109 protein-coding genes, 1 pseudogene and 3 riboswitches (1 of these 113 only partly in view) are annotated in these 115,343 nt (G+C 42.6%); of the genes and pseudogenes, 34 read left to right on the top strand and 76 right to left on the bottom strand.

All coding sequences use genetic code 11. The features are described from left to right. Positions 1-1,017, bottom strand: partial view of an FAD-binding oxidoreductase gene (locus AR337_RS09255; protein ID WP_059171733.1) — the 5' portion only. It extends 102 nt beyond the left edge of the window; the window shows 1,017 of its 1,119 coding nt (coding positions 1-1,017); it begins with the start codon at positions 1,015-1,017; the stop codon falls past the left edge of the window. Positions 1,018-1,444: 427 nt separating this feature from the next. Between AR337_RS09255 and abc-f the strand changes: the two genes are divergently transcribed. Beyond that, positions 1,445-3,160 carry a ribosomal protection-like ABC-F family protein gene (abc-f, locus tag AR337_RS09250; RefSeq protein ID WP_059171732.1) on the top strand — a complete coding sequence of 572 codons (1,716 nt, stop codon included), beginning with the start codon at positions 1,445-1,447 and terminating at the stop codon, positions 3,158-3,160. A 133-nt stretch (positions 3,161-3,293) separates the two neighbouring features. Next, on the top strand, positions 3,294-4,628 hold the full coding sequence (locus tag AR337_RS09245; RefSeq protein ID WP_059171731.1) for a S8 family serine peptidase: 1,335 nt from the start codon (positions 3,294-3,296) through the stop codon (positions 4,626-4,628). 90 nt (positions 4,629-4,718) lie between these two features. Here AR337_RS09245 and queF read toward each other — a convergent pair whose 3' ends face one another. The 9 genes from queF to AR337_RS09200 form a co-directional block, all read right to left on the bottom strand. Continuing rightward, complete coding sequence (queF, locus tag AR337_RS09240) at positions 4,719-5,219, bottom strand: preQ(1) synthase (protein WP_059171730.1); 501 nt, start codon at positions 5,217-5,219, stop codon at positions 4,719-4,721. A gap of 258 nt (positions 5,220-5,477) precedes the next feature. Further along, positions 5,478-7,358, bottom strand: coding sequence for a molecular chaperone HtpG (gene htpG, locus AR337_RS09235; protein ID WP_059171729.1), 1,881 nt, complete (start codon positions 7,356-7,358; stop codon positions 5,478-5,480). A 190-nt stretch (positions 7,359-7,548) separates the two neighbouring features. After that, positions 7,549-8,283, bottom strand: a complete 735-nt coding sequence (locus tag AR337_RS09230; RefSeq protein WP_059171728.1) for a sulfite exporter TauE/SafE family protein — start codon at positions 8,281-8,283, stop codon at positions 7,549-7,551. Between the two features lie 471 nt (positions 8,284-8,754). After that, positions 8,755-10,038 carry an NCS2 family permease gene (locus tag AR337_RS09225; RefSeq protein ID WP_172797531.1) on the bottom strand — a complete coding sequence of 428 codons (1,284 nt, stop codon included), beginning with the start codon at positions 10,036-10,038 and terminating at the stop codon, positions 8,755-8,757. A 408-nt stretch (positions 10,039-10,446) separates the two neighbouring features. Next, complete coding sequence (locus AR337_RS09220) at positions 10,447-11,721, bottom strand: NCS2 family permease (RefSeq protein WP_156424354.1); 1,275 nt, start codon at positions 11,719-11,721, stop codon at positions 10,447-10,449. Between the two features lie 71 nt (positions 11,722-11,792). Next, positions 11,793-12,746 (bottom strand): ABC transporter permease, encoded by a 954-nt coding sequence (locus AR337_RS09215; protein ID WP_059171725.1) that lies wholly within the window; start codon positions 12,744-12,746, stop codon positions 11,793-11,795. Positions 12,747-12,749: 3 nt separating this feature from the next. After that, the gene (locus AR337_RS09210; RefSeq protein ID WP_059171724.1) at positions 12,750-13,817 is read right to left on the bottom strand and encodes an ABC transporter permease; all 1,068 of its coding nucleotides are present in this window, start codon (positions 13,815-13,817) and stop codon (positions 12,750-12,752) included. Beyond that, entirely contained in the window at positions 13,801-15,348 is a 1,548-nt protein-coding gene (locus tag AR337_RS09205; protein WP_059171723.1) for an ABC transporter ATP-binding protein, read from the bottom strand. Before AR337_RS09205 ends, AR337_RS09210 begins: the two co-directional genes overlap by 17 nt. 64 nt (positions 15,349-15,412) lie before the next feature. Further along, the gene (locus AR337_RS09200; protein WP_059172217.1) at positions 15,413-16,432 is read right to left on the bottom strand and encodes a BMP family protein; all 1,020 of its coding nucleotides are present in this window, start codon (positions 16,430-16,432) and stop codon (positions 15,413-15,415) included. A 247-nt stretch (positions 16,433-16,679) separates the two neighbouring features. On the opposite strand from AR337_RS09200, the gene AR337_RS09195 reads away from it, so the two are divergent. The 4 genes from AR337_RS09195 to AR337_RS09180 all read left to right on the top strand — a co-directional run bounded on the left by AR337_RS09195 (position 16,680) and on the right by AR337_RS09180 (position 20,382). Further along, positions 16,680-17,396, top strand: coding sequence for a Crp/Fnr family transcriptional regulator (locus AR337_RS09195; protein ID WP_059171722.1), 717 nt, complete (start codon positions 16,680-16,682; stop codon positions 17,394-17,396). 181 nt (positions 17,397-17,577) lie between these two features. Next, entirely contained in the window at positions 17,578-18,282 is a 705-nt protein-coding gene (gene deoD, locus AR337_RS09190; protein WP_059171721.1) for a purine-nucleoside phosphorylase, read from the top strand. A gap of 401 nt (positions 18,283-18,683) precedes the next feature. Continuing rightward, complete coding sequence (locus AR337_RS09185; RefSeq protein ID WP_059171720.1) at positions 18,684-19,568, top strand: ABC transporter ATP-binding protein; 885 nt, start codon at positions 18,684-18,686, stop codon at positions 19,566-19,568. Between the two features lies 1 nt (position 19,569). Then, positions 19,570-20,382: an ABC transporter permease subunit gene (locus AR337_RS09180; protein WP_059171719.1), complete on the top strand. Its 813-nt coding sequence runs from the start codon at positions 19,570-19,572 to the stop codon at positions 20,380-20,382. Between the two features lie 51 nt (positions 20,383-20,433). Here the strand turns inward: AR337_RS09180 and AR337_RS09175 are convergent, their stop codons facing one another. Both AR337_RS09175 and AR337_RS09170 read right to left on the bottom strand, forming a co-directional pair. Then, a complete protein-coding gene (locus AR337_RS09175) occupies positions 20,434-20,772 on the bottom strand; it encodes a helix-turn-helix domain-containing protein (protein WP_059171718.1) in 339 nt (112 codons plus the stop codon). A gap of 17 nt (positions 20,773-20,789) precedes the next feature. Continuing rightward, the gene (locus AR337_RS09170; RefSeq protein ID WP_059171717.1) at positions 20,790-21,722 is read right to left on the bottom strand and encodes an ImmA/IrrE family metallo-endopeptidase; all 933 of its coding nucleotides are present in this window, start codon (positions 21,720-21,722) and stop codon (positions 20,790-20,792) included. Between the two features lie 477 nt (positions 21,723-22,199). Further along, positions 22,200-22,283, top strand: a riboswitch (cyclic di-GMP riboswitch). Positions 22,284-22,313: 30 nt separating this feature from the next. Between AR337_RS09170 and AR337_RS09165 the strand changes: the two genes are divergently transcribed. Beyond that, the gene (locus AR337_RS09165; RefSeq protein WP_059171716.1) at positions 22,314-22,811 is read left to right on the top strand and encodes a hypothetical protein; all 498 of its coding nucleotides are present in this window, start codon (positions 22,314-22,316) and stop codon (positions 22,809-22,811) included. Positions 22,812-22,935: 124 nt separating this feature from the next. On the opposite strand, the gene AR337_RS09160 is transcribed toward AR337_RS09165, so the two are convergent. The 15 genes from AR337_RS09160 to AR337_RS09090 all read right to left on the bottom strand — a co-directional run bounded on the left by AR337_RS09160 (position 22,936) and on the right by AR337_RS09090 (position 35,768). Continuing rightward, positions 22,936-23,862, bottom strand: coding sequence for an HD-GYP domain-containing protein (locus tag AR337_RS09160; RefSeq protein WP_059171715.1), 927 nt, complete (start codon positions 23,860-23,862; stop codon positions 22,936-22,938). A 103-nt stretch (positions 23,863-23,965) separates the two neighbouring features. Beyond that, positions 23,966-24,394, bottom strand: coding sequence for a hypothetical protein (locus tag AR337_RS09155; RefSeq protein ID WP_059171714.1), 429 nt, complete (start codon positions 24,392-24,394; stop codon positions 23,966-23,968). 65 nt (positions 24,395-24,459) lie between these two features. After that, a riboswitch (cyclic di-GMP riboswitch) is annotated at positions 24,460-24,548 on the bottom strand. A 110-nt stretch (positions 24,549-24,658) separates the two neighbouring features. Then, positions 24,659-25,399, bottom strand: a complete 741-nt coding sequence (locus AR337_RS09150) for an amino acid ABC transporter ATP-binding protein (protein WP_059171713.1) — start codon at positions 25,397-25,399, stop codon at positions 24,659-24,661. A gap of 24 nt (positions 25,400-25,423) precedes the next feature. Beyond that, positions 25,424-26,158, bottom strand: coding sequence for an amino acid ABC transporter permease (locus tag AR337_RS09145; protein ID WP_059171712.1), 735 nt, complete (start codon positions 26,156-26,158; stop codon positions 25,424-25,426). A 73-nt stretch (positions 26,159-26,231) separates the two neighbouring features. After that, the gene (locus tag AR337_RS09140; RefSeq protein ID WP_059171711.1) at positions 26,232-27,086 is read right to left on the bottom strand and encodes a transporter substrate-binding domain-containing protein; all 855 of its coding nucleotides are present in this window, start codon (positions 27,084-27,086) and stop codon (positions 26,232-26,234) included. Positions 27,087-27,185: 99 nt separating this feature from the next. After that, positions 27,186-27,366: riboswitch (Lysine riboswitch) on the bottom strand. A gap of 136 nt (positions 27,367-27,502) precedes the next feature. Beyond that, complete coding sequence (locus AR337_RS09135; RefSeq protein ID WP_059171710.1) at positions 27,503-28,447, bottom strand: aminoimidazole riboside kinase; 945 nt, start codon at positions 28,445-28,447, stop codon at positions 27,503-27,505. A gap of 22 nt (positions 28,448-28,469) precedes the next feature. Further along, entirely contained in the window at positions 28,470-29,927 is a 1,458-nt protein-coding gene (locus AR337_RS09130) for a sucrose-6-phosphate hydrolase (protein WP_059171709.1), read from the bottom strand. Between the two features lie 73 nt (positions 29,928-30,000). Beyond that, positions 30,001-31,407 carry a sucrose-specific PTS transporter subunit IIBC gene (locus tag AR337_RS09125; protein WP_059172216.1) on the bottom strand — a complete coding sequence of 469 codons (1,407 nt, stop codon included), beginning with the start codon at positions 31,405-31,407 and terminating at the stop codon, positions 30,001-30,003. A 339-nt stretch (positions 31,408-31,746) separates the two neighbouring features. Then, complete coding sequence (locus AR337_RS09120; RefSeq protein WP_156424353.1) at positions 31,747-32,253, bottom strand: hypothetical protein; 507 nt, start codon at positions 32,251-32,253, stop codon at positions 31,747-31,749. Positions 32,254-32,282: 29 nt separating this feature from the next. Next, positions 32,283-32,744 (bottom strand): Hsp20/alpha crystallin family protein, encoded by a 462-nt coding sequence (locus tag AR337_RS09115; RefSeq protein ID WP_059171707.1) that lies wholly within the window; start codon positions 32,742-32,744, stop codon positions 32,283-32,285. A 49-nt stretch (positions 32,745-32,793) separates the two neighbouring features. Next, entirely contained in the window at positions 32,794-33,261 is a 468-nt protein-coding gene (locus AR337_RS09110; RefSeq protein WP_059171706.1) for a hypothetical protein, read from the bottom strand. 12 nt (positions 33,262-33,273) lie between these two features. Next, positions 33,274-33,516, bottom strand: coding sequence for a spore germination protein (locus AR337_RS09105; protein ID WP_059171705.1), 243 nt, complete (start codon positions 33,514-33,516; stop codon positions 33,274-33,276). A 26-nt stretch (positions 33,517-33,542) separates the two neighbouring features. After that, on the bottom strand, positions 33,543-33,785 hold the full coding sequence (locus tag AR337_RS09100) for a spore germination protein (RefSeq protein ID WP_059171704.1): 243 nt from the start codon (positions 33,783-33,785) through the stop codon (positions 33,543-33,545). Between the two features lie 70 nt (positions 33,786-33,855). Then, entirely contained in the window at positions 33,856-34,074 is a 219-nt protein-coding gene (locus tag AR337_RS09095; RefSeq protein ID WP_059171703.1) for a spore germination protein, read from the bottom strand. A 665-nt stretch (positions 34,075-34,739) separates the two neighbouring features. Further along, positions 34,740-35,768, bottom strand: a complete 1,029-nt coding sequence (locus AR337_RS09090; RefSeq protein ID WP_082686915.1) for a YeiH family protein — start codon at positions 35,766-35,768, stop codon at positions 34,740-34,742. 119 nt (positions 35,769-35,887) lie between these two features. Between AR337_RS09090 and AR337_RS09085 the strand changes: the two genes are divergently transcribed. Further along, positions 35,888-36,766: a LysR family transcriptional regulator gene (locus AR337_RS09085; RefSeq protein WP_059171702.1), complete on the top strand. Its 879-nt coding sequence runs from the start codon at positions 35,888-35,890 to the stop codon at positions 36,764-36,766. Between the two features lie 192 nt (positions 36,767-36,958). Beyond that, positions 36,959-37,303, top strand: a complete 345-nt coding sequence (locus AR337_RS09080) for a hypothetical protein (protein ID WP_156424352.1) — start codon at positions 36,959-36,961, stop codon at positions 37,301-37,303. A 22-nt stretch (positions 37,304-37,325) separates the two neighbouring features. Here AR337_RS09080 and AR337_RS09075 read toward each other — a convergent pair whose 3' ends face one another. The 4 genes from AR337_RS09075 to AR337_RS09060 form a co-directional block, all read right to left on the bottom strand. Next, entirely contained in the window at positions 37,326-38,183 is an 858-nt protein-coding gene (locus tag AR337_RS09075) for a CPBP family intramembrane glutamic endopeptidase (protein WP_059171700.1), read from the bottom strand. A gap of 272 nt (positions 38,184-38,455) precedes the next feature. Continuing rightward, positions 38,456-38,833, bottom strand: coding sequence for a hypothetical protein (locus tag AR337_RS09070; protein ID WP_156424351.1), 378 nt, complete (start codon positions 38,831-38,833; stop codon positions 38,456-38,458). 258 nt (positions 38,834-39,091) lie between these two features. Next, on the bottom strand, positions 39,092-39,748 hold the full coding sequence (locus tag AR337_RS09065) for a response regulator transcription factor (RefSeq protein ID WP_059171698.1): 657 nt from the start codon (positions 39,746-39,748) through the stop codon (positions 39,092-39,094). A 19-nt stretch (positions 39,749-39,767) separates the two neighbouring features. Continuing rightward, entirely contained in the window at positions 39,768-40,922 is a 1,155-nt protein-coding gene (locus AR337_RS09060; RefSeq protein ID WP_059171697.1) for a sensor histidine kinase, read from the bottom strand. Between the two features lie 188 nt (positions 40,923-41,110). On the opposite strand from AR337_RS09060, the gene AR337_RS09055 reads away from it, so the two are divergent. From AR337_RS09055 to AR337_RS09040, 4 genes are all read left to right on the top strand, one after another. Continuing rightward, positions 41,111-41,887 (top strand): CPBP family intramembrane glutamic endopeptidase, encoded by a 777-nt coding sequence (locus AR337_RS09055; protein WP_059171696.1) that lies wholly within the window; start codon positions 41,111-41,113, stop codon positions 41,885-41,887. Positions 41,888-42,034: 147 nt separating this feature from the next. After that, positions 42,035-42,742, top strand: coding sequence for a 23S rRNA pseudouridine(2604) synthase RluF (rluF, locus tag AR337_RS09050; RefSeq protein ID WP_059171695.1), 708 nt, complete (start codon positions 42,035-42,037; stop codon positions 42,740-42,742). 201 nt (positions 42,743-42,943) lie between these two features. Further along, a complete protein-coding gene (locus AR337_RS09045) occupies positions 42,944-43,813 on the top strand; it encodes an AraC family transcriptional regulator (protein ID WP_059171694.1) in 870 nt (289 codons plus the stop codon). Positions 43,814-43,860: 47 nt separating this feature from the next. Next, positions 43,861-44,238: a VOC family protein gene (locus tag AR337_RS09040; RefSeq protein WP_059171693.1), complete on the top strand. Its 378-nt coding sequence runs from the start codon at positions 43,861-43,863 to the stop codon at positions 44,236-44,238. A gap of 44 nt (positions 44,239-44,282) precedes the next feature. Here the strand turns inward: AR337_RS09040 and AR337_RS09035 are convergent, their stop codons facing one another. Together AR337_RS09035 and AR337_RS09030 are read right to left on the bottom strand one after the other, a co-directional pair. Beyond that, on the bottom strand, positions 44,283-44,621 hold the full coding sequence (locus AR337_RS09035) for a zinc ribbon domain-containing protein YjdM (RefSeq protein ID WP_059171692.1): 339 nt from the start codon (positions 44,619-44,621) through the stop codon (positions 44,283-44,285). Positions 44,622-44,722: 101 nt separating this feature from the next. Beyond that, a complete protein-coding gene (locus tag AR337_RS09030) occupies positions 44,723-45,490 on the bottom strand; it encodes a class I SAM-dependent methyltransferase (RefSeq protein WP_059171691.1) in 768 nt (255 codons plus the stop codon). 153 nt (positions 45,491-45,643) lie between these two features. Here AR337_RS09030 and AR337_RS09025 point away from each other — a divergent pair, with 153 nt between their 5' ends. Then, positions 45,644-46,084, top strand: coding sequence for a YtoQ family protein (locus tag AR337_RS09025; protein ID WP_059171690.1), 441 nt, complete (start codon positions 45,644-45,646; stop codon positions 46,082-46,084). A gap of 70 nt (positions 46,085-46,154) precedes the next feature. Here AR337_RS09025 and AR337_RS09020 read toward each other — a convergent pair whose 3' ends face one another. Then, positions 46,155-47,222, bottom strand: coding sequence for a P1 family peptidase (locus AR337_RS09020; RefSeq protein WP_059171689.1), 1,068 nt, complete (start codon positions 47,220-47,222; stop codon positions 46,155-46,157). Positions 47,223-47,364: 142 nt separating this feature from the next. On the opposite strand from AR337_RS09020, the gene AR337_RS23485 reads away from it, so the two are divergent. Then, the gene (locus tag AR337_RS23485) at positions 47,365-47,529 is read left to right on the top strand and encodes a hypothetical protein (RefSeq protein ID WP_172797530.1); all 165 of its coding nucleotides are present in this window, start codon (positions 47,365-47,367) and stop codon (positions 47,527-47,529) included. Between the two features lie 50 nt (positions 47,530-47,579). Further along, entirely contained in the window at positions 47,580-47,705 is a 126-nt protein-coding gene (locus tag AR337_RS23720) for a DUF6254 family protein (RefSeq protein WP_253701593.1), read from the top strand. Positions 47,706-47,785: 80 nt separating this feature from the next. Here the strand turns inward: AR337_RS23720 and hmpA are convergent, their stop codons facing one another. Then, positions 47,786-49,000, bottom strand: coding sequence for an NO-inducible flavohemoprotein (gene hmpA, locus AR337_RS09015; protein WP_059171688.1), 1,215 nt, complete (start codon positions 48,998-49,000; stop codon positions 47,786-47,788). Between the two features lie 219 nt (positions 49,001-49,219). On the opposite strand from hmpA, the gene AR337_RS09010 reads away from it, so the two are divergent. Next, entirely contained in the window at positions 49,220-50,389 is a 1,170-nt protein-coding gene (locus tag AR337_RS09010; RefSeq protein ID WP_059171687.1) for a hypothetical protein, read from the top strand. A 125-nt stretch (positions 50,390-50,514) separates the two neighbouring features. Here AR337_RS09010 and AR337_RS09005 read toward each other — a convergent pair whose 3' ends face one another. The 3 genes from AR337_RS09005 to AR337_RS08995 all read right to left on the bottom strand — a co-directional run bounded on the left by AR337_RS09005 (position 50,515) and on the right by AR337_RS08995 (position 52,958). Beyond that, on the bottom strand, positions 50,515-51,147 hold the full coding sequence (locus AR337_RS09005) for an FMN-dependent NADH-azoreductase (RefSeq protein ID WP_059171686.1): 633 nt from the start codon (positions 51,145-51,147) through the stop codon (positions 50,515-50,517). A 195-nt stretch (positions 51,148-51,342) separates the two neighbouring features. Then, complete coding sequence (locus tag AR337_RS09000; RefSeq protein ID WP_059171685.1) at positions 51,343-51,840, bottom strand: CarD family transcriptional regulator; 498 nt, start codon at positions 51,838-51,840, stop codon at positions 51,343-51,345. Between the two features lie 212 nt (positions 51,841-52,052). Continuing rightward, positions 52,053-52,958: a LysR family transcriptional regulator gene (locus AR337_RS08995; protein WP_059171684.1), complete on the bottom strand. Its 906-nt coding sequence runs from the start codon at positions 52,956-52,958 to the stop codon at positions 52,053-52,055. Between the two features lie 176 nt (positions 52,959-53,134). Between AR337_RS08995 and gdhA the strand changes: the two genes are divergently transcribed. From gdhA to ahpF, 3 genes are all read left to right on the top strand, one after another. Then, positions 53,135-54,517, top strand: a complete 1,383-nt coding sequence (gdhA, locus tag AR337_RS08990) for an NADP-specific glutamate dehydrogenase (protein ID WP_059171683.1) — start codon at positions 53,135-53,137, stop codon at positions 54,515-54,517. A 377-nt stretch (positions 54,518-54,894) separates the two neighbouring features. Further along, complete coding sequence (gene ahpC / locus AR337_RS08985) at positions 54,895-55,458, top strand: alkyl hydroperoxide reductase subunit C (protein ID WP_059171682.1); 564 nt, start codon at positions 54,895-54,897, stop codon at positions 55,456-55,458. A 12-nt stretch (positions 55,459-55,470) separates the two neighbouring features. Further along, a complete protein-coding gene (gene ahpF / locus AR337_RS08980) occupies positions 55,471-57,000 on the top strand; it encodes an alkyl hydroperoxide reductase subunit F (protein WP_059171681.1) in 1,530 nt (509 codons plus the stop codon). 261 nt (positions 57,001-57,261) lie between these two features. Here ahpF and AR337_RS08975 read toward each other — a convergent pair whose 3' ends face one another. Together AR337_RS08975 and AR337_RS08970 are read right to left on the bottom strand one after the other, a co-directional pair. Further along, positions 57,262-58,794: a malate:quinone oxidoreductase gene (locus AR337_RS08975; RefSeq protein ID WP_059171680.1), complete on the bottom strand. Its 1,533-nt coding sequence runs from the start codon at positions 58,792-58,794 to the stop codon at positions 57,262-57,264. Between the two features lie 273 nt (positions 58,795-59,067). Further along, positions 59,068-59,934 (bottom strand): hypothetical protein, encoded by an 867-nt coding sequence (locus AR337_RS08970; protein WP_059171679.1) that lies wholly within the window; start codon positions 59,932-59,934, stop codon positions 59,068-59,070. Positions 59,935-60,834: 900 nt separating this feature from the next. On the opposite strand from AR337_RS08970, the gene yedE reads away from it, so the two are divergent. Continuing rightward, the gene (yedE, locus tag AR337_RS08965) at positions 60,835-62,067 is read left to right on the top strand and encodes a selenium metabolism membrane protein YedE/FdhT (protein ID WP_059171678.1); all 1,233 of its coding nucleotides are present in this window, start codon (positions 60,835-60,837) and stop codon (positions 62,065-62,067) included. A gap of 69 nt (positions 62,068-62,136) precedes the next feature. Then, a complete protein-coding gene (locus AR337_RS22685; protein ID WP_301335720.1) occupies positions 62,137-62,319 on the top strand; it encodes a sulfurtransferase TusA family protein in 183 nt (60 codons plus the stop codon). A gap of 99 nt (positions 62,320-62,418) precedes the next feature. Here the strand turns inward: AR337_RS22685 and AR337_RS08960 are convergent, their stop codons facing one another. The 7 genes from AR337_RS08960 to AR337_RS08935 all read right to left on the bottom strand — a co-directional run bounded on the left by AR337_RS08960 (position 62,419) and on the right by AR337_RS08935 (position 68,455). Next, positions 62,419-64,494, bottom strand: a complete 2,076-nt coding sequence (locus AR337_RS08960; protein ID WP_059171677.1) for a HAMP domain-containing sensor histidine kinase — start codon at positions 64,492-64,494, stop codon at positions 62,419-62,421. Continuing rightward, positions 64,469-65,155: a response regulator transcription factor gene (locus AR337_RS08955; protein ID WP_059171676.1), complete on the bottom strand. Its 687-nt coding sequence runs from the start codon at positions 65,153-65,155 to the stop codon at positions 64,469-64,471. Before AR337_RS08955 ends, AR337_RS08960 begins: the two co-directional genes overlap by 26 nt. Positions 65,156-65,231: 76 nt before the next feature. Further along, on the bottom strand, positions 65,232-65,393 hold the full coding sequence (locus AR337_RS23100; RefSeq protein WP_156424350.1) for a hypothetical protein: 162 nt from the start codon (positions 65,391-65,393) through the stop codon (positions 65,232-65,234). Between the two features lie 66 nt (positions 65,394-65,459). Then, the gene (locus AR337_RS08950; RefSeq protein WP_059171675.1) at positions 65,460-66,200 is read right to left on the bottom strand and encodes a DUF4253 domain-containing protein; all 741 of its coding nucleotides are present in this window, start codon (positions 66,198-66,200) and stop codon (positions 65,460-65,462) included. 74 nt (positions 66,201-66,274) lie between these two features. Next, positions 66,275-66,670: a VOC family protein gene (locus AR337_RS08945; protein ID WP_059171674.1), complete on the bottom strand. Its 396-nt coding sequence runs from the start codon at positions 66,668-66,670 to the stop codon at positions 66,275-66,277. 82 nt (positions 66,671-66,752) lie between these two features. Next, positions 66,753-67,478 (bottom strand): hypothetical protein, encoded by a 726-nt coding sequence (locus AR337_RS08940; RefSeq protein WP_059171673.1) that lies wholly within the window; start codon positions 67,476-67,478, stop codon positions 66,753-66,755. A gap of 38 nt (positions 67,479-67,516) precedes the next feature. Then, complete coding sequence (locus AR337_RS08935; RefSeq protein WP_059171672.1) at positions 67,517-68,455, bottom strand: hypothetical protein; 939 nt, start codon at positions 68,453-68,455, stop codon at positions 67,517-67,519. 788 nt (positions 68,456-69,243) lie between these two features. Here AR337_RS08935 and AR337_RS08925 point away from each other — a divergent pair. Next, a complete protein-coding gene (locus AR337_RS08925) occupies positions 69,244-69,624 on the top strand; it encodes a hypothetical protein (RefSeq protein ID WP_059171670.1) in 381 nt (126 codons plus the stop codon). Next, the gene (locus AR337_RS08920) at positions 69,614-70,087 is read left to right on the top strand and encodes an aminodeoxychorismate lyase (RefSeq protein ID WP_172797528.1); all 474 of its coding nucleotides are present in this window, start codon (positions 69,614-69,616) and stop codon (positions 70,085-70,087) included. The genes AR337_RS08925 and AR337_RS08920 overlap by 11 nt, the downstream gene beginning before the upstream one ends. Before the next feature lie 704 nt (positions 70,088-70,791). Here the strand turns inward: AR337_RS08920 and AR337_RS08915 are convergent. The 3 genes from AR337_RS08915 to AR337_RS08905 form a co-directional block, all read right to left on the bottom strand. Then, on the bottom strand, positions 70,792-71,979 hold the full coding sequence (locus AR337_RS08915; RefSeq protein ID WP_059171669.1) for an amidohydrolase: 1,188 nt from the start codon (positions 71,977-71,979) through the stop codon (positions 70,792-70,794). 27 nt (positions 71,980-72,006) lie between these two features. Then, positions 72,007-73,194, bottom strand: a complete 1,188-nt coding sequence (locus AR337_RS08910) for a M20 family metallopeptidase (RefSeq protein WP_059171668.1) — start codon at positions 73,192-73,194, stop codon at positions 72,007-72,009. A gap of 63 nt (positions 73,195-73,257) precedes the next feature. Continuing rightward, on the bottom strand, positions 73,258-74,676 hold the full coding sequence (locus AR337_RS08905) for an MFS transporter (RefSeq protein WP_059171667.1): 1,419 nt from the start codon (positions 74,674-74,676) through the stop codon (positions 73,258-73,260). Between the two features lie 292 nt (positions 74,677-74,968). Between AR337_RS08905 and AR337_RS08900 the strand changes: the two genes are divergently transcribed. The 6 genes from AR337_RS08900 (at position 74,969) to AR337_RS08870 (ending at position 82,403) form a co-directional block, all read left to right on the top strand. Beyond that, a complete protein-coding gene (locus AR337_RS08900) occupies positions 74,969-75,700 on the top strand; it encodes a GntR family transcriptional regulator (RefSeq protein ID WP_059171666.1) in 732 nt (243 codons plus the stop codon). Continuing rightward, entirely contained in the window at positions 75,693-77,231 is a 1,539-nt protein-coding gene (gene gntK, locus AR337_RS08895; protein ID WP_059171665.1) for a gluconokinase, read from the top strand. Before AR337_RS08900 ends, gntK begins: the two co-directional genes overlap by 8 nt. An 18-nt stretch (positions 77,232-77,249) precedes the next feature. Continuing rightward, positions 77,250-78,596, top strand: coding sequence for a GntP family permease (locus AR337_RS08890; protein ID WP_059171664.1), 1,347 nt, complete (start codon positions 77,250-77,252; stop codon positions 78,594-78,596). Positions 78,597-78,731: 135 nt separating this feature from the next. Continuing rightward, positions 78,732-80,135 carry a decarboxylating NADP(+)-dependent phosphogluconate dehydrogenase gene (gnd, locus tag AR337_RS08885; protein WP_059171663.1) on the top strand — a complete coding sequence of 468 codons (1,404 nt, stop codon included), beginning with the start codon at positions 78,732-78,734 and terminating at the stop codon, positions 80,133-80,135. Positions 80,136-80,309: 174 nt separating this feature from the next. Continuing rightward, a complete protein-coding gene (locus AR337_RS08880; protein WP_059171662.1) occupies positions 80,310-81,206 on the top strand; it encodes a DMT family transporter in 897 nt (298 codons plus the stop codon). A 600-nt stretch (positions 81,207-81,806) separates the two neighbouring features. After that, positions 81,807-82,403, top strand: coding sequence for an SMI1/KNR4 family protein (locus tag AR337_RS08870; RefSeq protein ID WP_059171660.1), 597 nt, complete (start codon positions 81,807-81,809; stop codon positions 82,401-82,403). A gap of 237 nt (positions 82,404-82,640) precedes the next feature. Here AR337_RS08870 and AR337_RS08865 read toward each other — a convergent pair whose 3' ends face one another. The 3 genes from AR337_RS08865 to AR337_RS08855 are packed head-to-tail and all read right to left on the bottom strand — an operon-like array spanning position 82,641 to position 86,275. Beyond that, positions 82,641-83,816 carry a M20 family metallopeptidase gene (locus tag AR337_RS08865; protein ID WP_059171659.1) on the bottom strand — a complete coding sequence of 392 codons (1,176 nt, stop codon included), beginning with the start codon at positions 83,814-83,816 and terminating at the stop codon, positions 82,641-82,643. Positions 83,817-83,818: 2 nt separating this feature from the next. After that, positions 83,819-85,048 carry a Zn-dependent hydrolase gene (locus tag AR337_RS08860; RefSeq protein ID WP_156424349.1) on the bottom strand — a complete coding sequence of 410 codons (1,230 nt, stop codon included), beginning with the start codon at positions 85,046-85,048 and terminating at the stop codon, positions 83,819-83,821. 15 nt (positions 85,049-85,063) lie between these two features. Then, positions 85,064-86,275 (bottom strand): hypothetical protein, encoded by a 1,212-nt coding sequence (locus AR337_RS08855; protein WP_059171657.1) that lies wholly within the window; start codon positions 86,273-86,275, stop codon positions 85,064-85,066. A gap of 456 nt (positions 86,276-86,731) precedes the next feature. On the opposite strand from AR337_RS08855, the gene AR337_RS23605 reads away from it, so the two are divergent. Further along, on the top strand, positions 86,732-87,427 hold the full coding sequence (locus AR337_RS23605) for a hypothetical protein (RefSeq protein WP_216637369.1): 696 nt from the start codon (positions 86,732-86,734) through the stop codon (positions 87,425-87,427). A 185-nt stretch (positions 87,428-87,612) separates the two neighbouring features. On the opposite strand, the gene AR337_RS08845 is transcribed toward AR337_RS23605, so the two are convergent. From AR337_RS08845 to AR337_RS08835, 3 genes are all read right to left on the bottom strand, one after another. Next, the gene (locus AR337_RS08845; protein ID WP_172797527.1) at positions 87,613-87,906 is read right to left on the bottom strand and encodes a hypothetical protein; all 294 of its coding nucleotides are present in this window, start codon (positions 87,904-87,906) and stop codon (positions 87,613-87,615) included. Between the two features lie 124 nt (positions 87,907-88,030). After that, a complete protein-coding gene (locus AR337_RS08840; protein ID WP_059171655.1) occupies positions 88,031-88,879 on the bottom strand; it encodes an MBL fold metallo-hydrolase in 849 nt (282 codons plus the stop codon). A 125-nt stretch (positions 88,880-89,004) separates the two neighbouring features. Continuing rightward, on the bottom strand, positions 89,005-89,967 hold the full coding sequence (locus AR337_RS08835; protein ID WP_059171654.1) for a YafY family protein: 963 nt from the start codon (positions 89,965-89,967) through the stop codon (positions 89,005-89,007). A gap of 109 nt (positions 89,968-90,076) precedes the next feature. On the opposite strand from AR337_RS08835, the gene AR337_RS08830 reads away from it, so the two are divergent. Next, the gene (locus AR337_RS08830; protein WP_059171653.1) at positions 90,077-90,556 is read left to right on the top strand and encodes a GyrI-like domain-containing protein; all 480 of its coding nucleotides are present in this window, start codon (positions 90,077-90,079) and stop codon (positions 90,554-90,556) included. Between the two features lie 13 nt (positions 90,557-90,569). Next, entirely contained in the window at positions 90,570-91,034 is a 465-nt protein-coding gene (locus AR337_RS08825; RefSeq protein ID WP_059171652.1) for a hypothetical protein, read from the top strand. Between the two features lie 227 nt (positions 91,035-91,261). On the opposite strand, the gene AR337_RS08820 is transcribed toward AR337_RS08825, so the two are convergent. The 9 genes and pseudogenes from AR337_RS08820 to AR337_RS08780 all read right to left on the bottom strand — a co-directional run bounded on the left by AR337_RS08820 (position 91,262) and on the right by AR337_RS08780 (position 101,532). Beyond that, positions 91,262-93,694: a glycoside hydrolase family 3 protein gene (locus AR337_RS08820; RefSeq protein WP_059171651.1), complete on the bottom strand. Its 2,433-nt coding sequence runs from the start codon at positions 93,692-93,694 to the stop codon at positions 91,262-91,264. Between the two features lie 435 nt (positions 93,695-94,129). Beyond that, entirely contained in the window at positions 94,130-94,618 is a 489-nt protein-coding gene (locus AR337_RS08815; protein WP_059171650.1) for a methylated-DNA--[protein]-cysteine S-methyltransferase, read from the bottom strand. Next, positions 94,611-95,519: a DNA-3-methyladenine glycosylase gene (locus tag AR337_RS08810; RefSeq protein ID WP_059171649.1), complete on the bottom strand. Its 909-nt coding sequence runs from the start codon at positions 95,517-95,519 to the stop codon at positions 94,611-94,613. Before AR337_RS08810 ends, AR337_RS08815 begins: the two co-directional genes overlap by 8 nt. Next, on the bottom strand, positions 95,506-96,078 hold the full coding sequence (locus AR337_RS08805; RefSeq protein ID WP_059171648.1) for a bifunctional transcriptional activator/DNA repair enzyme AdaA: 573 nt from the start codon (positions 96,076-96,078) through the stop codon (positions 95,506-95,508). The genes AR337_RS08810 and AR337_RS08805 overlap by 14 nt, the downstream gene beginning before the upstream one ends. Positions 96,079-96,107: 29 nt before the next feature. Further along, positions 96,108-96,302: pseudogene (locus tag AR337_RS23715) on the bottom strand (isocitrate lyase/phosphoenolpyruvate mutase family protein); the annotation flags it as partial. A gap of 330 nt (positions 96,303-96,632) precedes the next feature. Further along, positions 96,633-97,373: an SDR family NAD(P)-dependent oxidoreductase gene (locus AR337_RS08795; protein ID WP_059171646.1), complete on the bottom strand. Its 741-nt coding sequence runs from the start codon at positions 97,371-97,373 to the stop codon at positions 96,633-96,635. Positions 97,374-97,707: 334 nt separating this feature from the next. After that, positions 97,708-99,045 carry a hypothetical protein gene (locus tag AR337_RS08790; protein ID WP_059171645.1) on the bottom strand — a complete coding sequence of 446 codons (1,338 nt, stop codon included), beginning with the start codon at positions 99,043-99,045 and terminating at the stop codon, positions 97,708-97,710. A gap of 18 nt (positions 99,046-99,063) precedes the next feature. After that, positions 99,064-99,963: a Gfo/Idh/MocA family protein gene (locus AR337_RS08785; protein ID WP_253701640.1), complete on the bottom strand. Its 900-nt coding sequence runs from the start codon at positions 99,961-99,963 to the stop codon at positions 99,064-99,066. Between the two features lie 210 nt (positions 99,964-100,173). Then, a complete protein-coding gene (locus AR337_RS08780; protein ID WP_059171643.1) occupies positions 100,174-101,532 on the bottom strand; it encodes an MFS transporter in 1,359 nt (452 codons plus the stop codon). Between the two features lie 224 nt (positions 101,533-101,756). Between AR337_RS08780 and AR337_RS08775 the strand changes: the two genes are divergently transcribed. After that, positions 101,757-102,539 carry a metal-dependent hydrolase gene (locus AR337_RS08775; RefSeq protein ID WP_059171642.1) on the top strand — a complete coding sequence of 261 codons (783 nt, stop codon included), beginning with the start codon at positions 101,757-101,759 and terminating at the stop codon, positions 102,537-102,539. 393 nt (positions 102,540-102,932) lie between these two features. On the opposite strand, the gene AR337_RS08770 is transcribed toward AR337_RS08775, so the two are convergent. From AR337_RS08770 to AR337_RS08725, 11 genes are all read right to left on the bottom strand, one after another. After that, positions 102,933-103,568 carry a retron system putative HNH endonuclease gene (locus AR337_RS08770; RefSeq protein ID WP_059171641.1) on the bottom strand — a complete coding sequence of 212 codons (636 nt, stop codon included), beginning with the start codon at positions 103,566-103,568 and terminating at the stop codon, positions 102,933-102,935. Next, positions 103,565-104,833, bottom strand: a complete 1,269-nt coding sequence (locus AR337_RS08765) for an AAA family ATPase (RefSeq protein WP_059171640.1) — start codon at positions 104,831-104,833, stop codon at positions 103,565-103,567. Before AR337_RS08765 ends, AR337_RS08770 begins: the two co-directional genes overlap by 4 nt. A gap of 319 nt (positions 104,834-105,152) precedes the next feature. After that, a complete protein-coding gene (gene rlmH, locus AR337_RS08760) occupies positions 105,153-105,632 on the bottom strand; it encodes a 23S rRNA (pseudouridine(1915)-N(3))-methyltransferase RlmH (protein ID WP_059171639.1) in 480 nt (159 codons plus the stop codon). Positions 105,633-105,733: 101 nt separating this feature from the next. Beyond that, positions 105,734-105,850 (bottom strand): CxxH/CxxC protein, encoded by a 117-nt coding sequence (locus tag AR337_RS22680; RefSeq protein WP_367576256.1) that lies wholly within the window; start codon positions 105,848-105,850, stop codon positions 105,734-105,736. 395 nt (positions 105,851-106,245) lie between these two features. Then, the gene (locus tag AR337_RS08755) at positions 106,246-107,487 is read right to left on the bottom strand and encodes a S1C family serine protease (protein ID WP_059171638.1); all 1,242 of its coding nucleotides are present in this window, start codon (positions 107,485-107,487) and stop codon (positions 106,246-106,248) included. 219 nt (positions 107,488-107,706) lie between these two features. Then, positions 107,707-108,501 (bottom strand): MBL fold metallo-hydrolase, encoded by a 795-nt coding sequence (locus AR337_RS08750; protein WP_059171637.1) that lies wholly within the window; start codon positions 108,499-108,501, stop codon positions 107,707-107,709. A gap of 5 nt (positions 108,502-108,506) precedes the next feature. Next, positions 108,507-109,307, bottom strand: coding sequence for a two-component system regulatory protein YycI (locus tag AR337_RS08745; RefSeq protein WP_059171636.1), 801 nt, complete (start codon positions 109,305-109,307; stop codon positions 108,507-108,509). Continuing rightward, complete coding sequence (locus AR337_RS08740; RefSeq protein WP_059171635.1) at positions 109,294-110,610, bottom strand: YycH family regulatory protein; 1,317 nt, start codon at positions 110,608-110,610, stop codon at positions 109,294-109,296. Before AR337_RS08740 ends, AR337_RS08745 begins: the two co-directional genes overlap by 14 nt. Next, the gene (gene walK / locus AR337_RS08735) at positions 110,607-112,433 is read right to left on the bottom strand and encodes a cell wall metabolism sensor histidine kinase WalK (RefSeq protein WP_059171634.1); all 1,827 of its coding nucleotides are present in this window, start codon (positions 112,431-112,433) and stop codon (positions 110,607-110,609) included. Before walK ends, AR337_RS08740 begins: the two co-directional genes overlap by 4 nt. Before the next feature lie 8 nt (positions 112,434-112,441). Then, on the bottom strand, positions 112,442-113,152 hold the full coding sequence (yycF, locus tag AR337_RS08730; protein WP_059171633.1) for a response regulator YycF: 711 nt from the start codon (positions 113,150-113,152) through the stop codon (positions 112,442-112,444). 305 nt (positions 113,153-113,457) lie between these two features. After that, positions 113,458-114,918: a M23 family metallopeptidase gene (locus AR337_RS08725; protein WP_059171632.1), complete on the bottom strand. Its 1,461-nt coding sequence runs from the start codon at positions 114,916-114,918 to the stop codon at positions 113,458-113,460. Between the last annotated feature and the right edge of the window lie 425 nt (positions 114,919-115,343).

Raw genomic sequence — 115,343 nt, 5'->3', positions numbered from 1 at the left:
AGTCAGCCCTGATGCACCGAGTCCGTTTGCGAAAAGGAGATTCCCGTAGCCAGGGACTTTTCCGATTACAGGAAGGAAGCCTGGTGTATATGGCCTGTATCCGACCCGGGCTTCCATAAATTCAGCGTCCATTAGCCCCGGCGTGGTAGCCAAGGCCTTATTAAGCACTTCATGCAGCCCGCCCGCGGTAACCCTCATGTCAAAATTCTTTTCATTTTCATGTGTTGTCCCGACGACAATTTTACCGCCATCGAAGGCGAGGATATATTGATCGCTTGGAGGCATAACTACAGGCCAATCACCGGTATCCTGTCCCTCAAGCTTCAGGTGGACAATCTGGCCTTTCTGCGCCGAAAGCTTTAAATTGATTCCCAATGGTTTCAAAAGCTCTCCCGCCCAGGCACCGGCCACCACAATGACCGCATCTGCCTCATAGTGATTTTCACCGGCCGCCACACCCGTTATCGAGTCACCAGAAAACTCAAGCTTCGCCGAGCCATTAATAAACTTCGCACCATGTTTTACGGCGGCACTCATCAGCGCATTCCTTAACGCGCGGCCATCAACGCGGGCCGCACCGCCAACATGGACCGAAGCAAACTTTTCCGTAACGGGCGGAAACAACCGTGCGGTCTGCCCCGGATCAAGCTGGCTGATTTCACCTATCTCAGGCGCATCCTCCCGCCTTGAGAGCGCCCGCTCTTCCATTTTCGCAAGTTTGTCCCTGTCGGTATGCAAACTCAATGCCCCTACCCGTGCATAACCTGTTTCCTCTTCGCCATCTTCCTCTAGCTGCCGGATAAGCGACGAATAATACGCCGCTCCTCCCTTCGCAAGCGCATACCACGCTTTGTTCCGCCGCTGGGACAGCCATGGGCAGATAATCCCTGCCGCGGCATCGGTTGCCTGGCCGGGATCATGCCGGTCAATAACGGTTACATCTGCACCGGCTTTTGCCAGATGGTAGGCTGCGGATGCCCCAAGTATTCCGGCCCCAATTACAATGAACTTCTTCATCAAAATGCACCTTTTCCTCTGTATTCATAATTTCATTCTACCGGAGTTCACTATCCTCCTCAAAGCCTTGCGGTTTTTTCCATGAACATTGACAGACATTCAACCTCCTGCATATACTTATGATGAAATACAATTACATTAAAAGGATGGTACAGGGGCAATGAAGTTATAATCTTATTTTTTAGGAGTGGACTCATGAATATGAAATGAGGAAACCTGAAGAATAGGATTCGTATGCCCTTTTTTACTTTTCAAGCGAAAGCTTTTTACACGCTTTTTTAGGTGTACTTTTTAAAAGCTGACTTGATTAGGACTAATTTGCCATACAATCAGCCTCTTCGGGTTCCCGGGGAGGTTTTTCTTATGATTTTTTCAAATCCGGTTCAGTCTTCAATATGATTTTTACAAAAATACTGAGGTGATTTGTATGGAACTTATCAAGGCTATAAATATCAAAAAGAATTATGGAGAACGCGAACTGCTTGGCGACGTTTCTTTTGATATAAGGGCTGGGGAAAAGATCGGGCTTGTTGGCTGGAATGGATCCGGGAAAACAACGCTCGTGAAGCTGCTTACAGGCGAGCTGGAACCTGATGGAGGAACCATCGCGACAAGGGATCCAAGCTTACGGATCGGCTACCTCCCCCAATCAACTGAATATGATTTGTCGATCCCGGGGAGCGAAAAAGAAGAAGCACTCCTTGAAGCCGCCAGCCAACTGGGCCTGAAAAAAATGCTTGAATGGGAGGATTCACGGCTTTGCAATCTTAGCGGCGGAGAACGGCTGAAGCTCGCTCTTGCCGGAATCTGGGCTCAAAAACCCGGCCTCTTTATCCTCGATGAACCAACAAACCATTTGGATTTAAAAGGTTTAAATTGGTTGATCAAATCCATTAAAAATTCGGATCAAGCCGCGCTGATTATTTCTCATGACCGGCATTTCCTTGACGAGACGGTTACAAAGATTTTCGAGCTTGAAGACGGAAAACTCACAGTCTATGAGGGCAACTATACAAATTACCGGACCGAGAAGAAACGGAAGCATGAGCAGCAAGAAAAGGAATATCAGAAGCAGCAACAGCGCATAGAACTTATTAACAATCAGGTTGCCCAGCTGAAGCAGTGGTCCGAAAAGTCGCATCGGGAAGCCGGAAAAGGTAGGACTCCCTCTGAAAACCGGCAAACGGGTTTTAAAGAATACGGCCGGGTCCAGGCAAAGAAAAAAGACGCACAAATCAAATCCAAGCTAAAGCGTCTTAATCATGAACTATCCAAAAAGAATATTGAAAGACCAAAAGATGAACTATCTGTCCGGTTCGACTTTGAAGCAGCTGGAAACCGAGGGAAACGAATTCTTGAGGCCCGCGGATTGGGCAAATCATTTGGTGAACGAATTCTATTTGAAAAAAGCCATTTTTACATTAAACACGGCGAGCGGATTGCCCTACTTGGATCTAACGGAGCCGGAAAGACAACCTTTATTAAAATGCTGCTGGGAGAATTGAGCGCCTCCAAGGGGGCAATTTGGAGAAGCGATTCGGTACGTATTGCCTCTTTAAGCCAGGATGTGGGCGACCTGCCGGGTGACCGGACCGTCCTTGAGTTCATGGGCTTGGAAAGCATGGAGGACCGCACAAAAGCGCGTACCCTTTTTGCCAATATGGGCATGAAGGAAGAGAAGCTTTCAACTCGTGTTGCGGCTTTAAGCCTTGGTGAACGGACGAGGATCAAGCTTGTTCATATGATTATGCAGGAATACGATATGCTTGTCCTTGATGAGCCAACCAACCATCTTGATTTGCCAAGCCGCGAGCAAATGGAAGAAACGTTGGCGAGCTATTCCGGTACCCTTCTAATCGTTTCGCATGACAGGTACTTCATTGAACGGCTTTGCGACAAATTATTAGTGATTGATAATAACCGGATTCAGCGAATTGAAACAGGGCTGCGCGAATACGAACAACGACAATCGGCCCAAGCGCGGCCGGATAATCGCCGCCGGCAGGAAGAGCTTGTCATTCTTGATACAAAAATAGCCGAGCTGCTTGGGAAAATCAGCATGTTAACGCCCGAAAGCGATGACTATTCCAAGGTTGATAAGGAACTGAATTTACTCATTCAGCAAAAGCAAACGTTGCTCTAAAGGATCGGGGCTGCCAATCGCTGGCAGCCCTTTTTATTTCCCCTTAAAAATTTTCCCAACCTCTAATATGTTTGCTAACTAACTTGCTGGATAAATAGAATAGGTAAGATTTTAAATCATTTAGGGGGTCCTTATGAAAAAATTCAAATTCCTTGTCCTGCTTGTTTTGCTTTTCACACTGTTGAACCCATCCTTTTCGTCCCAGCCTAAGGCACTTGGCCTTACTGCCGAAGTAAGTCCCGCCATTGCAAAACTGCTAAACTCTACTTTATCGGGCAGCGAGGCTGAAGCTATTATCACCTACAAAAAGACTCCAGCCCTCTCAGACATCAAGCTTTTAAAGGCTCTTGGCTTTGAAACAAAAACGTTTGAAAACCTGCCGATGATTGCAGTTAAAGGCAAAATTGCTGCCTTGACCACCCTCCTTCTCTCATCAACGAATATTCTCTCAGTCTATGAAAATAAGGAGCTTCAGTACTTCCTTCGCGACAGCCGCCAGCTGATTGGTGCTGAATCAGTTTGGAACGAACTTGGCTATACTGGGAAGGGAGTCACCATCGCCGTCATTGACAGCGGAATTGATGCGACCCACCAAGATTTGAAATTCGGTGAAAAAGTTGTTCAGAACGTAAAGTTTGTAGTCGGTAATCTTTTTGGTAATTCACCGCTTTACCTTGAGAACGTTGTTAATACTGATACCTCCTCAGGCCATGGCACACATGTAGCCGGAACCATTGCCGGAAGCGGCACTGCGAGCACCGGTCTATATAAAGGGGTTGCGCCAGATGCAAAACTCGTCGGCCTTGGCGTAGGTGAAGGAATCAACATTTTGTGGTCGCTTGAAGCCTTTGATTATGCCATAAAAAACAAAGACAATTACGGAATTGATATCATCAGCAACAGCTGGGGCACAACTGGCGACTACTCACCGAACGACCCAATTAACGTAGCTTCGAAAACCGCCCACGATGCCGGGATGACAGTTGTTTTCGCAGCGGGCAATGAAGGCCCTGGGGACAATACTTTGAATCCTTATTCAGCAGCACCATGGGTGATCAGTGTTGCTGCCGGTACAAAGGATAAGCAGCTGGCTGACTTTTCATCACGCGGCGTGGCAGGGGATGCGTTCCTCCACCCTGATATTACTGCTCCCGGAGTGGACATCGTTGCGACCAGGTCTTCAACTGGCCTCGTCATGAATGTGCTCGGAACGACAACGGACATTTCGTATATTGACCCTGAACATTTGCTGTTCTATACAACTTCAAGCGGCACAAGCATGGCAGCTCCGCATATTTCCGGGGTCGTTGCCCTCATGAAGGAAGCAAAGCCGGACCTTACACCTGGGGAAGCACTTGATTTTCTGGCACAAACCGCTGAGCCGATGCCTGGTTATCAGTACCACGAAGTTGGTGCGGGCTATGTAAACGCGTATGAAGCTGTGAAAAAAGCTTCATCTTTACAATAGAATTTAAAAAGAACTCCGCCTATCGAAGCATGGCGGAGTTCTTTTTTATGAATCTAGCACAACCGCCCCGCCTGTCCCCTCTTTTTTCTCTTACCTGTTGTCGATTTTTTCAGGGTAAATATCATGGTTCATTAGGCGGAAATTGGCCATTTCCTCATATTTCGTCCCTGGCTTCCCATAGTTGCACCACGGATCAATGGAAATGCCTCCCCTTGGCGTGAACTTGCCCCAAACCTCGATATAGCGCGGGTCTAGCAGCTTAATCAGGTCATTCATGATGATATTTACGCAGTCCTCATGAAAGTCGCCGTGATTCCGGAAACTAAAAAGATAAAGCTTGAGCGATTTGCTCTCAACAATTTTCTTATCCGGAATATATGAAATATACATGGTGGCAAAATCGGGCTGATTGGTCAGCGGGCACAGGCTTGTAAATTCAGGGCAATTAAATTTGACGAAATAATCCCTGTTTGTGTGGAGATTGTCGACAGCCTCCAAAACTTCGGGCGCATATTGAAACGCATATTGGGTCCCTTGGTTGCCCAATAGCGTTAAATCCTTCAAACCTTCCTCATGGCTTCGTCCAGACATAAAAAAACCCCCTTGTAAAAGTATCCCGCTCCTTTTACAAGAGAGTTTTGCTAATAAATCTATGAAAAACAAAGGAAATAACCAGTAAAAAAGCCATGTCCGATTATGGACATGGCAGATGGTCATGTATCCATAGTTTTTTATAGAGGGTATCAGCTATGAACCTCTCCCGTAAGGCACGGGTATTCATTTCCTTTTCATATGTTACAGAAAAGGCGCTCAAACGTCAAACAACTTTTCCCGGCAAGATTTTCCCCTTTAGATCATGATCTTGCAGATATCATTCGTAAATTCGACTGGATCCTGGACTGGCAGCCCTTCAATCAGGAGTGCCTGGTTGTAAAGCAGATTTGTATAAAGGGCCAGTTTCTCCTTGTCTTTCCCGAGCGCATCCTTCAGCGACTGGAATACCTCGTGGTTTGGATTGAATTCAAGGATTTTCTCCGCTTTTACATCCTGGCTGTTCGGCATCTGACGGAGGATTTTTTCCATTTCGATCGTCAGGTCACCCTCGCTTGCCAGGCAGACCGGATGGGACTTGAGGCGCTTGGAAATCCTCACATCCTTTACTTTTCCGGAAAGAATGCCCTTCATTGCATCAAACAGCTCTTTGTTTTCCTCTGCTTCAATCTCGGCTTCCTTCTTTTCCTCTTCCGATTCAATCCCGAGGTCGCCGCTTGCAATCGACTTGAATTCCTTTTCCTTATAATTCATCAGCATGCGAATTGCGAACTCATCGATGTCCTCGGTGAAATAAAGGATTTCATATCCCTTTTCGGACACAAGCTCGGCCTGAGGAAGCTTTTCGAGGCGCTCAACCGATTCTCCAGCCGCATAGTAAATATACTTCTGGTCCTCCGGCATCCGCGAAACGTATTCATCGAGCGTGACAAGCTTCTTCTCTTTTGAGGAATGGAACATCAACAGATCCTGCAGTGTTTCCTTATGTGTGCCAAAATCGCTGTAGACGCCATACTTCAGCTGGCGGCCGAACGATTGATAGAATTTTTCATACTTCTCACGGTCGTCCTTCAGGATGGCGAGCAGCTCGCTCTTAATCTTCTTGCTAATATTCTTGGCAATCAGCTTCAGTTGGCGGTCGTGCTGCAGCATTTCCCTCGAAATGTTCAAGGACAAATCCTCAGAATCGACCATCCCTTTTACAAAGCTGAAATGGTCTGGAAGCAGGTCCGCGCATTTGTTCATGATTAGGACACCGTTGGAATACAGCTCCAAGCCCTTTTCAAATTCCTTCGAGTAGTAATCGAACGGAATGCTTTCCGGAATGAACAGGATGGCATTGTAGCGGACTGCCCCATCGACGCTGATATGGATGTGCTTCAGCGGCTTGTCGAAACCATAATGCTTTTCATTGTAAAAATTCGTGTAATCCTCGTCGGTCAGCTCGCTTTTGTTCTTTCTCCAAATCGGCACCATGCTGTTGACCGTCTGCTCTTCGTTGACAGTCTCCCACTCGTCATCACCGCCTTCTTTTTTCCTGCTTGTGCTGACGTCCATTTTAATCGGATAGCGGATGAAGTCGGAGTATTTTTTGACAATCGTCTTCAGGCTGTATTCCTCAAGGAACTCGTCGTAGTTCTCGTCTTCGGAATTTTCTTTAATTTTCAAAATAACTTCCGTGCCCACGCCGTCCTTTTCGGCCGGCTCAATCGTATATCCGTCCGTTCCGGTGGACTCCCACTTGTACGCTTCTTCGCTGCCAAGGGCCTTGCTTATCACAGTCACGACATCCGCTGCCATGAAGGCCGCATAGAACCCGACACCAAACTGGCCGATAATGTCATGGCCATCCTTTAGCTCCGTTTCTTTTTTAAATGCGAGCGATCCGCTCTTCGCAATAATGCCCAGGTTTGTTTCGAGCTCTTCCTTCGTCATCCCGATACCGGTATCGATGACCCTCAAGGTCCGGCTTTCTTTATCCGGCACAATTTTTATGTAGTAATTATCTTTATCGAAAACAAGCGAATCATCTGTCAGCGCTTTGTAGTAAATCTTGTCAATCGCATCGCTGGCATTGGAAATCAGCTCGCGCAAAAAAACTTCCCGCTTTGTATAGATAGAGTTTATCATCATTTCCAAAAGCCTTTTCGACTCGGCCTGGAACTGTTTCTTTTCCATAGTCATATCCCCTTTCCAGTGCATGTCCATATTTATTTTAGCACTCTTATAATGTGAGTGCTAATCCCACTATTTATTTATCATACCGGTTTGAAAACTGTCAATAACTTAGCCCCAAATTTTTTGTAAAATATGCAGCCATATTTTTCAGGGTATTTTTGATCATGATAGCGGTAAAGAGTTTGCACCATTAATGAAGGGCCTTTACAAAAACCTGAATGATCACCGCAACTGTGGCGACCCGGAGGATTGGTTTTACAAATTGCGGCTTCAGTTTTTCGGCAATCCTGACGCCCAGCTGCGCACCTGTTACCGACCCAAGCATAAGGGCGAGCGTCATCGGCCAAATAATTTTACCTGAAGCAATATACATAGCAGCCGCCCCAATGCAGCTTGAAAAAGTGGCCAACCGCACGAAGCCGACAGCCCGGAGATAGGAAATGTTCAGATTGCCGAACAGGTAGAGCATCAACGTCCCCTGCCCGGGACCAAAAAGTCCGTCATATATACCAATTCCATAAAGCCCTGGGACACTTACTTTGTTCATTTTTAAGGGCTCGCTCCCTTTAAAATCTCCTTTTCCAATAAATGATGCTATAAAGGCAAAGATTAATAGAATAAGTGCAAGAATCATCATGTTTTCCTCAGGTATCCTTGACGCAAGAAACCCGCCGCTCATTCCTCCCAGAATGCTGATTGGCATAATCCAATACGCTTCCTTCCAGGTAATCCGCTTCGTACGGTATAGATGGAAAAAGCTTGAGAACGAGCTGATTGTATTTGATACTTTATTCGCCCCGATTGCAGAATGGGCAGGCATGCCTAGCAAAAGCATTGCCGGGAGGCTTATCAGACCACCGCCACCTGCCAGTGTGCCAATTGTGGTCGCACAGATTCCAACGAAAAAAATTATAATAATTTCCATTTCATCCACCTCCTCCCTTAAGTATAAAACGGCTATTAACTTTAGAAAATGTTATTGTTTTTATGAAATAACATAAGATTTAATTATTAATATTTGTCGAATAATGAAGGAATATCTGTAGGATGAATTAATTAGGACAGATGAAGAAAAACGGCTGTGGGATCGAAAGTTATAGAAGGATGATTCGGACAAAGAGAGGGAAGAAAACCTGGCACTGTCCGAATACAGGGGTGATTTGGACAAAGAGAGGACGAAACAACAAAACTCTGTCCGAATACAAGGGTGATTCGGACAAAGAGAGGACGAAACAACAAAACTCTGTCCGAATACAGGAGTGATTCGGACAAAGAGAGGGAAGAAAACATGGCACGGTCCGAATACAGGGGTGATTTGGACTCAGTTGGGATGAAAAATATAATATGATTAAAAAAAGCCTGATCCGGCACACTCGAAAGCGGCCGGAAAACAGGCTTAGGAAAAGAAGAACAATTGAACTGCAAACAGGATACCAAATACATAAATTAGCGCGTGAACGCTCCTGCCCTTTCCGCTTACCAGTTTGATAATCGGATAGGTGATAAAGCCAAGGGCAATCCCTGTTGCAATGCTTGATGTCAGCGGCATCGCAAGAATGGTGATGAAGGCTGGGAATGCCTCATCGAGTTCACGCCAGTTGATCTTTGCCAGACCTTCCATCATGTAACAGCCGACAATGATTAAGGCAGGCGCGGTAATCGCCGGCAAAGAAGCAATCGCGGAAACGAGCGGTGAGAAGAACAAAGCAGCAAGGATAAGGGTGCCCGTTGTCAAAGCTGTGAGCCCGGAACGCCCGCCTGCCGCAACACCGGTTGACGATTCAATATAGGCAGTAGATGGGCTTGTCCCAAGTGCCGCACCGACCGTAGTCGCAATGGCATCTGCGCTTAGGGCGGCTTTTGCCCTCGGCAGCTTTCCATTTTTCATGAATCCTGCCTGCTCGGTAACTCCAATCAGTGTTCCCGTTGTATCAAAGATTGTCACTAACAGGAATGCGAATACCACCGTAAACAAGCCGTTCGAGAAAACACCGGAAATATCCATATCGAAGAATACAAGCGGCGGCGGTGCTGAAACAACACCGTTCAGTTTAAGCATGCCCATGAAATAGCCAATAATCGCTGTTACAAGCATTCCTATAAATAACGCACCCTTAATCTTTCGCGCAAGCAGGATAAGGGTTACAAACAAACCAACAATCGCTAAAATCGTTCCCTTGTCATGAAGGTTGCCAATTGAAACCAATGTTTCTTTATTGCCAGCGACAATTCCCGCCATCTTCAGCCCGAGGAAGGCGATGAACAAGCCAATACCGGACGTAATGGCGTGCTTCAACGATTCTGGAATTGATTCGATCAGCATTTCGCGGAGCTTCGTTAACGATAGCAGCAGGAAGATTACCCCGGCCAAAAAAACTGTTCCGAATACAATCTGGTAACTGACGCCCTGAGTCGCGACAACACTGGCAAAATAAGCGTTCAGCCCCATACCTGGCGCAATTGCAATCGGGTAGTTTGCAAACAGCGCCATAATTAGTGTACCAGTGACTGCGGCAATAATAGTTGCCGTGAATACCTGATTAAATGGAACACCGGCGGATGAAAGGATAGCTGGGTTTACAACTATGATATACGCCATGGCCATGAATGTGGTCATGCCCGCAACAACCTCGGTTTTTGCATTAGTCTTTAGTTCCTTCAGCTTGAATAGGCGTTCCATAATGTCCTCCTATAAACATACAAAGTCCCATTGTAAAATGGGGAAGAATTTTTTCATATAACAGAACCACATGTAATAATAAGCGAATATTGGACTTGAGTCAATGATTATTGTTCGTGTTTTTATCATTAATTGATATTCATCTTTGTCAAAGCAACCAGTCGTCTCACCATAAACGAACAAAAAGCACTTAAGCAACCTTCTCACCCAAATTCACGCAAAAAAAGACAGCCGCGCCCCATCGCAAACCGGCTGTCTTTCTTTGTCTAGCTCTAGCGCCCAGCGCCTAGTGTGCTTTGGTCCCCTCGCTACGATAAGTCAACATCGGTCGCTTTCGCTTATCGTGTTTTCTTTTAACTCCATCGGGGCCCTCCAGTCCAACGGCGCTAAACGGGCGCTCCGCTTTCCTTATAGCGATCCAAGCAGGAAATATAGGAGGAAGAAAAATGCGATGACATACATTGTTACGGAGACTTCCGCCCTTTTTCCGGTTACGATCTTGACGATCGGATAGGCGATAAACCCAAAGGCAATCCCATTCGCAATGCTGAATGTCAGCGGCATAATTGCGAGCATCAAATAAGCGGGGAAGGCTTCCGTAAAGTCATCAAACGGAACTTGCTTTAGGCTTTGCACCATCAGGCAGCCAACAATAATGAGGACAGGCGCGATTGCCTCGTTCGGAATGATTTTAAAAAGCGGAATAAGGAACAATGCCGGGATAAACAAAAGACCCGCCGTAAACGAAGTGAGACCGGTTCTTCCCCCTGCGGCGATACCGGTTGCTGACTCCGCAGCGGTAGTCGCCGGGCTGCAGCCAAAAAGTGATGCGGCCACGACCGAAACCGAATTGGCCTGAAACGAGCGCTTGAACTTTGATTTATCAGGCAGCATTCCAAGCTGTGCACCCATGTTTTGAAAAATAATTACCATAGAAAGGGAAAATACGGCTGTCCAAAAATTCACCGTGCCAATTTGGCTAAAATCATAAGCTCCAAAAATGGAACCATATCCTTTAAACGAGATGCTGAAATCCCATAAGGAAGAAAAGTCAACAATGCCGAGCCATGCGCCAATTGCGGTCCCACCGATAATCCCAATCAGGAAATTCCCTTTTACATTCCTGAGAAAAAGCGGCAGCACAATCAGCAGTGTAAGAACCGTCGTCAAGGCATGCGGGTCCGAAAAGTTGCCCAATTTAACAAATGTGCCTTCACTCGCAACGATCAAACCGCCATTTTTCAACCCGAGGAATGCGATGAAAAGGCCTATCCCTGCGGTCATGGCATGGATCATCGATTGCGGGATGGAACGAGATAAAGCAACGGCTCCCTTTGTAAATGCTGCAAGGGAAAATGCAATCCCGGCGAATAGAACAGCGGCAAGCGACTGTTGCCATGTAAGCCCAAACGATAGGACAAGCGTGAAAACAAAAAATGCGTTATCCCCCATCCCCGGAACAATGATGAGCGGTGAATTCGCCCAAAGCGCCATCAGCATGCAGCCGACAAAACAGCAGATGACCGTCGCAAGGGTAACCGCCTCGTAGGGCATGCCAGCCATGCTTAAAATCGCCCCGTTCACGACGATAATATAGGCTACCGTCATGAACGAGGTGAGCCCGGCCAGCATTTCCGTCCGGATAGTGGCCTGTTCCGATTGAATATTAAAAAGCTTATTCATAATTACCTTCACCTCAAATGCGTAAAAGAGCCGGAGTCCTTTAAGACCCAGCTCTTTACTTCAAAAATTACTTACCTTTTCCCAACATCATACGGTTCACCTAGAGCTTTAGGCGAACGTGACCGGCCGACCGCCCCAATCAGGACGAGAAGGGTCAACACGTAAGGAAGCATATAGAATATCTCATTCGGTATGCCCTGTGCAAACTCAAATATTTGGAATTGGTCCTTTACTGCCTGGGCCAGCCCGAAGAACAAGGCAGCGAGCATTGCCCCAACCGGATGCCATTTCCCAAAGATGACAGCGGCAAGTGCGATATAACCCTGGCCGGAAATAGTGTTAAACGCAAAGTTGCTGTTCGATGTCAGGACAATGGTCGCACCGCCCAATGCTGCAAGCGAACCGCTCAAAATAACCGCCAGGTAGCGGGTGCGGTTTACTTTAATCCCGGCTGTATCAGCCGCGCTTGGATGTTCGCCGACCGCACGGAGCCTAAGGCCGGCCGATGTCTTGAACATGAAATAATAAATAACAATAACAAGCAAAATGGCTAGATACGTTGTAGGATACGCGTTAAATAGAACCTTGCCGAAGAACGGAATATCACTTAAATACGGGATGGATACTTTATGGAACACATGGGTCAGCATTGGCGTTTCCGCCGAACCCATAAAGATCATTTTTACAAAAAAGAAGGTTGTGCTTGCTGCCAAAATATTAATAACAACGCCGCTCACAACCTGGTTGGCCTTGTACTTGATTGAGGCAACCGCATGGATGGATGAGAAGATGATTGTAAAAACAAATGCTCCAAGCAGTCCTAGCCATGGTGATAGCCCGCCCATTCCAGCTGACTCGGCATAAAACGATATAATGGCGGAAAAAAATGCGCCTGAGACCATAAAACCTTCCAGTCCGATATTAATTACCCCTGATCGCTCTGAGATAAGCCCTCCCAGCGCCGCAAAAATCAGCGCAGTCGAGAAAACGAGCGTCCCGTTCAGGAGATTTGCAAGAATATCCATCGTTTATGCCTCCTTCTTTTTCTTTAGAAATGACGGGAGGATCATCCTGACAATGCCAGGTGCTGCTACAAAGAAAATAATGAACCCTATCACCATCCGGACGATTTCACCCGGTACATTCGCCCCGAAGCTCATTCCCTGTGAGCCATAAGTGAGCGCCCCGACCAGGCCGCCTGCCAGCAAAACACCGAATGCCGTATTGGCGCCGAGCAACGCCACTGCGATTCCATCAAAGCCAAGGCCGGATGTAACCGAGCTCACCGCGACATAGTTGAAGACGCCGAGAACTTCAAATGTTCCAATCAAACCGCCAAATACACCGGATATAAACATCGCCCGGACCATGACGTTTGAAACCTTCATCCCGGCGAATTTTGCCGCATGCGGGTTCATACCGGCAGCGCGTAGCTCATAGCCCCACTTCGTTTTATTAATATAAATGTAGTAGAAAATGACCGCTGCCACCGCGATGAAGAAACCCCAATGGATACATGCCCCTCCCATCAGGCTTGAAAGCCAGCCAATCTGGATATTTGCAGATTCCTTAATCATTTCTGAGCGCTGCGTACCCGCCTGCGCCATGAAAAGACGAATCATTAAATTCGCAATATAAAGAGCGATGAAGTTAAACATAATCGATGTGATAACTTCATTGACTCCCCTCTTCGCCTTAATATAACCAATCAGTCCGCCCCAAATTCCTCCTAGCAGCGCGCCAAACAGGATGGCGACAACCCCGTGGATAATTGGTGGAAGGCTTAGCTGCGTGCCGACGATTAATGCTCCAAGCGATCCCATGACAATCTGCCCATCCACCCCGATGTTAAAGAGCCCGGAGCGGAAAGCAATTGCAACCGCAAGCCCGCTCATGACAAGCGGTGTGATTGTCCTGAGCGCTTCGCCGATATCATAGCTGCTGCCGAAAATTTTCCAAAGCATTGAATTATAAGCTAGGACCGGGTCATAGCCTCCGGCAAACATGACGAGCGCCCCAAGTAGCAGGCCAAGGATAATCGCCACAAACGGAACGACCCACGACTTCCTTTTAAAAATATTAGTGAGTGCTTCCATTTGTTTCATCTCCTTCGTGTTTACCTGCCATCATTAAGCCCAGTTCTTTATCGCTCGTTGTTTCAGGGGTTGTTTCACCGACAATCCGCCCCTCGGAAATAACGAGGATCCGGTCTGATACATTCAAGACTTCCTCAAGCTCAAAGGAGACAAGCAGGACTGCTTTCCCTTCGTCACGCTGGGCGATAAGTTGTTTATGGACGAATTCAATCGCGCCAACATCTAGCCCTCTCGTAGGCTGGGCCGCTATTAGGAATTGCGGGTCCCTGTCTATTTCACGGGCAATGATGACCTTTTGCTGGTTCCCCCCGGACATTGAGCGAACCTGCGTTTCCACTCCCGGTGTACGCACATCGAATTCCTCTACCAGGCGTTTGGCCATGTCATCCATCGCCTTTTTGTCAATAAAGCCATGCTGGGTAATTTCCGGACGGTAATACGTTTGCAAAATGGTGTTTTCACTGACCGTAAAGTCAAGGACGAGGCCGTGTTTATGGCGGTCTTCCGGTATATGGGATACGCCCGCCTCCCCAATCGCGCGCGGAGTAAGGTTTGCAATATTCTTCCCTTTTAAGAGAATTTCTCCTGATTCGACTGAACGCATGCCTGTCAAGGCTTCAATCAGTTCCGTTTGGCCATTGCCATCCACACCGGCCACCCCGACAATCTCGCCTGCACGTACGGTTAGCGAGAGATGGTCAATCGCATGCTTGTTTGCCGATGAACCTGCTACGACCAAATCGTTTACCTCGACAAGCACCTCTTTTGGATGTGCCGGCTGCTTTTCGGTTTTAAAGCTTACTTTTTTTCCCACCATTTTTTCCGCTAATTCCTGAGAGCTCGTTTCGGAAACCTTCACGCTTTCTACTACTTTTCCGCGGCGGATAATTGTACATGTATCTGCTATTTCCATGATTTCCTTCAGCTTATGGGTAATAAGGATGATCGATTTCCCTTCCGCAATCAGCTTTCTCATAATTTCAAGGAGTTCACTGATTTCCTGTGGTGTTAGGACGGCGGTCGGTTCGTCAAATATCAGGATATCCGCGCCCCGATAAAGGGTTTTAATGATTTCGACACGCTGCTGCATTCCAACGCTAATCGATTCAATTGTTGCGGTCGGGTTAATATCGAGCCCGTATTTTTCCGAAAGCTCCCTGACCTTCTTGACCGCGCCTTTATAGTCAATTTTCAAACCGTTTTTCGGTTCCATTCCAAGGATAATGTTTTCGGTTACAGTAAACGGCTCGACGAGTTTAAAGTGCTGGTGCACCATCCCGATCCCCAGGTCGATTGCCATATTGGGGCTTTCGATAATGGCCGGTTTTCCATTTACCTCAATTTCCCCTTCATCCGGCTGGTAAAGGCCGAATACAATGCTCATCAAAGTCGATTTGCCTGCACCATTTTCTCCCAATAAAGCATGGATCTCTCCTCGCTTTAACTGGAAGCTAATCGAATCATTGGCTACAACACCGGGAAATCGTTTTGTTATTCCTTTTAGCTCCAACGCGATGTCGGCATTCGTCACAGTGATTCCCTCCCAAAAAATATCCGTCCCCTAACGATTTAGATGCCAGGGGACGGATTGTTGCTTATTCTGTCGGTACGACAATGTCACCATTAATGATTTTCTGGCGGTATTCTTCAACTTTATCCAAGACCTCTGGCGCTACATTCTTCTTGGATGTCGGCGCGATATCTACCCCGTTTTCCTTAAGGCCCATCAATGTAACTTTTCCGCCAGGGAATTTCCCTTCAGCTAGGTCCATTGATACACTGTAAACAGCTTCATCAACCTTTTTAATCATTGAAGTCAGGGTAACGTCATCACCAAATGTTAGGGACTGGTCTTTATCGACGCCGATAACCCAAACATTCTCACCTTTGCTCTTACGCTCCTTCGCTTCGTTGAATACGCCATTCCCAGTTAGCCCGGCCGCGTGGAAAATAATATCCGCGCCACCATTGTAGAGAGTGGATGCAGCTGATTTTCCCATATCGACACGGTTGAACAAACCCGTATAGTTCACAATCAGTTTGGCTTTCGGGTTGACTGCTTTAATCCCTTCCCTGAAGCCTACTTCAAAACGCTTGATAACAGGGATATCCATTCCGCCAACAAAGCCGATTTTATTTGTTTTTGTTGTCAGGCCGGCAATAACTCCAACAAGGAATGCCCCTTCCTGTTCTTTGAAGGAAACAGCTGCGACATTTGGCATAACGAGGTCGGAGTCAACGATCCCGAATTTTGAATCCGGATTTTCCTTCGCAAGCTGGGAAACTGCATCAGCCAGGGTAAAGGCTGTTGCCCAGGTCAAATCGTAGTTTCCTTTCACAAATTGCAGCAGGTTTGGCATAACATCGGCATCTGTCTTAGGTTCGAGGTACTTTACTTCGAAACCATGATCCTTATTGAGCTTCTGAAGAGCTTCCCACGCGCTTTGGTTAAACGATTTGTCGTTTACACTTCCCAGATCAGTTACCATTCCAACCTTCAATTTCTTCTCGCCATCGTTTCCGCCCTTGTTGCCTGCATTATTTTGCCCGCAAGCCGTTAAAAGAAGGGATAGGATAATCATGACTGGCAATGCAATTTTCCCGAATTTCTTCATGAAAGATTCCTCCAAAAATTGTTTTTTCAATATATGTTTAATCACACCTTTGAAACCACTTTCATTTAAGCGCATGGCCCGTTCCTCCGGTGGTGACACTAGCAGCAAAACATCGTATTGCCTTAAATAACCCCATCCCCGCAATCCAATTCTGTTATAATGTTTTTTTAAAACAATTTCCATCCATCCAACTGCCGTGGATGAGTGGCATGAGGCTATTTTTTTGAATTGAAAGGATGTAATGCAGATGATAACGAACCTCTTGGAATTCCCGATATTCTCCGGCCTGCCAGATAATGCCCTTCAAGAAATAATGCCCTTAGTGAAGGAACGGCAGTTTAAAAAGAACCACATCCTTATGTTCGAAAATGATGAAAGTGATGAAGTATACCTGATTCGCTCCGGAATGTTAAAAGTTTATCGGCTGCACGATGGCAAGGAAATCGTCCTCAGCATTGCGGTTCCAGGAGAAATCATTGGTGAAGTCGAAGCACTGTCGGCTGACACGTACAGGATTTCTTCCGTCGAAGCCCTTGAACAGGTCTCAGCCTGGCAAATCAAAAAGAAGGATTTTCTTAAAATCGCCGAAAAGTACCCATCCGTCATCCACAAAGCATATATGATCCTAGTTGAACGGGTCCGCATTCTTAACCGGCTTGTCCGCTACTTGACTTTCTATGACGTGCGGACAAAGGTTGCAAATTTAATCATCGATTTTTATTTCAATTTCGGCAGGCAGACTGACAACGGTTACAAAATTGAGATGAAAATCAATCAAACCCTTCTTGCCAACATGCTCGGAGTGACAAGGGAATCGGTTTCAAAAACACTGAATGACTTCCAGGATGAAAAGCTAATTGATATCCGTGATAAACACTTCTACATAATGGATTTGGAAAAGCTTGAATCCCTTTGTAATGAAACCGAAGAAATTCAAAACCTTCGGAAATGGTATAATCTATAGCCTGCTGTGAAGATACTATACCAGTGAAAGCGCTTATTCACAGTTAGCCATTTAACGATAATTTTGTTAACTGGTTCACAGAAATTGGGCTGTCCCCTTAACAGATTAAAAAACAGTTGTATGATACTATTTTTAACGATGAAACCGTTTACCAATTTTGACATGATGGAGGGAATTATCGATGAGTTTACATATTGAAGCAAAAGCAGGAGAAATTGCCGAGTCCGTATTGCTGCCAGGGGATCCACTGCGCGCTAAGTATATCGCGGAAACATTTTTAGAAAATGCAGTCTGCTATAACAACGTCCGCGGGATGCTTGGGTTTACAGGAACCTATAAAGGCAACCGTGTTTCGGTTCAGGGCACAGGCATGGGCATGCCTTCCGCAATGATTTATATCCAGGAACTTATTGAAGGCTATGGGGCTAAAAACCTTATCCGAATCGGGACATGCGGAGCCATTCAGGACGACGTAAAAATCCGCGATGTCATTGTTGCCCAGGCAGCAGCCACCAATTCGAGCATTATCCGAGGCAGCTTTCCAGGTTATGATTTCCCGCAAATCGGAAATTTCGATTTGTTGAAAAAGGCTTATGAAACTGGAACTGAAAAAGGCCTTAAACTTCGGGTAGGAAATGTCCTGTCCTCCGACCTTTTCTATACTGACAGACCGGATGAGTTTGTCCGCCTTGGAAAACATGGAGTCTTGGCAGTCGAAATGGAAGCTGCTGGCCTCTACTACCTAGCCGCGAAATTCGGTATGAAGGCACTTGCCTTGCTCACTGTCAGCGACCACATCCTTACCGGCGAACAAACATCCGCTCAAGAGCGCCAGACAACCTTCAATGACATGATTGAAGTCGCGCTTGAAACAGTACGTGGATAATCAATCTCCTATTAGCAGGAAGCCGACATGACGGCTTCCTGCTTTTTGTTTATTTTCCCCTTCAAGACCTTTTCGACTTATATCCCCACTCAAAACGGTCTTCATAACCCCCATCAAGACCCTTCAATCTGAAAAATCTACTCTAAACAGTCGTGAGAACCAGCGTCAAGACCGTTTCACCTGGCAAACCCGCTCCAAACGGTCGTGAGAACCCACGTCAAGACCGTTTCATCTGTAAAACACTCTCCAAACAGTCTTGAGAACCATCCTCATGACCGTTTCATCTAAAAAATCCGCTTCAAATAGTCGTAAGAAAATGACTTATCTTCTTTTCCAAAAAAGCCCCCGGCTTCCCTGAAAAGGACTATAATTAAGGGGATTAATTCACCGGGGGTGCAATCATGCTGACCGTTCAAAACCTAACCAAAAAATTCAAGAACGGAAAAGGGATATTCGATGTCTCTTTTGAGGTGAAAAAAGGAGAGGTATTCGGTTTTTTAGGGCCAAACGGGGCCGGAAAATCGACTACAATCCGCCATATTATGGGCTTTATTAAACCAGATTCGGGAAAAGTCACAATCAACGGACTTGACAGCTGGGAAATGCAAGGCGAGGTTCAAAAATATGTGGGATATTTGCCTGGTGAAATTGCGTTCATTGAAGGAATGACCGGGATCTCCTTCCTTCATTTCCTCAGCGAGATGCAGGGAATGAAGGACTTTTCAAAACGAACGGAACTGATTGAGAGGCTCCAATTTGATGTAGAGACCCCCATCAGGAAGATGTCTAAGGGAATGAAGCAAAAGGTAGGGATTGTTGCCGCATTCATGCATGACCCGGAGGTTATTATTCTCGATGAACCAACATCAGGGCTCGACCCGCTCATGCAAAAAGTTTTTATTGAGCTGGTCCTTGAGGAAAAAGCAAAGGGGAAAACATTTCTGATGTCCTCTCACAACTTCCCCGAGATTGAGCGGACCTGCGACCGAGCTGCGATTATTAAAGACGGCGTAGTCATGACTGTAAAGGATATTCATGAATTGCAATCCATGCAAAGGAAGTTGTTTGAAGTAACCTTTGCAAACAGCAGTGATGCCAATTCCTTTCTTCAATCGGGTCTTGAATGTGAATTTCGGGGAGGCAGCCGCGTCAGGGTGGCAATCCAGGGGAATTATAGCCAGTTTATAAAAGAAGCATCAAAATACCCTATTCGGAACATCGATTTGTACTCGCAGAATCTTGAAGATGTTTTCATGGATTACTACGACCAGCCGGAGGTGCGCTGATATGAACCTCACCCTTTATAGGCAAATGATGAAAGTCAATATAAAAGGGATGCTCAACTATGCGCTTGGCTCGGCGTTTTATATGATTCTAATGGTATGGGTCTATCCAAGCATAGCCGAAAATACGAAAATGTTTGATGAACTAGTTACATCGATGCCTGCCGGGCTTACGAAGGCATTTGGTCTTGAAAGCGGCTTCGGCAGCTTTGAATCCTATATTTCAGGCGAGTTTTACGGAGTTCTCCTGACCCTGATTGTTACAATTTTCTGTGTGGTGCTGCCAACCCAACTGTTGGCAAAACTGGTCGACCAAGGCTCCATGGCGTATCTCCTCGCCACGCCAACGACGAGAGGAAAAATAGCCATTACCCAGGCAGTTGTCCTTTTAACAGGGATTCTATTGATAATGGTGCTTACCACCATTTCTGGTTTCGCGGGTTACTATCTATTTATTGAGGATGCCAAGGCCTTCAATACCACCCGTTTTCTCCAGCTTAATATTGGGGCGTTCTTCCTTTTCTTTGCGGTGGGTGGTATTTCATTCCTAATCTCTTCCCTCTCAAATGACGAAAAGAAAGCGCTGGGTGTTTCAGGAGCGATTGCCTTTGGTTTCTTCAGCCTTGATTTAGTCGGAAAGATTAGCGAAAAGATTGACTGGCTCAGAAATATGACCATTTACTCCTTGTACACTCCATCCGATATTGTGAGTGGGAAAGCGGAACTGGCAACATCCTGTTCACTTCTTTTTGCCATAGGAGCTTTGGCATTCATTACGGGCATTTTCGCATTCAAGAAAAGGGATTTGCCTCTTTAGCAAAAGAAAGCGCCAGCCTGATAACATTACAGGACTGGCGCTTTTCAACAATTAATTAAATAGTTTTGTAAAAATCTCCTTTAGCGATTTCCCCTTTTTATAGTAAATCTCATCACGTACTTTTTCATTTATGGATTGCCACAGCATGATTTCCACATCCGACAGCGGCTTGGACTGCTCTTCTTTTATAAAAGCCGCGAAGTAGTCCAGGGGGACACCATAGAACCTTGAGATATCCGCCATAATTTCAAAGGAAACAGATTTCCGGTCACCTTTTTCAAGCATGCTTAAATACTGCAGCGTGATACCCGTCCCATTGGCGACATCCTCAAGCCTCAGGTTTTTTTCAATTCGCAATCGCCTTAGTTCCTGTCCTAATGGGGTTGCCATATTCGTCTCCCTTTCCCCTACTCGATTTCAAGTCTATGTTTAAGTGTTACAATACAATACCAGCTGATGGCAGCCTCGAAAAAGGTGATAATCATCTCTTCAGTTTTTATGGGAAATTTGAATCTTCTCATGTGAAAATGGAGCAATTCATGAATGATTGTTTGCAGCTGCTCCGGATAATCCAATTTCTCATCGATGAAAATCATTTTTTTCTCGTAATAGCATACCCCTTTTACCTCTTTTAAATCCATAAAAAAGAATTGAATAGTATATTTGTTTGCTATTCTTTGAGTAATCGAGTCTATGTGCGCCTGGTTTATCCCTACGAATTTCTTATGGAGGAAACCAATGAATGTGTAGTAGGACAGGAATAGAATAAGCACCAAATTGATTTCAAGATGGTCATAGAATGCTAGAATTGGAAAAACAATCGCAACCTCGAATAGCATTGGCCCAAACCGGTCGAGAAATAGCTTTGTCGTTGCCGCCCCGGTTTCAAGGTATACATAAACGTACTTCATGAGTACGGCCAGAAATAGCATGAATAAAGATGTTAAATAACGTGCCAGGTAATCCATATCCGAATAACCATTATAGAGTTCGTTGCACACAATGATGATGATCGTGTAAATGGATAATAACGATAAGATTGATTGTATCCTGCCCCTTCTTTGATGGAGAATCGATAGTAGGCTGTAAACTAGAAGATATACGATTCCATAAACGACCGAAAAGCGGTCAAAAACAATCAGCGATAATATCACATTGAAAAAGGAATACCCGAAACCGGAAAAAACCTTTAGATTGACTTGGTCAAACACAACCATAATGCAGAGGAACAAAAGAATATTCCATTCAAACTCAGTTGGAATAGTGATGTATGCGTTGGTTAAAAGCAATGCGGGAATCAGAAAAATTAAAGAAACATTTTTCCGGGCAACGCTTCTCATGATGGTTCACCTATTTCCTAGTAATATTTTACCTATTCTCCTATTATCTTACTTCATAGTCAGTCTTTTTTTAATCACTTTTTTTCTACATTTGCACGTTGTTTGGCGTATTTTGTCTATTAAAAGTAGTATGATTCCACTATGGTTTACTATATACTTTGAGGAATAAGTGCTTATTTGCACTTATTCCACTTTCTTCTTCCTAGATTGCACGATCCATTGCATGCACTAACACTGTTAGTGCTCTTTTTTTTGGTTATTTTGTGTTATTAATGTTGGAAATCGAGTAAGCAGCCATTTTATCTCCTTTTTTATTCCTGGCATTATGTCGATATTCACCAATCCGTATTGACTGGAATCGACACCGATTAAACTAAAGTTTATTTATAATAACCCTTATGAACGATGTCCGAATTAGACGACTTGGCCAATCGCTATGCCGCGACACGGTTAGCTGGAATAGGCAGAGCCCTATCCAGCATTTAGGGAAGCCATGAAGTATAGCCCTTACCTGGACACTTGGGCTATATGGAGCTACTAGTGTAACCGGCCCTTTAGAAAAACCATAATCTAAGGGGAGAGATGAAGAGAATGAAGAAAATTTTATCAAGTTTGGCAGCAGGAGCTTTGGCAATAGGATTGCTCGCGGGATCCGCGTTCGCGGCAGTAACGATCGATCCGCAAACCGGAGCGGGATTCGTAGGAAAAGGCGATGTCCAAACCGCCATGGGATGGAATAATGCTGATCTGCAGAAGAATGCCGACTCCTTAAAATTTACTTATTCAACAAAAGAAACCTATGTCGTTACCGTAACATGGGTTACTGGAGAAGGGACCAGGGGAGAAAAAACCCATTGTGTTGAGCATGAAAGGACATCTTCCATTAATTCGAGTATAGGTTTTGATCCGAGGACAAAAAAGCAAATTACAGGATTTGACCTCAATAATTTCAATGATACTGTAACAGGAGGTGATGAGATTCCAAAATTCGGAGATGAGTACCCTGGAAAATCAGGGCATTTTGTAAAATCAGTCGAACTTATCTCCACTTCAGGCGGCTTGTACGTGAACGGAGTGCTCCTTCAGTAACATCGCTATTAATTATGGAAGCAATGGCATACAGCTTTACTCTGGACGTTTAGGCTATATGGAGCCAGTAGTGTAACCGACAATCCAAGTAAAAAGGAATCAATCGCCAACCGATTGATTCCTTTTATTTTGCCGGCAGCATTTCGTTTTGAAGGCGTCCTTCTTCTTTTAATATCTCCACAAACGCTTCAACAACTTCCCGGTCATAATGGGTGTCGGCCATTCTGATTAACTCGTCAACAGCATACTGTGCATCATAGGCCTTCCGGTAGGCCCTGTCCTCGGTCATGGCATCAAATGAATCACTTACCGCGATGATTCGGGCTTCCAAAAGGATGTCGTCCCCTTTTAAGCCATTTGGATAGCCGCTCCCATTCAGCCGTTCATGATGCTGTTCAATAATCCTGGTAATATCTTTATAATAGAGGTCTTTCACCATTTCCGCCCCATCAACAGGGTGCCGTTTAATAAAGGCAAACTCCTCGTCCGACAATTTGTCGGGTTTATTTAATATTTCAGTAGGGATATTGATCTTCCCGATATCATGTAATATCGAAGCAATATATAAGTTTTCCAGCTTATCTTTTGGAAACATAAGCTTTTTGGCGATTTTCACGGCATACTCGGAAACCCGTTCACTATGTTTTACTGTATGGTGGTCTTTCCTCTCAACTTCTTCAACTATTTTTTGTAGCCTTGTGAGGCTTTCGCTCAATTGATAAAAAGTTGGCTCTGTTATCATCCATAAATATGAAACATCTGTCAGGGTAGAGAAGTGGATTGGCTCATCCAAATCAACAGCCATGTAGTAATCACCAGGTCCGAGTTTTATCTTTTCCCCATCCATTTCACAAATCAATTCACCTTGGAGGATATAGAAAAATTCCATAATATCTGGGGTTTCACTAGGATAAACATAAAAAAGGTTGTCTTTTGAAATGGTTTGAATCATACATTCCATGCCACCGCCTCGGGCAAGCAATCCGATATCAAAGGTTCCTAGAGAAACCCGCTCTAATACTTCTCCCTTTTTTCCAATAGAAAAACCCATATATACCCTCCCTGCTAGGCGAAAAGAAAAACGAGCCTATTTTAGACTCGTTGGCTTAATTAAATCATATAACATTCAGACAATTGCTTCAATTAATTATTTTTTAAGGCAAAATTTTTACTACCCGAACCGGGTCAATCCACACTTCCCTATCGGCAAAACGGACAAGCACCCAACTGCATTCAGCAATCACTCCGTATTCCGCAGCCTTCGTAATTGCTTTTTGCGACATTTTCAGCGTTTCCTCATAAACATCCGCAATGATTTTATCTAGTTTTTCATTGTATTTTTTCGTTAGCTTTTCTTGCATTGCAGTATTGCCTTCTATTTTTTTGATTTCCTGAAGATGCTCAGCCTGTAATTTATCTGCCTTTTCTACCGCTTTTTCTACTTTCTCGCTAATTTCCATGTTGGTTTTTTCAATCAAACTGAGGGCCTTTGCGACATCTTTCCCTTCATTTGCAAAAGCAGGTGACCCCAACCCCAAAACCAGGACAGCCGTGAAAAAGATGGATAATACTTTTTTTAACATTCCTCTTCCCCCCAAATGTTTAAAAAGTCCAACAAAAAGACCCACTTCTACAAGAGGGACCTTTCACGTGCAACTGGCTGGCATGGCAGTTATCCTGCTTTAGCCCCTTTAGCTTTGCGTACTTATCCTTTCAGATAAGGTGCCCCTGGGTCTATTTTATTATCTACCATAATTATACAGGGACTTTCATACTATTTGCAACTATTATCTAAATATTGCGAATCCTGCTATTCAATAGTAGTAGATTAGGAATATTGATGTCGATTAATACTGTTTCAAGGTTCTCTTCAAGAATTCTCTTGTCCGTTCCTGGGTCGGATTGCTGAAGATTTGCTCAGGGCTGCCTTCCTCCGCAATTACCCCTTTATCCATAAAGACAACCCGGTCGGATACTTCACGGGCAAATTCCATTTCGTGCGTAACAATCAGCATCGTTAGCCCTGATTCAGCAAGATCCTTCATAACCTTTAGGACTTCGCCAACCATTTCAGGGTCAAGCGCGGATGTTGGTTCATCGAACAGCATTACATCCGGTTCCATGGACAGGGCCCTTGCAATTGCTACCCTTTGCTTTTGCCCGCCGGACAATTGATGAGGTTTGGCATTGATGTATTTGTCCATGCCCACCACTTTCAAATAGTTCATGGCGACTTTTTCCGCTTCCTCCTTGGAACGCTTCAGCACTTTCATCTGCCCAACAACGCAATTGCCGAGAACATTATGGTTGTTGAACAGGTTGAATTGCTGGAATACCATGCCAAGCTTCCTCCGGTAGAGGAACAGGTCATGTTTGTCATCAAGGATATTTTCGCCATTGTAGATGATTTGGCCGCCGCTCGGCATTTCCAAAAGGTTTACGCAGCGAAGAAGCGTCGATTTCCCGGAACCCGATGACCCAATGATGCTGACAACTTCTCCTTTGTTGACTGAAAAATTGATGTCCTTTAAAACCTCATGGTTTCCAAACGATTTATTTAAATGCTGGATATCAATGACTTTCTCCATTTTGTTCTCCTCCTTTCCGGTTCATTATCTCGCAGGCTGGATATCCTCGCCAACAACCTTATAGCTGTCCGGCCCTTCAATTTTCTTTTCAAAATAACGAAGAATTTTGGTTACGGCAATAGTCATGATTAAATAAAGGATACATGCGACAAAGAATGACTCGAAGTAACGGAAATTGTTTCCCGCAACCGACTTAGTCATGAAATAAAGCTCCGATACAGATATAACGTTCAGGACGGATGTATCCTTAATATTGATGACAAATTGGTTCCCTGTGGCCGGCAGGATGTTGCGGATAACCTGCGGCAACACGACGTTTATCATCGTTTGTATATGATTCATCCCGATTGCCTGGGCAGCCTCGAACTGGCCCTTATCAACCGAAATGATTCCGCCGCGGACAATTTCAGCCATATAGGCCCCTGTATTGATCGATACAATAATCAGTGCGGCCATCATAACATTCATATTAATTCCAAACGCCAACGCGGACCCGAAATAAATGACCATTGCCTGGACAATCATTGGTGTACCGCGGAAAAATTCGATATATACCGATAAAAGAAAATTAACCACTGCCAGAATAATCTTTTTCAGTCCCCGTTCTGGAACGGGAATCGTCCGGATAATGCCCGCGATCAAGCCGATAGCGGCTCCGGCAATCGTCCCTATGAGCGCAATCCATAACGTTGTACCTGCTCCCCGGAGGAACATCTCCCAGTTTTCCGAGACGATTTTCACAATCCATTGAATGCTCATCTTTCTCCTCCTCTATATCATCATGAAACCGGCTGTATGCAAGACACAGCCGGTTTCCAAAGAAATCTATTCCCTATTCTGCTGCAGGCTGATTCTTGATTGCTTCATCCATGATGCTTGTTTGTTCTTCCTCCGAAATGCCACCCAGGATTTCGTTAATCTTATCCTTCAGGTCGCTTCCCTTTTTAAGGCCGACTGCAATCGCTGTGTCATCCTGCGATGTTTTGAATCCATCTTCGAATTCTACCATTGCAAAGTTTTGATTTGCTGCTGAGGCACTGACCGCTTCAGGCCGTTCTGAAACGTACCCATCAATGATTCCTGATTCAAGGGCAACCCTCATCGCCGGGAAGTTGTCCATGGCTGTCGCTTTCTTGACGCCTTCAATTTGGTCGATGACGGAATAGTGGAATGTATTCAGTTGGGCGGTTACTTTCGCTCCCTTGAAATCCTTAAGGGACTTCGCATCTTCGTACTTACCGCCTTTTTTCACGACCATTACTAGATTTGATTTATAATAGTTATCCGTAAAGTCTATCGTTTTTTTACGTTCCGCTGTTGGAGACATCCCCGCAATGATCGCATCAATTTTACCGGAAGTCAGGGCAGGTACAAGGCCGTCCCATTCCGTTTTGACAATAACCAATTCTTTTCCGAGGCCTTCAGCAATTGTCTTTGCTATTTCAACATCATAGCCGCCAGCGTATTCCGATGTTCCGGCAATTTTGACAGCGCCTTTTGAATCATCCTTTTGAGACCAGTTAAATGGTGCATAGCCGGCTTCCAGGCCTACCTTAAATGTTTCTTTTTCAGTATTGCCAGCATCGCCATTCGATCCGGATTTCCCGCTGTCTGTTCCCCCGCACGCAGATAATACAAGAATAATAGAAAGCAATAATGCCAGAAATAACGTTCCCCTTTTCTTCATCCTACATTTCCCCTTTCATTTTTTAATACACCAAAAAGCGGCCTGAGATAAACTCAGGCCGCAAAATGTATAGTTTGCACCTAAATCCTCTCTTTACCCCAATGAGATAGCACAACTCAATAAACTGGGCGTTTATTGAGACAGTCCTGCAGTTCTTAACTGCAAGCCCAGCAGGCAATATTGAGTATACGGCCCACTTCGGCGATATTTCCTTCTCCTTAGTCTCGATGCTTCTCAAGCTCCACTAAAGACTGTTAAATACCGCGCCTCTACCTCACTGTCTAAAGTGAGGTGGTTGTATTAAATTTATATGCACTAGACTATACTATTCTGACAAATCTGTCAACCTTACTTACCGTTTTTTAACCTTTTCTTCATGGTATTTCTGAGTAATTTTTCCTATAAAAATCCTGCCTCTAACTTCCTCTTTTCAAGTGCTCCCGTATCTCGTTTAAGGTCGGCAGTCCGGACATCGCGCCTTTTTTTGTCGTGGCGAGCCCTCCTGAAACCGCGGCAAAACGGACAATTTCCCTAATCTCCTGTTCGGTATGGTCCTTTAAGGGTTTCGGAGTTTCATTAAATGAAAAAAGGATCCCGGAAACAAAGGCATCGCCTGCCCCTGTCGTATCGACAACCGTGCATTGAAGTGCAGGAACTCTTCCCTTCTTGCCTTTATAAAAATAAATGCAGCCCTCACCGCCAAGCGTCAGCAGGATGAGCGGCACGTCCGGCAATCGCGCGAGTCCATCATCAAAACTAGTGCTGCCGGTCAAGAATGCCAGCTCCTCATCTGAAACCTTTAAGATATCTACATTGGGAAGGACGGACAGTATTGTTTCCCTGGCCCGCTCCCCGGATTCCCAAAGCCCGAGGCGAAGATTTGGGTCATAAGAAACCAGCATACCCGCTTCCTTTGCCTTCTCGATTGCCCAGAGCGTCGCCGTTCTTGAAGGCTCACTAATCAATGAAATCGAACCGAAGTGAAAGATTTTATTCCTATTAAAAAGTGCGGGAGAAATTTCTTCTTTTTTCAAAAAACGATCCGCGCTCGGGTGAATATAAAAACTGAAGCTTCGTTCCCCTGATTGCTCCAGTGTTACAAAGGTAAGCCCGGTCCTTGCTTCCTTAGACAGAAACATCGAAGCCGTATCGACTCCGTATCCATCCAGCGTCTCCTTCAAAAAGGTTCCGAGCACATCATCACCGACTTTTCCGATAAAAGCCGCCTTCCCTCCGAGTTTCGATATTCCGACGGACACATTGGCTGGGGCCCCGCCCGGTGCTTTTTGATACGTCAGATTATCTGAATCAAGCGGAATGAAATCAATTAGGGCCTCCCCTAAACATACAACACCGTTCATAAAACACCTCTACGGAAAAAATTTATCGTCCAACCTTAATCTTATCAATATTCCACTTGATTAGGTGAAATTCGGCTGTCCCAAAGAAGGAAATCGTTTCGTCTGCGGGCCTCGGAAAATAGCGCGCCGTAAATACCTCTTCCCCCTCGTTGATGAAAATTTCCAGGGAAGAGTGATCCATGAAAACCCGAAGCTGTGACAAGGCAGTTACATGGCATGTCCTTGTTTCAGGCTCGCCGGTTTTGAAATTCCTTCTTCTCAGAGTAATTGCCTGTTTATCCTCATCATAAAATAGCTCTGCTTCATTGCGGAAGCGGATACGGAACCCGCCATTCTTTGCCTTCGGGAAATCCAGAAGAAGCTCCACCGACCTTCCCTCCACCCCATCAAGCTGGGATAACGCTCCTGTCAGCCGGACATTTTTGTATTCAATTCTGTCTTTGCGCAGTATCGCAAGCTCATCCACCGGCCGTTGATACACCTTTTCCCCATGGACTTTCAGCTCACGCGGGATTGTCAACGCATGCACCCAACGATTGGCCAGAGTTGGCTGAAATGCTTCCGTTTCATCGGTTATGCCCATCCAGGCATACAGAATTGTTCTGCCTCCCTTGTCGACAAAGGTTTGCGGCGCATAGAAATCAAACCCGCGGTCCAGCTCGGTAAAAGGTCCGTGCCTAAAGCAGCCCTCTTCATAATCCAGTCTCCCCATAAAATAACCGGATTGGAAAAGGTTTTGATACGAATGCCCGCTCGGTTCCAGTCCTTGGGGCGATACTAACAATATATCCTTTCCGTCCAAATGGATAATGTCCGGGCACTCCCACATATAGCCAAAGTCCGTTAGTCCATTCATTCCTTCCCCTGCAATTGGACCTGTTTCTTTCCAATTGCAGAGATTATCCGATGTAAATAAAACAGCAGTCCCTTTTCCATCAAGGGTTTGCGCGCCAATCACCATGTGCCAGCGGCCATGCTTCCACCAAACCTTCGGGTCGCGGAAATGAGCCGTATAACCATCCGGAAGCTTGAGGATTGGCCCCAATTTTTCAAACTGGACGCCGTCCGACGAAACCGCCAGACATTGGTACGTCTCCCTCGTCCCATCATCAAGCTTGACGTTTCCCGTGTAAAATAGATAAAGCTTACCTTCCAATTCCACAGCGCTTCCGGAATAACAGCCATTCCGTTCATACCACTCACTCGGGGCCAAGGCAATCGGCTCTTCCCGCCAATGAACCATATCCCTTGATGAGTAATGCCCCCAGAACTTCGCCCCATGTGCTGTATCAAACGGGTTCCATTGGTAAAACACATGATATGTCCCCTTGTATTGGATCAGTCCATTTGGGTCATTTAGCAATCCGACTTGAGGCATAAGATGGTAATGGAGCCGGTAAGGATCAGTTTGGACCTGGGCCTTATGTTTTTCAATCTCATCATACACTTTTTGGACCAAGAGAGTTTCCTTTTTAGTCATAAAAGACCTCCTTCGAGCAGCCAATCCTTTTTTCAAAAAAGAGGCAATTTTCACAACTGCGACCTTTTTAAGCCTATTCCTGTTCGATTTCCTTCCTTACCTTATCGGAGTACCCGAACATCCAAGTTAGCCCAAAAGCCACGCCAATCGCAACGAGGTTAACGAGTATGTATGGCAGGATTTGTCCGTTTAAATAGAGCAGCGTACCCGGAATAACGGTGACCGCCATGCCGGTTGCCTTGAGGCCAAGGATGGAAGCCAAAAACCCGCCGGCCGCGCCGCCGATAAGAGCCATAATGAACGGCTTTCCGTAACGAAGGTTAACACCGAAGATTGCAGGCTCGGTAATCCCTAATAAAGCCGATACAGAAGATGGATACGCCAGGGCTTTCAATTTAGCCGACTTTGTCTTCAGGCCAACCGCAAAGGCAGCACCGCCCTGCGCGGCAACCGCACATGTAACAATTGCGTTGTACGGGTTGTAATGATATTTCGCCAGCAGCTGGATTTCCAGCATGTTAAAAATGTGGTGAACCCCTGTAATAACGATGATTTGGTTAAGTCCTCCGATGAGCAGTCCGCTAATTCCGAACGGCCAGGACAAAACATTGGTTGCAACAGATAAAATACCTTGTTCGACGATATGAAAAATCGGTCCAACTACTAATAACGATAGGGCGATCATGACAAGAAGCGTAATGAATGGGGTAAGAATAAGATCAAGCGCTTCAGGTACACGCTTCCTTACCGCCCTTTCCAGCTTGGCCCCGATAATCCCGGCAATGAAGGCCGGCAAAACCGATCCTTGATAACCGACAACAGGGATAAAACCAAAAAAGTGCAGCGGATCAACATCCCCGCCGGCTACTCCCCATGCGTTAGGAAGTGAAGGACTGACAAGCATTAAGCCGAGAATCAGTCCGATAATAGGCGTCCCGCCAAATACCCTGAATGTTGACCAGGCCACAAGAGCAGGCAGGAAAATAAATGCAGTATCTGTCAGGATTTCCGTAAACAGCAGGAAGTTTTGCGGCACATGGTCCGGCGTTATGCCGAACAGTGCAAGAACCTTTTCCTGCATGACCAGGCCTCGAACTCCCATGAACAATCCAGTCGCAACGAGGACAGGAATAATCGGAACAAACACGTCACCGAATGTCCGGACCGCCCGCTGAAATTTGGAGCCTGTTTTAATCGCCTCTTTCTTTTGGTCGGAGGCTGACAGCGTCTCAAGCCCAAGCTGGGAAACCTCTTCATAAATCCTGTTGACGGTTCCGGTGCCAAATATTACTTGGTACTGGCCGGAGTTGTAAAAGGCTCCCTTTACCTTGTTGATTTGCTCCACTCTTTCCTGATTAATTTTTTCCTTATCATTTACCATGAGCCGAAGCCGCGTTGCACAATGGGCAACTGAATGGATATTTTCTTTGCCACCGACAGCTTCAATCAGCTCTTCCGCTATTTTGCGATTTTCCGACATTGGATTCACCCCATTTTCTTTCTTATGAATCAATATCACAACCGCTGAGAAATTAAACAAATTTTTATAATATTCCGAGCCCTTTTTCGTCTCATTCGATCTCATGAAGACTTGAAAAGCCAAGCCTGCTCTCGTTTTAAAAAATAAACAGTACCGAAAAATTTATTTTTTTTTGCACAAGTGCTTATGCAACTTCTAACTATGTATCTGTTCGACTCTCCTGCCTCAAAATGGAATGATGTTTTCCTGCAGTGAGGCATTGGATACGTCCCCTGCTTCACGAGTCTCCTGCATCATTAGCCAAAAATAAAATGCCAATGTTCTAGACATCAGCATTCATCAGGAATCATCTTTTTCATTTTTGACCTTATCCTTTAGTTTGTTCATTTTAATTTTGTATTCTTCGTTTAGTTTACTGAATTCTGCTTTCGTTTCATCGTCGGTTTCTTCCAGGCCTGCCTTTTCATAGGTAGTTCCAATATTTAAATGGCCGCTCAGTTCCTTTATTCCGACGTTCCCCAGGTTATTTACCTGGTCATACTGTTCAATGAACAATTTCTCAACCTTGATTTCCTGATAGATGACAGGCCGTTCATCACTCGTATTGCCATTGCATTTACCTAAATACTCATCCAAGAGCCGGCTCTGGTTGGCGGCACTTTCGCGTTGCATCTTTTCCAATTCCGATAGACGGCCCTCCAACTTTGTTATCTTCCATGTGAGCTGATTCAGCGTATTGTAAATGGGCGCCATTTCCGCATTCACCGTTTTTTGAACAAAGAGAAGGAGCTGCCTTTCGAGTGCATCTGTTTTTACCCTTTCCTCCAAAGATTTCTTTAAAGGCATAACCTGGTTCACACCCAACATTATTAATATCAGCGGATCATAATCGTCTCTTCCCTTGTATACCTTCTTGGGTACGTTATGATCAGGAGGCCATTTTCAAACCTTGCAAGTATATCTTTGCTTTCGGCAGGCTCTGGAAGGTCAAGGTTTCTTTGAAATTCGCCATATTTCCGCTCGGTATGCACCGTGGCTCCATTGATTATCGGGGCTTGGAGAACTCCTTTTATAGTAAGCCGGCTTCCCGATACTGATAATGCAATATCTTCTCTCATTACACCGGGAACTTCCAATAAAAGAATAACATCCCTGTCCGTAAGGTAAATATCCGTTACTGGATAAACCCCTTGTTTTTCTTTTGCATTTCTATGGCGGACTGGAGCTTCCTCAGGAATTTCCCCAGGAGGGCTGTCTTCAAAAACCATCTCCCAGAACCGCCCGTTTTGATACTGTTGGGACATTTCAATCCATTGTTTAATTTTATCCATATCCATCTATTCGCCCTCGCCTCTAGCTCAGAAATATTTTTTCCCCGGGAAAGGTTTAGTCCATGGGTGGGACAGCGACTTCAGTGAATTGCGGATCCATCTTTTTTCTCATCCTTATTTGGAGATAGTTATCCCGGAATTCGGAAACCGAATCCTTCATTTTGACCATTGAAGGCAGTGAAAGAACCTGCCTGGATTCCGGGGTTGGCAACCCTTCAATAATCAACTGATTGGTATTATGGTAGATTTTTAATTGCGACAGCTGCTCGGCATTCTTAATATACATTCTTGCATAGACATGGTCATGGCTTTCAAAAGTGGTGACCTGAAACGATTCTATTGGGTTTGCCTGCACGGCCTCTCCATGTTCAGGATGGAGGAGATCAGCCATTTCAACATGCTTCATGGATGAAGATATGGATTTCTCAACCATCTCCTCTACGAATTTTGAAATGTCATTGTTCAGGTATGACTGGTTCAGCCACTTTGGCAGCCCGCCCTTAAAAAATGGAAAAGGAAGCATAACGGTCCTCCTCTAAAATTGATTGCTCATTGGCAATGATGGATTGGCGATTTGATCCTGATCGCTTATATCGGGGTCAATGCTATTTGTGCCCATGAATGATGTCGTTGGCGACAAGTCACCCAGGGATATGTTTGCTCCTATATACTTAGAGTTGGCAGTATGGCTATTATGAATGACCGCCCCCACGTCAAGGTTTCCGTTGGATGTAATTCCGTTTGTTTTCATGCTGAATATATTTATGAAATAAGGCATTGTGTACTCCTTTCAGAAAATACGCATTAATACTGGTTGGCATTCACGTTTGCTGGATTTGCAACATCCCCTTGATCGTTCACATCCGGATCGATGAATACATTTTCCATGCCGGATGTGGTTGGAGAAAGATCGCCATAAGAGGAGTTGACCCCTTGCGATTTTGTGTTAGCGGTAGGGGAATTGTGAAGGGCGTCACCTATGTTCAGGGAGCCATTATTGGATATATTGTTTATTTTTATGCTGTATATATTTATATTTGTGGGCATACTCTCTCCTCCCAACACATGGCGTTGGTTATATATATGCCCAGATTTCAAAATTGGTTAAAGGAACGTACTACTCCGTTTCGCTGCCTGTTTGCCCCTTATTGACTTCAATTACCTTTGTCTGGTTATTGCATTCAATGACCTTTGAAAAATCGCCAAAGGCAAAGGAAGCTCCTGCCATTTTAAAATTGGAGGTATGGCTGTTCTGCAAGGTCGAACCAATGTTGATGTTTCCGTTCTGAGCGATAATATTCGTTTTTATTCGGTGGACAATCGTGATATTTTTCAATTGTTCACATCCTAATAGGCAATTTCGTTTGCAATACTATATGCCAAACCAACGTCCCTTGTTATAGAATTTGCCCGTAAAACCACGCGGGCTTGCCCCGTGTATGTAAGGGCATCGCTCAAGGATGGTCTTTTGACCATCCTATTTGAGCGACTTTAGAGGTGTTTTCCTTGCGAACAAATGTTCCTTTTTGATAAAATGGATGTATAAATTTGGATTGATCCTATGGAACTTAGGTGGTGATGTATACAACGAATTAAAAATAACCGTAAGATTGTCTTAAATAGCGCCATTAAAATCTCTTACAACAAAACTGGGGGTATGACTTATCCTCCATTTTCGAAAGAAAAGAAAACAAACGCTAATGTGGTCAACGGACTGCTTGTTTGTTGGTTCTCACCCCTATAGCTAGTGCGTAACGCCGATGGGAGCTTGACTCCATGTACGCTTGCGAGAAACTATATGTGAGAACCCACGCGGCTCGCCCCGTGGAGTAAGTCAGAAGTAAGCCTTTGTGCTAGCTGAATGGATAAAAACCTCATTTGACCGAATCGGACTCCCAAAAGAACGAATAATGGCTCTTTTAGACCAGAAACGTCATTTATCGTTCTTTAAAGAGAGCAACTAATTAATAAAACAAGCCAGGATCCCTGGCTTGTCCCATTTTAATTCAAATGAAGTAAATGAACCATGACATAACCGAAAACGGCTAAAAGTACGGATCCAGCGAGACCCGCGGCAAATGCCTTCATTCCCAGTTTCCTGAACGTCTTTATTTCTACATTCATTCCCAAGGCAGCCATTGCCATCGCAATGAGCAGGTAGGCGGCGGTTACGATGTTCCCGGCAACGGTTTCCGACACAATCCCAAGCGTATTAAAGCCGCTCATAGCCAGGAATCCTAAGATGAACCACGGAATGATCGACAGCGAAATTGCTTTTTTCCCGTTTCCCTTTTCGCCTCGCTGGACGAAAAAGCCAATCGCCAGCGCAACCGGAACTAGCAGGGCGACACGCGTTAATTTTACGATAACCGCAAGATCAACCGCTTCATTGCCGCCGGCAGCCGCGGCTGCCACGACATGGGCGACTTCATGCAATGTCCCGCCGGAAAATACCCCATATCCTGTCGGGGTCAGGTTCAAAACCGTATATAAAAATGTATACGCAAGTGTAAATAAAGTACCCAAAATGGCTATAGTAGCTGCTGCGACAGCGGTTTCCTCTTCTTTTGCCTTCACTTGAGGTGATATGGCGACGATGGCAGCAGCTCCGCAAATCGCCGTTCCACAGGCGGTTAGGATGCCAAGCCTTTTTTCAACCTCGAACCACCGGCATAACCCATATACAACCAACAGTGCAAAGACAATCGTTAACGATGCAAGAATGAATACCTTCCCCCCCGCATTGTAAATATCCGCTAGGTTTAGCCTCATTCCGAGCAAAATAATCCCTAACCTGAGCAATTTCTTATTCGTGAATGTTATTCCAGGCTTTAAATCTGCCTTGAATCCAAATACTGCCCTCCATACCATTCCCAGAAGAATCGCAATCACCAGCTGGCCCATGATTGACAGGAACGGAAATCCTGATAAGTACTTTGCAGCCAGCGCAATCAGAAATGTAATCCCAAGCCCTTTTAAAAAGGCAGCAGCCTTGTTTTGCTTCATTTGTTTCCCGTATGACTTCCCCATCTCTGTCACTTCCCATATGTAAGTTGTACACCTTCACTTTATAGAAATAATTTTTATTAGTAAAATACATATTAGTAATAACAGTTATTAGTATTTTTAATAATTAGGAGGTTGCCAAGATGTACTATGACGCATTAAAGACGTTTATCACCCTTGCGGAGGTCGGGAATTTTACTAAAACCTCCGAATTTCTCCACATTTCCCAGCCAAGTGTCAGCCTTCATATAAAAAATCTCGAAAAGGAATTTCAAACCGAATTATTCCGACGCTCTCCTAAATCAGTTCAAATAACACCAACAGGTGAAATCTTATACAGCCGGGCAAAGCAGCTAATTGCCATTTATGAGCAAGCGAAGGACGAGATTCTTGAACACCATAACTCCGTTCAGGGAAAGTTGATCATCGGGGCTAGTTTTACCATTGGGGAATACATATTACCAGAGCTTCTCCTGATGGTGAAAAAGGATTTTCCTGAATTGGAGTTCCAGATTGTCATCGGCAATACAGATGAAATTGTAAACTATGTCCAGGTTTTTAAGGTCGATATTGGACTTATCGAGGGCCAGACAAACGAAAAGGAGCTTATCGTCCACCCCCTGATGGAGGATGAACTGTTCATCATCTCCCCGAACAGCCATCCGCTTGCCGGAAAGGGCGGTGTTGCCATTAAAGACCTCCAGAACCAGGCGTGGGTAACAAGGGAAGAAGGCTCGGGAACAAGGGAGTATTTAAACCACTTTATCCGATCAAACGGTTTAAAAGTAAAATCCCTCTTGACCATTAGCAGCAACCAGGGGATAAAAGAAAGCATCATCAAAGGATTGGGCCTTTCACTTCTATCCCATAGTGTTATTGAGAGGGAGGTAAAACACGGGGATTTGTCCATCATACGGCTGAAAAACCAGACCTTCACCCGCACACTCTCCTACATTTATTCCCCCATCATGAGGAATAAGCGGAGCGTCGAAGCGTTTATACAGATGCTTTCCAAAGGTTAATGGAATTTCCCTTCTCATCAATTTTTCATCTTGTACTCAGGAGGTTCTAATCATTCTTGTGTACTGTTATTTCTAGAAAGAGAGAAGGAGAGAGAAAAGATAAAAAAAATCCTGTTAACAGCCTTGAGCACTGTTTTTCATGCCGGATGCGGAAACAATAGTGACGGCCTATTATCGGAAGAGAAAAAGAACTTGGAAACAAAGACAATTACATACGAGGAAGCTAAAGATAGTGCAGGTATGTCAGAAGGCAATAAGGATACAGGGGCGGCAATGCCAGTAAACACCTTGAAGGCAACTGGCTTTGTGGATGAAATAGAGCTAAGCCAGCTTCAGGAGTACTCAATTTTGGAAACCTATACAAACTTGGCTGATAATACTATTTTTAAAATTGAGGACAACCTGAATAAGCGTGTACTGATTTTAAAGAATGAACAAGGCCGGCCGACATATAAAACCATCCTTGAAAAAAATACAAACAGACTTAAAATTATTGAATTTGACGGAGGTTTGATTTATAACGATATTCTTCCCTAAAGAAATACTGGGAAGGAGCTGCTCAATTGAGGCTGCTTTTTTCTATTACATCCATTCCGGTCTTTCTAACAACTAGCCACCAAATGACAGCACTATAAAGAATCATTGACGGGAGGCCCGCTTCGATTCCGAATGCGCCGCCGGTGACCCATATTTGATCTGTTTCAAAACGGGCAGTGATAAGTGACACCCCAGTTTCATTCGCTCCCTTGGTAAAGCCGACAACTCTTGGGCTAAGGACGAAATTCCACAGGATATGCACCGCGGCTGCATTCCAAAGATTCCCCGTCTTTCGCACGATGAGTGAAAACAAAATCCCCACAAGAGTTCCCGCAGCCAAAATTAGCAATGCATCGAGCAACCGTATACTGCCAACCGTTAGGAGATGAAGGGCCCCGAACAAAACAGACGTTGCCGCTATGGCTGCCGCCGCGCCCCATTTCCCTTCTATCAGTTTGAACAAATAGCCCCTGAACAGCATTTCTTCTATAATGCCTGCGGAGCATGAAACAATAATCGAACCAACTAGCAACGCCAAAACAGTTTTAATAGAAAGCTCCGCCTGAATTTCAAAAACAGCATAATGCGTGAGAAGATAAAATACGATTACCGTAAGAGGCATGCCACTCCCAATAAATATCCAAGCTTTACCCGCCTTAAAAGGCCAACAGATACCGATGCTCGCGTTCGTTTTTTTCAGCACCTTACTTGAATACAGCCAAAACAGGCCAACAGTCATCAGCAGCCGCAAACTTTCTTTCAAAAGAATTCTGATCGTGTCATTGCCTATTCCATCCGTCAGCGGGTTCACAAAAATCGCCGCGGCCAGGAATATCGTCAAAAAAACAATACAATGACTGAAAACTTTCCCCGACTTCATACCTCCAGCCCCTTCCCAAATAGTTAATCAGCTCGCTTAGTCCACTCCTTTAGGTGTGGAAGTGGTTACGAATCAGTTCCGAATACCCTTTGAAAAAAGGGTGAATACAGTAAGCAAATAATTCTTCCAGCCCCATTACGGCGGTGCGGCCTGCCTCACGCCTAACAAGTTAGGTTTTCCCCTGCTTTCCGTCAACACTATTATATATAGAAAATATGTAACCCCAGCCTTTTGGATGGGGTTACAGGAGGTATATGAAAAATTATTATACTTTACTTAAAAAATAGTTTATAGGGCAACAAAAGCGCCGCTAAGGAAATGAGTAGAAAGATACTATCAGGCATGAAAGTTCCAAAACCCACTATATGGAGGACAAAGAATACTGGATACACCCAGCAAACATACCAGGACCATCGAAGCCCTTTTCGGAAGGCATTGGCCAGAATAGCGAAACCGAATACAGACATGCCTAGTATCAATGAGCCCCGCAGTTTTAGTTCGATTCCCGTATCGGTTTGGTCATTGGACAAATAGGCATGTATGACGGATCCTTCCCCAAACGGTCCATTTTCACCTGACATACTGATTATTAACATTAAAAACTGAATGAACAGCAATAAAATCCACGCCTTTGATTGCAGTGATTTCATTAACAGTATCACCTCTTCAATAAATGGGATATAAATCATCTACGGGTCTTGATAGAATAGTATTATTTCTTCCTTCGGGTTATGCATGGCCAAAAAATTATTAAGCCAGTTGGGCATGGTAGAAACTAACCGCCCGTAAAAGGAAAAACTAAATTCAATCTTAGGCAGCCCATTTGTAAAGTGATTTACTTAGCCACTAATCGGCAATACGGTTTCCTGTTTATTCAATCCTGCTTTTTATATCTAGTTTCTTTTAGTTTACGGGTTTATTATCCCCTCTTCTTTGGCCTTGAAGACAGCCTTATAGCGCCCAGTAACCTCCAGCTTGGAATAAATATTTGAAATATAATTTTTAACTGTCCCCTCCGTCAAATACAGCCTACGCGCTATCTCTTTGTTGGTCCCGCCAAGCGAGAGGAGCTCGAGTATCTCAATTTCTCTATCAGTGAGCCGGAAGCTGTTTTTCTTGCTGTTTTCCTCCTTCTCAAGCCCTGCCGGCTGAATCCAGTCAGTAATTAACTGCTTTGCAACCTCCTGGGTAATAAGGGTTCCTCCATGATGTACGAGCCTAATTCCAGCCGCAAGATCATTCGGATGGATTGCTTTTAACAAATATCCTTCCGCACCTGCCGCCAGTGCCTCCCGGACATAGGTTAATTCCTGGAAGGTTGTCAAAATAATGACTTTAACGCCCGGGAAATGGCTTTTGATATGCTTTGTTGCCTGTACCCCATCCATGACAGGCATATGGATATCCATAAGGACAACATCCGGGGCATACTGTTCAGTTAATTCTATGGCCATTTTCCCATGCTCGGCTGTTCCTACAATGTCAAAGTCCTCTTCCCCTCCAAGGACGATGGAAAGACTGGCGCGAATCAGTTCCTGGTCATCGGAAATTAACAGTTTTATCATACTCTACTCCCCCACATAGCTAAATTGCCGGCAGATAACAGGTAATCGCCGTTCCTTCCTGATCCTTCGACTCAATACTCAATCCTCCTTGCAGCGATTCGAGCCTTGCCTTCATCCCTTTAAGTCCAAACCCTTCTTTGCTATCCCCCATCCCGATGCCATTATCCACTATAGCCAGAACAATATAGTGTCCTTCTTCTTTGAGGGTGATAGATATCTTTTTGGCACCGCCATGGCGGACTGCGTTTGTCAGTGCTTCCTGGAGGCAGCGGACGAAGGTGATGGCTCCCTGGGAGGAAATTTCCCTCTCCTGCCCCAACACTATAAAATTCACTTCTACCTTTGTATGGGAAGAAAATTCAGATGCGATCGTTCTCAGCCTGTCAGAAAATTCACCCGTGTCATCCGCTGGCGCAATTTGATGAATATGGCTTCTGATTTCGCCTAGCGAATTTCTCATAACCCCGCTTAGCTGATTCACTTGCTCCTTGGCTTTGGCCGGGGAAGCTTCCAAAAGATAAGCCGTAGCATCAAGGCCCATAATGACGGATGTAAACGTATGGCCAATTGTATCGTGAAGGTCCCGGGCGAGCCTGTTCCTTTCTTCAAGAAGCGTGATTTTTTTCACCTGTTTTGCATATTCCTCCAACAGCCGGTTTTGGCGGCGGTTTTCCTCTAGCAGGCTTCTTGTTTTCTTTTCAGCTTCAAGGACTTTCGCTATCGCGATGCCTATCCCGAAAAAGAAAAAGCCGTCAATAACCCCCATTCCCAGATGGTCCAGCCCGATTGCCAAAACTGCTAATAAGGGGGCAATCGAAAATCCAGCCCATCCAAACCATCTTTGTTTCCCCGGCCTGCTGTAAAGGCCGGCACAGAGTGCGGGATATGCCAAGAAAGAGGAATATTTGCCCAAAAGGTAACATCCGACTATCAGAAACAATCCGCTAAAAACAAGTTCCAAAAGAGGATAATTTTTCACCCCGAAGCTAGTTGGATTTGTTCCCGACCATTGAGGGAGGAGAAAGGCAGCAAAAAATAAGGATAGGACCAACCAGAACGGTTGCACGGATGGCATTAATAAAATAAGAGCAAGCAAATGGAAGATAAACCAGCATATCCGAATGATTTGCGCTGTTTTATGTACCCAGTGTGTTTCTTTTTGAATTGGCAGCATAGAGAGCCCCTCACTCATAAAAAATTATTACTAATTTATTCCACGCCACTTCCCTTTCTCCCTCTTTTTCGCAAGGCAGTTAGTCATATAAGTCATATGACCTCCTTTATTACCAACTTCACTTATGGGTATGACCGTGCCTGTTCCATAATGAAGATACAAATCGAACAAACGAAGGAGAGAAAAAAATGAAAAACTTTTTGTACCGCCATGGATTAATATTATTTCTAGTTGTCCTTATTGGCAGGGGAATGATTGGGATGCTATCGGTAAAGGGAATTCAACTGGTAAACCCTGACCTTACAGTCCAGAAGGATTTAGGGTGGCTGATTATGCTGATTTATGCCCTATGTGCCATTCTGGCTGTAAAGTGGGTCAAAATTGATAAGGAAATCGGCTTGGTTAAACCCCCGTCCACGAAGGAATGGACCATTTGGCTGCCAACACTCATCATTCCTATGACATTGGTCTACCATTTAGGAATTAATACTTCAGGCTGGCATGTTCCACTTTTGTTAATTGCCGCAGCCGGTGTCGCGATCAATGAAGAAATTTTGTTCAGGGGTATTCTGCTGAGGGCAATCCTTCCATTTGGCACTGCCATAGCAATTATCGTTCCCTCACTGTTATTTGGGGCAGCCCACCTTGGAAACATCTTTGTCGGCGGTGATGTAACATACGGCCTGTTCCAGTTTGGATGGACATTTTTTGCCGGGATGGCCTTAACGGCTATGCGACTGGCAAACAAAAGCCTAATACCCGTAATTGGATTCCATTTTGTACTCGATGCCGTAGAATATGCCGCTACTGGAGAATACGGCGTCCATAGCGGAGAGTATTCACTTAAATGGCTAACCACTTTCCTGTTGCTGAACCTTGCCTTCTTGCTCTATTCACTTTTCATCTTAAAACGCTCCAAATCGACTGGCAGGAGTACAGTCCTTTCTCAGCAGGTTTACAATTAAGGTTGCAGGTTAAAGAGAAAGGAGAGGTCCAACCGGATTTCTCCTTCTTTTCGTGATAGAAAACATATCTGCAAACTTTGCGTTTAGTGTATTAGTTATTGTATTTTTAAAGAAGGGAAAAATTATACACAGAAGGTTGGTATCACCTTGCGGCTTAATAAATTCATTAGCGACTCGGGAAAAACATCGAGGCGCGGTGCTGACAAACTAATTGCAGATGGCAGAGTGACCATTAATGGAAAGGTTGCAAAAATTGGCAGCCAGGTAAATCCGGGCGATGATGTCCGGGTAAGCGGGGACCAAATCCGCGTTGCCAGGGATAATGTATATATCGCCTTAAATAAGCCGGTTGGCATAACGAGCACAACAGAAAAGAACGTGAAAGGAAATATCGTCGACCTGGTGAACCACCCGTTGCGAATTTTCAACATTGGCCGGCTTGATAAGGATTCGGAGGGGCTTATCCTCCTGACGAACGACGGCGATATCGTCAATGAAATATTACGCGCGGAAAACAGGCATGAGAAGGAATACATTGTTTCAGTCGACAAGCCGATTACGCCTGAATTTTTGAAGAAGATGTCTGAGGGTGTAAAAATTCTCGGTACAAAAACACTCCCTTGCAAAGTGGAGCAGTTATCAAAATATGACTTTAACATTATTTTGACCCAGGGGCTGAACCGCCAAATTCGCCGCATGTGCGAGGCGCTGGGATACGAAGTGTACCGGCTGCAGAGGATCCGTATTATGAATATTGAATTGGGCAGCCTCCCTATCGGACAATGGAGGGACTTGACCAAGAAGGAAAAAAAACGCTTGTTTTCGGATTTAAATTACGAGCCGCAGGAATGGTGAAAGATAGAGGGTTTGCACAGTGTGCAGACCCTTTTTTATTGGACTTTCCGCTGAGAATGTATTCACTGGAGGTATGAAGACACTCTCAAATGATTCTTACCCTCGAAACTGTCAACACGAATATTTTTTTGTTGGAAGAGTTTTTTCCAGATTTTACGTATACTATAGTTATCTGAAAATTCACCAACTGGAGTCGATGAAATGGCGAAAGAGCCTTCGACAAACTTTGTTTTGCATGCCAAAAGCAGCCAGTTCCATTGGGAAGGCTCCGGGCAGCTTTCCATCAAAACCTTTTCCAATGGAAGAGCGCAATACAAGACGAATAAGGGCTTCTTTGCTGTTGAGGAAAACAGGTTTTTACTCCTGAATGAAGGCGAGTACACCATTTCGATTGATCAAAAGGAAGAAGTGGAATCCTTTTGCATTTTCTTCAGGGAGGGCTTTGCGGGAGAAGTATTACGTACAATGTCAGCCTCCTCAAATGAGCTTTTAACCGATCCTTTTAAGGAGTCGGATTCGATTGGCTTTTTTGAAAAGACATATTCCGCGACAACCAGCCTGTCAACCCGAATAACCGACTTTAAATCAAACCTGGCCGTCCTGAAGGAGGACCCGCTGGGTTATGAGGAGCAATTTCACCTGTTAATGCAATCGCTTCTTTTTAGCCAACTGGAAACTTTCAAGGAGATTGAATCACTTAACGCGGTCCGCAGCTCGACCCGCGAGGAATTGTACCGAAGGATTAGCATTGCCCATGACTACATACGATCGTTTTTTGACACGGCCATAAATTTGGATGATATTGCCCGTATCTCCTGCATGTCTGCCAACCATCTTTTAAGAACATACACACAACTTTACGGCAAAACCCCCTATCAGCATATTTCCGAACTCAGGGTGGAAAAAGCAAAGCGGCTTTTGAAAAATCGTGACTTAACCATCACGGATATTACGTTTGAATTGGGATTCACCAATCCAATTTCATTCAGCAAAATGTTTAGGCAGCACACTGGGCACTCCCCACAACAGTTCCGCAAAAAGGTGATTTTGGATAAGAACTATTCCTATTAATCGCTTATTCTTAAAATTGAACATGTACTCGAAGGGAGAAATTCACAATGGAAACAACTACAATTCAAAAAGTAGGACAAATCGGGGTACCAATCAAGGATATGGAGCGGGCGGTTCAGTTTTATAAAGAAAAACTTGGCCTGACGCTTCTTTTCACGGCAGGCAATCTGGCTTTCTTCGATTGCGGAGGCCTGCGGCTCTTCCTTAGCCCTCCTGAGAATGAGGAGTTCGCGCATCCAAGCTCGGTTGTCTATTTTACCGTAGAAAATATCAATGAATCCTATGAAGGATTAAAAGGGAAGGGCGTTGAATTTATCGACGAACCACATCTAATTGCCAAAATGGGACGAACGGAAACGTGGATGGCATTCTTCAGGGATACGGAAGGCAATATTCATGCATTGATGAGCGAATTTGAGGTTTAAGCAAAGGCAGGAGGCCGCATTTTAACGGCCCCCTGTTTTTTTTCTTATATTTTTTTCACAAACTCAGATTTTAGTTTCATTGCCCCGAAGCCGTCAATTTTGCAATCGATATCGTGGTCCCCTTCAACGAGGCGGATACTTTTTACTTTCGTACCCTGCTTTAGGACCGAAGAACTGCCTTTTACTTTAAGATCCTTGATGACTGTGACAGTGTCCCCGTCATTCAGGACATTCCCGTTGGCATCTTTTATAACCCTAACATCTTCAGCATTTTCAGTGCTATCAGCCGTCCATTCATGCCCGCACTCCGGGCAAACAAACTGAACACCGTCCTCATATGTATATTCTGAATTACACTTTGGGCAATTCGGCAAATTACTCATAAACCCACTTCCTCCCAATGGCATTTTTGTAACAAATCCACCAATTACCCATTATACCATAAAGAATATGGCGTATTTTCCTTCCCAAAAACCAACGTCGTTTAAGGCTGTACAACCTTTTTGCATACATACACCATCGCATAGCTTTCCGGCTGGAGTGGGCTCCCGTTCCAATCACTAAACACATTCATGATTTTGAAATGATGTTTCTCCATCAGCCTCTCCACCTCTTTTGGATAGACATAACGGAGGTTAACGCGTGTTTTCAGCTCCCTCACCACCGCACCATTCTGAATAAATTTACGGAACGTTGTGTAATACTGGATTTGCTCCAGACCGTCATAATGGCTGATCGTCGACAGCTTGACCTTTTGTCCTGTATCCCCATCCGTATAGCTTGTCCAATACTCCTCTGTTGGCGGCTGAAGCAGCTCCTCGGCGCTAGGGAACCTCGTATCGAACACAAATAAGCCTCCCTCCTCCAAATGCCTCGAGACAGAACCTAGCAAACCATCCTGGTCCTCATTCGTCAAAAAATGCTGAAAGGAGTTTCCAACGGAATAAATGAGACTGGTTTTTAATCCCGCATCGAACATTCTGCAGTCCTGTTTAATCCAGGCAATTGGCAGATTGGCCTTTTTGCTTTTTTCCTCTGCCAACTGGAGCATTTCTTGCTCGGCATCGACCCCAATCAACTCATGCCCCGCCATTGCCAGTGGCACCGTTATCCGTCCAGTCCCGCAGGCCACATCTATAATCGGCCCCTCGCAATCTTCAGCAAGCCTTTTTAAAAATTCAAGTTCCGGAGTCCTGTGGTTTTCTTTATCATACAGAGTGGCATCCTTGTACTCTTCAAAAAACTGTTTCAAACCCAACCCATCCTTATTCTTTAATTATCCAATGATTTAATTTTAGCACTAAAGAAAAATCAGTTCTTCTGGCCATACAAAGGCCATTCTTTTGAAAATAAAGCCCCATTCTACTAGTATGAGGGTAATGCAACCTTTCCAGGAGGGATATGAATGGAACTTACCGTTTATTTAGCTGGACAGATTCATGACAATTGGCGTGAAGAAGTGCAGAAGAAGGCGATGGAAAAGAATCTCCCATTAACTTTTGTTGCGCCGCAGACAAACCATGACAGATCGGATAACATTGGCGAGGATATTTTGGGGGAGCAGCCCGGAAGCGTCTATAAGGACGATGCCGCATCGGATATTAACAATTTCCGGACGCAGGTTTTGATGCAAAAATCGGATATCGTCATCGCCCTTTTCGGTGAAAAATACAAGCAATGGAATACGGCGATGGACGCCAGCATGGCGATTGCGATGAATAAACCAACCATCATTGTCAGGCCTGAGTCGCTTATCCATCCGCTAAAGGAACTTTCCAACCGGGCAAATGTGACAGTTGAAACGATCGACCAGGCAATGGATGTTTTAAGCTATATTTTTGAATAAGCAAAAAGGGAAAGCGGCTCGCTTTCCCTTTTTATTTCTATATTTTTAATCCGAATCTGTTAAACAGATTTCATTCGATCAGTGAAATGTCGAACTCCTCGATTAAATCTTTTAACGCAGGTCTTTTATTCCCGTCGCGCCCCACTACTGCCTCGGCAGTAACTAGAGAGTTCAAAACAGCCTCTTCTGTCGCTTCGCCTACCGCCCGGAAAGCCAGGTCCATATCTTCTTCATGAATCGTGGGGACGGATAAAAGATGTTGCGGTTTGTCATGAGGGATTTTCGTGGCTGTGGAAAAACCGATAATGACCTCCCCGCTTCCGGTTGTGATGATGGAACCCGTCCTGGATAGCCCTGTGACTGACCGTTTAATAATCCTGTTCAGCTGCCTTTCTGATACTGGCAAATCCGTGGCAACGATAACCATAATCGATCCTTTATCCTCTTCCTTGTACGTTTGGGTGATGGCTTCCTTTAATTCCTGGCCTACCGCCTTGCCGTTCACTCTTAAATCGCTTAAAATCCCAAAATTCGATAAGACCAAAACCCCGATTGTGTACGTCCCATGGTGCATGTCCATCTTGCGGGAAGCGGACCCGATTCCCCCTTTCAGGGAGTAACAGAGCATCCCGGTTCCTGCGCCAACTGCCCCTTCCCTGAATTCAACCGAGGCATTTTCAATTGCCTGTAGAACATGCTCCCGTTTCACAAACTTTCCCCGTATATCGTTCAAAAACATATCATTGCATTCCCCAACGATTGGATTGACGGTCCCGGTAGTCCGTCCTATTTCCGGGTTCCGGTCCAGCATATAATCGATTAATGTATCGGCGGCCGTACCAATTCCCAATGTATTTGTTAGAAGGATGGGTGTTTCCAGGGTACCCAACTCCGCCATCTGGATTGTTCCCATCGTTTTTCCAAACCCATTAATGACATGGGTTGATGCAATCAGCTTCTCTTTAAATGGATTCCCCTGGTGAGGCAAAATGGCTGTCACTCCAGTCTGCATCTGTTTATCGCTCAGGGTCACATGGCCAACTGCCACCCCTTCAACATCCGTAATTGCATTATAATCCCCGGGCTCCAACCGGCCGATTATTACTCCAAAATCCCGTATTCTCTTTTGCTTGAACATGGACATTCCCCTTTGTATGCAGTTGCTGCCTTTATTTTTCCCGTCATACTTCCATTAAACTGCCTGGCTTCTCTGGCCGCAAGGGACAGCGAATATTTTATAAGGCATTTTCCATACTAAAAAGGAAAGGGGGCAAAAAATCATGGCAAAACGAACGAAGAAAAATGATCCGCAGCAAAAGAACAAACAAGGCTTTGATTCAAGCCAAACCGATACGGAATTCGGCAAGGATTTTGGCAGCGCCAATGCAAACCGGGCTAAAAAGGAGAAGGAAAAAGAACAAAGGGCGTATGAGAACAGGAGTTAGCCAATCTTACTCCCTTCAAAAACTATTCTTATCTTAAGGAGCATTAATACATGACCCAATCAAAACGTCAAAAAGAAAGGCAATGGGCTGCCAGGAAAGAAGCCCAAAACCCGCACGGAAAAGTGAAATCATTCGAGCAGCTTGCTGATGAAGCCAAGAAAGGCGAAGACCAGTAGTCACTGATAAATGGTCCATTTTTAGTTTTTCCAATAAAAAAGCCAACTTCCGTTTATACGGAAATTGGCTTTTTCGATTATTATGCTTCCAAATCGCCTTTTGGCCCGAAGAATTCAAAATGAACCCTTTCTTCGGTTACACCCAATTCCTGGAGTGCACGATAGATTGCCTTCATAAATGGAACGGGACCGCAAAAATAGAAGTCTGCGTCCTGAATGTCCACATTCTCTTTCAACCACTCTTTTGTCACATAGCCTTCAACGTCAAAGGCTTGATTCTTACGGTCATCATTTGTTGGCGAATCATAAAACACATACGATTTAATTGTTTCCCTATCTGCGGTAAGCTCCACTTCTTCTCTTAAAGCATGTACACTGCTATTTTGAGCTGCATGGATGAAAGTTACCTTCCGTTCCGGCTGGACCTCCGCCACTGTTTTCAACATGCTGATCATCGGAGTAAGGCCGACTCCGCCGCTCAATAGGACAACTGGGGTTTCCTTTTGTACATCCAGGACAAAGTCACCGGCTGGTGCACTGACGTGGAGGACATCCCCTTCCTTCAATTGGGTATGGAGATAGTTTGACACCTTGCCATCCGGATTTTCAGTTCCTGCTTCACGCTTTACGCTTATCCGGTAATAGTTTTTTCCCGGAGTATCGGAAAGGCTGTATTGGCGGATATGCGTAAATTCTTCTCCCGGAATTTCCAGTTTGACACTAATGTACTGGCCAGGCTGAAAATCGGCAATTTCTCTATTCTCCTCCGGTTTCAGGTAAAAAGATGTAATTACACCGCTTTCCTCTACTTTGCGGTCAACGATAAAGCCACGGAATCCATCCCAGCCGCCTTTTTGGCCAGCTGCCTCGCTGTACATCTCCGCTTCAATGCTGATGAACGCGTCCGCGATGACTCCATAAGCCTCCGTCCAAGCATCGATAATGTCATCAGTTGCTTTATCACCAAGAACATCCTTAATTGCGAGAATAAGGTACTTTCCTACAATCGGATAATGTTCCGGTTTAATTCCGAGGCTGCGGTGTTTCTGAGCAATATTTTTTACAACCGGGAGAATTGTTTCCAGGCTGTCAATGTACATCGCCGCTGAATAGACGGCGTTGGCGAGCGCCCTTTGCTGCCTGCCCTGTTTTTGGTTTGCATGGTTGAAAATATTCAGCAATTCGGGATGCGCCCCGAACATTAATTCATAAAAACGCGTTGTTATTTTCTCACCATATTGCTCCAATACCGGGACAGTTGATTTCACAATGTCGATTCTCTGCTGATCCAACAAACGAAACACTCCTTTTATACTATAATCACAGTGTTTATTATAATAAACTCCTACGAAAGGCAATGTGATATAAATCACACTTCCAACAAGCGTGAAACAAAATCCCCAGCCCTATCCCTTCATTTTTCCGATATTTACCACAATCGAGAGAAAGGGATTTTTGTAAACAAATAGAAAATATAGAGAGATACACTATTAAAGTTATAGGTGTGAACTTCAATGTTGAGATTAGTTAATTGGACAATTAAAACCGAGTCACTTCTTTTTTATGAGGGAGGAGTGGATACCCCCAATAAAGAAGAGCGAGTATACCATACCCGTTTCTTCCCTGATCGCACCAGATTTGTTTATGGAGAAATTGAGCTTTCTTATTCCCTTCTAACAAATAGCCGGGTAGTGGAATTGGAATATGTGTACTACTCGCCTGACGGTACCATTTTCGACCAAAATACGATAGACATCGAACTTCCGGCCGAAACAACATCTTATTCCCACAGCTTTCGAAACGGAATCCTTAAATACACCTCCTTGCTGCCCGGGGAATACAAAGTTGCTATTTTTTATAATGGGAATAAAATAGCTGTAAACTCTTTTGAAATGGTAAGAAGAAGATTTGATTCTGCCTTTAATGATAGTACAGTTGAGTACATCCTTTTGTTTGAGTCAGATTTAGAAGAATCGACTAAACCGAAGAATCGTCTCTATCTTTCTACCTTTATGCAATTGCATACAAGGGCCATTCATTGTGAAGTAACTGTCTCCTATCCAAAGCTTCAAAAGGATACACATGCCATTGTTGATCAAATCTATTATGACCCTGATGGCAATGTATTCGGAAGAAACCAACTTGAATATATAGCTGGAAAGGGAACAACATACTCAACTTTCGAAATGGGTTTGGGCTATGACACAGAGGGAAGATGGCTTTGCGGGCTATATAGAATTGAGTTCTTTCTTAATGGATTATATTTAGGTGAAAGAGAGTTTGAAATCATTACCTATAATGTGGCGTTGCTTCCTACCCTTACTTTTGACTCCCTTCAATTCTTTCAGTCTGGATATAGGATAGATGAAAATGAAAAACGAGTCTATCAAACCAAGTTTTCAAAAGAAACAACTTGTTATATCTATTGGGAATTATCAATTTCCTTCCCGCTTATTCATAAAAAAAGAAGGATTGAGGTGGAATACGTTTACCTGAAGCAGGACCGTACAGTGTTCGGGTACGATAAACATTATTTCTATTTAGAAAGAGGATGGGAAAATGCCTGGCTGATAAATAGTTGGGGGTTTTTCGATCCAGGCAGGTGGGATACGGGTATCTACACTGCCATCATCACGATAAATGGGAAAAAATTTTGCGAAGATCAATTTGAAATCGTCGATTAACAACCTTCTATCTTTTGAAGGTCCTTAATGCGATTGCCCTCGCGGAGAGAAAGATTCTATTAAATAAACTAATCGGAAGCTGCTTCCGATTAGTTTTATTTGTTAGTTTTAAAAATAGATTATTATTAAACAGCTACTGCCGAAAGATTTTTTGCAGCTTCTTTAACTTTTTCCAAGCCTTCAGCAATGATTGCTTCCGCTTGATCAGGTGCCGCAGCATGTCCTTCGATGACAACTTCATCGATGATTTGCATACCGAACACACCGCCAGCAACATTCTTAATGTAGTTAACGGACATTTCCATTGCAGCTGCAGGGCCTTGGGAATAGATGCCTCCACGTGCGTTTAAGATGATTGCCTTTTTGTCGGTCATTAGTTGGACAGCTTGGCCGTTTTCATCGTATTTGAACGTAAAACCTGCTTGGTAAACATAATCAATAAATGTTTGTAGCTTTGCAGGGATTGTCAGGTTCCACAACGGGAATGCAAAAACAACGACATCTGCTGCTGTTAAAGCATCCATTGCTTTTTGTTTTGCTGCCAAAATACGTTTTTCAATATCTGTAAGTTCTTCGCCAGATTCAAGCTTGCCAAATGCATTGAAAAGATCCTGGCCTAGGTACGGCATATCTTCAGCAAAAACATCAAAAGTTGTTACATTTACGCCTTCAATGTTTTCCATGAAAGTTTCGTACATCTTACTTGATACAGCTTCAGAAGCTGGTCTGTTATTTGCTTTTACTACTAATACGTTCATTTATTTTTTTTACTCCCTTTTTTATATGAATTTGATATATCTTTGTATAATATATCTCGAACTAAAGATATATCAAAATAACCCGAAAGTCAACTTAAATCTCTATTAGCGGTAACTTTTAATAGATCCCAATAAATAAAGAGTTGTTGATATTTTTAATCAACAACTCTTTTTTATAAAATGGGGTTTTTGAATTCATTGTCCCATTACCATAGAAGTTATATCTTTATCTATCTTTTCAGCGGAAATATTTAACGACATTGATAATTCTTTAAACAAAATGTTTTGAATGTTGGTTAACATTTTGCGATCCTGTTCATACAGTTTCTTATTTTTCCTTTTCAACTCAAAATTTTTCCTAATTAATGTATTGACTATTTTTGCAATTTCTTTCCTGTTCCCGCCGTTAACCATACTTTGGTATTTAGTCATCCTTTGCTTAGCATCTTCTATCCACTTAATGCCTGGTTTTTTAAAAGATTGCAAAATGTCCTCCGCTTCCTCCCGACCCACCATCTCCATCATCATTGCCCTATCGTTATCTATCGGTGTACTTATCGTCAGATTCGGCTGTTCCAGAGGGCGTAAAACATAATATGTCCTGGTCACATTCGAGACCGTTTTTTCGCATATATCATCTATCCGGCTTAAACCATGTACCGAGTAAACAATTACATCACCTATATTAAACATCGTCTAACCCCCTTTTACAGAATGTCAAACTGGTTTACAATTTATTGTACACTAAATGCCGCATTTTGTCAATTAGATTGACGATTAGAGGTGAAACCATTAAAGTTCAATGCCTAATTATGACGTATGGGTAGAGTGACACCACTTGTTTTAATTTATAAGGGCCTTTTTATGTTAAAAAGGTAGATAATGCCCATTAATAAAAACATCCATCATTTTTGAAACCGATTCAACATGGTAAAAAACTCACGAACAAAATCGTAGAATAGCTTCTCTGCGGGAAGCAGCTTGCGTTCAGCCGGAATGATGACACCGACAGTACGGGTTACCTGCGGTTCAATAACTGGCAGCCTTACTGTTGAGCGCGGCAGGCTATCAACCAATGTAACTTCAGGAATAAGGGTCACCCCCAAACCCGCTGAGACCAAACCTTTAATCGCATCAATGTCTTCCCCTTCAAAGGACACCTTGGGCTCAAAGCCAAATTGCTTACAGGCATTGTCTACTATTTCGCGTAAAACAAACCCTCTCGGAAACAATATAAAGGAATCATCTCTTAATTGGTTCAGGTTAAGTGAACGTTTATTTGCAAGAGGATGATGGGTTGGGAGCAGGGCAACAATTCTTTCTGTAAATAGAATATCCCCTTTTACCTTTTTTTCCTGCATAGGAAGCGGCCCAAGCAGGGCCATATCGATATCCCCTCTAATCACTCCACTAATCAAATCGTGGTAGGAACTCTGTTTCAGCTCAAATTTCACATGGGGATAGTGTTCGCGGAAGGCGGAAATAATCGTGGGCAGCGTATAAGCAGCAAGACTGCTTGGGAACCCAATCCGAATTTTCCCCTGTTCCGGATCTAAATACTCCTGAACCTCCTGCCTCGCATTATCGATTACCTTCATCGCTTCTTCCATATGCTCCAGAAAAACTTTCCCAATCGGAGTTAACCTAACATTCCTTCCTTCCCGGATAAAAAGATTAACACCCAGCTCCTCTTCCAAATTAAAAATTTGCCGGCTCACAGCGGATTGGGCCACGTGCAGAGCCATTGCCGCCTCTGTCACATGCTCCCGCTTGGCAACTTCAATAAAATATTGAATCTGTCTTAGCTCCACTTTTTCCCCTCCTAATTCCCAATCATCTCATATCGGCATCATTATTATCTAATTTTCATATTGTTTAGATTGTTTTTCAATAATAAAATAGGGAAATAAAAAATCTAATTGTATAAAGACTAAAAGCTATCTATTTATATACAGACGAACTTTTGTAAAGGGGTGCTTAAGCCATTATGACTACCATACATGAACTTGAAGAAGCAAACACAAAAATTGCGAAAGAATATGTAAATGAAGTATTTGAAACAGTAATAACTCGTAATCCTTTTGAATGTGAGTTTCATCAGGCTGTTAAAGAAATTTTTGATTCTCTTGTTCCGGTATTTGCTAAACACCCTAAATATATGGAACACAGTATACTCGAGAGAATTGTGGAACCAGAACGAGTGATCACCTTCAGGGTCCCTTGGGTTGATGACCACGGAAAAGTACAGGTTAACCGTGGTTTCCGAGTTCAATATAACAGCGCAATCGGACCTTACAAAGGTGGAATAAGGTTCCATTCCTCCGTTAACGCTAGTATCATTAAATTCCTTGGCTTTGAGCAGATTTTCAAAAACTCTCTCACCGGCCAGCCAATCGGCGGAGGAAAAGGCGGAGCCGACTTTGATCCTAAAGGGAAATCCGATGGGGAAATTATGCGATTCACTCAAAGCTTTATGACGGAACTCTATAGATATATTGGACCTGATATTGATGTTCCAGCTGGTGATATTGGAGTAGGCGCAAGAGAAATCGGATACATGTTTGGACAGTATAAGAGAATCCGCGGCGGTTTTGAAGCGGGAATACTGACAGGAAAAGGGCTTGGTTACGGAGGAAGCTTGGCGCGAACCGAGGCTACTGGCTATGGTACTGTTTACTTTGTTGAAGAAATGCTCAAGGACAAGGGACTGCGCTTTAAAGGCAGCACAGTTATCGTATCCGGATCCGGCAATGTGTCCATCTATGCGATGGAAAAAGCGATCCAGTTAGGCGCGAAGGTTGTAGCCTGCAGCGACTCAGGCGGCTATGTGTATGATCCAAACGGACTCAATCTTGATACAGTAAAACGCCTGAAGGAAATTGAGAGAAAAAGAATCTGTGATTATGTAAATGAACACTCAGAGGCACTATACTTTGAAGGATGCACAGGTATTTGGTCCATTCCTTGTGACATCGCTTTGCCATGTGCAACGCAAAATGAAATTGATGAAGCATCGGCAAAAATTTTGGTTGCTAATGGAGTAAAAGCCGTTGGTGAAGGGGCAAATATGCCTTCTACACTGGAGGCAATTGATGTGTTTTTAAATAGCCAGGTTCTCTTCGGGCCGGCAAAAGCAGCCAATGCAGGGGGCGTAGCAGTTTCTTCATTAGAAATGGCTCAAAACAGCATGCGATTGTCCTGGACGTTTGAAGAAGTGGATGAAAAGCTGCAACAAATTATGACAAACATTTACCGGAACAGCGTCAAAGCCTCCGAAGAGTACGGCTATCCAGGCAATCTGGTTGTAGGCGCCAATATTGCCGGATTTTTAAGAGTAGCAGATGCCATGATTGCACACGGAGTTATTTAGTTAAAAAGAAAGCTAGTCTAGTTAAAGGGTGGTTGCTCTATTTTGAGGGCACCCACCTTTTTTGCCTTTATTTTCAGCGCTCGCTTCCGCAAAAAATTATATTGTACTGTTTATAATTGAGAAACTAAAATACCAATTGAAAATTCTCTTCCTCTTATACCACCCTCCTTTCCGACCAAAATTGCTATTCAGAATCTAACTTTCGACCCTATTCAGCAAAAAATTGCCTTTCCCTTGACATACCATGACATTTATATAATAATAGTTAGTGTATTAGAATTATTATAAATAACTAATGATAATTAAAAGAAATTATTTTTAGTTATTTATATTTTCACCAAACTACCAATGATTATTTTTATAGGAGGAATTGCATTATGTCACTTATCGGAACAGAAGTACAACCATTCAAATTACAAGCTTACAAAAACGGAGAGTTTATCGAAGTAACTGAACAGGATTTTAAAGGCAATTGGACTGTCCTTTGCTTCTATCCAGCGGATTTTACATTCGTTTGCCCGACTGAATTGGAAGACCTTCAAAATCAATATCCAGCTCTCCAAAAACTTGGAGTAGAAGTATTCTCAGCATCAAGGGATTCTCATTTTACACATAAAGCATGGCACGATACATCCGAAACGATTGGTAAAATCACTTATGCCATGATTGGCGACCCTGCCCATGTCCTTTCCCGTCAATTCGATGTACTCGTTGAAGAACTGGGCCAGGCGGACCGCGGTACTTTCATCATTGACCCGGATGGCGTCATCCAGGCAGTTGAAATCAACGCAGGAGGAATTGGCCGCGATGCTAGTACACTTATTAACAAAATCAAAGCAGCACAATATGTTCGCAACAATCCAGGTGAGGTTTGCCCGGCTAAATGGGAAGAAGGAGCTTCAACCCTTAAACCAAGCCTTGATCTTGTTGGAAAAATCTAAGGAGTGCTATGAATGATACTAGATGCAGATATTAAAGCCCAATTAAATCAATATCTTCAACTGATGGAAAACGATGTTCTGATTAAAGTCAGTGCGGGTTCTGATGACGCATCGAAAGACATGCTCGCTCTTGTCGATGAGTTAACGGCTATGTCTCCTAGAATTAAAGTCGAAACAGCCTCTTTGGAGAGAACACCTAGCTTTAGTATCAATCGCATCGGTGAGGATACCGGCGTAACCTTTGCCGGTATTCCTCTTGGTCACGAATTCACATCCTTTGTGTTGGCACTGCTCCAGGTAAGCGGACGTGCCCCAAAGGTTGACCAAAGCGTGATTGATCAAGTGAAAAGCTTGGAAGGCAACTACCGCTTTGAAACTTACGTGTCCTTGAGCTGCCATAACTGTCCTGATGTTGTCCAGGCATTGAACGTGATGAGCGTTTTAAATCCTGGAATTAGCCATACAATGATTGACGGCGCGGTATTCAAAGAAGAAGTGGAAAGCCAGAACGTTATGGCAGTACCAACTGTTTACCTTAATGGAATAGAGTTTGGCGGCGGCAGAATGTCCCTCGAAGAAATTCTGGCGAAATTGGGAAGCACGCAAGATCCATCTGAGCTTTCCGATAAGGAGCCATTCGATGTTCTAGTGGTCGGAGGCGGCCCTGCTGGTGCAAGCGCGGCCATCTATACGGCACGTAAAGGCATTCGTACAGGTATTGTAGCTGAACGCTTTGGCGGGCAAGTCATGGATACAGTTGGAATCGAAAACTTCATTGGCACGAAATATACCGAAGGCCCTAAACTCGCAGCCACCCTCGAAGAGCATGTGAAAGAGTATGACATTGATGTCATGAATCTGCAGCGGGCAAAACGTCTGGAAAAGAAAGAGTTTATTGAACTCGAGTTGGAAAACGGCGCTGTTCTAAAGAGCAAAACCGTCATCCTTTCTACCGGCGCCCGCTGGCGTAAAGTCAATGTTCCGGGTGAAAAAGAGTTTACAGGCAAGGGCGTCGCCTACTGTCCTCACTGTGACGGTCCGTTATTCGAAGGAAAGGATGTTGCCGTCATTGGCGGCGGTAATTCTGGAATCGAAGCGGCCATTGACCTTGCCGGAATCGTGAAGCATGTAACAGTTCTAGAGTTCATGCCGGAACTAAAAGCTGATTCAGTCCTACAAGACCGACTATTCAGCCTTCCGAATGTAACAGTCATCAAGAACGTCCAAACAAAGGAAATTACCGGTACCGATAAAGTAAATGGTATTTCCTATATTGACCGCGACACAGGCGAAGAACATCATGTTGAATTGCAGGGTGTCTTTGTTCAAATCGGCCTTGTGCCAAATACCGATTGGCTTGGCGAAGCGCTTGAACGCAATCGAATGGGCGAAATTGTGATTGATAACCGCGGTGCAACAAGTATGCCTGGCGTATTTGCTGCCGGCGACTGTACAAACAGCCCGTATAAGCAAATCATTATTTCGATGGGATCAGGTGCAACCGCCGCACTGGGCGCATTCGATTATCTAATCCGGAATTAAACCGAAAAGCTAAAGCGTCCGTTTAGCGCCGTATGGACTGGAGGGAAGCAACTGCTTTGAGTTACTTCCTTGCAGCTTTGCGACGAGCTGAAGACAACTTCCTGAATATACTATGGCGCTGGAGCTAGACAGATTTTATACATTCATTTTAGAAAGCCGCTGTACTGCCATTAACGCAGTACAGCGGCTTTTTTACTTGCTTACGGGGCATTAAAGCAAAAAATTAAAAGCACCTTTTAAAAAGATGCTTTTAAATCAAGCTTAATGGGATACGGCTTTTCTTTCCTCCTCATGAGTTTCCGGAGTGCGATCTCCACCCAGGCCAAGCGACCAGGCTGTGAAAGCATGTAGTTCGTTGAATAGCTCCGGATTCTCGGCCAGTTGCAGCCCGTAAGAAGGAATCATTTCCATAATTTTTGGTTCCCATGCTTTTACATGCTGCGGGAAGCACTTTTTTATTACCTCAAGCATGACGTGAACAGCGGTTGAAGCACCCGGGGATGCCCCAAGCAATGCAGCGACAGAACCATCAGCGGCACTAACTACTTCCGTCCCAAACTGAAGCGTTCCTTTCCCGCCTGCAACAGTATCTTTAATAACTTGTACACGTTGGCCCGCTACGATGATATCCCAATCCTCGCCCCTGGCGTTCGGAATAAACTCCCGCAATTCTTCGATACGCTGCTCTTTCGATAACATCAGCTGCTCGATCAGGTATTTAGTCAATGGAATGTTTTTTGCCCCTGCCGCCAGCATTGTAACAAGATTATTAGGTTTTATAGAGCGTATTAAGTCCATATTCGAACCAGTTTTTAAAAACTTTGGCGTGAAGCCGGCAAACGGGCCAAATAACAGGGATTTTTTGTTGTCGATATAGCGTGTATCAAGATGCGGCACTGACATTGGCGGGGCGCCAACCTTGGCTTTGCCGTATACCTTTGCATGATGCTGCTCGACTATTTCCGGATTGTTGCATACAAGAAAAAGTCCGCTTACCGGGAATCCTCCGATTTGCTTGCTTTCAGGTATGCCTGTTTTTTGCAGCAAAGGAAGGCTTCCTCCCCCGCCGCCAATAAAAACAAATTTTGCTGTATGGCGTTCAATGGCCCCGGTATTCATATTCCATACTTTTAATTCCCATAGGCCATCGTTCGTGCGTTTTATATCCTCAACCTGGTGTTTGTATTTGATATCAACATTTTGGGTCTTTAAGTGGTCAACCAATATTCGCGTTAAAGCACCAAAATTTACGTCTGTCCCCGAGTCGATCTTGGTTGCCGCAATTGGTTCATCATATGTACGGCCTTCCATGATAAGCGGCATCCATTCCGCAAGTTTTTCATGACTCTCGGAAAATTCCATCCCCTGGAACAGCGGGTTATTTGAAAGCGCCTCAAAGCGTTTCCTGAGGAAGGCTATATTATCCTCTCCCTCTACTAAACTAATATGTGGCAATGGCATAATAAAATCTTTTGGATTACGGATTATATTTCTGTTTACTAGGTAAGACCAGAATTGCCTTGAAATCTGAAACTGTTCATTTACTTTAATAGCTTTGCTTATATCCAAAGACCCGTCCGGCTTTTCAACGGTATAGTTAAGCTCGCACAGCGCCGAATGCCCTGTACCCGCGTTATTCCACTCGTTGGAGCTCTCTTCCCCCGCGGTTTCGAGCTTCTCAAACACAGTAATTCTCCAGTCCGATACTAATTCTTTCAGCAGTGCCCCCAAAGTCGCGCTCATGATTCCAGCACCAATTAAGATAACGTCTGTTTCAGTTTGTCTGTTACTCATTTTACCCATCCTTATCTCATAAGCTTTGCAGAAAGGATGTAAGCGCTTCATCCAATGCGGTGACAGAAAGCCAAGGCGCAAACAAAAGAACATCTTTTCTGCATTCATTATAATCCGATAGTAAAACACTACTTTACAGTATATCACTGTTATTTGGAGATTAACATTTCTACTGTTTAAAATATGGTAATATTGAAAATTATTTTTTAATAGAAAGGGACCATAAAAATCCCCCAGAACTTATTGTCCTGAGGGCTTATAGACTATATGATTTTATTGCTCACTTTGTGCTTTCTCTTTAAATTCCGTGTAACTCCGCTTATATTCTTCTTCCGTTACTGCATGGAATAAAAGTTTGCTGCCGGCCAACCAAAACGTTAAGTCAAAAGCAGTTGCATCGCCATGAAAGTTTCCTTTTAGCTTGGCTTGCTTTCCATCTACTTTCGTGTAGAACTCCAGCATTAGTCCATCTGTTATTCCGTTCAAAGCATATTTTGTCTCTTCATACGGTTTGTCGGGGTGTCTCGTGTTAGCCATCATAAGGAGAGACCCTGCCAGTTCACCTTGGAGAAGGGCTTCATCGATTTTCAGGAACAGTTGGAATGAGCCATTCTCCGCGGAATAAAGATATCCATATATATGATTAAGATCCGAGAAGAAATTCCTTAACCGGGTTTTCTCTTTTTCCTCAGAATGGTACACGGCCGTTTCATGCTCCTGCTGAATTTCTTTTACATACTTATCGATTTTCTCGTAGCCAACAGCTTCGTATGCCTTGGCGGTGGCTTCCCCTTGCTCTTGCACCATTAGGTTCGGTCCGGTAAGCCATGCCGCGTACGTAACCGTTTTTTTATCACCGCTTACTTTAAATTCATACCCTTTATCGGCCTCTTCTCCTCTTAGGCGATAATGTTTTTCTTCCAAAAAGGGTGGTTGCCCAATTTCTTCAATGACCCTCATTTGATGCCGTTTCCCTTTCACCTTCCCGTTTTGGCTTTTTACGTCGAACCAGTAGAGAATGCCCTTTTCCCTGTACACAAATGCATCCGCCTGGTTTAGAGGGTCCTTTCTTTCGCCAGCCGCCGAAGCTGCCCACCAACCCACTATACCAATCAGCAAAACGATGCCCGCAACACCCAAGTAGAGTGACTTCTTCAGACGGTGTCCCTCCTTTTAATACACTAACTTCCATATGTATTTTTAAAAAACCCGTCCTTTAACGTTATTTAGGTTCCTTCCATTTTATCACACCCTCACTAACCCGATTTCAGCTTGCGCTTGTCACATATCCGGGCTTTATCTGACAAGCTAACCCGATTTCAGCATGCACTTGTCACATATCGGGACTTTATCTGACAAGCTAACCCGATTCCCAGCCTGCGCTTGTCACATATCAGGGCTTTATCTGACAAGCTAACCCGATTCCCAGCCTGCGCTTGTCACATATCCGGGCTTTATCTGACAAGCTAACCCGATTTCACCCTGCGCTTGTCACATATCCGGGCTTTATCTGACAAGCTAACCCGATTCCCAGCCTTCGCTTGTCACATATCAGGGCTTTATATGACAAGCTAACCCGATTTCACCCTGCACTTGTCACATATCCGGGCTTTATCTGACAAGCTAACCCGATTTCACCCTGCGCTTGTCACATATCCGGGCTTTATCTGACAAGCTAACCCGATTCCCAGCCTCCGCTTGTCACATACCATGGCTTTATCTGACAAGCTAACCCATTTTTAGACTGCGCTTGTCAGATATTAGTGACATTCTCTCCGGAGGCTGGCCTAGCCTGCTAACAGCTTTTAAACGGCCTCCTGTCCCGCTATTCATCCTTTCGATACTAAATCATTCAACCTATCGATAATTCAAATTGCCCTTGATATAAAATTCCAGTTATAGTAAGAAGTAAATTTAATTTTTAACATGCCTAGAATTCCCTAGGCATTTTTGGTATGGATCAATTCTGAATGATTCCATCAGGACGCTTTACCAAAAAAGCTGTCCACTTGGGGTTTTTAAAAGGAAGAGGTAGGTCTCATGAATCTTTATTCAAAAATTTTCAAAGAATATTGGAATCCTTACGTGGCGATTGGCATTGCGGGCCTGGTAAGCGCACTGTACTTCGGGATTACCGGTACGGTTTGGGCGGTTACCGGGGAATTTACGCGATTAGGCGGGCACGTCCTCGAGTGGTTCGGAGTGAATGTATCCGACTGGGCGTATTTTAATCTCGTTGGAATGCAAGGGACTCCCCTCACTCGGACGGATGGCTGGATTGTCATCGGAATGCTCGTTGGCGGACTGATTACCATTTTATTAAGCAACAGCTTTAAAATACGTGTTCCGAAACAAAAGAGGCGCCTGACACAAGGCTTTGCTGGGGGAATTATTGCGGGATTTGGCGCCCGCCTTGCTCTTGGCTGCAATTTGGCGGCATTTTTCACAGGTGTTCCCCAATTCTCGTTTCATTCCTGGATCTTCATGGTGACCACGGCCATTGGAACCTTCTTTGGGGTGAAAGTCGTGAATACGAAATGGTGGCGGGGTAAACCGGCTTTGATGAAAGGGACGCCGAACCCGGTTGTCACCGAGCATGTACAAAAAAGGAATATCCAGCCGGTACTTGGTTTACTCTTTGCCTGTCTTTATACAGGTCTGGTTATATACTTCTTCGCAGCAGGAAAATCAATGCTCGCAGTCGCCTGTATTGCCGGGGCCTTGTTTGGGATTTTGATTGAACGCGGACAAATTTGTTTCACCTCGGCTTTTCGCGATTTATGGATAAGCGGCCGCGCCGTAATGTCAAAGGCAATTGCGGTTGGGATGATGATTAGTGTTGTCGTGACGTTCTTCTATATTCAAAGCGGCTCTATTGCCCTAATTAAAGTCGTTGCTCCCAGCACAGCGATTGGCGGACTGCTATTCGGGTTTGGCATCGTTCTGGCAGGCGGCTGCGAGACCGGCATGATGTACCGGGCAATGGAAGGCCAAGTGTTATACTGGGTAGTAGGCGCGGGAAATATCGTGGGAGCTACCCTGCTTGCTTACGGTTGGGATCATCTCGGTATTTATAGCGCTCTTGCCGAAAATTGGCCGAAAGTGAATTTAGTCGAGCAATGGGGGCCTTTGGGTGCTTTGCTTGGCACGCTGGCCATGCTTGCTGCTTGGTTCTTGCTATCAAATTGGTGGGAAAAGCGGTTCCGTTACGGATCGGGAATCAAACATTCACAATCAGAAAAACGGATTTCTCACGTTACTAAGGAGGCTTAATCCATGTCACAAGTAATTGATGTCAATTATACCCTCGACATTCGCGGGGAGCCTTGACCATACCCTGTCATTTATGCGCTGGATGCGCTAAAAACTATGGAAATCGGGGAAGTCTTACAAGTCATTGCAGATTGCCCGCAATCCTTTCGAAGTGTTCCAGAAGAAGCTGTCAAACACGGCTATAAACTCATGGCTGAACCGAAAAAAGTCGGTCAGGATATTTATTTTTATATTAAAGTCGTTAACAGCTAATTGAATTATTTTAAGAATACCTTCGCTCTAAAAAAGCACCCTACAGCGTTAGACATAAAGTCTGACTATAGGGTGCTTTTTTTGCAATTGATTATTATCCTATCGTTCTTTCGGTATTGAAATCATCGACTTAAATAAGTCTCCATCGATTTGAATCATAAATTTCCCTTTTTGGATTTCAATCAGGCTTTTCACAATCGATAGTCCCAAGCCGCTCCCTTGGTTGGATCTCGATTCATCCCCTCTCTTAAATCGTTCCATTAATTCATCCGCCGAAATGTTCAACTCATAGGCTGAAATGTTTTTAAAGGAGAGAAGAATTTCGTTCCCTGCATCCTCGACTTGGATATAAACTCTTGATCCCGGTAGGGCATAGTTAAAAATATTCGATAATATGTTCTCGATTGATCTCCACAATAGCTTTCCATCTGCTGTTACAACTATCTTTTCTTTTGGGTAATTAAACTTGAAATCCAGACCGGAGGCTTCTATTTTATCGTTCACTTCTCCCAATCCCTGGGTAAGCAGTGAGACGATATCGATTTGTTCCAACTGGACAGGAATGCTGCCGCTGGACGCTTTTGCTGCTTCGAATAAATCATCCGTCAACACTTTGAGCCGCTTCGATTTTTGGTCGAGCACATCGATATATTCTTCAACCCTTACTGGATCCTTATCATTTTTCAACAAATCAACGTACGTAATTATCGATGTTAAGGGGGTCCTTATATCATGCGATACATTGGTGATTAGCTCCGTTTTTAATCGCTCGCTTTTCAGTTCGCTGTCCACCGCTTTTTTCAAACCATCTGTAATGCTGTTAATATTGGCGGCCAGACCGGCAAACTCTCCTTTTTCTCCTACATAGATATGGTGATGAATGTCGCCATCTTTTATTCTCTCCACCCCGTCCTGTATCGTCTGGAATGCCTTGACTTTCTTTAAGGCAAACCAAGCGGCCAGCCCAAGAGTTATTGGGAAAATGAAAAACGTTAGCGCAACCAACACCGGGTATCCAATGACAATCAATACCGTTTTGATTCCGACACTTCCGCTATTATATACATTCCGGACAAATTGGATGAATCTATTAATAATTTGATAAACCAGCGTATGTTTAAAAAATGTCCGATTCTTGAAATGCCTCAAAAGGGATAACACGAGTGCGAGCCCTGCCGCGGCAATCGGCAATGTTATCGGAATCACCAATTTAGAAATATTTTGAAAGCTCACCTCATTCACCATTGAAACCCAGAACGCGATAAGAATCATACATAGCACAATGTTCACATCAACAAACAATGTATCCACTGCAGACAAGTGCAGCTTTTTATCATGGTATGACTTTCTCCCGGTCACGAGTACAAGATATAGAAATGAAAGGATTAAGCCTGCCGAAAATCCCAGTAATGCATAAAAGCTTTTTCGGGCAATTTCTTTGTTGTCTTTCCATTCCTGGATTTTGGAATTTAAATAATCCTCCGGAAAAGCAACGTAAACAACCTTGCCTGCAGCATCCTCTTCTACTTCACTTTCTCTCATTTGTTGATAGTATTCATTCTCTTCTATTTCTTTCGGATAAATGTCACTGTTATATCCGGCAAATACCAAATAAGAAGGAAAACGTTTAAACTGCTCCTGGTCTGTCATCGTACTGTTCTTATATTCATTGACGCCATCACTGGCAAAATAGAGTGGTTCCTTAACTTCCTGAAGCCTTTGCAATAAGGATTGGAATACCCTTAAATCATCTTTAATAAGTTTTTCCTTTGCTTCGGAAAGCTTAACTGCATAGTCCGCTTTAAACTTTTCGTAGTTTTCCGCTTCGCTTAAATTTGGGTTATAGTTTCTTGAATAGTTCTGATACTCATGAAATAAATCATCTTCTGAATATCTTAATTCCTCTTCACTGACTGTTCCGCCATCTAGAATATGCTTCTCGTTTTTATATTCCCCTATCAGCCTGGTCAGATCGCTAACGAGAGTTTCATTTTCCCTGAAGAAAGAATAGCTATGAAAATAGTCTTCTTCAAAAATGATGCCAAAATCCCCATGATTCACCTTATCAACTTCAAAAAATGCTTTTATAAGACCAGTAAAACAAGAAATTGCCAGGATAAAAGCAATTATTTTTGTTACGACTGAGTGGCTATAATTTTTCAACTTTATATCCAACTCCCCACACCACCTTCAAATATTTAGGCTCTTTCGGATTAATTTCTATTTTTTCTCTGATCTTTCTAATATGGACGGTCACCGTATTTTCCGGGCTGAAGGCCGTTTCGTTCCAAACCCTTTCGTAAATTTCCTCGATGGAAAAAACTCTTCCAGCGCTGGCCGTCAAAAGCTTCAATATCTTATATTGGACTGGCGTTAGGTGGACCATCTCTCCATCGACAGTAATGGTTTTACTATCATCCTCAATGACGAGTCCCCCTGTTCTGTATACATTGCTCTTTGTTTCAAGGCTTCCCAATGTTGTAAATCTTCTCAATTGCGATTTTACCCTCGCGATAAGCTCCAGGGGATTGAACGGTTTAGTTATATAGTCATCTGCCCCAATATTCAGTCCCAATATTTTGTCGTAATCCTCCGACTTGGCAGATAACATAATCAAAGGAATATTTTTATCCTCTCTAATCTTCTTGGTCGCGCTTATTCCGTCCATCATCGGCATCATAATATCCATGATAATCAGGTGGATTTCCTGATTATCGATCATCTCGATTGCCTCTAAACCATTAGAAGCTTTAAATACTTGGTAACCCTCGTTTTCCAGGTAAATGCCTATCGCGTTGACAATTGCCTGATCATCATCACAGACCAAAATGTTCATGAACACAGACTCCCATATATGTATTTCATCTATTGTCTCCCCCTGTTTCTTCTAAATTCATGATACCGGGCAAATCTTAACAAACCAATGATAAAAATCTTAAGATTTTCTTAACAAAACAAAATAGCCCAACGTGTTTTTGGATTTTATCCAACACTTTGGGCTTTATGGAAAATTTTATTAAATTATTTTTCGCCTGGCCAGCAGCCAAAATTGTAACACCTTCTAGGTCTTTCATACAAAATTACCTGCTTAATTGAGAGAGACTTTCGTTATTTTTGCCCAAGCTTTGCTCTTCCCCGCGTTAATCCCACCAAAAATACCAAGTTGGCGAATATATAAGCGTTCCTGCTAGAGCATTTACTGTTCCAACCCCTTGCCAAACAATATCACTACAAAATCCAAATTGTTCCCAGGCCAGTTCTTCAGATTTTTTTTGTGTCTTAGGAGGGTTCTCGACAAATAATTCCCATACATCCGCATCAACTAAAGCAGGAGTAGCTCCATATTTTTCGTACCAATATTTGAATAATGCTACTTGCTCCTCTGGCATAGGACACTCATTAAATCCCCCCATCGGAACCCAAGCAGCTACCTCCCAAGGTTTGGCCGTTGGAATTTTTGCGATAATTAATTTCTTATTTATACCCTCTTCAATTGAAAGGAAATGGCTTTTCTGTTCCTCTATTGAAAACTCGCCAGTGATATCATCGTCTTCATCAATGGGCATTACCTCGTCAAGGAGCCTCTTTAACAAATCTTTTGGATCAATTTCCTTTGCTTTCTTTATAATAGCTTCTCGGTCATCCGTTGGGTATCCTTTATCCGCCTCGGCATCAAAGATATCTACCATCATCGCCGAAGGGATAATGATAAGTGGTGTATACCCTTGTTTTTTGCCTTCTTTAAGAACTTGATGATACTTTTCCATTACATTAGCAGCATCTTTCTCCTCAATCACCAAACAGTCGCAACCCACCTTGGCCTTTATTTCCTCAATATAGTCATTTTCTTTTTTCTTCCGGAACTTATCAAATATAGCCACGTTTTTCATCTCCTACAGGCTAATGATTAGGGGAATCTTGGTTTTCTATTTTGCTTTCTCTAAACAAAGCCGCACTATTGTTTTTTTGCAAATGCTAAGATATGCCCATCCAAGTCCATACCATATGAAACAATGTCTCCCCATGATCTTACAGACGCTTTGCTTATTCCACTACCACCTGCATGAACCAAATTGCTATAATACTCATCCGGGCTATCTACATATAAATAGATTTCGCTCCTCGGGACTCCTCTGGCTGTTTCTGGATGCGGAATGTTCCCTTCAAGAATCTTAACAATTCCATTTTCCGGCATAATCCCTAAAATTACTTTACTCGACAATTCAAATTCGGTCATTCCGGGAACATCCAAAATAGGTTCTTTGCCTAACAGGTTCCTATAAAATGATTTGGCTCTTTCTTGATCGCTTACATATAAAATGAATATAATATGTTCCTCTTTGGTATTCATCAGTACCACCCGTTTTTTATTTTCTAGTAGATGGTTTCTACATGGTGGGAGCCTATCCCTTTTTTAAAAAGGCCCTTCATGATTATTTTGTATTTTTCTTACCTACCAAGCCCACCCCTGAATTCAGGTCTTCATAATCCATAAGCGGATCAATTGCCCATTCCTTTGAAAGCTTTAGTACATGCTCCTCATCTGGCAAAAGAGGCTCCTCATGATCTTGATCGAATTCAGTGTATACGAAATTATGTTGTAGCTCCTCGGAGGTAAGTCCGCCTTGATTGATTAAGGTCTCGCCACTTTCGCCCAAATAACCGTAAACCCTAACAATTTCACCGTTAATCGCTTTTGCCCAGGCATGGTATTCAACCGTCCTGTGAGTTCCAAAATAATAGGCTACACCATATTTTTCACTTAGTTTTTGTAGAGTGTATAGTGGATTTTCATCAGTCGGGTCAGTCAAGTCCGGCATAAATGAATTGACCACGATGGTCCATCCCTTCACTGGAGGAGCAACAAAATAGTAACCATCGTATGCGCCCTCCAATCCTGTCGACCAATTAGCCGCCTGGATATTGGTTAAACTCAGTTCCTCAGCAATTTCAATTGAATTTTCGGTTTTAACCGCAAACCATTGCGACTTATAGCCAAAACCCACTGGCATATCCGGTTGTTCATCGAAAACACGCGTCTTTGCAGCAGCAGTTTCGAGGTTTTCCTCATTTACTCTTTTTGAATTCGTTTTGTTTTTAAAATAATTGAAAATAAGTACTATAATGATTAATAAAACAATGTAGAAAAGAGCTTTCATCGTAATCACCTTTTCTATTCAAAGTGAGGATTCTAGAGTTATAAATTCTCCACGATCCCCCGCTTTTCCTTTTGGACTGCTTCAAGCTGTTTTTGAACTTCCATATATCTTTTATCTAATTTTACTAATATCTCACTTACTTTTTGGTTGTGATTCCTGGTTTCGTAAACAGACTCGCTGATTTTATTCTGAACCATATAATCGACAACGAAACCATCGAAGAAAAAGTCCGCAAACTTTAACATTCCCGAAACGTTGATATTAAGATATATTTCTTCTTTTACATCAAGCAATTCCTTTTGAAATTGGCGCATACTTACCTGCGCCCGATGAAGGTTTTCTTCAGCAGCATCAATATGTTGATGCTTCTTGATTGCTGAAATGGCTCCCCCGCCAAATAAATCGAAATGTCCCCATGCTCCGGCACTATCCAATGATTCTAATGCATCCGTAAGAGCGCCTTTGACATTTCTACCTCTATCAATCGCCTCCTTCAGTTCGGTAAGGCTGGATGTAAGTTCACCCTCCTGTTCAATCAGCTCAAATAGTTTTGCAGCAAAAGGCGATGTACTCTCTTTAATCATCGATTCTTTCTGCTGGAGAAGTTGTTGATACTCATGTTTTGAAACGTCAAGCTTTTGCAGTTTTTCACGGAGCATACGTATTTCTTTATCAATATCTCCTTTTGTTTTCCAGGCTTCCGCTAACTTATGCTGTGCAGCAATCATCTCTTGCCTTTCTTTTGATAGTTTGGCATCCTTGGTGCCCGATAGTGTCGAGACCAAATAGGCTAAACTGTAGCGCTCGAGCTTCGTAACATCATTCTGCTCTGACTCAAACTGACTTTGCAGCTGAGCAATCCTTTCTTCAATAACTGCAAGTTCCTGCTCATAATCCGCAAGCTGCACCCGATACTTAATGTCTTTACGCAATTCTCCTTTTATCTCAACCAGCTTTGCATTTATTTCTAAAAACAATGGAATCCCTCCTCTTTGTATATATGCTATACGGTCAAAGGTTAAAAACGTTTCCTGTAAATGGATAAATATATAAAGAAGGGGTCTTCACCATAAAAAGTGGTTGTATCGATTGTGTTTTTTTTCGCTCCACTAAGGAAAGCTTTCGTGAGTAAACATCTCATGAAATTATGCGTTAGTATAATTGAGGATTTCCGAGGATTCTGCTCGCCTCCCGCTCCAATTATCATAAAAATGAGCTTTTTAAAAGAAACTAGCCTGGCTAATATCATAAATAACTTCCACATATAAAAGCTCAAACCTTTTAAATAAGGCTTTGAGCTTTCATTGTGCTTTAACCTATTGGTATAGCATCCTTTAGTCCAGTGCATTTTTTAAATTTATTTTTAAGGTTCTTCACCGCAAAAAGTGGTTTTCATAATTTGTTGATTTACGCTCTAGGCACTTCGCTTTCCGCGGACAGTCCGGGAGCCTCCTCGGCGAAACCCATGCCTGCGGGGTCTCCCCTGGCCAGCTTTTCCCGCAGGACGTTGAAAATTCTTCCTTGAAAATGCACCGCAGGAGAAAATGCGTAGCAGTTTCGAACGAGTCTTCGTGCCTTCCGCTCCAATCTTCTTATAAAAAAATTTCATAAAAAAAACAGCACTTATGGTGAAGAACCATTTTTAAAATGTACTGGAATAAAGAAGCAACTTAGAGTTTTGGGGTTAATAATCGAAAAATACGCTATTTACCTGTATAATAAAAACTTGTGTTTCTACATTCAACTTTAGAAGGAGGTATGATTGATGGAATGGACATTTACCGGATTATTTGCCATATCCGCATTATTACTAATTTTTTCTATTCTAAAATCAACTCGTGCAGCAAAAGCTCAACACACCCAAATTGATCAGGTTCATATTTCTATAATGGAAGAAATTATTGCTCTTCAAAAATCAATTCGAAACATTGAGCTTGACCAAGAAATTTTAATGAAGGAAGCAGGACTTCAACTGTCTTCTGAAGAAAAACTTTTCATGCGTGAAGTGCTTGACTTATATGATCGGAAATATTCAATTGATAGTATTGCAGATATGAAAAACGTCTCTTCAAGTACAATTGAAAACATGCTTTCTCCTTACCAAAAAGTGACGGATGAAGGGAGAAAAGTTGCTAATGAAAATTAACTTATTGAGCAGCTTTGCCGCCGGAATGCTCCTGACAACAGCGATTTGTTCAGCTGTTTACTTCACTGTCGACACACCGAAGGCTTCCAGTAAAACCGTAAAAGTTGAATCATCTGAGGCAGAGATGAAAAGCAAACTTGAAACGAAAGGATATGTCGTACATACAAAAGCGGAATACGATAAGGCCGTGTCGAGTGTAAAGGCAGCAGCCCCAAAACAACCTGTGCCGGCAGAAAACACACCGGATGCCAAACCTGTCACCAAGGTGATCATTAATGTTTCGGACGGTATGACTAGTATCAATGTAGGAAGGATGCTGGTTGAAGCAGGGATTGTCAAGGATGCCTTTGCATTCTCTAAAGATATCGAGAAGAAAGGACTAATGAACAAGCTGCGCCCCGGGGTATTTGTGGTAGACAGCTCTATGACTTACGACCAGGTCGTTTCCACGATATTTAAATAGTAAACCACAAAAATACTGCACCAACTGGCTGCAGTATTTTTTGCGTCTTATTTGTTTTTGGATACAGATTACGTTTTTCCATATACCCCACATATACCTTCTCCCTTATCGCCATTGCTTAGGATATTACAGCCTTCCTTGGCTGTTATTTATGGTGAAACCTAAATTTGCTCTAATACAAAGCTAATTGGGTTAATAATAGAAGCTATAGTACCCAAACAGATGAAGAAGGCAATTTTACCAATCGACTGGTTAATGAGATGTACAGAATATACTACGTCTGGAATGGCAAGGAAGGTTATCAATAAATATCTTATTTGAAATTAAAGAAGGTAAACTATTATTGAATGGAGAGCCCGCAGAGAAATTAGAAGTAAAAGTAGTGCTTTTTGGTTCTTACCATGATTGAAATGCTAACTTTTTTGTTGATTGGAGCGGAGGGCACCGACTCCTCGGAAATGCTATCGCATTTCCTTCGTGCGATGATGATTCGAGGAAGCGGGATTGTCCTGCGGGATGCAGCGGCAAGGTGGAGACCCCACAGGCGCGAGCGCCGAGGAGGCTCCACTGACGCCCCGCGGAAAGCGTGTGCCCGTAGCGCAAATCAACTATTCGTTAAAACCACTTTTGCATACCAGCGGTTTTTAAATCTAAATTAAAATGGGGACATCCTCAAGGAGAATCCCCATTTTAATTTCAAAACGTTACTCTAACCCATAGTAACCGCAAACAACATATCCGACTGATTTTGCCGCGACAATCAGCGCATCTTCATCAATATCAAATTTTGGATTGTGATTGAAATATGGCTTTTCTACCCCTTTTGGAGTAGCGCCAATGTAAAAGAAGCAACCCGGTATTTTTTCCAGGTAATAGGCAAAGTCTTCGGATGGCGACATCATTGGATACTCAATAACCTGCTTAATATCTGGATCATTCGCAGCTTCAAGGCTCGCTTTCACTTCCGCGGTAACTTTTGGATCATTATACAATGGCGGGTAATCAGACGTATAGGTTAACTCACATTGTACCCCAAACTCGGCTTCGATCCCACCGACAATACGATGGACTTCTTTCTCAATGATCTCCTTTGCTTCCTCACTTATATAGCGAATGTCACCCTCAAGCTCGACCCGGTCCTTAATGACATTAAAGGTACCTTTGCCATCAAACGAACCTATCGTGATAACCCCCATATCAAACGGATTTAAACGGCGGCTAACAATCGTTTGTACAGCTGTGACAAAATAGGAACCGGCAACAATTGCATCGTTTGCCATGTGCGGGGAAGAACCGTGGCCGCCAACCCCTTGGATCCCCAATTTTAAATAGGATCTCCCGGCCATTGAAAAGCCGCTGTGGTAACCCACAACACCTGCTGGATTCATTGGTAGTAAATGAATGCCAAAAATATTATCGAGGGTATCAAGCGCTCCCGAGTCTACAATGCTTTTAGCTCCTCCGGGCGGTACTTCTTCTGCGTGCTGGTGAATGATTTTGATTGTACCAGGAATCTCATCCTTCAATTGGATTAGGCAATCGGCTAGTACTAATAAATATGCAGTATGCCCATCATGGCCGCACGCATGCATAACGCCTTCATTCTTCGATTTAAAGGGAAGCCCGGTTTCTTCTACTATCGGAAGCGCATCAAAATCTGCACGGAGACCAATCGTTTTTCCCGACTTACCTCCTTTAATCGTTACAATTATCCCATTGCCATTTCCAACCTTTGACTGGATTTCAACATCTTTCCCTTTATAAAAATCCAATATATATTGGGCTGTTTTTTCTTCTTGAAAAGATAACTCGGGATTCTCATGTAAATAACGGCGTATTTGAATCATTTCTTCCTTACGTGCTTCCAACATCTCGATTAGTTGTTTTTTCATCATAGCCCCTTCCTTTCGCTTAGGCCCTTACTCGAGCCCATAATAACTACAAACGACTTGTCCAACCGATTTCGCAGCGACAAGAAGACAGTCTTCATCAATATCAAATTTCGGATGATGATTAAAATAAGCCTTCTCGACCCCTTTTGGTTTACAGCCGATGAAAAAGAAACATCCTGGAATTTTTTCCAAATAGTAAGCAAAATCTTCAGATCCTGAGAGCATCGGATATTCGCCGACTTCCTTAATATCCGGGTCATTCATGCTTTCAAGAGCGGCAACAACATCGGCGGTAACTTTGGGGTCATTGTATAGCGGCGGATAATCAACTGTATAGTTGAGTTCGCATTGTACATCGAATTCCACTTCTATTCCGTTGACAATCCGCTGCACTTCTTTAGAGATTAACTGCTGATTTTCAACCGTCATGTAACGGACATCCCCTTCAAGCTCGACACTGTCTTTTATCACGTTGAAGGTTCCTTTACCGTCAAAAGAGCCGATGGTAATAACTCCGTGATCAAACGGATTTAAGCGGCGGCTAATAACCGTTTGTACGGCCGTTACAAAATGGGCGGCAGCGACAATCGCATCATTGGCCATGTGCGGGGAAGAACCATGCCCGCCAACGCCTTGTATGACCAATTTAAAAAAGGATCTTCCGGCAAGTGAAAAACCGCTGTGGTAGCCAACAAAACCGGCTGGATGCGTTGGGAAAATATGAATACCATAAATATTGTCCACATCGTCCAGCACGCCGGATTCAACGATGCTTTTTGCACCGCCAGGAGGTGCCTCTTCAGCGTGCTGGTGAATAATTTTTATCGTACCGGATAGTGAATCCTTTAACTGAATAAGACAATCTGCAAGAACCAACAAGTAGGCGGTATGGGCATCATGGCCGCAAGCATGCATAACGCCTTCGTTTTTCGATTTAAATTCGACATCTGTCTCCTCTAAAATGGGAAGGGCATCAAAATCTGCACGCAGCGCAATTGTTTTCCCTGGCTTTCCCCCCTTAATTGTGACAATGATCCCATAACCATTTCCCACATTCCTTTGAATTTCAACATCCTTCCCGTTGTAAAAATCGGCAATATATTGCGCTGTCTTTTCTTCTTTAAAGGACAATTCAGGATGTTCATGTAAATGACGGCGAATTTTTATCATTTCTTCTTTACGTGCTTCTAACATGTCCATTAATTCTTTTCTCATGACCTTCTACTCCTTACATTTATTAAATGCTGCAGCGCCACAATTCGTGGCGCTAGAGTAAAATTATTCCGTGGCTGGAGTCGGCTGCCCTGGCGGTTGGGAAGCTTTTCTTCCACCTTTGCTTCCAGGAATAAACACAATAATGGAAAGTAAGGAAAGGACCGCAAAGATAACGTTTGTTATAATTCCCCCTGCCGCCGCAGATTCTAAGCTTCCAACTGAATCAATCGCACTATACACAGCTGTTGAAATGGCCACACCGAAAGACCCACCGAGGGAACTTGCCATTTTATACAACCCGGAAGCTTCCCCTACTTTATTAGATGGGGCATTCGAAACCGCGGTATCTGTAGATGGGGTTGCGTAAATTCCTAGTCCGATCCCGAAAGTGGCAAATCCAATGAAAACGACCACCGTATAGATAAAACCAGGTAAGAATGTCAATCCCATTACTGCGACACCAATTGTTGTTAAGATTGCACCCCAAATCATAGGTGATTTTGCGCCAGCTCGCTGTAATATTTTCTCTCCTACGCGAATCATCGCCAACACTGCCACTAAATAGCCAAGTGATAACATACCTGCTTGGAATGATGTAAAGCCACGGCCAACTTGGACGTAGGTATTCGCAATCACTAGTGTCCCGGCTACAGCGTTTAATAAAAAGTTGGAAATAGTCGCCCCTGTATACGGTTTGTTTTTAAAAAGGGCGAAATCAATCAGTGCATGCTCTTTCTTTTTCTCTACATTCACAAATATAACTAATCCAATCAAGGTAACAGCAACGAGGCCTAACGTTAACGGACTTGTCCAGCCAAAATCCTTGCCCCTAGTGATAACAAGGTTTAAAGCAAGCATCGTGACGATAAAAATCGCCAATCCACCAAAGTCAAACTTGAATTCACCTGATTCTTCGCCCTTACTTTCAGGTGTATCTCTAATCAGCCACATAGCAAGAAGGGCAAAAACAATCGAAAAGATGAAAATCCATTTCCAACCCATATAGGTTGCAATTGCACCACCCGCAAATGAACATACCCCTGATCCACCCCAGGAACCAATAGACCAGTAGCTCAAGGCACGCTGGCGTTCAGCCCCTTCAAAATACTCTTTCATTAATGCAATCGTTGAAGGCATAATACATGCAGCTGAAAGGCCTTGAATCACACGTCCGATGATTAACATCGCAGAACCATTTGCAAGAACGAGACAAAGAGATCCGATGATACTTAAAATCAAACCCAAATTAGTTATTTTCTTGCGCCCTACCTTATCGGCAATCCCACCCGCTGCCACGATAAACATTCCTGAGAATAAAGCAGTTAAACTGATGGCTACATTCAGCATCCCTAATGAGATACCCAAATCCTTTTGAACCGCTGGGACGACGTTAACCATTGCCTGAGCAAACAGCCAAAACGTAAGAACTCCAAACACAATCCCAGTGATCATTTTATTTGTCCCTTTGTAACCATTACCCATGGTGAACCTCCTTTTATTCCAACCGTTATTTATTTTCTAAAATAACAAAACCTACTGGTTACTATTTGAATTTGAGAATGCATCTATTCATGAGAATTACAAATCATGCATAACCTGCCATGATGCAAACAGCCGTAACCTTTCGCCCAAAAAGGACCCTCTCTATCATTCGGGCTGGATGAACGAAAAAAGCCAGGTAAATATTTTTCTGAAAAAACGTTTACATTACTTATAATTGAAACTATAATACTTGTATACAAGTGTACTTGTTTGATTAACAGGAGGTTACTGTATGGTAGAATCCAGGGAAAACCTATATCCCGAAAAATGGCTGTCAAAAGCATCGACCGGGGATCGAATCGCATACGAACTCAGGATGAGGATTATTTCAGGAATGATTGAAAGCGGTGCCACTCTTTCGGAGAACAAACTAGCGGCTGACTTTTCCGTTAGCCGATCACCTGTCCGTGATGCGATAAAAATATTGGCATCCGAAAATATAATTAAGTTAGAAAGAATGGGCGCAGTAGTCCGTGGCTTAACGGATAAGGAAATTGAGGAAATTTATGATGTTCGCCTGCTCATTGAAACCTTTGTTTTCGAACGTCTTGTCAGAAGGGACGTTAGCGGTTTAGTAAAAGAACTCAGTAAAATTTTTGAAATGATGAAGGTTGCCATCAAATATCATGATGCGGATGAATTTGCCTATCAGGATGTTTTATTTCATGAAACGATCATTCGGGCCGTTAATCATTCCCACATCCTAATGATTTGGAATAATTTAAAACCTGTTATGGAAAGCTTGATTCTTCTATCAATGCGCATGCGATTCAAGGAAAAGTACGATGATTTTGAACGGATTTTAAAAAACCATCAACTATATATTGAAGCCATCCAAACGAAAGACCGGAACCTTATGATTAAGTCCTTGCACCAAAATTTTGACGATGTACAAGGCAAAGTTGAAGACCTTTGGATGTCACAACAAATCCTTTCAAAAGGAGTGGAACAAGAAAATGACTAACTTTATGTTAGGGATTGATATTGGTACCACCAGTACAAAAGCGGTTTTATTTAGTGAAAAAGGCAAGGTCATTCAACAGGAGAATATTGGCTACCCTCTTTACACACCTGATATCTCAACAGCTGAACAAGACCCGGAAGAAATATACCGGGCAGTTTTGCAAGCGATTTCGAATATTAGAAACCAACATGCTGAAAAAAAACTAATGTTTATTTCATTTAGCAGTGCGATGCATAGCGTCATTGCTATGGACAAAAACGACCAGCCACTGACTCCATGTATCACGTGGGCAGATAACCGCAGCGAAGCGTGGGCTCATAAAATTAAAAATGAGCTGAATGGCCATGAAGTTTATAAGCGAACCGGGACCCCCATTCACCCTATGTCGCCATTGGCCAAAATCGCCTGGATTGTGAATGACCGTCCGGAAATCGCTGCCAAAACGAAAAAGTATATCGGGATTAAAGAATTTGTTTTTAAAAAATTCTTTGGTCAATATGTTGTCGATTACTCCCTTGCTTCAGCCATGGGAATGATGAATCTTCATACCTTGGATTGGGATGAAGAGGCATTAGCGATTGCAGGGATTTCAAGAGCTCAATTATCCGAACTCGTGCCGACAACAAAAACATTTGCCAATTGCAACCCAGAATTAGCAAGCCAAATCGGTCTTGATCCAGAGACCCCGTTTGTCATTGGAGCCAGTGATGGCGTCCTTTCGAATCTGGGGGTAAATGCGATACGAAAAGGTGAAATTGCTGTCACCATTGGGACAAGCGGCGCCATTCGAACAATTATCGACAAGCCACAAACAGATGAAAAAGGAAGAATATTTTGTTATGCATTAACGGAAAAGCATTGGGTCATTGGCGGGCCGGTAAATAATGGCGGGATGGTCTTGCGGTGGATTCGCGATGAATTTGCTTCCGCGGAAGTAGAGACAGCGAAAAGATTAGGGATTGACCCATACGAAGTTTTAACAAAAATCGCCGCAGGTGTAAGGCCTGGCGCTGACGGATTATTATTTCATCCATATTTAGCGGGTGAACGGGCGCCTATGTGGAATCCGGATGTACGCGGATCCTTTTTCGGCTTAACGATGTCCCATAAAAAAGAACATATGGTTCGTGCTGCCCTCGAGGGCGTCATATACAATTTATACACAGTATTTCTCGCTCTGACTGAATGTATGGATGGGCCTGTCACCCGCATTCAAGCAACCGGTGGCTTCGCAAGGTCAGAGGTCTGGCGGCAAATGATGTCGGATATCTTTGAATCTGAAGTAGTAGTGCCGGAAAGCTATGAAAGCTCGTGTCTTGGCGCTTGTATTTTAGGGTTATTTTCAATAGGAGAAATTGAATCCTTTGAAATAGTTTCTGAAATGATTGGCAGCACGTACAAACATACGCCGAAAGGAGATGCCGTTAAAGAGTACAGGGAATTACTGCCTATTTTTATCGACTTATCCCGAGTATTAACAGAAGACTATTCACGGATTGCAAAGTATCAAAGAGGTTTGACAACTAGATAACGTTTAGGAGGAAATACAATGCCATTACTCATTGTAGCAATTGGAATTTTAGCATTACTACTATTAATTATGGGCCTAAAGTTAAACACCTTTATTTCGTTAATCATTGTATCGTTTGGCGTTGCCTTGGCACTTGGCATGCCGCTCGGCGAGATCGTCAAAACAATTGAAGCCGGCCTCGGTGGAACACTTGGGCATTTGGCGTTAATTTTTGGACTTGGAGCCATGTTGGGTAAGCTGATTGCCGATTCGGGTGGCGCTCAACGGATTGCCATGACTCTCGTGAACAAATTCGGTGAGAAAAATATTCAATGGGCAGTCGTCGCAGCATCTTTCATCATCGGCGTAGCATTATTCTTTGAAGTAGGTTTAGTACTATTAATCCCTATCGTTTTTGCTATTTCAAAACAATTAAGGGTTTCAATTCTATATCTCGGTATTCCAATGACGGCTGCATTATCCGTCACACACGGTTTCCTTCCTCCCCACCCAGGACCGACTGTTATTGCTGGGGAATATGGAGCAGATATTGGAGAAGTATTGCTTTACGGATTTATTATCGCCATTCCAACAGTCCTGATCGCCGGACCGATATTTACGAAGCTTGCTAAAAAGCTTGTTCCTGCATCCTTTACGAAAACAGGTAATATCGCCTCTTTAGGTGAGCAAAAATCGTTTAAATTGGAAGATACACCTGGATTTGGCATCAGTGTATTCACTGCTATCCTTCCTGTTATTTTAATGTCCATTGCCACCATTATTACACTGCTTCAGAAAACAATGGGAATTGAAGACAATGCCTTGCTGGCAGCCATCCGTTTTATCGGTGATGCCGGTACTGCCATGCTGATCTCCTTATTAGTTGCTGTCTACACGATGGGAATTGCACGAAAAATTCCAATCAAGACCGTAATGGATTCATGTACAACAGCGATTTCACATATCGGTATGATGCTCCTGATTATCGGGGGCGGCGGAGCATTCAAACAAGTATTGATCAATGGAGGCGTAGGAGACTATGTTGCGGAATTGTTCAAAGGAACTTCCCTGTCTCCAATCCTGCTTGCCTGGATTATTGCCGCCATCTTAAGGATTTCCCTGGGATCTGCCACTGTCGCAGCCTTAACCACTGCAGGATTGGTTATCCCAATGCTTGGACAATCCGATGTAAATCTTGCTTTAGTAGTTCTAGCAACTGGCGCTGGTAGTTTAATAGCTTCCCACGTTAACGATGCCGGCTTCTGGATGTTTAAAGAGTATTTTGGCTTAAGCATGAAAGAAACCTTTGCCACATGGACATTGCTTGAGACCATCATTTCAGTTGCGGGATTAGGATTTGTTTTATTATTAAGCTTAATCGTGTAAAGCTCGACTTCCATTTTCACGCTGGCTCATACCAATACATAATTTTTTTAAAATTGCTGGGCTAGCCGAGGCAGTATATCCCCCTTTTTTATCGGGATATACTGCCTATTAATCTGTTAAAAGGAGTTGCCATCAATGTTGAATACAATTGGGGTTATTGGATTAGGGGTCATGGGCCGGAATATCGCTTTAAATATGGCCAGTAAAGGAGAACAGGTTGCGGTTTACAATTACACAAGGGATTTAACCGATCAGCTCGTCCAAAAAAGCAGTGGGCAGGCTATCCATCCCTACTATGAAATTCAAGATTTTGTCCAATCGTTAGAAACACCCAGGAAAATCTTTCTTATGGTCACAGCTGGCGGCCCGATTGATTCGGTCATTCGTTCATTGGTTCCGTATCTTGAAGCGGGCGACTTCATCATGGACGGCGGTAACTCCCATTATGAAGATACAGCAAGGAGATATGAGGAGTTGAAGCAAAAGGAAATCGGTTATTTAGGGGTAGGGATTTCTGGTGGGGAAACCGGAGCATTAACAGGCCCTTCCATTATGCCGGGTGGTGATAAGGATATATATGAAAAGGCCGCCCCGATTCTGACAAAAATAGCAGCCCAAGTAGATAATGAACCTTGTTGTACATATATTGGCCCAAAAGGAGCGGGACATTTTGTAAAAATGGTCCATAATGGCATCGAGTATGCGGATATGCAGCTGATTGCCGAGGCCTATACGTTTTTAAGAGAGAAATTGGCTTTGCCCGTAGAGGAAATCGCCGACATTTTCGAGTCATGGAATCAAGGTGAACTTAAAAGCTACTTAATCGAAATTACGGCGGAGATTTTAAGAAAAAAAGACGATCATACAGGCTTGCCGCTAATCGATGTGATTCTTGATAAGGCTGGCCAAAAGGGAACAGGTAAATGGACGAGCCTACAAGCCATTGATAACGGAATCCCCGTTTCCATCATTACGGAATCTTTGTTTGCCCGTTACTTATCCGCTTTAAAAGAGGAAAGAGTGAAGGCGGGAACAATTTTAACCGGCCCGGAATGGAATGGACAAGAGTTAGATAAAAAAGAATGGACGGAATATGTAAGGCAAGCGTTATACATGGGGAAGGTTTGCGCCTATGCCCAAGGTTTTACGCAATATAAAATGACCTCGGAGCAATATGGCTGGGACTTGCCTCTAAAGGAGATTGCCCTTATCTTCCGTGGTGGCTGCATCATTCGCGCTGAATTTCTAAACGTAATCAGCGAAATATATGGTGAGCAGCCGGATTTGGCAAATTTATTAATTGCCCCCTATTTCACGGAAAAAGTGAAAGAATATCAAATGAGCCTTCGAAAAATAGTCTGCGAGGGTATTGCTTCCGGAATTTCGTTCCCATGTTTAAGTGCATCTCTTACCTATTACGACAGCTACCGGACAAGTATATCAAACGCCAACCTCCTGCAGGCACAGCGGGATTATTTTGGCGCCCACACCTATGAACGGCTTGATATGGACGGAGTGTTTCACAACGACTGGCAGTGACTATGGATTTCAGACGATAAACGTAAATCCTTTTTAACTAAAAGAGATTGATATGATATTCCCTACTAAAATAAAAATCTTCCTGAGTGTTTTATGGCTCAGGAAGATTTCTCATTAAACACCTTGTTTATGTTATAATAGTATAGTTATGCGTTGCAGCAAGGAGGTCTCATAATGAAAGTAAATAAAGGTATTTTATTTATATTAGTAGGTGCTTCATTTTTTGGATTTACACCGATTTTCGCCAAATTGGGGTTTGGCTTTGGCTACTCACTCGCACAAATCAATATCGTTCAAATGGTCATTTCCTCATTGTTATTATGGTCTTTTGCGCTAATTAAACGCTCCGGTTTCAAAGGGCTTAATAAGAAAAATGTTCTTCAAATAATGCTGACCGGTTGTTTTATCGGTTTAACAAGTATATTTTATTATGGTTCAATGCAATATCTGCCCGCTTCATTGGCCATCATTTTAATGTTCCAATTTGTTTGGATCGGAATTATGCTGGAATGGATTTTCAGCAAAATAAAACCTGCGCCTGTAACAGTTTTGTCCATCATTCTAATTTTAGTGGGAGTCGTTTTTGCGTCGAATATTATTAATGGAGACATACAGGGCCTTCCTGTTAAAGGTTTCGTTTTCGGCATTCTTTCCGCATTCACTTATGCGGGATTTATTTTTTCCAGTGGAAAGGTCGCTGTAAATGTGAATCCATGGACCCGAAGCGCTTTGATGGTAACAGGATCGACCATTTTAGTTTTTATCCTATTTATCCGTGAAGTCCCTTCTGTATTGCCATTGGAAGGAAACCTGTTAACTACCGCCGTTGGAGTTTCGTTATTTGGAGCAGTCCTTCCACCACTATTCTTCGCAGTGGGTGCACCTCTCGTTTCAGGAGGAATTGCAAATATAATAACATCTATTGAATTACCAATCGCAATCCTATCAGCCAGCATAATTTTGTCAGAGACAGTAACACCTCTTCAGTGGCTGGGCACGGCTATTATACTAGCAGCAATCGTAATAAACGAACTCGGTACTAACCTTTTCCGAATTAGGAAGCATTCTTAATGCCCTCACTTAAGACTGTAATCACACTCGATGAAATTCGAGCCTGATTACAGTCTTTCTTTTTATAGTAAAGTATTCGTTTATATGCAAAACTCGAATTGTAATATGCCTGGAAAAGGCCTTTCACCTTACCCATGAGCCATCGCATACTATAATGTACCTGTCACACATAGTCTTATAAACAAAAAACAAAGCCAGCTATTCTATTAAGGGGTTCGTTTTTGAAGTACAAAAACTTAATTCACATACAAATTAGCAGTCCAATTCGCAACTGAACTGGACTGCATCTTTTTGTTGATATATCAAGGTTTTACATGAATTTAGGGGGGGTAGCACTCGTATTCGCACCCCTTTTAGCAAGGTGACTAAAGTTATTTTCACCTTGCTAATTGCTATGCGAATTTGTGTGTTGAAAACGTCAAGCAGATTTCTGGATATTTATGTTAAAATTAAAGGAGAGCTTATTCAACATAAGAAGCAGTTTAGTTGCAGAGGACCTACTTTTATTTTGGAGGATTTTAGCCGATATTCGGCGAATAAGACTCAGTAGATTTAGAAGAACATTTATAAAGGGCAAATTATTCTGGGGAGTGTTTTTTTATGAAGGAATTATGGGAAAGGCTTGAACTATGGTTAAAGTCAAATTACCCTGAATTACTTGATTCATTAAATGATGGTGCTACGGATGAGATGCTCATTAATGCTGAGGAAAAAATGGGAATAAAATTTCCAAATGATTTTAAAGAGTCTATGAAAATACACAACGGTCAGAAAGGTAATTTTGATTACCCAGGTTTAATTGGTGGGTATGAGTTACTCAGTCTAGATAACATTGTAGAAGAATGGCAAGTGTGGACGAATCTTCTAAATGATGGTGAATTTAATGATTGGGACGAACTAATTTTTAATACAAATAAGGTTAAATCTGATCAGTGGTGGAGAACTAAATGGATACCTATTACCGCTAATGGTGGTGGAGACCATCACTGTTTAGACCTTGACCCAACAGAAAAAGGAAGTTTTGGTCAAGTCATAGAAATGTGGCACGATGACGAAAATAGAGAGTTAGTTGGGGATAGTTTTAAACAATGTTTTTGTATTATTGTTGAGAATTTAGAGAACGGGACATATTACATTGAAGATAATGATGGTGATCTAGAGTTTAGTTTTTGGGGGTTTAATAGAGATATTACATAGAAATCCAAAGAAACTGAATATTGAATTAACGGGTGCTTATGTTTAACAACGCACTACTACTAAAAAATCTCAGAACCTAATGGCTCTGAGATTTTTTGCGTGCTAATTTTACTGCTAAAGTGTTTGCTAATTCCGTGGCGAATTACTGTGTGAATAGCCACTGTAAATTCGAATTTTGTACTTCAAAACCGAACCCGTTGCTATACTATTAGCTGGCTTAATCTCCTATTCAATGCTCTATTTGTTCAAGTATGCCCAGGCGTATTGGGCATAAAGCTCGGCACCAGTTGCGAGGGCATCTTCATCGACGTTGAATTTGCCGTGGTGGTGAGCCCATTGTGTGTCTTTTTCCGGGTTACCACTGCCTACGAGGGCAAAGCTTCCCGGTGCCTTCATAATGTATTCGCTGAAGTCTTCGCCGCCCATTGTTGGCTTTTCATGATAGATGACCTCTGCGCCAAATGCTTCGGCGGCTGTTTTTTGAACGAGTTTTGCACTGTATTCATCGTTAATGACCGCCTGTGTGCCGCGGGTATAGTCTACCTTCGCTGTTGCTCCGTAAGTCGCTGCCACTTGATCCGCATAGTTCTGCAGCTGCTGCTCGATATGGTCCCTCACCGCTGGATCGAAGCAGCGTACAGTTCCCTCTATTACCGCGTTTTCAGCAATGACGTTGAACCGTGTCCCAACGACCATTTTCCCTACAGTCAAAACAGCCGGCTGTAGCGGGTCAATCGTCCGCGAAACAACCGATTGAACATTCAACACGAATGACGACGCAACAATCGCTGCATCAACACAAGCATGAGGCATCGCCCCGTGGCCGCCCCTGCCTTTAAAGGTGACTGTGAAAAGGTCCGCTGACGCAAAGGATGGCCCTGGTGTACAAGAAACTGTTCCGGTCGGCAGCTGTGACCAAATATGGATGCCGAAAACATTGTCCACTCCGTCCATTGCTCCCTGTTCCACCATGACTTTTGCTCCCGCCGCTACTTCCTCGGCTGGTTGGAAAATCAAACGGATTTTTCCAGGCAATTCTTCTTTTATATCATTCAATGATTTAGCGGCAATTAGCAGCATCGCAGTATGGGCATCATGTCCACATGCATGCATTTTTCCTTCCTCTTTTGATGCATATGAAAGGTCCGTATTTAATTCTTCAACCGTCAAGGCATCCATATCCGCTCGCAAAGCAACAGTTTTCCCTTTCTTTCCGCCTTCAATGGTTGCTATAACCCCTGTTGGTTCCGTCCTATGGTAAGGAATCCCCAGATTCTCAAGGTACTTACAAACAAAGGCTGTTGTCTCATATTCCTCAAAAGATAATTCCGGTTCACTGTGAAACTTTCTGCGCAACTCGATTAGTTCGTCATTGTACGATTGAATCGCTTGTTTTAATTTTGCATGGATCATGTCTATTCTGCCTCCGTTAATGTCTTTGCTGTTTCGTATAAAATCTCTGTAGCCTTTGCAATATCTCCGGCGTCCGACCATTCTTCTGGACAATGGCTGAGGCCGTCCTTGCTTGGAATGAACAACATGGCCACATCCGTTACATCAGACAGAACCATTGCATCATGGCCTGCACCGCTATTTAACGAACAGTACGGTAGGTACAATTCACGGCATTTCTCTTTTAAAAGGGAAAGGATTTCTTTATTCATTTCCTTTGGCGGCATAAATAATTGCTTATGGACAGCTGTCTTAATTCCATTTCCATTAAAGGATTCAATCCATTCAATGACTTTCTTGATCGTTTCAAGGACGCGCTCTTCTAATCCTGACCGTATATCAACCGTGAATACGATCCTTTCAGGTATCACATTTGCCCCGTTTGGCCAAACATTCATGCGGCCGGTAGTGATAACGGTTCCTTCCCCTACATCACCTGCGATTTCCGGGAACCGCGCAATTATAGTGGCTGCCGCAACTAACGCATCGGCACGGCGATCCATTGGGGTGGTGCCCGCATGTCCTGCCCGCCCCTCAACCGTTACTTCTAATTGAGTTAATCCGACAATGGCTTCCACCATTCCGATTGGAATGCCCTTTTCCTCGAGGATCGGTCCTTGTTCAATATGCAATTCCAGGAAAGCTTTTATCGTTTTTGGGTCTCTTTTTTTCGGAAGAGATGGGTCGAGACGAATTTGCCTCATTGCTTCCGCGGCTGTTACCCCATCCTTATCTTTTAGACTAGTAAATTCTTCGTCAGTCAATAGGCCAACTATCCCTCTTGATCCCATCAGGCCGCCGCCAAATCTGGTACCCTCTTCTTCTACCATGGCAACCACTTCTAACGGATAGTTGGGTATAAGGTTATTTTTTATGAAAAGGCCAGCGACTTCGAGTGCGGCCACCACTCCTGCAGGGCCGTCGTATGATCCGCCGTTTGGTACCGAATCAAAATGAGAACCGATTAGAACACTGGGTGCATCTTTTAATGTGCCTTCCAGCCTGCCAAAAATATTCCCCAGGCCATCTTCCCTAACCTCCAGCCCGTAATGACCCATTTTTTCTTTAATATAATTTCTCGCCTGCAAATCCTCTTTGCTATAAGTCAGCCGGGTTGTCCCTTTACCCGGTGTGGCGGTGAACTGACTTAAAGCCTCTATATGTTTTTCAATTCGTTCCTGTAAGCCAATCAATGTTTTTCCCTCCAATTATTTCAAGAATCCAACAAAGATGCCTGCCAGGATAACAGATACTATCGTAACTGTTATAAAACCACCCACAAGCATCGGCGGCAGCATATGGCTAGTAAGCATTTCCCTTTCTTTTTCATCATCCGTTAACGACTTAATAACTTCGTTGGTAATAATATAATCAGCCGGGAATCCATATAAGGCGGTTAGTGAAACAGCGAACGCCATATGTTTGCTCACTTTTAAAATTTTTCCGGCAATAAAGGAGAAAATATACATCCCGATTACAGCCAGAATAATTGTGCCTATCAGCGGATATAAAATCTCGAGCATCATACTAGGTGTCGCTTGTTTCAGGCCATCAAAAATAAACAGCATTAGTACCATTAGGGCTAGTCCAAATCCATTTGCTCTTTGTAATACCTGTTTTTCCAAAAACCCTGCACTTGAGGCGATAACTCCAAAGAGTAAACACAAAACGAACGGGCTGATGGAGACAACTGGTGCTGCTAAAGCCGAAACGAGATAGGCAAGATAAGCGACGAATGCCAGCCTAAAAAGCTTAAAGAAATCTGTGTTGTATTTTTCTGGCAAGTTTTTAAAAAGTTTAAGCTCCGGTTGGGCTATCGCAGAAGCGGACGTGGCCTCTGATTGTCCATTTCCCGGTTCCTTAATAGCCGTAATTTCTCCACTGCGATGCAGTTTTAACAGCCTTTTCCCCTCTTTTTTCAATACAATGGAAGTGATTGGATAACCGGCAAATCCCTGTACAACATAGATGACAATGGCAAATACGGAAAGGGAGATAAGACCGGCTTCCTTTGCACCTTCCGACATAATCAAGGCGGATACGATTCCACCCACTAATGGAGGTATCGCCACAATCACCGTCTCAAATCCGAAAATAGCACTTCCGATCGTAAATAAAATGGCAATAATTCCAAGGATTCCAAACAAAGCGATTACGATGGTTTTCCATTGGTTTTTCAATTCATTTAAGGATAATAATGTACCCATATTAGTAATGAGCAAATACATCATCATGGTTGCAACAACTGGCGGTACACCAGCTATAGATACGATGTCTTTCGGAAAAAACGTCCAAAAACCAGCGAGAAATAGAACGGCACAAACAAACATGGACGGAACCCATGCTTTCGTTCGTACGGCAACTAAGTCTCCAATAAATAGAATTCCTACAATAATAACAAGTGCCAGCATTTGTGACATAAGACCACTTCGCTTTCTCTAAGAGGTTAGTAATATTATTTAGTCTTACGAAAAATAATGTAATAGTAGAATAATATTATAATTATACTGTTCAGTCAATTTTAAATTTTTCCACTCTTGATGGTAAACTTCTAACTAAACTTCATTTTTTAAAAATAAGAAAATTATTATTCTTTTTGCATTTTCTTCAAAAACGTTGTGTTTACTCGTTCTTCGTGAATGGTTTGTTTAAGGATGTTTATTAAACCATACCGAAATCCAGTTTCCGGTACCTTTGTAAGAAGGTCTCACCTTTTACATCGGGTTTGATGCTTCTAACTCAAATGATTTCCCCTACACATATGCAACTAAATAAATTGTCGAGAACTTCTTCTTGTTCTTTGTAAGGTAAATGTTATAACTTTATTAAGAACAAACACAATGTTCTAACTATTATTTTGGAGGGGAATTGTAAAAATGAAGAAGTTATTTGCAGGTTTGTTTCTCATTTTGTCCCTGGTAGTTGTTTTTTCTGTTAGTGCTTCCACACCTTCACCAAAGGTAGAAATCAATGGAGTTAAAGTTTATTCGCCTTATAACTATCAGAAAAAAGGTGAGGTTTTTGTAGATGTTGAAGCGTTTTTCGGTACATTGAATCAGGCCTATTCAATCAATCATTCTAAAAAAACCGTCGCATTTGAAAATAAAACAATCAATATTTACAACTTTAAGGAAGGCTATGTTGCTTCATTTGATGAACTTGCTAATTTAGTCGATAAGGCTGGTTATACAACAAGGGTAACTAAAAATGAAGATGGTTCCGTTTATTTATTGGTCTTGCCTAAGGGCGTGATTCAACTTACGCCAAGTGTACCAAAAATGGGGGAACACTGGGCTATCCCATCTACCATGCCATTGGGGCCAATTTACGGGGTTGAAAAAGGAAAACTGGTGTTTATCGAACAAATGCCAGCACAGGAGATGTTTACCAAAGGGGAAAGTATAGTTGATTTAGATGGTATGAAAGGACTGCCTTCACCTTCAATTAATCATACAAATATTGAATTTCAAGAACACGGCCATGAAGGATATGAAGTTCATCACTACGATATCCATCATTATTTCATAACACCAGAAGAACGAGACGCTATTGCAGGTGATATTCCACATTAATAGTAATAAAATCCTGGGGATTTCTTAATCGGATTAAAACTGAAAAAGGATATTTTGTCCCATAATGGTGGCAGATATCCTTTTTTCTTGGCATGTAGTACCTATGTAAACTTCAAAAATACAGTCCTTGGCAGTCGATGAAATGAAAAGCGGAATCTTTACATGGGTAGATTAAATAATCCCTCTCAGAATCTTTCAAGCAAACACTCCTCCGGCGGAAATTCAATGAATCCCTCAATACTTGGCTGCCTTAGCGCTCCACCTTCTGTCCATTCGGCAAATTTGATCTTTACTGTTTTTTCAGGGATTACCCAGATGGCATGCCCATGGCGCTGCGGGATTTTATTGAAAGGGAACTGCTCGGTTACGAGTTCTTTTAATTCTCGTGTTAGCTCTTTCCAGTCGCCCACTGTCATTTTTCCCGTCCCGGTGTGCCCCACATAATGCAGGCTTCCTTTAGAATCATATAACCCAAGCAAAATTGAATTAAGTGCAGGAAAATATGAAATCTCAAAAAGGAATTAAAAAAGGCAGTGGGCCACTGCCTTTTGCAATAATTAACATGATTAACATGTAAAAGCACCGCTGGACACAGGGATTTTTTTAATACCCATTTACAAAGTACTCAATTGTTTCTCTTTCATCATCTGTAAGTTCCCTATTTACGTACATTTCGTATTCATTGATGATTTTCTGTTTATCTCCGCCGCAAATCTGTGTATATTTCGCAATCGTTCTAAGCTTGGCTACTTCCTGATTAAACTCTTCTTTTGAGATAGGTTGTTGATGCGAAGGTATATAAGTATCTGCATCAAATGATTCCAATTCATCCAATAGCCGCAGTGTTTCCCTGATTGTATAGTTTACTTTTTCGGCATACATATTTGGATAAATGCAATCAGCAAGAAAGAGAATCTTTTCTTCTTTGATATAGACGATTGCTGAATCTGCAGCGTGATCGCCTCCAACGTATTGCACGATGCAAGTTACCCCTCCAAGGTCAATTTCCACCCGTTTTTCAAAAGTTACATCCGGCAAAACAATCGTGATATCCCGGTGATTTTTGTATTCCTCTTTAATTGCCTTCGCGCAAAATTCAATTTCTATTCCTTCTTTCACTCGCGCATCCAGTGCCTCGTCTGACCAAGAAAACGGGATTAGCTTCTCCATTTCTTTTTTTGTTTCTTTGGAAGCAATAGAAACTGTATTAGGTAACGCTGAAAGACCAAAGATATGATCCCAATGCCAATGAGTCAGGACGACTATATCAGGATTCGGGACCCCCCTCTTTAAAAGTTCATTCACAAAATAATCGGCATGGTCTTCCGAGTTGCCTGCATCAATCATTAAAGTTTTTTTATTGCCCACCACCATCCCTAAAATGGGCCGGTCGGTCACCGATATTGGAGTGATATACCAAAAACTCTTCCCTAATTTATTTATTGAGTGCATAAAGGGCTGCCACCTTTCTTTTATACTATTTTAAGTCGAACACCGGTTGTTTACACATACGGAATTTTTTCAAAACTGCTCTATTTGCGGAACGGTGAAATGATTTGGGTTTTACCCGCCACTACTCATGGAAAGAATAAGGATAATCTCTCTTGTAAACCTTCCAAGACTTCTTCCGGTACTGCCCTAACCTTGATATCTCTACCCAGGAAAAGCAGCCAATTTGTTATCTCGGTCAATTCTTCTGAATTATTGACATTGATAAAAGTCCTTAAAATGGCTGTTGTCTGGAAAGGATTTGTATAGGAAATTGAAACTTTTAAAGGATGGTATTTTTTGACTTGGGCTATCGCCTTTGGACCAAGTTCAAGGACTAGGTTGATTGCTTCTTCCTGCTTACTTAGTTTTTCTAAAATCTTTTTCTTACTCCATCTATTGTTGGCAGGGTATGGTTCAACATCGATGAGATTGTCGACAGAAAAAATTTTACCCTTTTCTTCTTTAAAGTCAAAGCCTTCAATCAGCCAAAGGCTTTTCTCACGATAAAGGTGCAAGAGATAAATCTGATAAGACTTTATTTCCATCTCTTCTTTAATGGAAATCAATAAATGGCTATCCAAAAGAAGGGTTTGGATGAGTTTTTCTAACATAGGGTGAGGGAGGTCTGACAGATCAAGCAGGTCGGGATTATGGGGATTGGTGCCCTCAAAGAGCAAGATTTGATTTAAAAGGACAAGGTCATCCTGCTGGTTTTCTGAGATTAGACCTAGTAATTTTTCAGCTAAAGACTGGCGGCTCTTTAGATATGGGAGTTGTTGATTCCTTGTGGCCATAAAGGCAATAAAAAGAGCTTTGACCTCATTATCGGTAAAACGGACAGTGGGAAGGACAGAGTTGTTCATGACAAAATAACCCCCATCCCTTCCAACTTCTGCGACAAGCGGCATCCCCATGGCTTCAATTTCCCTGACATCTCGAATAGCTGTCGAACGGGAGATGTTAAATTCCCGCATGATTTCAGAAATTGTAAAGTGAGCGCGGTTGTTGATATACCGCATGATGGTATTAATCCGTTCAACTTTTTTCATCGCGACTCCTAAACAGTATCATTTTTTGACATGATTTAAAGCTATTATAAATTCATCAAGTGAAAAGATAAATCATTTGATAAATTTTTTAAAAAGGAAGGTTTTGAACATGGCAGATTATAACATAGAAGAAAAAGATAGTTTTACCGTTTTAGGTATTGGAACTGAGCTTAAAAGTGATTACACCGACTATGCTGGCATTAACAAAGAAAAAGCAGACTTTTGGCGGGCTGTAAAAGAAGATGGAAGGCTTGACACTTTAAAAGCTCTAGCCACCAATGACTACGTTTTTACCGTTAACGAAGCGGTGAATAACAAGATGATGCATTATGCAGGCGTCATGACAGAGGCAACATTACCAGAAGCAACAAGGATCATCCAATTTCCAAAGGGGGAATACCTGGTTGTTAAAGGGGAAGCAAATACAGCTGAAGAATTGAGTAACACGCTCACAGGCATTGCCTTTGGCCAAGTTTTGCCAGAAGTAAATGATTATGCCTATGTTGGCGGGCCAAATGCTGCGGTTGAGATGGGGCAGCTAAACGGCATGGTATATGGTGAGTTCTGGATTCCTGTTGTCAGGAAATAAGGAGGGCTGGAGATTGTCCTATATCGTTGATTTTAAACATGTATCTATAGTCGGATTAGAGTCCTCACCTGTAGAAGAAGCACTTGCCGGTTTACGCGCGAATGAAGCCCGCTACTTTATGAACAAATACAAGCATGAATTCATGGTTGTACCAGCGAGTGAAAGTCAGGAAACCCTTGATTATGTGAACCGGATTTTGAAAGAAGAACGTGACATTGAATTTACGGCCAAGCCTTTAGAAACATCGCATTTTCAAGTGGAAAATATCAAAATTGCCTACGTCTTTTATGAAGATGGTCTTTCGGTCAACGTCATGTATACGGTTGATGACCCTAAGAAACGGGCTGTTGGCTTTAAGCTTTCCGAGGGAATGGAAGTACCAAAAGAGTTAGAAGGGAAGTTCAAGTTTGCAAGGCAGAAGTCTAAACTTGCTGGAACCATTCGGGGCTCGTATTTTGTCATTAAAGGAGAATATTAAATTAAGCGAAAGCCCTTGTGGAGGAATAGAAAAACTAGAACAAATATATATCGAGGCATTCAATAACAAAATAGCACCCCTCAGCCTCTCGTTGTCAATTGAGGCGTATAAAAAAAAGCGGTGAGCCCGCAGCCTCTGCGTATCACGCCGAGGCCCGCGGGCTCACCACCTTCGGGATGCACAGGCGACCCCTACCGGGTCGCCTGCGTCATCCCATGAGCAGGGGCCTACTTACGAGAGTTCCCCTTGCCTTTGTTGTCGTCCTTGCTGAGTTTGAAGTTCAGCGGGACATCCTTTTCTAACGGTGTGTCTGTTGAAGAACCACCGACATGCACGCGGTACTTTCCGTCAGCAGTTGCCCACTCGCCGTCAGCCCAGTTTGCAAGATTGTCCGGTTCTTCCGGAATGAAATAGGAGAACGGGTGGTTGGAGTCGGCATGGTTAATACGAACAGTCACCTGCTTGCTCTCACCAGGCTCAAGGTCAACCTTCTCGAAGTTGACAAGACGCTTTGTAGGCTGTCCTGCCTCATCCGGAAGTGTTAGGTAGACTTGTGCCGCTTCTTTACCGGCAACGTCACCAGTGTTCGTGATTGTGAAGGACACGTCAATACCAGACAGCGAGTCTTTTTTGCCATTGCCTTCACCACGGACCTTCTTCACCTTAAGATCGTCATACTCGAAAGTCGTGTACGACAGACCGTAACCGAATGGGAATACAGGCTTCACGTTGTTTGCTTCGTACCAGCGGTAACCCATCTCAAGACCTTCTGTGTATTGAGCGATTAGCTGATCGGACTTACCATCACCGTAAGGGCCTGGGCCACCTACCTTACCTGTATCTTGTCGAGTTCCAGGGTACTGTTCTTCAGTCGCGAATGCTGCTTCACGCTCAGTAGCTCCGAACGTCATTGGCAGCTTACCGGATGGATTAACCTTACCGTAGAGTAGGTTAGCGACGGCATTACCATCTTCCATACCTGGGTACCACGCTTGAAGAACTGCAGGTACCTTATCCAACCATGGCATAATTGACGTACCAGAAGTCTTCAGTACCACAACAGTATTCTCCGGGTTAGCTTCCATAACTGCGTCGATTACCGGCTCTTGCTCAGCCAAGCCCGATTTTAGGTTCAAGGCTGGGAATCCGAGGGTTTCACGGTCCACTGTCTCATGTGGGTTGTCGCCGACCATGAGAAGCACGACATCAGATTCAGCAGCTAACTTGGCTGCAGCTTTCGGGTCACTGCCATTGTTGTACGTCACTTTCGTGTTGTAGCCCAACTCTTTGATAACATTCTCTAATCCTTCTTGTGGTGTGACCGTATATGGAGTCACTACATAATCATTGTCGTCACGAACAGAGCGAGGTGACATCTTTGCCGCACCAGCGAACGTATCAATGCCGATCAACGCGATCGACTTTGGCTCACCGTCTAATGGTAGGAAGCCGTTGTCGTTCTTCAACAGCACGGAGCCTTCCTCGGCCATCTTCCGTGCGCTAGCGCCATTAGCCATCGGATCGACGATTTCCGGCATAAATTTATCGAAAGGCTTATCCATGTGGCCAAACTCGATCATCTTGATGTAACGTGGACGAAGTAGGTTGTCGATGTCGTCCTCAGTTACCGCACCTGAGTCGAGAGCCTCTTGGATCTTCTCTTGAGTGTAGTACTGTGGTGCCCAGTCGAGCTCGACATTCAAACCCGCTTTGATAGCAGACACTGTGTCGTGAATCGCACGACGGTCACTCATGACGTATCCGTCAAAGCCCCAGTTTTTCCGTAGGGCATCTTGTAGAAGTTCAGAACTGTCACATGCATAAGTACCGTTAACATCCGGGAATGAACACATCACGGAAGCTGGGTCAGCATCTCTGACGTTCATCTCGAATGGCAACATGTACAATTCGTTCATAGCTTGTGAAGGAACTTGGACACCCATCGTCCAACGCTCAGTTTCCTGTTCGTTGCCAGCCATGTGCTTTAGCTGGACTTGGACTCCCTGATCCTGGATACCTTTTGTTTGCTCGATCGCAAGGATACCAGTCAAATAAGGGTCCTCACTGAAGTACTCATAGTTCCGGCCACCGTACGGGTGACGGATAAGGTTCATACCTGGTCCGAGGAACACGTGATGCGCGAAAGCTCGTGTCTCCTCACCAAGAATTCGTCCTGCCTCATAGTTTAGCTCGCGGTCGAATGTCGCAGCCAAACCTGGGGTAGACGGAAGGCCAGTTGCCAATGGGTCATTGTGGCACGATCCGCCCTTAACACCCGTTCCACCGTTGGTCATACGTACTGTAGGGATACCGAATTCCTCGATCCCTTTGATTTGCCTGCCTGTGTCTTGAAATTCACACCCGGGAAGGGTACCTTGTGGTGCGAATTCACCGTTCATGTACTTACTAGTACCGCCCCTCTTGATGACGACCGAATCACCGGTATCGTTCTCATTGAAGCGTGAAATTGCGATTTGCTGGATCTTCTGTTCCATCGTCATCGCATCAAGAAGCAGCTCAGTGCGCTCTTCAGCAGAGAGCTTGGTGTTCATCCAGGGTTTAGCCCCTTCCGTTCCACCGTTCTCCGCATTAGCAGGAATTACTAATGAAGACAGTAAAATAAGTGCTGTCATAAAAATTAAATTAATTCGTTTTAACATCTAACTCTCTCTCCCTATATCCTATTTGTCTTTTATTTTTGATATAGCTTTTCATCACTCCCTCGCCACCGAATAAGTATATTAGTATAGAGAAAAACTATTACCTAAGTATGTATGGTTAATTGCAATATTGTTAAAAAAAGTCACACACTGTAATAATTTGGCTCATCTTCTCAATCAATTCCCTATACCAATAAGTATATTACTATAAAGAAAAATTGTTATCCTAGTATGAACGGTTGATTACAGAACAGTTACAAAACCAGGGAAATGGAACCAGTATTGAGTACAACTTGGCAAAAATGCCAGTATAATTCAGCTACACTTCTTTAAATTATAAAAAGGGACGGCTGATTGTCTCTTTCCTGCGGAAAGAACAATGAGCCGTCCCCTTCATTTAACTGGCTGTCTTGCAACTTGGGCAACACTGAACAACTATTGTTTTTCATTCTGAAATGACCTCTCATGTTGCAGCAGCCACTCCTTTCTCCACAGTCCTCCTGCATAACCGGTTAAAGTTCCATTTGTACCGATTACTCTGTGACAGGGGATAATAATACTTAACTTATTTTTTCCATTCGCACTTCCTACTGCCCTGATCGCTTTTTCATTTCCAATGGAAACTGCAATATCCTTATAAGACCACGTTTTCGCGTAAGGGATTTCTTTTAAAGCTTCCCATACAGTTCTTTGGAAGTCAGTCCCTTCAACTTGATAAGGGAATGTAAATTCAAAGCTGTTGCCTTTAAAATATTCGTCAAGTTGGTTATAACATTCTCTTAAAACTAGAGGAGTTTCATCTTGTAGGCCATTCACCTTTTTACACTCTTCAGAAAACAAAATAGAGGTGATAGCTTCATGAGTACCAATAATTTCTACTATGCCAATCGGTGATTCATAATCCAATTTATATAGTTTAGTCATATAAAGACCTCCAAAGATAAAAGGTGGCATACGCCTGCCAGCCTTCCCAATCTACTGCGTATTCTTTTATTTCTTCTATAGTTGGTTTCCTCTCAAGGCCTAATAGATTCTTTAGTGCATTATGCAGACCGACATCCGCAACAGGGAACGAAGAAGGATGGTGCAGGCATTTCATCATCACATAATCTGCCGTCCATGCTCCGACTCCTCTTATCATTAATAACGACTTCTGTATTTGCTGATAATCTTTTTTTTGAAGCAATAATTCCTTAGATAATTCCCCGTTTAACATAGCATTTGCAATAGAGATGATGTATTCAGCCTTTCTTTCAGTAAATTGAAGAACTCTTAAATCATCCACGCCTATCGATGCTATTTTTTCAAATGAGGGGAATAACCAAAACGTTTCTCCTTCGAGAGTTAAACTTTCACCATATTGTTCGATAAAACGTTTCTTTAACGTGTAGGCAAATGTTAAATTGATCTGCTGTCCGATAATCGCCCATACTAATGCCTCAAATAAATCTGGAATGCACATAATGCGTAAGCCATAATATTTATGAACAAGTTTGCTTAAAATTTTATCTTGGCTAGCCATTTGATAAAATCCTTCTAAATCCTGATCCAAATCAAACCATTCCCAAACATACTCTGCTGCTATTTTGCGGCTGCTTTTAGATAAGGGGCTTATCGGGAATTCAACCTTTAAGCAATTATTAAAAAAGCCTATTTTACATACTATTAAAGATTTATTAACTTTAATTAGTTTATATAAAGAGTCTCCTTTAATTTGATGGAGCACTTCCTGATTGGACCTGCCTAAAAAAATTAAACACTCTTCAAAGTTAAATTCCTTTGGAGGATAAATCTCTATAAAAGATTCATAATCAATCCAATTCATTTACGAGTTCCCTTCGATATTCACTAGGTGAACAGTTTTTTAAGCTTCGGAACACTTTATAAAAATTGGAAGGACTCTGAAATCCAACCTCATAGCAGATCTCAAGGTTCGTTAAAGTTGTGTTTTTAAGAAGGTGGGCTGCTTTGTCGATGCGTATTTTTTCTAAATAAGTACGTGGGGTCTCAGAGGTCTCTTGTTTAAATAAACGTTCCAAATAAAAGGGGCTTAATCCAACTTGATCAGCTATATCTTTTAATTTCAAAGGTTGTTTATAATGATTGATCAGGAACGTAGTGATGGTTCTAACATGCTCTATATTAGGGGATTGCCCAACTTCTGGCTGGCATCTTTTGCAAGGGCGATAGCCAGCTCTTTCAACTTCATTCATGTCTTGGTAAAACTCAACATTCATTTTTTGGGGCTTCCTTGATCTGCAGGAAGGACGGCAGAATATTTTGGTTGTTTTTACCGCAGTAAAAAACAGCCCATCATATTTTCGATCACATGCGATGATTTTCTCCCACATCTCTTCAAATGTTAGGTTAATATTAGTCACCATAAAACTTCACTGCCTTTCCTGCCCTAGTTTTAGTTCTCGTACAAATGGGAGGTATCCATTAACTCTAATAATTGATCAGCATTCTTTTGTATAAAGGCAATCACTTTATCAGATAAGGCATTTCCAAAGCTAAAACGTCTTACTCCTAATTCTTTAAGCTTATTACAATTTGTTAGACATGGTAAAGATAATACATTTAATGGAGCGCGTACATTCTTTGTAATTTTTGTTCCTTTGAAAAATGCAGCTCGTTGAATGCCTGAATCTTGTTCATTTGATTTCCTCCTATTGCTTATTGGAGCCATTTTAACAAGTAATCGATATACATTTCGTCCTCTTTCTTGCTCTTATGGTCTGCCTTTAGAATAAGATAAAAAAGTGAAGCTAAACGGTGCTCCACTTTTAAAGTCTGTTTCACTATAAACTCATTACTAACTTTCTTTAAGGTTCAAGGTACTATTTTTGTCATTAGTTTTTTAAAAAAATGTCCAAACTATAAAGGTTGCCCACCCATTTGGAAATTTCCTTTTCTTATGAGCCTTTACTAAATGGTATTATAAAGCAGCAGCTCCGCCATCAATCGAAATAACCGCGCCATGAATGTAGGAAGATTCTTCGCTCAGCAGGAAGGCGACGACATCTGCAACTTCATGAGGTTGGCCTAATCTGCCCATCGGGACTGCTTCGGCCATGGCTTTAATAGCTTCTGGAGGGAATGCCCTCACCATTGGTGTTTCATTAGTACCTGGGGCAATTGCATTGATTCTGATATTTTCTCTTCCATACTCTCCAGCAATGGTTTTTGTCAGCCCAATAACAGCATGTTTTGTTGCTGAATAAGCGCCCAAGGTAGGCATTCCGACCAGGCCACCTAGTGAGGCTGTGTTGACAATCACTCCTCCCCCGATTTTTAGCATTTCATTCACTACAAATTTCAAACCGTAGAAGACGCCCTTTAGGTTCACGTCCACAATGGTATCAAATTCTTCTTCAGAACATTCCAGAGTGCGAACACCAGAACCTGAAATTCCTGCATTGTTAAAAAATAAATCGATTTTCCCAAATTGGTCAACCGTTTGTGCGACATAATTTTTAACATCCTCAACCTTACTCACATCTGCTTGTACAAAAATTGCTTCACATCCCAGCTCTTTACAAAGTCGAACCGTTTCTTCCCCTTTTTCTTTGGATAGATCAACAATAGAAATATTTGTCCTTTTCCGGGCCAATTTCAAAGCCGTTTCTCTTCCGAATCCACTGCCTCCACCTGTAATAATCGCTGTTTTTCTTTGCATATAAATCACTCCACTATAGATTATTTATGCTTATTATTATTCCCCAAAAAATCATGTGAAATAATGAGCAATCTACATTATTGTAGCACTAACCATCATGTCTTCTTCCCGAATAATTTCGACGAATTCGTTAAATCTTTTTACATTAATCTGAGTTATTAGTTATAAAAACTGCTAGAGTCAGGAGCGACTCAATTAAATATCAGCAGGGAAAAACCACAGTTTTGTACCTTCCGTGCAAAATAAAAAGACCGGTGTGTGAACCGATCTTTTTTCAATCTTTAGGTGCTGCCTATGTCTTTTTTCAGCCAAGCAAGCATAGTTGTTACGGGCTTTAGACCGATTTTTTCAACTGTTCCCATGGCTTTTTCTGCATCTCTAAATTTATGATATTTTCATTTTCTATTTGATCTACATTAAAGTGTTCCAAATACCCGGCCTCTTTTACATGCCAAACGTTCGCTAAAAAGGAAAACTCAACGGATTTAAACTTTATCTTATCTGTATAATAGTTAATACATTCAACCGATCCGCTATAATTCTTTTTTAGTTTTAGAGATAACAAATTGCAAATATATAAATTACTATCCTTATCAATAGATTTATTATTTTTCATTTTCTTCTTTTTATCTTTTAAAATCTGCAAGTAATCTTGAGAACTTAATGAATTTAATTTAACTAAAAAATAAAATTGAGGTTTTCCTCCCTCATATATCTCTCTGCCGAAACCCAGGAAAATAACTTCAACAGAAGGATCACTAATCGTTTCTGTATCAATATATAATCTACTATTTAGTAGGCTTATGACTTCATTTTTCAGTCCCTCATACGTAAGCTCTACCGTCCCATTTTTATCATGGCTGCTGATTAATGGTGAAGCAATCGATGCCGTCATTTTATTTTTAGAATATGTAGCATTGGTTCCTCTTTTAGGAAGTATTGTATAGCCATCACTAAGCTGAACAATCCCATTGATCCCAATATGGTTTGACATTTTTGTCGTTTCGAATTTATTTAGGCGAGGTCCATATTCGAAGATTTTCCTAACGGATAATCCCGGTTCAAACTCATAATCTATGGCTCTATTGGTTAAAAGATGATTGTAAAAATTACTTCTAGACGTCAATAGTGTAAGGGTACGGGTGGTTTCATTTAATGTATACCCATCAAGCCTTATCGTTTCAAAATTTTTAATATAACTGCCCTTATGTGCTTTCATTATTTCAGAGTAGCTGCTTTTAATTAATGGATCCGGATCAAACATTTTATTGGGGGCATCTTCAATCATAATCTTGAAATCCTTTTGATTCACAAAGGAATCGTTATATAAAAACTCTATATTCGACTCATTCAAGACCAGTTCTTTATTATAATTATTTTGATATATTTCTTGTAAATATTTCATGCTATGAGTAGTCTTTAATTTATCTTCTTTTACCATTAGAAAATTCTCATAAAGAGACTTGATTAAATCCGAAATAAAAATACCAATTATGATGGGCAGTAAGACGTCCAGGGATTTTTGATGGTAATAGTAGTATAGTGCTACTATCGTCAAAATGTAAAATGACGCTCTTACGCCAATCACCTTTAAAAGCAGGGTTAATTTCTCAATAAATATAACAGTTACTAATTTCCCTATTTTTAATGGAACCTCAACTATTTTATTCATACTATTCTCCTATAGCTATTACTTATTTCCTATTAATATATCATGTATAGTGAGAATATTATCAGTATTATTTAAATTATATCTATACCTTTCGAAATAATTTTTATAGTGATTTTCCAATCGGTCGCCATCATTTAAATCCACTAGCAGCTTATTATTGAGTAAGATGATTTGCCGTGAATGATCGATATATAGGACATCTTTTGCAAAATAAATTTTCGTATACTTATGGTTGGCACGATATCTCCAATCAACCGTAATAGAAATATCCGTATCACCCATTACGTATTGATGCTTTGAATATATATCTTGGTGGACTTTATCATCGTAAATATACTGTTTCTCCACTAAATGGAGTTTTCTAATATCTATAAAGCATGATAACAAACTTAAACAATTGATCCCGCTGTCAAACCAACAGCCTTCTAAACCAATATACTCATCTTTAATATGGAAATTCCCATCCGTATAAGGGTCCAGCACCGTAGACTCTATCCTTTTTATATCTCCAAAGGTTCCGATTTTGTCTTTGAGATATAATACTTCATTTCCATACATCCAATGGAAGATTACATCAAATGAAACATTGTTTTTCTTAGCCAATTCAAAAAGGACATTCAATTCGTCCATATTAAATACTGCCGGTTTTTCTAAAATTACATTCTTTTTGTGGAGCAAACAGTCTTTTGCTATTTCAAAGTGAGTATTTGGAGGTGTCGTAATAATAACAAGATCCATCTCTTCATGTAATAACATTTCTTTATAATTACTATAAAAAAGAGCATTATATTTCCTTGCAGTTTGTTCTGCCGATTCCTTTAAATCACATAAAGCAAAAAGGTTATATCTCTTATTTCCATATACTGGATTAATATATTTCCCAGCAATTCTTCCAATTCCTATAATACCTACATTCATTTTTTTCAATTAAAATCCCCCAAATCCTAAGGTTAAATATTACTAATTCCTTTTTAAAACTTTTCCCTTTTATTCCTTTTTATATAACCACTGTAAAGAATGGCCTATTTTTCTGATACGCCATTCGATAATTATGAAAAAAACTACGGTTCACCGCAATACATTAAGCTGCAGTTTGAAACTTATAACAAGGAAGCATTATCAGGTATTTTATACCATCTTTTTACTATTCTTCTTTTCAAACACCGTAACATAGAGCATGCCCGGAACCAAAACAACAGCAACAACCACTAATACAATGGCCATTGTATTCATATTTCCTTCATTCATTCCTGTAGCAAACGCTACACCATAAATACTCGAAGCAAGGATATTCCCGATAAATCTCGATGTCATGAGCAACCCAGATGCGATCCCACTTTCGGAAACACTAATAAAGGAATACAACAAATTTTGCAGTCCGATATTCTGTATCCCATTACTAACCCCCGTAACCGCAAGTACAACGCCAAGCCATACTAAAGCAGAACTATCCTTAATAGTAAATAGCAGGATAACCCCTACTAATCCCAGCAACACACTGGCCAATAACGGAATGCGAAATCCTTTCCTCTCTATCCATCTAGTCGCGATAGGTGTCATGATCATTGCGAAAATCGAAAGCGACAGCATCACGATTCCCGCCGTTTGAGAGCTTGCACCTAATGCACTTTGTATGAATGTTGGAAAGCTTAACAGCACTGCAAAAAATATGACGGTTGATAAAATGTACTGGCCAAAAATAAGTGCTACATTCAAGTTTTTCCGGAAGAAATTCACATTAATAAATGGTTCATCTCTTCTTTTCTCGTATATGTAGAAAATAACGGTTAGTATAACCGCAAGAATCAATGTTTTGATTTGAACACCTTGCTCGAGTCCAAGTAAAAAGACCATCCAAAAAGTAATAAATAAACTAAATAATACAATTCCAAGTCCATCCAACTTATAGGATATTGCTGTATTTTTCTTATCTTTCGGGACAAACATCATTGTTAATCCAATTCCGATTGCTAGTATCGGCAAATTCACATAAAAAATAACCGGCCATCCCCCGAACTGAATGAGCATTCCACCTATAGTTGGTCCGAATGCCGCAGAAGTTGTGGCAAAAACAGCTAAGGTGCCGATCACACGGTTTTGATTGTGCTGAATGGTATTACGTATTATTCCAACTCCGGCTGGAAAGAGTGCTGAGGTACCAATGGCTTGGATTCCACGCATCAAAAGTAACACAGGCATATTCGGAGATAACGGTGCCAAAATAGATGATATCACCACAAGCACAAGACCACTTAAAAAGATCAATTTCCTCCCATAAGTATCACTCAATTTTCCGATCAACGGCGTAAAGATGGCACTAATGATAAAATAAGAAGCAATTAACCATGAAATATTTGTTGAACTCAGTTGGAAATCCTTTTGTATTGCTGGTAAAGCTACTGTAATCATCGTTGTATTTAATGGATTAAGGATAATACCCAATGCCACAGCTAGTATGATAAATTTTTCATTTTTTTCCACGGTCATTTTGATGTCTCCTCTAGATAGTATATCCCTTCATATTAGCACAATTTGTATCCTTAGCAGTGCACATTAACAAAAACAACACTGATACTTGTTGGATCTTCCCAAGATATTCTTTACTTATTTAAGCCAATATTTGCATTTTGTAAATCGTACTTATTAATTTGAAAGTCAGGAATAGAATGATAGTGGTTTTACTTTACTAATATTAAGGGGAGAAGAATGTAATGAAAATTTTACGGCTTGGTCATGCAATGTATATGTTTACAAGTAAGGAGGGGAAAAATTACCTCGTAGATCCATTTATTGATTTAAATCCAGGATTTCCACAACAGCTAGATAATAAGGATTTTTATAATGCGATTGATTGTGTATTTTTGACACACGGACATTTTGATCATACAAGTGGGCTTTCTAAGATAGTGGAAAACAAACCTGACATTATGGTTGTTGCCCAATATGATTTGGCCATGATACTTCTGCAAAAGGGCATTAAAAATGTACTTCCCATTAATCTAGGTGGTTCGGTGTCCTTCGAAGGTCTTAACGTCACAATGGTTCAAGCAAAACATACCTCCTCATACGGTGAGATAGAAGGAACCCCAATATATGCGGGAGAGGCATCTGGTTATATTTTTGACTTTGACAATGATTATACAGTTTACCATTCTGGGGATACGGCTCTTATGTACGATATGAAGTTAATTCAAGATGTGTATAATCCAGAGATTGCAATATTATCCTCATCAGGCCATTTTACAATGGGTCCAAAAGAAGCAGCCTATGCAGTAAAGAACCTATTGAAAGTTCAATACGTTATTCCAAGCCATACATTTCCATCTAAAAAAAGTGCCACATCACCGGATACCCTTGATCAATTATTGAACTCCTTTCCCGTAGTGGAATATATGATAGATAGAGATAAAGACCTAAAAGAGTTGTTAAGCGATTATCAACAAACCGAAGTGGTAACGATGGGATATGGAGAAGAAAGGGAATTTAAGAAATAGCCATATTATATAAAAAGTTTACCAATATTGTTGTCCTTCATTTGAATGTAGCCTTCATGACCTCTAATACAATCCATTCATATGAAAATAGTTCTTGTACTTCTAGCCTCGCATCTCTCCTTCGTTCGGGTTCGTTTGGCTTTGTGGATTTTTATTCGGCCTACTTGCGATGTTTAAAAATGGTTCAGACTTAATAGCTCAAGGGGATTTTACTATTCAGTGATTGAATACAACCAGGTAAATAATAGAACAGAGATGAGTTCTTATCATCTCTGTTTTTATTGTTCCCTTTGGCAACCTCTCCAATTTCATCCAATGGGGTTGTCTATCATTGTTAATAATTTAAACTGCATCTATTTATGGTAAGGTTCACCGTGATGTATATAAATGGGGTTAAATTAAAGTTTTTAAAAGACCAGCAATGATGAAACTAAAGCTATTTAGATTTCCATCTTGATCAGGAGTTTCAAGAAAATCAATACATTCTTTAATATCATTAGATTCACCAATATCTATTGTACTCATTATTCCTTCAATAGCAGACTCCCTTTGAGACCGTAATAAATAACTATCTAAATTTAATTTTTCAATAGTTTCTTTTGCTGCAAGATTATTATTATTTTCAACACTTCCATTAAAATTATATAAAAAATATGATTCACAATTAGGATCCAAAGGAGAAACTAATAAGTTAGGATTATACCAATTTTTTTTTGCATGGCCACAGAAGTCTAACTCATAGACCTCAGAAGGAATATATTCTTTTCCCATACAGGAGGCATGTAAGTTCTTATAATTTAATGCTTGTCCCGGAAAATCGTTCTGAGGTTTAAAATGTTCGATATGAACATTGTCATTTTTTAAGCTTATTCCGCAATAACAACATAAACCAGATTGCTCTTTAGATAAACTATTTCTCAGTTCTTGTTTTAAAGCCTGAGGAATATTGTTGTATCTCGCTCTTCTTCCTCTTTTTACTTTCCAATCTTCGAAAGCTGTGGGTGAAGTTGATTTTGGAAAATGCCTCATTTTTTCAATGCCTTTTTCCTTTGAATAATCAATTCTGCTTTTATTAAATTTGGATCCGCTTCACCAATAATATCTGAAAGGTATTCTAGCAACTCACTAGCCTTTTCAAGATTATTAACTGCTATATATTTAAAAAGATGATCTAATTTCGTTTTAATTTCCACATTTTTAGAAGCTGCGTTCAAATATTCCTCAAGAATAATATTTGAATCTTTCCCGAAAGTATTATGAACTAAATCAGCTGAAAATGTATTTGAATTTTCTATTTCATGTATAACATAAATTTTAGCAGACTTAATTTCACCAAGGACTTGTGGTGAATGTGTTGAAATAATAAATTGTATGTTTGGGAAAATATCTTCTAGTCGTCCAATAATTTCTCTTTGCCATGCTGGATGTAGATGTAACTCTATTTCGTCTATAAATACTATCCCCTCCCCATTCAATGGGTTCTCTAAGTAGGGATTGGCTAAAGCAAGTCTACGGGCTAAATCACCAATCATTGCTAAGGTACACTTTTCACCATCTGATAGTTGATTTAATTCTAATCTATGACCGTTTTTTGAGATGACCATTCGCATTTTACCTTTTCTAATAATTCGCAAATCAGTAAAACCAGGCATAAAACCATAAACGGCTCTTCTAACAGCTTCAAGTTGTCTATCTTTATAATTAATATCTGAATCGATTTTCTCTTCATTTTCTATATCCTCTTGATTTCTAAACCATTCAAAAAAGGCTCTGAAATCAGTACTACTTGAAAAGCAATTTAGATAAGTAGAAAACTGATCAAATTCATGTTTATTTTTGATTCTTAAAGGTACATCTATTACATTTCTATGTGCAGAATAAAAAACTGTCACTGGTACATTAATATATTTATTGGAATCTAAGGCCTTATGAACAGCTTCTACTAAATCATTGAATTTAGATCCTTTAGAAGAAGAAGGACTCTTACTATGGGCTGTCTTCGATCTAGTTTTGATAACTTCAGCTAAGCCTTCATGATTATTATGTTCTACTAAAGTTTTAATAATATATCTTTGCTTTCCATTTTTTATATCCGTTTCATGTAAATCAACCTTTTTAGAAATATTAAACGAAAGCTTATCTACTATTAGCGATAACGCAGTAACAACAGCATTTATAACAGAAGATTTACCAGCTCCATTCGAACCAACAATAACTGCACTCTTTCCTTCTAAATTTAAATGAAGCCGATCGAATCCCCGAAAGTTTTCAAGATAAATATCTTTGATTTTCATAACTATCACCTCTCTCCTCAATTTATTCTATTTTCTTATAAAGGATAGTACATTACTTTTTAGTTTATTATCCTCACTTCTTATATTGACAAATATACTGTAATTTATCCCTCTAAATTATCGACTCCACTCATATAAACAGCCCTTTTCATTTATATTTTTATAATATATGGAAGGAAATCTATACGATTATTCTCTCAAAAATCTCTTAAAAGTAACAGTTATATTTTTGGATAAGTAATATGAATTCAAAATATTATTTATTCAAATTTCTAAATAAAAACAGCCTTGATTTAATCTATACTGTTTAGAACCTCATTTACTTATGATACGGTTCACCCCGATTAATCCGAAAAGCCCTATAAATCTGTTCAACAAGAATCAGCCGCATGAGCTGATGCGGAAAAGTCATTCGTGAAAAGGAAAGCTTCTCATTGGCCCGGCTCAGTACCTCGCTACTTAATCCGAGCGATCCCCCAATGATAAAGGCGATTTTGCTCTTGCCGTGGAGGGCCAGCCTGTCCAAATTGGCTGCAAGCTCCTCGGACGATTGCATTTTCCCATCAATGGCCAGGGCTATGACATGGGCATCGGCGCTGACCTTCGCCAGAATCCGCTCCCCCTCTTTTTTCTTCACCTGTTCCATCTCGGCTTCGCTCATTTCCTCAGGCGCCTTTTCATCGGGGACTTCAATGATTTCAATTTTGGCATAGGCGGACAGCCGTTTCGTATATTCCTCTATCCCCTGCTTCAAATATTTCTCTTTCAATTTACCAACCGTTACAACAGAGATATTCACAATCCACAGCCCTTTACAAAATGGTTACAAACAGTTTACAAACACGTTATCCACAGAACTTATCCACATGTCCACAATTTCTATCCACATCTTGTATGGGATCATTCGTTCGCCACAACATATATTGCAGTTTTTTGACAAAATTCACAGCTTGTTGATAAGTTATCCACATTGACTTTTTCCAAAATCGGAAACGTTTCGTGCTCATCCACAACCATATCCAGCGCAAGATCAACATGTTCTTCGCAGCAATAAATCAAGTTTGTCCACCTCCATCTTCTCTACAAACCATAACTCTTTGATGGCATTTAACTATAGTTTCTTCACCTCGAAACCGGTTATTCACATCATACCATACTGCACATTTCCTAACCCCTTCAACTTTTCCACAGATCAAAATGCGCAAGCGCCTTGGTCAGCCCCGACCAGATTAAGACGGGGTCCGCAGGACGGGCCTGCCCTCCGGAGGGAACCGGCTTAAGACCTCGAGGGGCTAGGCGCTGGAGCTGGATTAATAAAACTTATTTTGAGTTATCACCCAAATTTGATTTGATATTTTCCTATCTAACCAAAAAACGGGAAAGCCCCACTCAAAGGCCCTCCCGTTTACCTATTAAATATCCCCTTCACCGAGCTGAATCGTTGTTTCCATTTGCTTGCCCGCCCGGTAAAACTTGATTTTCATCTTCTCGCCAATCTTCTTTTTATTGTAAAGGTGCCTGCGGAGATCGATAGCATCCCTTATCTCTTCCCCATCCATTGAAACAATGACGTCCAGTTCCTTCAGGCCACCTTTATCCGCTGGCGAATTCGGGACAACATGCCTTAGGGCGACACCGTAGTTAACTTCCCTTGGCAGCTGCAATTCCTCTCGCTGGAACGATGTCGGCAGGTCAGGTACGGATCTCAAATCGACTCCCATATACGGGCGGCGGACTTCCCCGTATTTCTCCAAATCTGCAATGACCGGCTTCGCATAGTTGATTGGTATCGACAGCCCGATCCCTTCAACGGCATTCTGGGCGATTTTCATTGAATTAATACCAATTACCTGGCCTGCAATATTGATTAACGCCCCGCCGCTGTTGCCCGGGTTGATGGCCGCATCTGTTTGAATAACATCTGCCTGCCAGTCTGCTATGCCATCCTGGTTAATATCAACAGGAATGGCCCGTTCAAGGCCTGAAATAATCCCTTTCGTTACTGATCCGGAAAAGGTCAAGCCGAGTGGGTTCCCGATAGCAATGACCGGTTCGCCTGGCTTCAGGCGTTCGGAATCGCCGAATTCCGCAATCGTTTTAATCTTGTCGGAGCTGATTTCAAGGACGGCGAGATCTGTCCAAACATCACTGCCTTTAAGCTTGGCCGGTACTTTATTCCCGTCTGCAAGGGTGACCTCGAGCTCGCTTGCGCCATCCACAACATGGTGGTTCGTCGCGATATATGCTTTGTTTCCTGTAACTTTATAGATAACGCCTGACCCCGTTCCTGCGGATGCCTCCTGCTCCTCGCTGAACCAGAAACCTTTCGACGTTTGGATATTGCTTATTCCAACAACTGCATCGGCAGCCTTTTCAACTGCTTTCGTTACATCGGTTTCCACATCTACAGCTACTTGTTTCCGGACTTCTGTATCTGTTCCGCCAATGCTTCCGGATGTTTCCAATGCCGGCTCGTTTGTCGGCGCCACTTTATAAGGCAGTAGCCCTGCATCCGAGAGAAAAGGGACAGAGAGGATGACAAGGAGTGCTCCTATCACGGCCCCGATAAGGCTAGTAAGAAAATATCCTTTATTGCTCTTTTTCGGCTCCGGTGCTTTATACCGGCTCTGGTAGTCATGATCATAATATCCCATCAAACGATTCCTCCTTCAAAACTGCCAACTCGGTGTCACTTTTAAATTAATTATACTCCTCCGAATGTATTATTCGAATGAAAAATGCATCCTTTTTAAGACTCTTTTTCAATAGACATAGTAAATTTGGCTATTGATTTTCTCTCAATAATCCCAATATGAAGAAAAAGAGCAAATATACCATCCCGTAAGGACGTACATTTACTCTTTTAAAAAATCTTAAACAGCAGTCAATGCTGTCGGGATTCGCGGGTCCGTGTCATATATATCAAACTGCTCGCCAATCCGGATGCCTCTTGTTTCAAGCGTTTGGGCAACCGACATTCTGGCAAGGTCCTTCATATTGTTGTCAAGGCTTAAATGGGCCAAATAAATCCTCTTTGTGTTGTCCCCGGCAACCTCGCTCATCGCAATCGCGGCATCCTCATTCGATACATGCCCAACGTCGCTTAGAATTCGGCGCTTGACGTTCCAGGGATACCGTCCCATCCGCAGCATGTGGACATCATGGTTGCTTTCAAACACATAGGCATCCGCATTTGAGATTGTCCCCTTCATCCGGTCACTTACATAGCCCGTATCGGTGATAAGGACCAGTTTTTTTCCGCCGGAATGAAAAACATAAAACATTGGCTCGGCGGCATCATGCGAAACACCAAACGACTCGATATCAAGAGAGCCAAAGGTTTTAACTGTTTCCATACCGAAGACAAACTTTTGCTCTATTGGTACTTCACCTATGCAATGGTCCATTGCCTTCCATGTCTTTTCATTTGCGTAAATTGGAAGCTTGTACTTGCGGGCAGCTACTCCCAATCCTTTAATATGGTCACTGTGCTCATGTGTAACCAGGATGCCTGACAAGTCGCGCATGCTCCGGCCAATCTTTTCGAACAGGCCCTCCATTTGCTTGCCGCTCAGGCCCGCATCGACTAGGAACGAATGCTCGCCTGATTCCACGTAGATTGCGTTGCCGGTACTTCCACTTGCAAGCACACTAAACTGCAATGTCATTCCGTTCACTCCGTTACTTCGTCTTCCTCACTCCCAATCGGGATTACCTGGCCCTCAAATGCATTGACATACAAACTCTTATCATTATCAATGACAAAACGCCATGTTGGTGCAAATACTTGTGAGGAGGCAAGCGGGACAATGGTTGAGTACCCAAGCTCCGCTTTTGTTATCTTACTTTTCGGCTCAATCAGACCTTTTTGAAGCAGAATTTCAACCGCCTCCAAAGGCCGAAGCACTTCTTCCTTCACATCAAGCTTTTTAATATCCTCAAGATAGGTCTGTTCATATGAAACAATCTGGTTTTCATCATTCAGATGGAAAACAATCCGGCCATTCCAATTCACATTCTGATAAAGAAACTTATTTTCGTACTGCTGGAAATACGTAATTGTATTTTTCTTATCATCCCGCTCCCAATACTGATAATTCCGGCCATATAGGATGTTTTCGATAATGAACCCTGTCAGTGAAACGGGTTCACCTTTTTCATCCAACTGATATGGCTCGTCCAGTTCGGAATCGAGCAGGATTTTATCCCTAATTATAATAGACTGGCCCTTAAGCCTAGCAATATCCTCTTTTGTAAACTCCTTAATTTTTGCACTCACATACTGGTCTTTAATCGCTGCCTTAGGCATAACATCGTAAGTGATGTCAGCCCCCTTCAGCCGTTCCTCTACAGACGACTCCTTCATAACCTCGAACTTATTGTCGTTATGCTTTGCCATTAGCTGATACAGGAGGTATACGTCCAGGATAAGGAATGTGATAATGAAAATCGTTTTGATCCTACTCCAATCCATGCCGCAACCCCCCAAACTCGTCCAAGGCGATTTGTGCCCATTTCTTGTTGTAGAGATAGAACCAGGCTGGCTCAAGGGTGATTAGCCTGTTTGATGCGGAATCCCTATCCATCTTGTACCCAAGAACCAGATTCTCGAGAAGTTCGGGCTTGAAACCTCTTTGTTTCTGTAAGATTTCTAATACTTCTCTTCCGGATGGACGAATCATCTTGGTCGTTTCCAATGGTAGCTCCATGGCAAATGTCGGCCTTGTTAATTTGGTAATTTCATTCCTGCCCCAGATTTCTGTAATTTCCGACAGGCCGTCTTCATTAAAAATTGGATAGCCATCCATACTGTAAAGGCGGAATGTTACCCGTTGGCTGGATTCATCCAGATAAACAAATCTGTATGGGTCCGTCCAGCCATAATGTTCATTGATAAAATCGATGCTTCGTCTAAGCAGGTTGGTGGAACCAGACAAATAACCGTTATCCTCTGCCGGATTGATAAATACCAGCAGATTTTTATTCGAATAAATGTTCATCTTGCTTGAATCATTCGCAAACTCTTCGCCTGTGCTGACGAGGCTCTTCTGAACAAGGCTCGGGTTCGTGAACAGGGCTTCCTTAAAATCTTCTGAATCCAAGCTCTTGGGCAAATATTTGTATGCCCACATTTCCGTCTCTTCTTCCGGCAGGAAAATCACCCTTTTTTCGGTTGCATTAAAAGCAAAATAGGTCGAGTTCTTGCTCGCGCGTTCATAGAAGCTGCGGTTAAACCGGTCCAGAAGGGAAGCGGAAATATAGCTAATATAAATCTCCTGGTTCTTGACATTTGCAAAGTAAACAATACCCCTGTCCTTTTGCAGGCTTTTCATGTCTATGACAATGCGGTCGAATTGGAAAGAAGGCAGCCTTTTTTCCTCGAAGGATAATATGTTCCGAAAAACTTCGATCGGCACTTCATGTGGAAAGACAATTTCGACCTTTCCGTTTCCATGAACCGCCTGCTTAAAGGTACCGGCCTGCTCGGTATGGTTTTTCACATCAAAAAACACCCAACCGGACATTTCCTTCATAAGACGGTCCAACTCGTTAATCCTTGAGGTGCCAAAATGCTTACCCTCTATATGGTAAAGGATCCGGTCAGGTTTAATGATTTTGGAATCTTCCTTCTTCTCGCCCATTTTCACTTCTTCAACGAATTTCCCGCTTACAAGCGGGTCAAGGTTAGGCTGATAGCTCCATAATGACCAGGTCAGCCCAATGCTAAGAAGCACCAACAATGTCAGCAAAATTGATTTTACTGTTTCATATCTCATGACCAGTCAACCTCTTCAATCGGCTCATAAGGAAGGGTGAAAATAATTTGTGTCCCTTTTCCTTCCTCACTTGTTGCCCATATAATCCCGCCATGGGCATTTACCATTTCTCGGGCAATCGCAAGCCCTAGGCCTGTACCGCCCAATTTCCTGGTCCTGGCCTTATCGACGCGGTAAAAACGATCAAATATTTTACCGATATTTTCTTTTGGAATACCGATTCCTTCATCCTTTATGCTAACGGTTATCTTTCCTTCTTCCTCGAGAACGGTAAAAATAACCTCCCCGCCCTCAGGGGAATATTTCAAGGCATTTGAAATGATGTTATCGAGTACCTGGGTCAATTTGTCTACATCAATTTCAACAAAAAGAGGTTTTCGGGGCAGTATCCGGGTGAATCGGACGTTTTCACGTTTTGCCATCTCGAACCGGTCAATAATCCTGTTGAAGAATTCATTGAAATCAATCCATTCTTTAGAGAGCCGATAATCCCTGCTGTCCATTTTCGAAAGCTGAAGCAGATCGTTTACAAGCCGAATCATCCGTTCCGTTTCCGTCTGGGCAACATTCAGGAATTGCGGCCCAACCTCACGATCCTCAATAACCCCATCCGCCAGCGCTTCAAGATAGCTTCTCATCGTTGTCAGCGGGGTCCTCAGCTCATGCGATACATTTGCCACGAATTCCCGGCGTTCGGCATCAATTTTTTCCTGCTCGGTTATATCATGGAGAACGGTTATCAGGCCGTTAACGAAACCTGTTTCTTTTTGGATGACGGATAAATTGGCCCTAAGAACATAGGGGGTATTCTTGGTGCTGTAATCGAGGATGATGGAGTCCTTTATCTCGAGCATTTCCTCGAAGGTATACGTATCATCCAAATCCAGCACCGAAACGATTGGCTGCGACAGGACTGTTTCACGTGAAACGCCCAGCATCCTTACTGCCGGATCATTTATTACGATGACCCTTCCCCTTCTGTCGGTCGCAATAACTCCATCTGTCATATAAGAAAGGACGGATGAGAGCTTCCTTCTCTCTCCTTCGGTCGTTGCCTGGGCCTCTTGCAGCTTTTTCGTCAGGTTATTGAAAGTCATGGCAAGGGTGCCGATTTCATCGTAACCATACACCTTTACCTTCCTTGAAAAATTCCCTTTGGCCATCGCCAACGCCTGTTTCTTCATGTCGGTAATCGGCCTCGTAATTGTTTGCGCCAATAGGATTCCTAGCGCAGCCGTTATCGACAGAGCAATCGCCGTTCCAGTGGCCAATATCCCATTGATTGTTTTCATTTGCTCGAAAATACTCTCAATGTTGGCAACTACTTGGATTACCCCGATAATTTTCCTGTCTGATTTAATTGGAGTCGTCAATACCCAAATCCGCTGGCCGGTTTTCCGGTCAATCAGGATTTCGCTTTGCTCCTCCTCAATCACGATAGATCGCTTGATCCTCAACTCCGTTGTCCGCTGGCCGACTACTTCCTGGTCATTTTGCTTGGACGTTCCGAGAATTTTTAGCGTGTCAGCCTCAATCAGCCTTACTTCAATGATATCGGCAACCGCGAATTCCTTTAGAATTCTCCTGATTTCGTCTTCTTTTGAAGGATCACCTGGCGGACGTTCCTTCTGCATCTGCTCCACAAGGTTATAGTCGAGCATCGTGACCTGCCTTTTCAAGGACGTCTGGAAGTTTGATGTAAGAGTTTCTTCAAGCTGCCTCACGAAATAAACCCCGATAATTTGCATGGCTACGAGAATCAGCAGTACATATATGAGTACAAATTTAAGATGGACTGAATTAAAAAAGCCGACTTTTCTCATTAAGTTTTTTACTCCTGGTCAGGGTTGCGTAAATAATAGCCGACTCCCCTTCTTGTCACAATCCACGCTGGGTGGCTTGGGCTGTCCTCGATTTTTTCACGGAGACGCCTTACCGTCACGTCCACAGTCCGGACATCGCCAAAGTAATCATAGCCCCAAACTGTTTGCAGGAGATGTTCCCGTGTCATGACTTGTCCAATATGTTTGGCAAGATAGTGTAGGAGTTCGAATTCCCGGTGTGTCAATTCAATGGTTTCGCCACGTTTCGAAGCAACGTAGGCATCCGGATGGATGGTGAGCGACCCTATTTCTATTTCATTAGAGGATTCTTCCGCCCCGGCCTGGCCGGATGGAAGTTGATGCCTCCTGAGGTTTGCCTTTACCCTTGCGATTAGTTCCCTTGTACTAAAGGGCTTCGTTACATAATCATCTGCTCCAAGTTCCAAGCCCAGAACCTTATCGATTTCTGAATCTTTGGCTGTTAGCATAATGATGGGCATTTCGTACTTCTTTCTTACTTCCCTGCATACCTCCATCCCATCGCGGAGAGGCAGCATAATGTCGAGAAGGATTAGGTCCGGCTGAACCTCTTCAACCATGGAGATCGCATCATTCCCGTCGTATGCGCAAAAAACAGTGTAACCCTCTTTTTTCAAATTGAACTGCAGTATATCAGCAATTGGCTTTTCATCGTCTACGACCAATATTTTTTTCTCCATCCCAAAACTCCTTTCTCTTCGCGTATCCCTAGCATTTACACGCTTTTATCCCACTCTTAACGGGCAGTAAGACCCCCACCTAAAGATTCAGAGGAATCGAAGAAGATAGGTGGGATCAACTGCCCGTAAAGGTCCGATCGGTTCACCTAACCATCAGTGGGTTAAACTCGTTCCCACTGATGGAAGGTTCACTTTATACTATTTTACTTTACCATTTTACACGCTATAAATCATCTATTTGAAACAATTGTCATATAGCGGAAAAGCCTCCAGCTTTTGCTGGAGGCTTAGTTTGCTCTATACGGTTATCGTCTTAAGAACTTCATTGGGTTCTGAAGGCTGCCGTTTTTGTATACCTCAAAATGTAAATGAAGGCCGGTTGAATCCCCAGTAGAGCCCATATTGCCGATTTTGGATCCCTTTGCCACTGTCTGTCCCACACGGACATCGATTGAGGAAAGATGGGCGTATACTGTCTTGAAACCATTATTGTGGTTAATAACAATTTTATTTCCATATCCGCCATCCCAACCAGCGGAAACAACGGTTCCATTGTCTGCAGCTTTGATTGTATGGTTGGATGGTCTCGCAATATCGATTCCTTTATGCATTTTCCCCCAGCGGTAGCCAGTATGGCTCGATACATACCCCCCAGAAGCAGGCCACAGGAATGATCCTTCGCCGCGAGAAGGGACGACCTTTGTTCCCCTTATAATGATATGGTTAACTGGCTGTTGGGTAATTTGCTCTTTTACCACGGTTTTATTAATGATTTTCCCAGCCTGTTCAGAAATGGAATATGTGACTTCCCTGGCTCCATTACGGCCTTCCTGCTTCACCTTTTTATCACCTTTGAACATGGACGGGCTCGTCACTACTTCTGTTTTAAAAGAAAGGGTTTCTTTTTTGAAAACTTCCTTGTCTACTATTACTTCGAGGTAAGGCTTTGGAACCGTTATGTTCAATTCCTGGCCAATCTTGATCAGGGAATCTTCCTTCATTCCAGGATTCAGTGCAAGGAGCTGAGCGGTTGTTAGATTGGCGCCCATTGCAATTGATCCCAGTACATCCCCTTCTTTTACTCTGTATTTCTTTTCTTCCAACGTTCCTTTTTGCAGGAATTTCAGCGCTTTTTCCTGAGTAAGGATTTTATTTGGAGCGATTGTTGTCATTTTTACTTCCGCTTCACCGGAAAAGCGGACATCACGAATGCGTGTTTCATTCTCCTTTAATGCGGGTAAAGCAGTATCAGGCTGTGCTTTTCTGGCTTCAACTTCCTTTAGCTGATCCTCGGTCACATATTTATACTTAAGCAATTTAACGACCCGTTCAGCGGCTTCCTGGCTATCCAGGTAGACAACCGGCTGTCCATCAACGACAATGGCTGCGGACTCCACTTCAAGAGTCATTTCCTGCGCAAGCTTTTCGGCAGCTTCACGGTTGTTGGCAGTTGAGCGGAAAACCTGTTCAGGAATATAGGTGACTTCCGAACCCAGTTTAAAATTTTTATTCAACTTCTGCATATCAAGCACTTGCTTTTCAACAATTGCTTCTACAACATTTTTATTTGAAACGGTGCCTATGTATGTATTGTTAAGATAAACATAGTATACAGTGGTGAGTTTGCGCTCTGCTCCTGCTTCCTGGCCTGTTGCGAAAAATAACGCTGAGGCCCCGATTGCAGTAATCATGAGTTTCTTTATGGTATTTATCATCTTATTCGGTTTTTTCGTTGGCACGGAACTTTTCTTTGAAAATACTTTCATTGTTTATCCTCCCTGAGCTACAGAAACAAAACCTCTAATTCTCTAATATTACAACTATATTTCTATTGGGAAATATAAAATATTTTCACACTCCTATACTTTACCATAAATTAATTTGAATAGATTATAAGTACTAATAATGTAACAAAAATGTATAATAGTTGACATTTAAAGGGAGAATTTGGCGAGCTATTTGCTTAAAGGAAGGCTTTTTTATAAAAAAAATTGTGAAAACACAGGCCAAAAAGCCTATAAATAGTGGGTTTTAAGAGGTTTCGACATTTTCCGTAGTAAAAATGTCTTAGGTGAAAGGTCTAGTCATATATTTTGGGAAAAACAGGATTTTATATTACAGCTTCGTTACAAGATTATTATTTTTATTGGGAAATAAAAAAGGAAACAGAAATTCCTGCTTCCTTTTTGGG

This window comes from Bacillus sp. FJAT-27445, assembly GCF_001510665.1.
Classification (GTDB): domain Bacteria; phylum Bacillota; class Bacilli; order Bacillales; family Cytobacillaceae; genus Bacillus_D.
Note: the sequence above shows the minus strand (reverse complement) of the source record. Positions and strands in the feature narration are given on the sequence as shown.

Bases quoted from the DNA above. Each gene is read 5' to 3' on its own strand.
- abc-f (WP_059171732.1), top strand. From the start codon at position 1,445: ATGGAACTTATCAAGGCTATAAATATCAAAAAGAATTATGGAGAACGC.
- AR337_RS09245 (WP_059171731.1), top strand. From the start codon at position 3,294: ATGAAAAAATTCAAATTCCTTGTCCTGCTTGTTTTGCTTTTCACACTG.
- queF (WP_059171730.1), bottom strand. From the start codon at position 5,219: ATGTCTGGACGAAGCCATGAGGAAGGTTTGAAGGATTTAACGCTATTG.
- htpG (WP_059171729.1), bottom strand. From the start codon at position 7,358: ATGGAAAAGAAACAGTTCCAGGCCGAGTCGAAAAGGCTTTTGGAAATG.
- AR337_RS09230 (WP_059171728.1), bottom strand. From the start codon at position 8,283: ATGGAAATTATTATAATTTTTTTCGTTGGAATCTGTGCGACCACAATT.
- AR337_RS09225 (WP_172797531.1), bottom strand. From the start codon at position 10,038: ATGGAACGCCTATTCAAGCTGAAGGAACTAAAGACTAATGCAAAAACC.
- AR337_RS09220 (WP_156424354.1), bottom strand. From the start codon at position 11,721: ATGAATAAGCTTTTTAATATTCAATCGGAACAGGCCACTATCCGGACG.
- AR337_RS09215 (WP_059171725.1), bottom strand. From the start codon at position 12,746: ATGGATATTCTTGCAAATCTCCTGAACGGGACGCTCGTTTTCTCGACT.
- AR337_RS09210 (WP_059171724.1), bottom strand. From the start codon at position 13,817: ATGGAAGCACTCACTAATATTTTTAAAAGGAAGTCGTGGGTCGTTCCG.
- AR337_RS09200 (WP_059172217.1), bottom strand. From the start codon at position 16,432: ATGAAGAAATTCGGGAAAATTGCATTGCCAGTCATGATTATCCTATCC.
- AR337_RS09195 (WP_059171722.1), top strand. From the start codon at position 16,680: ATGATAACGAACCTCTTGGAATTCCCGATATTCTCCGGCCTGCCAGAT.
- deoD (WP_059171721.1), top strand. From the start codon at position 17,578: ATGAGTTTACATATTGAAGCAAAAGCAGGAGAAATTGCCGAGTCCGTA.
- AR337_RS09185 (WP_059171720.1), top strand. From the start codon at position 18,684: ATGCTGACCGTTCAAAACCTAACCAAAAAATTCAAGAACGGAAAAGGG.
- AR337_RS09180 (WP_059171719.1), top strand. From the start codon at position 19,570: ATGAACCTCACCCTTTATAGGCAAATGATGAAAGTCAATATAAAAGGG.
- AR337_RS09175 (WP_059171718.1), bottom strand. From the start codon at position 20,772: ATGGCAACCCCATTAGGACAGGAACTAAGGCGATTGCGAATTGAAAAA.
- AR337_RS09170 (WP_059171717.1), bottom strand. From the start codon at position 21,722: ATGAGAAGCGTTGCCCGGAAAAATGTTTCTTTAATTTTTCTGATTCCC.
- AR337_RS09165 (WP_059171716.1), top strand. From the start codon at position 22,314: ATGAAGAAAATTTTATCAAGTTTGGCAGCAGGAGCTTTGGCAATAGGA.
- AR337_RS09160 (WP_059171715.1), bottom strand. From the start codon at position 23,862: ATGGGTTTTTCTATTGGAAAAAAGGGAGAAGTATTAGAGCGGGTTTCT.
- AR337_RS09155 (WP_059171714.1), bottom strand. From the start codon at position 24,394: ATGTTAAAAAAAGTATTATCCATCTTTTTCACGGCTGTCCTGGTTTTG.
- AR337_RS09150 (WP_059171713.1), bottom strand. From the start codon at position 25,399: ATGGAGAAAGTCATTGATATCCAGCATTTAAATAAATCGTTTGGAAAC.
- AR337_RS09145 (WP_059171712.1), bottom strand. From the start codon at position 26,158: ATGAGCATTCAATGGATTGTGAAAATCGTCTCGGAAAACTGGGAGATG.
- AR337_RS09140 (WP_059171711.1), bottom strand. From the start codon at position 27,086: ATGAAGAAAAGGGGAACGTTATTTCTGGCATTATTGCTTTCTATTATT.
- AR337_RS09135 (WP_059171710.1), bottom strand. From the start codon at position 28,447: ATGAACGGTGTTGTATGTTTAGGGGAGGCCCTAATTGATTTCATTCCG.
- AR337_RS09130 (WP_059171709.1), bottom strand. From the start codon at position 29,927: ATGACTAAAAAGGAAACTCTCTTGGTCCAAAAAGTGTATGATGAGATT.
- AR337_RS09125 (WP_059172216.1), bottom strand. From the start codon at position 31,407: ATGTCGGAAAATCGCAAAATAGCGGAAGAGCTGATTGAAGCTGTCGGT.
- AR337_RS09120 (WP_156424353.1), bottom strand. From the start codon at position 32,253: ATGCCTTTAAAGAAATCTTTGGAGGAAAGGGTAAAAACAGATGCACTC.
- AR337_RS09115 (WP_059171707.1), bottom strand. From the start codon at position 32,744: ATGGATATGGATAAAATTAAACAATGGATTGAAATGTCCCAACAGTAT.
- AR337_RS09110 (WP_059171706.1), bottom strand. From the start codon at position 33,261: ATGCTTCCTTTTCCATTTTTTAAGGGCGGGCTGCCAAAGTGGCTGAAC.
- AR337_RS09105 (WP_059171705.1), bottom strand. From the start codon at position 33,516: ATGCCTTATTTCATAAATATATTCAGCATGAAAACAAACGGAATTACA.
- AR337_RS09100 (WP_059171704.1), bottom strand. From the start codon at position 33,785: ATGCCCACAAATATAAATATATACAGCATAAAAATAAACAATATATCC.
- AR337_RS09090 (WP_082686915.1), bottom strand. From the start codon at position 35,768: ATGGGGAAGTCATACGGGAAACAAATGAAGCAAAACAAGGCTGCTGCC.
- AR337_RS09085 (WP_059171702.1), top strand. From the start codon at position 35,888: ATGTACTATGACGCATTAAAGACGTTTATCACCCTTGCGGAGGTCGGG.
- AR337_RS09075 (WP_059171700.1), bottom strand. From the start codon at position 38,183: ATGAAGTCGGGGAAAGTTTTCAGTCATTGTATTGTTTTTTTGACGATA.
- AR337_RS09070 (WP_156424351.1), bottom strand. From the start codon at position 38,833: ATGAAATCACTGCAATCAAAGGCGTGGATTTTATTGCTGTTCATTCAG.
- AR337_RS09065 (WP_059171698.1), bottom strand. From the start codon at position 39,748: ATGATAAAACTGTTAATTTCCGATGACCAGGAACTGATTCGCGCCAGT.
- AR337_RS09060 (WP_059171697.1), bottom strand. From the start codon at position 40,922: ATGCTGCCAATTCAAAAAGAAACACACTGGGTACATAAAACAGCGCAA.
- AR337_RS09055 (WP_059171696.1), top strand. From the start codon at position 41,111: ATGAAAAACTTTTTGTACCGCCATGGATTAATATTATTTCTAGTTGTC.
- AR337_RS09045 (WP_059171694.1), top strand. From the start codon at position 42,944: ATGGCGAAAGAGCCTTCGACAAACTTTGTTTTGCATGCCAAAAGCAGC.
- AR337_RS09040 (WP_059171693.1), top strand. From the start codon at position 43,861: ATGGAAACAACTACAATTCAAAAAGTAGGACAAATCGGGGTACCAATC.
- AR337_RS09035 (WP_059171692.1), bottom strand. From the start codon at position 44,621: ATGAGTAATTTGCCGAATTGCCCAAAGTGTAATTCAGAATATACATAT.
- AR337_RS09025 (WP_059171690.1), top strand. From the start codon at position 45,644: ATGGAACTTACCGTTTATTTAGCTGGACAGATTCATGACAATTGGCGT.
- AR337_RS09020 (WP_059171689.1), bottom strand. From the start codon at position 47,222: ATGTTCAAGCAAAAGAGAATACGGGATTTTGGAGTAATAATCGGCCGG.
- AR337_RS23485 (WP_172797530.1), top strand. From the start codon at position 47,365: ATGGCAAAACGAACGAAGAAAAATGATCCGCAGCAAAAGAACAAACAA.
- AR337_RS23720 (WP_253701593.1), top strand. From the start codon at position 47,580: ATGACCCAATCAAAACGTCAAAAAGAAAGGCAATGGGCTGCCAGGAAA.
- AR337_RS09010 (WP_059171687.1), top strand. From the start codon at position 49,220: ATGTTGAGATTAGTTAATTGGACAATTAAAACCGAGTCACTTCTTTTT.
- AR337_RS09005 (WP_059171686.1), bottom strand. From the start codon at position 51,147: ATGAACGTATTAGTAGTAAAAGCAAATAACAGACCAGCTTCTGAAGCT.
- AR337_RS09000 (WP_059171685.1), bottom strand. From the start codon at position 51,840: ATGTTTAATATAGGTGATGTAATTGTTTACTCGGTACATGGTTTAAGC.
- gdhA (WP_059171683.1), top strand. From the start codon at position 53,135: ATGACTACCATACATGAACTTGAAGAAGCAAACACAAAAATTGCGAAA.
- ahpC (WP_059171682.1), top strand. From the start codon at position 54,895: ATGTCACTTATCGGAACAGAAGTACAACCATTCAAATTACAAGCTTAC.
- ahpF (WP_059171681.1), top strand. From the start codon at position 55,471: ATGATACTAGATGCAGATATTAAAGCCCAATTAAATCAATATCTTCAA.
- AR337_RS08975 (WP_059171680.1), bottom strand. From the start codon at position 58,794: ATGAGTAACAGACAAACTGAAACAGACGTTATCTTAATTGGTGCTGGA.
- yedE (WP_059171678.1), top strand. From the start codon at position 60,835: ATGAATCTTTATTCAAAAATTTTCAAAGAATATTGGAATCCTTACGTG.
- AR337_RS08955 (WP_059171676.1), bottom strand. From the start codon at position 65,155: ATGAACATTTTGGTCTGTGATGATGATCAGGCAATTGTCAACGCGATA.
- AR337_RS23100 (WP_156424350.1), bottom strand. From the start codon at position 65,393: ATGAAAGACCTAGAAGGTGTTACAATTTTGGCTGCTGGCCAGGCGAAA.
- AR337_RS08945 (WP_059171674.1), bottom strand. From the start codon at position 66,670: ATGAATACCAAAGAGGAACATATTATATTCATTTTATATGTAAGCGAT.
- AR337_RS08940 (WP_059171673.1), bottom strand. From the start codon at position 67,478: ATGAAAGCTCTTTTCTACATTGTTTTATTAATCATTATAGTACTTATT.
- AR337_RS08925 (WP_059171670.1), top strand. From the start codon at position 69,244: ATGGAATGGACATTTACCGGATTATTTGCCATATCCGCATTATTACTA.
- AR337_RS08920 (WP_172797528.1), top strand. From the start codon at position 69,614: ATGAAAATTAACTTATTGAGCAGCTTTGCCGCCGGAATGCTCCTGACA.
- AR337_RS08915 (WP_059171669.1), bottom strand. From the start codon at position 71,979: ATGAAAAAACAACTAATCGAGATGTTGGAAGCACGTAAGGAAGAAATG.
- AR337_RS08910 (WP_059171668.1), bottom strand. From the start codon at position 73,194: ATGAGAAAAGAATTAATGGACATGTTAGAAGCACGTAAAGAAGAAATG.
- AR337_RS08905 (WP_059171667.1), bottom strand. From the start codon at position 74,676: ATGGGTAATGGTTACAAAGGGACAAATAAAATGATCACTGGGATTGTG.
- AR337_RS08900 (WP_059171666.1), top strand. From the start codon at position 74,969: ATGGTAGAATCCAGGGAAAACCTATATCCCGAAAAATGGCTGTCAAAA.
- gntK (WP_059171665.1), top strand. From the start codon at position 75,693: ATGACTAACTTTATGTTAGGGATTGATATTGGTACCACCAGTACAAAA.
- AR337_RS08890 (WP_059171664.1), top strand. From the start codon at position 77,250: ATGCCATTACTCATTGTAGCAATTGGAATTTTAGCATTACTACTATTA.
- gnd (WP_059171663.1), top strand. From the start codon at position 78,732: ATGTTGAATACAATTGGGGTTATTGGATTAGGGGTCATGGGCCGGAAT.
- AR337_RS08880 (WP_059171662.1), top strand. From the start codon at position 80,310: ATGAAAGTAAATAAAGGTATTTTATTTATATTAGTAGGTGCTTCATTT.
- AR337_RS08870 (WP_059171660.1), top strand. From the start codon at position 81,807: ATGAAGGAATTATGGGAAAGGCTTGAACTATGGTTAAAGTCAAATTAC.
- AR337_RS08865 (WP_059171659.1), bottom strand. From the start codon at position 83,816: ATGATCCATGCAAAATTAAAACAAGCGATTCAATCGTACAATGACGAA.
- AR337_RS08855 (WP_059171657.1), bottom strand. From the start codon at position 86,275: ATGTCACAAATGCTGGCACTTGTTATTATTGTAGGAATTCTATTTATT.
- AR337_RS23605 (WP_216637369.1), top strand. From the start codon at position 86,732: ATGAAGAAGTTATTTGCAGGTTTGTTTCTCATTTTGTCCCTGGTAGTT.
- AR337_RS08840 (WP_059171655.1), bottom strand. From the start codon at position 88,879: ATGCACTCAATAAATAAATTAGGGAAGAGTTTTTGGTATATCACTCCA.
- AR337_RS08835 (WP_059171654.1), bottom strand. From the start codon at position 89,967: ATGAAAAAAGTTGAACGGATTAATACCATCATGCGGTATATCAACAAC.
- AR337_RS08830 (WP_059171653.1), top strand. From the start codon at position 90,077: ATGGCAGATTATAACATAGAAGAAAAAGATAGTTTTACCGTTTTAGGT.
- AR337_RS08820 (WP_059171651.1), bottom strand. From the start codon at position 93,694: ATGTTAAAACGAATTAATTTAATTTTTATGACAGCACTTATTTTACTG.
- AR337_RS08815 (WP_059171650.1), bottom strand. From the start codon at position 94,618: ATGACTAAACTATATAAATTGGATTATGAATCACCGATTGGCATAGTA.
- AR337_RS08810 (WP_059171649.1), bottom strand. From the start codon at position 95,519: ATGAATTGGATTGATTATGAATCTTTTATAGAGATTTATCCTCCAAAG.
- AR337_RS08805 (WP_059171648.1), bottom strand. From the start codon at position 96,078: ATGGTGACTAATATTAACCTAACATTTGAAGAGATGTGGGAGAAAATC.
- AR337_RS08795 (WP_059171646.1), bottom strand. From the start codon at position 97,373: ATGCAAAGAAAAACAGCGATTATTACAGGTGGAGGCAGTGGATTCGGA.
- AR337_RS08790 (WP_059171645.1), bottom strand. From the start codon at position 99,045: ATGAATAAAATAGTTGAGGTTCCATTAAAAATAGGGAAATTAGTAACT.
- AR337_RS08785 (WP_253701640.1), bottom strand. From the start codon at position 99,963: ATGAATGTAGGTATTATAGGAATTGGAAGAATTGCTGGGAAATATATT.
- AR337_RS08780 (WP_059171643.1), bottom strand. From the start codon at position 101,532: ATGACCGTGGAAAAAAATGAAAAATTTATCATACTAGCTGTGGCATTG.
- AR337_RS08775 (WP_059171642.1), top strand. From the start codon at position 101,757: ATGAAAATTTTACGGCTTGGTCATGCAATGTATATGTTTACAAGTAAG.
- AR337_RS08770 (WP_059171641.1), bottom strand. From the start codon at position 103,568: ATGAGGCATTTTCCAAAATCAACTTCACCCACAGCTTTCGAAGATTGG.
- AR337_RS08765 (WP_059171640.1), bottom strand. From the start codon at position 104,833: ATGAAAATCAAAGATATTTATCTTGAAAACTTTCGGGGATTCGATCGG.
- AR337_RS22680 (WP_367576256.1), bottom strand. From the start codon at position 105,850: ATGGTTGTGGATGAGCACGAAACGTTTCCGATTTTGGAAAAAGTCAAT.
- AR337_RS08755 (WP_059171638.1), bottom strand. From the start codon at position 107,487: ATGGGATATTATGATCATGACTACCAGAGCCGGTATAAAGCACCGGAG.
- AR337_RS08750 (WP_059171637.1), bottom strand. From the start codon at position 108,501: ATGACATTGCAGTTTAGTGTGCTTGCAAGTGGAAGTACCGGCAACGCA.
- AR337_RS08745 (WP_059171636.1), bottom strand. From the start codon at position 109,307: ATGGATTGGAGTAGGATCAAAACGATTTTCATTATCACATTCCTTATC.
- AR337_RS08740 (WP_059171635.1), bottom strand. From the start codon at position 110,610: ATGAGATATGAAACAGTAAAATCAATTTTGCTGACATTGTTGGTGCTT.
- walK (WP_059171634.1), bottom strand. From the start codon at position 112,433: ATGAGAAAAGTCGGCTTTTTTAATTCAGTCCATCTTAAATTTGTACTC.
- yycF (WP_059171633.1), bottom strand. From the start codon at position 113,152: ATGGAGAAAAAAATATTGGTCGTAGACGATGAAAAGCCAATTGCTGAT.
- AR337_RS08725 (WP_059171632.1), bottom strand. From the start codon at position 114,918: ATGAAAGTATTTTCAAAGAAAAGTTCCGTGCCAACGAAAAAACCGAAT.